122 protein-coding genes and 1 tRNA gene (2 of these 123 running past the window's edge) are annotated in these 109621 nt (G+C 60.2%); 72 read left to right on the top strand and 51 right to left on the bottom strand.

Translation table 11 applies throughout. The features are described from left to right. The 3 genes in view from Q1A07_RS06655 to Q1A07_RS06645 are tightly spaced (each overlapping or abutting the next) and all read left to right on the top strand, a layout consistent with a single transcriptional unit that may run on beyond the window. A protein-coding gene (locus tag Q1A07_RS06655; RefSeq protein WP_299778923.1) for a microcin C ABC transporter permease YejB crosses the window boundary here: on the top strand, positions 1–92 show its 3' portion. The gene continues 1003 nt to the left of window position 1, outside the view; the window shows 92 of its 1095 coding nt (coding positions 1004–1095); the start codon falls outside the window, past its left edge; it ends in the stop codon at positions 90–92. Next, complete coding sequence (locus Q1A07_RS06650) at positions 92–1198, top strand: ABC transporter permease (RefSeq protein ID WP_299778921.1); 1107 nt, start codon at positions 92–94, stop codon at positions 1196–1198. Before Q1A07_RS06655 ends, Q1A07_RS06650 begins: the two co-directional genes overlap by 1 nt. Next, the gene (locus Q1A07_RS06645; protein WP_299778919.1) at positions 1195–2775 is read left to right on the top strand and encodes an ABC transporter ATP-binding protein; all 1581 of its coding nucleotides are present in this window, start codon (positions 1195–1197) and stop codon (positions 2773–2775) included. Before Q1A07_RS06650 ends, Q1A07_RS06645 begins: the two co-directional genes overlap by 4 nt. Positions 2776–2833: 58 nt before the next feature. On the opposite strand, the gene hemN is transcribed toward Q1A07_RS06645, so the two are convergent. Continuing rightward, positions 2834–4189 carry an oxygen-independent coproporphyrinogen III oxidase gene (gene hemN / locus Q1A07_RS06640; protein WP_299778917.1) on the bottom strand — a complete coding sequence of 452 codons (1356 nt, stop codon included), beginning with the start codon at positions 4187–4189 and terminating at the stop codon, positions 2834–2836. A 65-nt stretch (positions 4190–4254) separates the two neighbouring features. On the opposite strand from hemN, the gene fnrL reads away from it, so the two are divergent. After that, positions 4255–4998: a transcriptional regulator FnrL gene (gene fnrL, locus Q1A07_RS06635; protein WP_299778915.1), complete on the top strand. Its 744-nt coding sequence runs from the start codon at positions 4255–4257 to the stop codon at positions 4996–4998. Positions 4999–5016: 18 nt separating this feature from the next. Here fnrL and Q1A07_RS06630 read toward each other — a convergent pair whose 3' ends face one another. Then, positions 5017–5853, bottom strand: coding sequence for a universal stress protein (locus Q1A07_RS06630; protein WP_299778913.1), 837 nt, complete (start codon positions 5851–5853; stop codon positions 5017–5019). A gap of 194 nt (positions 5854–6047) precedes the next feature. On the opposite strand from Q1A07_RS06630, the gene ccoN (Q1A07_RS06625) reads away from it, so the two are divergent. From ccoN (Q1A07_RS06625) to ccoS (Q1A07_RS06590), 8 genes are all read left to right on the top strand, one after another. Continuing rightward, positions 6048–7661 carry a cytochrome-c oxidase, cbb3-type subunit I gene (gene ccoN, locus Q1A07_RS06625; RefSeq protein WP_299778911.1) on the top strand — a complete coding sequence of 538 codons (1614 nt, stop codon included), beginning with the start codon at positions 6048–6050 and terminating at the stop codon, positions 7659–7661. 11 nt (positions 7662–7672) lie between these two features. After that, entirely contained in the window at positions 7673–8398 is a 726-nt protein-coding gene (gene ccoO, locus Q1A07_RS06620) for a cytochrome-c oxidase, cbb3-type subunit II (protein ID WP_299778909.1), read from the top strand. An 11-nt stretch (positions 8399–8409) separates the two neighbouring features. Beyond that, positions 8410–8595 carry a cbb3-type cytochrome c oxidase subunit 3 gene (locus Q1A07_RS06615; RefSeq protein ID WP_195821543.1) on the top strand — a complete coding sequence of 62 codons (186 nt, stop codon included), beginning with the start codon at positions 8410–8412 and terminating at the stop codon, positions 8593–8595. Beyond that, a complete protein-coding gene (gene ccoP / locus Q1A07_RS06610; protein ID WP_299778906.1) occupies positions 8592–9455 on the top strand; it encodes a cytochrome-c oxidase, cbb3-type subunit III in 864 nt (287 codons plus the stop codon). The genes Q1A07_RS06615 and ccoP (Q1A07_RS06610) overlap by 4 nt, the downstream gene beginning before the upstream one ends. Positions 9456–9543: 88 nt before the next feature. Continuing rightward, positions 9544–10977 (top strand): cytochrome c oxidase accessory protein CcoG, encoded by a 1434-nt coding sequence (ccoG, locus tag Q1A07_RS06605; RefSeq protein WP_299778904.1) that lies wholly within the window; start codon positions 9544–9546, stop codon positions 10975–10977. Further along, positions 10974–11447 (top strand): FixH family protein, encoded by a 474-nt coding sequence (locus Q1A07_RS06600; protein WP_299778902.1) that lies wholly within the window; start codon positions 10974–10976, stop codon positions 11445–11447. The genes ccoG and Q1A07_RS06600 overlap by 4 nt, the downstream gene beginning before the upstream one ends. After that, a complete protein-coding gene (locus Q1A07_RS06595) occupies positions 11444–13633 on the top strand; it encodes a heavy metal translocating P-type ATPase (RefSeq protein WP_299778900.1) in 2190 nt (729 codons plus the stop codon). Before Q1A07_RS06600 ends, Q1A07_RS06595 begins: the two co-directional genes overlap by 4 nt. After that, positions 13630–13788, top strand: coding sequence for a cbb3-type cytochrome oxidase assembly protein CcoS (gene ccoS, locus Q1A07_RS06590; protein WP_299778898.1), 159 nt, complete (start codon positions 13630–13632; stop codon positions 13786–13788). Before Q1A07_RS06595 ends, ccoS (Q1A07_RS06590) begins: the two co-directional genes overlap by 4 nt. Before the next feature lie 10 nt (positions 13789–13798). Here ccoS (Q1A07_RS06590) and Q1A07_RS06585 read toward each other — a convergent pair whose 3' ends face one another. Continuing rightward, complete coding sequence (locus tag Q1A07_RS06585) at positions 13799–15265, bottom strand: D-alanyl-D-alanine carboxypeptidase family protein (RefSeq protein ID WP_299778896.1); 1467 nt, start codon at positions 15263–15265, stop codon at positions 13799–13801. A 233-nt stretch (positions 15266–15498) separates the two neighbouring features. Continuing rightward, positions 15499–16206 (bottom strand): HAD family hydrolase, encoded by a 708-nt coding sequence (locus Q1A07_RS06580; RefSeq protein ID WP_299778894.1) that lies wholly within the window; start codon positions 16204–16206, stop codon positions 15499–15501. An 88-nt stretch (positions 16207–16294) separates the two neighbouring features. On the opposite strand from Q1A07_RS06580, the gene clpS reads away from it, so the two are divergent. From clpS to hemF, 4 genes are all read left to right on the top strand, one after another. Then, positions 16295–16636 carry an ATP-dependent Clp protease adapter ClpS gene (clpS, locus tag Q1A07_RS06575; RefSeq protein ID WP_195821551.1) on the top strand — a complete coding sequence of 114 codons (342 nt, stop codon included), beginning with the start codon at positions 16295–16297 and terminating at the stop codon, positions 16634–16636. Between the two features lie 4 nt (positions 16637–16640). Then, complete coding sequence (locus tag Q1A07_RS06570; RefSeq protein ID WP_299778890.1) at positions 16641–17633, top strand: class I SAM-dependent methyltransferase; 993 nt, start codon at positions 16641–16643, stop codon at positions 17631–17633. Between the two features lie 38 nt (positions 17634–17671). Continuing rightward, on the top strand, positions 17672–18472 hold the full coding sequence (locus tag Q1A07_RS06565) for an SDR family oxidoreductase (protein WP_299778888.1): 801 nt from the start codon (positions 17672–17674) through the stop codon (positions 18470–18472). Positions 18473–18545: 73 nt separating this feature from the next. Then, on the top strand, positions 18546–19439 hold the full coding sequence (gene hemF, locus Q1A07_RS06560) for an oxygen-dependent coproporphyrinogen oxidase (RefSeq protein WP_299778886.1): 894 nt from the start codon (positions 18546–18548) through the stop codon (positions 19437–19439). A gap of 15 nt (positions 19440–19454) precedes the next feature. Here the strand turns inward: hemF and hemC are convergent, their stop codons facing one another. Continuing rightward, positions 19455–20405: a hydroxymethylbilane synthase gene (gene hemC, locus Q1A07_RS06555; protein ID WP_299778885.1), complete on the bottom strand. Its 951-nt coding sequence runs from the start codon at positions 20403–20405 to the stop codon at positions 19455–19457. A 103-nt stretch (positions 20406–20508) separates the two neighbouring features. Between hemC and hemE the strand changes: the two genes are divergently transcribed. From hemE to Q1A07_RS06480, 15 genes are all read left to right on the top strand, one after another. After that, complete coding sequence (gene hemE, locus Q1A07_RS06550; RefSeq protein ID WP_299778883.1) at positions 20509–21543, top strand: uroporphyrinogen decarboxylase; 1035 nt, start codon at positions 20509–20511, stop codon at positions 21541–21543. 53 nt (positions 21544–21596) lie between these two features. Beyond that, positions 21597–21673 (top strand) — tRNA-Met (locus Q1A07_RS06545). Between the two features lie 74 nt (positions 21674–21747). After that, a complete protein-coding gene (locus Q1A07_RS06540; protein ID WP_299778881.1) occupies positions 21748–22959 on the top strand; it encodes a 3-hydroxybenzoate 6-monooxygenase in 1212 nt (403 codons plus the stop codon). A gap of 136 nt (positions 22960–23095) precedes the next feature. Continuing rightward, positions 23096–24136 (top strand): TRAP transporter substrate-binding protein, encoded by a 1041-nt coding sequence (locus Q1A07_RS06535; RefSeq protein WP_299778879.1) that lies wholly within the window; start codon positions 23096–23098, stop codon positions 24134–24136. 71 nt (positions 24137–24207) lie between these two features. Next, entirely contained in the window at positions 24208–24708 is a 501-nt protein-coding gene (locus Q1A07_RS06530) for a TRAP transporter small permease (RefSeq protein ID WP_299778877.1), read from the top strand. 12 nt (positions 24709–24720) lie between these two features. Continuing rightward, the gene (locus Q1A07_RS06525; protein WP_299778875.1) at positions 24721–26040 is read left to right on the top strand and encodes a TRAP transporter large permease; all 1320 of its coding nucleotides are present in this window, start codon (positions 24721–24723) and stop codon (positions 26038–26040) included. A 114-nt stretch (positions 26041–26154) separates the two neighbouring features. Next, entirely contained in the window at positions 26155–27699 is a 1545-nt protein-coding gene (locus Q1A07_RS06520) for a benzoate-CoA ligase family protein (protein WP_299778873.1), read from the top strand. Beyond that, on the top strand, positions 27696–28517 hold the full coding sequence (locus Q1A07_RS06515; RefSeq protein WP_299778871.1) for an alpha/beta hydrolase: 822 nt from the start codon (positions 27696–27698) through the stop codon (positions 28515–28517). Before Q1A07_RS06520 ends, Q1A07_RS06515 begins: the two co-directional genes overlap by 4 nt. Then, positions 28501–28974: a DUF309 domain-containing protein gene (locus tag Q1A07_RS06510; RefSeq protein ID WP_299778869.1), complete on the top strand. Its 474-nt coding sequence runs from the start codon at positions 28501–28503 to the stop codon at positions 28972–28974. The genes Q1A07_RS06515 and Q1A07_RS06510 overlap by 17 nt, the downstream gene beginning before the upstream one ends. Positions 28975–29076: 102 nt before the next feature. Next, entirely contained in the window at positions 29077–30735 is a 1659-nt protein-coding gene (boxC, locus tag Q1A07_RS06505; protein WP_299778868.1) for a 2,3-epoxybenzoyl-CoA dihydrolase, read from the top strand. 97 nt (positions 30736–30832) lie between these two features. Beyond that, positions 30833–32284, top strand: a complete 1452-nt coding sequence (boxB, locus tag Q1A07_RS06500; protein WP_299778866.1) for a benzoyl-CoA 2,3-epoxidase subunit BoxB — start codon at positions 30833–30835, stop codon at positions 32282–32284. An 88-nt stretch (positions 32285–32372) separates the two neighbouring features. Further along, complete coding sequence (locus Q1A07_RS06495; protein WP_299778864.1) at positions 32373–32516, top strand: hypothetical protein; 144 nt, start codon at positions 32373–32375, stop codon at positions 32514–32516. Continuing rightward, complete coding sequence (boxA, locus tag Q1A07_RS06490) at positions 32513–33709, top strand: benzoyl-CoA 2,3-epoxidase subunit BoxA (protein WP_299778862.1); 1197 nt, start codon at positions 32513–32515, stop codon at positions 33707–33709. The genes Q1A07_RS06495 and boxA overlap by 4 nt, the downstream gene beginning before the upstream one ends. Positions 33710–33814: 105 nt before the next feature. Next, entirely contained in the window at positions 33815–34705 is an 891-nt protein-coding gene (locus Q1A07_RS06485; protein WP_299778860.1) for a helix-turn-helix transcriptional regulator, read from the top strand. Next, a complete protein-coding gene (locus Q1A07_RS06480; RefSeq protein ID WP_299778858.1) occupies positions 34702–35337 on the top strand; it encodes a 3-hydroxyacyl-CoA dehydrogenase family protein in 636 nt (211 codons plus the stop codon). The genes Q1A07_RS06485 and Q1A07_RS06480 overlap by 4 nt, the downstream gene beginning before the upstream one ends. Before the next feature lie 6 nt (positions 35338–35343). Here the strand turns inward: Q1A07_RS06480 and Q1A07_RS06475 are convergent, their stop codons facing one another. Together Q1A07_RS06475 and Q1A07_RS06470 are read right to left on the bottom strand one after the other, a co-directional pair. Next, positions 35344–35832: a DUF2165 domain-containing protein gene (locus Q1A07_RS06475; protein WP_299778856.1), complete on the bottom strand. Its 489-nt coding sequence runs from the start codon at positions 35830–35832 to the stop codon at positions 35344–35346. 76 nt (positions 35833–35908) lie between these two features. After that, positions 35909–37573 carry an ABC transporter substrate-binding protein gene (locus Q1A07_RS06470; protein WP_299778854.1) on the bottom strand — a complete coding sequence of 555 codons (1665 nt, stop codon included), beginning with the start codon at positions 37571–37573 and terminating at the stop codon, positions 35909–35911. 639 nt (positions 37574–38212) lie between these two features. Between Q1A07_RS06470 and Q1A07_RS06465 the strand changes: the two genes are divergently transcribed. Beyond that, positions 38213–38605: a RidA family protein gene (locus tag Q1A07_RS06465; protein ID WP_299778852.1), complete on the top strand. Its 393-nt coding sequence runs from the start codon at positions 38213–38215 to the stop codon at positions 38603–38605. Here Q1A07_RS06465 and Q1A07_RS06460 read toward each other — a convergent pair. The 4 genes from Q1A07_RS06460 to hmgA form a co-directional block, all read right to left on the bottom strand. Continuing rightward, positions 38602–38817: a hypothetical protein gene (locus Q1A07_RS06460; protein ID WP_299778850.1), complete on the bottom strand. Its 216-nt coding sequence runs from the start codon at positions 38815–38817 to the stop codon at positions 38602–38604. The two genes, Q1A07_RS06465 and Q1A07_RS06460, sit on opposite strands and share 4 nt — an antisense overlap. Then, the gene (locus Q1A07_RS06455) at positions 38814–39329 is read right to left on the bottom strand and encodes a DinB family protein (protein WP_299778849.1); all 516 of its coding nucleotides are present in this window, start codon (positions 39327–39329) and stop codon (positions 38814–38816) included. Before Q1A07_RS06455 ends, Q1A07_RS06460 begins: the two co-directional genes overlap by 4 nt. Positions 39330–39368: 39 nt before the next feature. Continuing rightward, positions 39369–40622 (bottom strand): fumarylacetoacetase, encoded by a 1254-nt coding sequence (fahA, locus tag Q1A07_RS06450; protein WP_299778848.1) that lies wholly within the window; start codon positions 40620–40622, stop codon positions 39369–39371. 126 nt (positions 40623–40748) lie between these two features. Beyond that, the gene (gene hmgA / locus Q1A07_RS06445; protein WP_299778847.1) at positions 40749–42110 is read right to left on the bottom strand and encodes a homogentisate 1,2-dioxygenase; all 1362 of its coding nucleotides are present in this window, start codon (positions 42108–42110) and stop codon (positions 40749–40751) included. A 74-nt stretch (positions 42111–42184) separates the two neighbouring features. Here hmgA and Q1A07_RS06440 point away from each other — a divergent pair, with 74 nt between their 5' ends. Genes Q1A07_RS06440 through Q1A07_RS06430 form a run of 3 tightly spaced genes read left to right on the top strand, consistent with a single transcriptional unit; the run spans position 42185 to position 43697 of the window. Continuing rightward, the gene (locus Q1A07_RS06440) at positions 42185–42631 is read left to right on the top strand and encodes a MarR family transcriptional regulator (protein ID WP_299778846.1); all 447 of its coding nucleotides are present in this window, start codon (positions 42185–42187) and stop codon (positions 42629–42631) included. A gap of 52 nt (positions 42632–42683) precedes the next feature. Continuing rightward, entirely contained in the window at positions 42684–42974 is a 291-nt protein-coding gene (locus Q1A07_RS06435) for a hypothetical protein (protein ID WP_299778845.1), read from the top strand. A 9-nt stretch (positions 42975–42983) separates the two neighbouring features. Then, positions 42984–43697 (top strand): hypothetical protein, encoded by a 714-nt coding sequence (locus Q1A07_RS06430; protein WP_299778844.1) that lies wholly within the window; start codon positions 42984–42986, stop codon positions 43695–43697. Here the strand turns inward: Q1A07_RS06430 and Q1A07_RS06425 are convergent. After that, positions 43694–44503 carry a division plane positioning ATPase MipZ gene (locus tag Q1A07_RS06425; RefSeq protein WP_299778843.1) on the bottom strand — a complete coding sequence of 270 codons (810 nt, stop codon included), beginning with the start codon at positions 44501–44503 and terminating at the stop codon, positions 43694–43696. The two genes, Q1A07_RS06430 and Q1A07_RS06425, sit on opposite strands and share 4 nt — an antisense overlap. Before the next feature lie 224 nt (positions 44504–44727). Here Q1A07_RS06425 and Q1A07_RS06420 point away from each other — a divergent pair, with 224 nt between their 5' ends. Beyond that, on the top strand, positions 44728–45027 hold the full coding sequence (locus tag Q1A07_RS06420) for a hypothetical protein (protein WP_299778842.1): 300 nt from the start codon (positions 44728–44730) through the stop codon (positions 45025–45027). Next, complete coding sequence (locus Q1A07_RS06415) at positions 45024–46877, top strand: methyl-accepting chemotaxis protein (RefSeq protein ID WP_299778840.1); 1854 nt, start codon at positions 45024–45026, stop codon at positions 46875–46877. Before Q1A07_RS06420 ends, Q1A07_RS06415 begins: the two co-directional genes overlap by 4 nt. Before the next feature lie 122 nt (positions 46878–46999). Here Q1A07_RS06415 and rpmE read toward each other — a convergent pair whose 3' ends face one another. Continuing rightward, complete coding sequence (gene rpmE, locus Q1A07_RS06410) at positions 47000–47221, bottom strand: 50S ribosomal protein L31 (protein ID WP_299778838.1); 222 nt, start codon at positions 47219–47221, stop codon at positions 47000–47002. Between the two features lie 11 nt (positions 47222–47232). Continuing rightward, positions 47233–47616, bottom strand: coding sequence for a 50S ribosomal protein L19 (rplS, locus tag Q1A07_RS06405; RefSeq protein ID WP_299778836.1), 384 nt, complete (start codon positions 47614–47616; stop codon positions 47233–47235). Between the two features lie 413 nt (positions 47617–48029). Between rplS and Q1A07_RS06400 the strand changes: the two genes are divergently transcribed. Further along, positions 48030–48587 (top strand): hypothetical protein, encoded by a 558-nt coding sequence (locus Q1A07_RS06400; RefSeq protein WP_299778834.1) that lies wholly within the window; start codon positions 48030–48032, stop codon positions 48585–48587. Between the two features lie 45 nt (positions 48588–48632). Here the strand turns inward: Q1A07_RS06400 and Q1A07_RS06395 are convergent, their stop codons facing one another. From Q1A07_RS06395 to Q1A07_RS06325, 15 genes are all read right to left on the bottom strand, one after another. Continuing rightward, positions 48633–48935, bottom strand: coding sequence for a hypothetical protein (locus Q1A07_RS06395; protein WP_299778832.1), 303 nt, complete (start codon positions 48933–48935; stop codon positions 48633–48635). Between the two features lie 131 nt (positions 48936–49066). Beyond that, a complete protein-coding gene (gene trmD, locus Q1A07_RS06390) occupies positions 49067–49858 on the bottom strand; it encodes a tRNA (guanosine(37)-N1)-methyltransferase TrmD (RefSeq protein WP_299778830.1) in 792 nt (263 codons plus the stop codon). A gap of 84 nt (positions 49859–49942) precedes the next feature. Beyond that, a complete protein-coding gene (locus Q1A07_RS06385) occupies positions 49943–50725 on the bottom strand; it encodes a hypothetical protein (protein WP_299778828.1) in 783 nt (260 codons plus the stop codon). 3 nt (positions 50726–50728) lie between these two features. Then, positions 50729–51235 carry a ribosome maturation factor RimM gene (gene rimM, locus Q1A07_RS06380; protein WP_299778826.1) on the bottom strand — a complete coding sequence of 169 codons (507 nt, stop codon included), beginning with the start codon at positions 51233–51235 and terminating at the stop codon, positions 50729–50731. A 248-nt stretch (positions 51236–51483) separates the two neighbouring features. Beyond that, entirely contained in the window at positions 51484–51870 is a 387-nt protein-coding gene (gene rpsP, locus Q1A07_RS06375) for a 30S ribosomal protein S16 (protein ID WP_195821586.1), read from the bottom strand. A gap of 50 nt (positions 51871–51920) precedes the next feature. Next, positions 51921–52217 carry a chorismate mutase gene (locus Q1A07_RS06370; RefSeq protein ID WP_195821587.1) on the bottom strand — a complete coding sequence of 99 codons (297 nt, stop codon included), beginning with the start codon at positions 52215–52217 and terminating at the stop codon, positions 51921–51923. A 92-nt stretch (positions 52218–52309) separates the two neighbouring features. Further along, positions 52310–52915, bottom strand: coding sequence for a GNAT family N-acetyltransferase (locus tag Q1A07_RS06365; RefSeq protein WP_195821588.1), 606 nt, complete (start codon positions 52913–52915; stop codon positions 52310–52312). After that, positions 52912–53469, bottom strand: coding sequence for a GNAT family N-acetyltransferase (locus Q1A07_RS06360; protein ID WP_299778818.1), 558 nt, complete (start codon positions 53467–53469; stop codon positions 52912–52914). The genes Q1A07_RS06365 and Q1A07_RS06360 overlap by 4 nt, the downstream gene beginning before the upstream one ends. Further along, on the bottom strand, positions 53466–53969 hold the full coding sequence (locus tag Q1A07_RS06355; RefSeq protein WP_299778816.1) for a GNAT family N-acetyltransferase: 504 nt from the start codon (positions 53967–53969) through the stop codon (positions 53466–53468). Before Q1A07_RS06355 ends, Q1A07_RS06360 begins: the two co-directional genes overlap by 4 nt. Beyond that, positions 53966–54484, bottom strand: coding sequence for a GNAT family N-acetyltransferase (locus Q1A07_RS06350; RefSeq protein ID WP_299778814.1), 519 nt, complete (start codon positions 54482–54484; stop codon positions 53966–53968). The genes Q1A07_RS06355 and Q1A07_RS06350 overlap by 4 nt, the downstream gene beginning before the upstream one ends. Position 54485: 1 nt before the next feature. Further along, a complete protein-coding gene (locus Q1A07_RS06345; protein ID WP_299778812.1) occupies positions 54486–54821 on the bottom strand; it encodes an NIPSNAP family protein in 336 nt (111 codons plus the stop codon). Beyond that, on the bottom strand, positions 54818–55360 hold the full coding sequence (locus Q1A07_RS06340; RefSeq protein ID WP_299778810.1) for a GNAT family N-acetyltransferase: 543 nt from the start codon (positions 55358–55360) through the stop codon (positions 54818–54820). The genes Q1A07_RS06345 and Q1A07_RS06340 overlap by 4 nt, the downstream gene beginning before the upstream one ends. Beyond that, the gene (gene ffh / locus Q1A07_RS06335; protein ID WP_195821594.1) at positions 55357–56862 is read right to left on the bottom strand and encodes a signal recognition particle protein; all 1506 of its coding nucleotides are present in this window, start codon (positions 56860–56862) and stop codon (positions 55357–55359) included. The genes Q1A07_RS06340 and ffh overlap by 4 nt, the downstream gene beginning before the upstream one ends. Before the next feature lie 184 nt (positions 56863–57046). Further along, the gene (locus tag Q1A07_RS06330) at positions 57047–57538 is read right to left on the bottom strand and encodes a hypothetical protein (RefSeq protein WP_299778808.1); all 492 of its coding nucleotides are present in this window, start codon (positions 57536–57538) and stop codon (positions 57047–57049) included. 106 nt (positions 57539–57644) lie between these two features. Next, positions 57645–58223, bottom strand: a complete 579-nt coding sequence (locus tag Q1A07_RS06325; RefSeq protein ID WP_299778806.1) for an NAD(P)H-dependent oxidoreductase — start codon at positions 58221–58223, stop codon at positions 57645–57647. A gap of 133 nt (positions 58224–58356) precedes the next feature. Here Q1A07_RS06325 and Q1A07_RS06320 point away from each other — a divergent pair, with 133 nt between their 5' ends. Beyond that, positions 58357–59235 (top strand): LysR family transcriptional regulator, encoded by an 879-nt coding sequence (locus Q1A07_RS06320; RefSeq protein ID WP_299778804.1) that lies wholly within the window; start codon positions 58357–58359, stop codon positions 59233–59235. Then, a complete protein-coding gene (locus tag Q1A07_RS06315) occupies positions 59232–60149 on the top strand; it encodes a DMT family transporter (protein ID WP_299778802.1) in 918 nt (305 codons plus the stop codon). Before Q1A07_RS06320 ends, Q1A07_RS06315 begins: the two co-directional genes overlap by 4 nt. A 126-nt stretch (positions 60150–60275) precedes the next feature. On the opposite strand, the gene Q1A07_RS06310 is transcribed toward Q1A07_RS06315, so the two are convergent. Further along, positions 60276–60608, bottom strand: coding sequence for a metalloregulator ArsR/SmtB family transcription factor (locus Q1A07_RS06310; RefSeq protein WP_299778800.1), 333 nt, complete (start codon positions 60606–60608; stop codon positions 60276–60278). 364 nt (positions 60609–60972) lie between these two features. Between Q1A07_RS06310 and Q1A07_RS06305 the strand changes: the two genes are divergently transcribed. The 6 genes from Q1A07_RS06305 to Q1A07_RS06280 all read left to right on the top strand — a co-directional run bounded on the left by Q1A07_RS06305 (position 60973) and on the right by Q1A07_RS06280 (position 64613). Further along, on the top strand, positions 60973–61866 hold the full coding sequence (locus tag Q1A07_RS06305; protein ID WP_299778798.1) for a LysR substrate-binding domain-containing protein: 894 nt from the start codon (positions 60973–60975) through the stop codon (positions 61864–61866). Between the two features lie 206 nt (positions 61867–62072). Continuing rightward, positions 62073–62402, top strand: a complete 330-nt coding sequence (locus tag Q1A07_RS06300; protein ID WP_299779204.1) for an AtpZ/AtpI family protein — start codon at positions 62073–62075, stop codon at positions 62400–62402. A 1-nt stretch (position 62403) separates the two neighbouring features. Then, positions 62404–63147, top strand: a complete 744-nt coding sequence (locus Q1A07_RS06295) for a F0F1 ATP synthase subunit A (protein WP_299778796.1) — start codon at positions 62404–62406, stop codon at positions 63145–63147. A gap of 58 nt (positions 63148–63205) precedes the next feature. Beyond that, a complete protein-coding gene (locus tag Q1A07_RS06290; RefSeq protein WP_011567586.1) occupies positions 63206–63430 on the top strand; it encodes a F0F1 ATP synthase subunit C in 225 nt (74 codons plus the stop codon). An 86-nt stretch (positions 63431–63516) separates the two neighbouring features. Beyond that, the gene (locus tag Q1A07_RS06285) at positions 63517–64044 is read left to right on the top strand and encodes a F0F1 ATP synthase subunit B' (protein WP_299778794.1); all 528 of its coding nucleotides are present in this window, start codon (positions 63517–63519) and stop codon (positions 64042–64044) included. A 5-nt stretch (positions 64045–64049) separates the two neighbouring features. Continuing rightward, positions 64050–64613, top strand: a complete 564-nt coding sequence (locus tag Q1A07_RS06280) for a F0F1 ATP synthase subunit B (RefSeq protein WP_299778792.1) — start codon at positions 64050–64052, stop codon at positions 64611–64613. A gap of 283 nt (positions 64614–64896) precedes the next feature. Here the strand turns inward: Q1A07_RS06280 and Q1A07_RS06275 are convergent, their stop codons facing one another. Then, positions 64897–65667, bottom strand: coding sequence for an FCD domain-containing protein (locus tag Q1A07_RS06275; RefSeq protein ID WP_299778790.1), 771 nt, complete (start codon positions 65665–65667; stop codon positions 64897–64899). 284 nt (positions 65668–65951) lie between these two features. Here Q1A07_RS06275 and smc point away from each other — a divergent pair, with 284 nt between their 5' ends. Then, positions 65952–69407: a chromosome segregation protein SMC gene (smc, locus tag Q1A07_RS06270; RefSeq protein ID WP_299778788.1), complete on the top strand. Its 3456-nt coding sequence runs from the start codon at positions 65952–65954 to the stop codon at positions 69405–69407. 84 nt (positions 69408–69491) lie between these two features. Next, entirely contained in the window at positions 69492–69860 is a 369-nt protein-coding gene (locus Q1A07_RS06265) for a hypothetical protein (protein WP_299778786.1), read from the top strand. 114 nt (positions 69861–69974) lie between these two features. Here the strand turns inward: Q1A07_RS06265 and Q1A07_RS06260 are convergent, their stop codons facing one another. Genes Q1A07_RS06260 through Q1A07_RS06250 form a run of 3 tightly spaced genes read right to left on the bottom strand, consistent with a single transcriptional unit; the run spans position 69975 to position 73014 of the window. After that, on the bottom strand, positions 69975–71138 hold the full coding sequence (locus Q1A07_RS06260; RefSeq protein WP_299778784.1) for a lytic murein transglycosylase: 1164 nt from the start codon (positions 71136–71138) through the stop codon (positions 69975–69977). Positions 71139–71158: 20 nt separating this feature from the next. Then, a complete protein-coding gene (cbiB, locus tag Q1A07_RS06255; protein WP_299778782.1) occupies positions 71159–72064 on the bottom strand; it encodes an adenosylcobinamide-phosphate synthase CbiB in 906 nt (301 codons plus the stop codon). Beyond that, positions 72061–73014: a threonine-phosphate decarboxylase gene (locus Q1A07_RS06250; RefSeq protein ID WP_299778780.1), complete on the bottom strand. Its 954-nt coding sequence runs from the start codon at positions 73012–73014 to the stop codon at positions 72061–72063. Before Q1A07_RS06250 ends, cbiB begins: the two co-directional genes overlap by 4 nt. A 198-nt stretch (positions 73015–73212) precedes the next feature. Between Q1A07_RS06250 and Q1A07_RS06245 the strand changes: the two genes are divergently transcribed. Continuing rightward, complete coding sequence (locus Q1A07_RS06245; protein WP_299778778.1) at positions 73213–73593, top strand: response regulator; 381 nt, start codon at positions 73213–73215, stop codon at positions 73591–73593. Between the two features lie 33 nt (positions 73594–73626). Here Q1A07_RS06245 and Q1A07_RS06240 read toward each other — a convergent pair whose 3' ends face one another. Further along, positions 73627–74601 carry a glutathione S-transferase family protein gene (locus Q1A07_RS06240; RefSeq protein ID WP_299778776.1) on the bottom strand — a complete coding sequence of 325 codons (975 nt, stop codon included), beginning with the start codon at positions 74599–74601 and terminating at the stop codon, positions 73627–73629. 180 nt (positions 74602–74781) lie between these two features. On the opposite strand from Q1A07_RS06240, the gene Q1A07_RS06235 reads away from it, so the two are divergent. Beyond that, entirely contained in the window at positions 74782–75132 is a 351-nt protein-coding gene (locus Q1A07_RS06235; protein ID WP_299778774.1) for a hypothetical protein, read from the top strand. A gap of 5 nt (positions 75133–75137) precedes the next feature. Here Q1A07_RS06235 and Q1A07_RS06230 read toward each other — a convergent pair whose 3' ends face one another. Next, positions 75138–76331, bottom strand: coding sequence for a MalY/PatB family protein (locus Q1A07_RS06230; RefSeq protein ID WP_299778772.1), 1194 nt, complete (start codon positions 76329–76331; stop codon positions 75138–75140). Positions 76332–76429: 98 nt separating this feature from the next. Here Q1A07_RS06230 and def (Q1A07_RS06225) point away from each other — a divergent pair, with 98 nt between their 5' ends. The 5 genes from def (Q1A07_RS06225) (at position 76430) to Q1A07_RS06205 (ending at position 79191) form a co-directional block, all read left to right on the top strand. Next, positions 76430–76948: a peptide deformylase gene (gene def, locus Q1A07_RS06225; protein ID WP_299778770.1), complete on the top strand. Its 519-nt coding sequence runs from the start codon at positions 76430–76432 to the stop codon at positions 76946–76948. Next, entirely contained in the window at positions 76945–77448 is a 504-nt protein-coding gene (gene def, locus Q1A07_RS06220) for a peptide deformylase (RefSeq protein WP_299778768.1), read from the top strand. The genes def (Q1A07_RS06225) and def (Q1A07_RS06220) overlap by 4 nt, the downstream gene beginning before the upstream one ends. Continuing rightward, positions 77445–77942, top strand: a complete 498-nt coding sequence (gene def, locus Q1A07_RS06215; RefSeq protein ID WP_299778766.1) for a peptide deformylase — start codon at positions 77445–77447, stop codon at positions 77940–77942. Before def (Q1A07_RS06220) ends, def (Q1A07_RS06215) begins: the two co-directional genes overlap by 4 nt. Before the next feature lie 93 nt (positions 77943–78035). Next, positions 78036–78941: a methionyl-tRNA formyltransferase gene (gene fmt / locus Q1A07_RS06210; protein ID WP_299778763.1), complete on the top strand. Its 906-nt coding sequence runs from the start codon at positions 78036–78038 to the stop codon at positions 78939–78941. A gap of 13 nt (positions 78942–78954) precedes the next feature. Then, positions 78955–79191, top strand: a complete 237-nt coding sequence (locus Q1A07_RS06205; protein WP_195821803.1) for a hypothetical protein — start codon at positions 78955–78957, stop codon at positions 79189–79191. 2 nt (positions 79192–79193) lie between these two features. Here the strand turns inward: Q1A07_RS06205 and Q1A07_RS06200 are convergent, their stop codons facing one another. From Q1A07_RS06200 to Q1A07_RS06175, 6 genes are all read right to left on the bottom strand, one after another. Continuing rightward, positions 79194–82358, bottom strand: coding sequence for an efflux RND transporter permease subunit (locus Q1A07_RS06200; protein WP_299778760.1), 3165 nt, complete (start codon positions 82356–82358; stop codon positions 79194–79196). A 1-nt stretch (position 82359) separates the two neighbouring features. Then, entirely contained in the window at positions 82360–83487 is a 1128-nt protein-coding gene (locus tag Q1A07_RS06195; protein ID WP_299778758.1) for an efflux RND transporter periplasmic adaptor subunit, read from the bottom strand. Between the two features lie 116 nt (positions 83488–83603). Further along, positions 83604–84290 carry a TetR/AcrR family transcriptional regulator gene (locus Q1A07_RS06190; protein WP_299778756.1) on the bottom strand — a complete coding sequence of 229 codons (687 nt, stop codon included), beginning with the start codon at positions 84288–84290 and terminating at the stop codon, positions 83604–83606. 3 nt (positions 84291–84293) lie between these two features. Then, positions 84294–85835, bottom strand: a complete 1542-nt coding sequence (locus Q1A07_RS06185) for a trimethylamine methyltransferase family protein (protein ID WP_299778754.1) — start codon at positions 85833–85835, stop codon at positions 84294–84296. After that, entirely contained in the window at positions 85832–88234 is a 2403-nt protein-coding gene (locus Q1A07_RS06180; RefSeq protein ID WP_299778752.1) for an FAD-dependent oxidoreductase, read from the bottom strand. The genes Q1A07_RS06185 and Q1A07_RS06180 overlap by 4 nt, the downstream gene beginning before the upstream one ends. Before the next feature lie 112 nt (positions 88235–88346). Beyond that, a complete protein-coding gene (locus Q1A07_RS06175; RefSeq protein WP_299778750.1) occupies positions 88347–89000 on the bottom strand; it encodes a bifunctional 2-polyprenyl-6-hydroxyphenol methylase/3-demethylubiquinol 3-O-methyltransferase UbiG in 654 nt (217 codons plus the stop codon). Positions 89001–89109: 109 nt separating this feature from the next. Here Q1A07_RS06175 and Q1A07_RS06170 point away from each other — a divergent pair, with 109 nt between their 5' ends. The 3 genes from Q1A07_RS06170 to Q1A07_RS06160 all read left to right on the top strand — a co-directional run bounded on the left by Q1A07_RS06170 (position 89110) and on the right by Q1A07_RS06160 (position 91200). Further along, a complete protein-coding gene (locus Q1A07_RS06170; protein ID WP_299778748.1) occupies positions 89110–89997 on the top strand; it encodes a LysR family transcriptional regulator in 888 nt (295 codons plus the stop codon). 89 nt (positions 89998–90086) lie between these two features. Beyond that, positions 90087–90470 carry a hypothetical protein gene (locus Q1A07_RS06165; RefSeq protein ID WP_299778747.1) on the top strand — a complete coding sequence of 128 codons (384 nt, stop codon included), beginning with the start codon at positions 90087–90089 and terminating at the stop codon, positions 90468–90470. Further along, complete coding sequence (locus Q1A07_RS06160; RefSeq protein ID WP_299778746.1) at positions 90451–91200, top strand: hypothetical protein; 750 nt, start codon at positions 90451–90453, stop codon at positions 91198–91200. Before Q1A07_RS06165 ends, Q1A07_RS06160 begins: the two co-directional genes overlap by 20 nt. Positions 91201–91212: 12 nt before the next feature. Here Q1A07_RS06160 and Q1A07_RS06155 read toward each other — a convergent pair whose 3' ends face one another. Then, positions 91213–93213, bottom strand: coding sequence for a peroxidase family protein (locus tag Q1A07_RS06155; RefSeq protein ID WP_299778745.1), 2001 nt, complete (start codon positions 93211–93213; stop codon positions 91213–91215). 306 nt (positions 93214–93519) lie between these two features. Between Q1A07_RS06155 and Q1A07_RS06150 the strand changes: the two genes are divergently transcribed. Further along, complete coding sequence (locus tag Q1A07_RS06150; RefSeq protein WP_299778744.1) at positions 93520–94233, top strand: GntR family transcriptional regulator; 714 nt, start codon at positions 93520–93522, stop codon at positions 94231–94233. A 141-nt stretch (positions 94234–94374) separates the two neighbouring features. After that, positions 94375–95451: a saccharopine dehydrogenase C-terminal domain-containing protein gene (locus tag Q1A07_RS06145; protein ID WP_299778743.1), complete on the top strand. Its 1077-nt coding sequence runs from the start codon at positions 94375–94377 to the stop codon at positions 95449–95451. Here the strand turns inward: Q1A07_RS06145 and Q1A07_RS06140 are convergent. After that, positions 95448–96185, bottom strand: a complete 738-nt coding sequence (locus tag Q1A07_RS06140) for an aspartate/glutamate racemase family protein (RefSeq protein ID WP_299779202.1) — start codon at positions 96183–96185, stop codon at positions 95448–95450. The genes Q1A07_RS06145 and Q1A07_RS06140 overlap by 4 nt on opposite strands. Positions 96186–96383: 198 nt before the next feature. On the opposite strand from Q1A07_RS06140, the gene Q1A07_RS06135 reads away from it, so the two are divergent. The 10 genes from Q1A07_RS06135 to ccoS (Q1A07_RS06090) all read left to right on the top strand — a co-directional run bounded on the left by Q1A07_RS06135 (position 96384) and on the right by ccoS (Q1A07_RS06090) (position 104192). After that, positions 96384–97628 (top strand): FAD-dependent oxidoreductase, encoded by a 1245-nt coding sequence (locus tag Q1A07_RS06135; RefSeq protein ID WP_299778742.1) that lies wholly within the window; start codon positions 96384–96386, stop codon positions 97626–97628. Positions 97629–97690: 62 nt separating this feature from the next. Beyond that, positions 97691–98242 carry a hypothetical protein gene (locus Q1A07_RS06130; protein WP_299778741.1) on the top strand — a complete coding sequence of 184 codons (552 nt, stop codon included), beginning with the start codon at positions 97691–97693 and terminating at the stop codon, positions 98240–98242. Next, entirely contained in the window at positions 98235–98537 is a 303-nt protein-coding gene (locus tag Q1A07_RS06125) for a DUF1971 domain-containing protein (RefSeq protein WP_299778740.1), read from the top strand. Before Q1A07_RS06130 ends, Q1A07_RS06125 begins: the two co-directional genes overlap by 8 nt. After that, positions 98521–100119 (top strand): cytochrome-c oxidase, cbb3-type subunit I, encoded by a 1599-nt coding sequence (gene ccoN / locus Q1A07_RS06120; RefSeq protein WP_299778739.1) that lies wholly within the window; start codon positions 98521–98523, stop codon positions 100117–100119. Before Q1A07_RS06125 ends, ccoN (Q1A07_RS06120) begins: the two co-directional genes overlap by 17 nt. 3 nt (positions 100120–100122) lie before the next feature. Continuing rightward, positions 100123–100854: a cytochrome-c oxidase, cbb3-type subunit II gene (gene ccoO, locus Q1A07_RS06115; RefSeq protein ID WP_299778737.1), complete on the top strand. Its 732-nt coding sequence runs from the start codon at positions 100123–100125 to the stop codon at positions 100852–100854. Beyond that, the gene (locus Q1A07_RS06110) at positions 100851–101015 is read left to right on the top strand and encodes a cbb3-type cytochrome c oxidase subunit 3 (RefSeq protein WP_299778734.1); all 165 of its coding nucleotides are present in this window, start codon (positions 100851–100853) and stop codon (positions 101013–101015) included. The genes ccoO (Q1A07_RS06115) and Q1A07_RS06110 overlap by 4 nt, the downstream gene beginning before the upstream one ends. After that, the gene (ccoP, locus tag Q1A07_RS06105; protein ID WP_299778732.1) at positions 101008–101817 is read left to right on the top strand and encodes a cytochrome-c oxidase, cbb3-type subunit III; all 810 of its coding nucleotides are present in this window, start codon (positions 101008–101010) and stop codon (positions 101815–101817) included. Before Q1A07_RS06110 ends, ccoP (Q1A07_RS06105) begins: the two co-directional genes overlap by 8 nt. Then, complete coding sequence (locus tag Q1A07_RS06100; protein WP_299778730.1) at positions 101801–101971, top strand: hypothetical protein; 171 nt, start codon at positions 101801–101803, stop codon at positions 101969–101971. The genes ccoP (Q1A07_RS06105) and Q1A07_RS06100 overlap by 17 nt, the downstream gene beginning before the upstream one ends. Beyond that, positions 101968–104049 (top strand): cation-translocating P-type ATPase, encoded by a 2082-nt coding sequence (locus Q1A07_RS06095; protein WP_299778728.1) that lies wholly within the window; start codon positions 101968–101970, stop codon positions 104047–104049. Before Q1A07_RS06100 ends, Q1A07_RS06095 begins: the two co-directional genes overlap by 4 nt. Then, complete coding sequence (gene ccoS / locus Q1A07_RS06090) at positions 104046–104192, top strand: cbb3-type cytochrome oxidase assembly protein CcoS (protein ID WP_299778726.1); 147 nt, start codon at positions 104046–104048, stop codon at positions 104190–104192. Before Q1A07_RS06095 ends, ccoS (Q1A07_RS06090) begins: the two co-directional genes overlap by 4 nt. 15 nt (positions 104193–104207) lie before the next feature. Here ccoS (Q1A07_RS06090) and Q1A07_RS06085 read toward each other — a convergent pair whose 3' ends face one another. Further along, complete coding sequence (locus tag Q1A07_RS06085) at positions 104208–104516, bottom strand: DUF6522 family protein (protein WP_299778724.1); 309 nt, start codon at positions 104514–104516, stop codon at positions 104208–104210. A 67-nt stretch (positions 104517–104583) separates the two neighbouring features. Continuing rightward, the gene (locus Q1A07_RS06080; RefSeq protein WP_299778722.1) at positions 104584–105150 is read right to left on the bottom strand and encodes a DUF2189 domain-containing protein; all 567 of its coding nucleotides are present in this window, start codon (positions 105148–105150) and stop codon (positions 104584–104586) included. Positions 105151–105463: 313 nt separating this feature from the next. Here Q1A07_RS06080 and Q1A07_RS06075 point away from each other — a divergent pair, with 313 nt between their 5' ends. Beyond that, positions 105464–105874 (top strand): group III truncated hemoglobin, encoded by a 411-nt coding sequence (locus Q1A07_RS06075; RefSeq protein ID WP_299778720.1) that lies wholly within the window; start codon positions 105464–105466, stop codon positions 105872–105874. Between the two features lie 45 nt (positions 105875–105919). Here the strand turns inward: Q1A07_RS06075 and Q1A07_RS06070 are convergent, their stop codons facing one another. From Q1A07_RS06070 to Q1A07_RS21905, 3 genes are all read right to left on the bottom strand, one after another. Next, positions 105920–106891 (bottom strand): helix-turn-helix domain-containing protein, encoded by a 972-nt coding sequence (locus Q1A07_RS06070; RefSeq protein ID WP_299778718.1) that lies wholly within the window; start codon positions 106889–106891, stop codon positions 105920–105922. A gap of 160 nt (positions 106892–107051) precedes the next feature. Then, positions 107052–107462: a CopD family protein gene (locus Q1A07_RS06065; RefSeq protein ID WP_299778715.1), complete on the bottom strand. Its 411-nt coding sequence runs from the start codon at positions 107460–107462 to the stop codon at positions 107052–107054. Further along, the gene (locus tag Q1A07_RS21905) at positions 107455–107763 is read right to left on the bottom strand and encodes a DUF3817 domain-containing protein (protein ID WP_366944028.1); all 309 of its coding nucleotides are present in this window, start codon (positions 107761–107763) and stop codon (positions 107455–107457) included. The genes Q1A07_RS06065 and Q1A07_RS21905 overlap by 8 nt, the downstream gene beginning before the upstream one ends. 228 nt (positions 107764–107991) lie before the next feature. On the opposite strand from Q1A07_RS21905, the gene Q1A07_RS06060 reads away from it, so the two are divergent. After that, the gene (locus Q1A07_RS06060; protein ID WP_299778713.1) at positions 107992–108411 is read left to right on the top strand and encodes an Rrf2 family transcriptional regulator; all 420 of its coding nucleotides are present in this window, start codon (positions 107992–107994) and stop codon (positions 108409–108411) included. 212 nt (positions 108412–108623) lie between these two features. Here the strand turns inward: Q1A07_RS06060 and Q1A07_RS06055 are convergent, their stop codons facing one another. Beyond that, on the bottom strand, positions 108624–108929 hold the full coding sequence (locus Q1A07_RS06055) for a cupin domain-containing protein (protein ID WP_299778711.1): 306 nt from the start codon (positions 108927–108929) through the stop codon (positions 108624–108626). Positions 108930–109227: 298 nt separating this feature from the next. Next, a protein-coding gene (locus tag Q1A07_RS06050) for a TRAP transporter fused permease subunit (RefSeq protein ID WP_299778709.1) crosses the window boundary here: on the bottom strand, positions 109228–109621 show its final stretch. It continues 1364 nt past the right edge of the window; the window shows 394 of its 1758 coding nt (coding positions 1365–1758); its start codon lies beyond the right edge, outside the window; it ends in the stop codon at positions 109228–109230.

Raw genomic sequence — 109621 nt, 5'->3', positions numbered from 1 at the left:
TTGGGCTGATCGGCCTGATCGTGGGCATCCTGTCGGACCTGATGTATGTGTTGGTCGATCCGCGGATCGATTTTGAGCGGAGGGAAGGCTGATGGCTCTGTCCCCCCTCAACCAACGCCGCTGGCGCAATTTCAAGCGGAACAAGCGGGCCTATTGGTCGCTGTGGATTTTCGCGCTGCTTTTTGGCATCTCGCTGATGGCCGAATTCGTGGCCTATGACAAACCCATCCTCGTGCAGTATCGCGGGAGCTACTATACGCCGATCTGGAATTTCTACCCCGAAACAGAGTTTGGTGGCGATTTCCAGACCGAGGCGGTCTATCGCGATCCAGAGGTGAAATGCCTGATTGAAACCGGCGGTCTTGATCTGTGTTTCGATGATCCCGAAGGGTACTTCGAGGACGCGCAGGACGGCGTCGTCGATGGCGAGAGCATCGAAAAGGGCTGGGCCATCTGGCCGCTGATCCCCTATTCCTTCAACACCGCGGTCGACAGACCGGGTGCAGCGCCGCTGCCGCCCAATGGGGAAAACCTGCTGGGCACCGATGGCACCAAGCGCGATGTGCTGGCGCGGGTCATCCACGGGTTTCGCCTGTCGATCCTGTTCACGCTGATTGTCACCGGTGCCGCGAGCCTGATCGGGATATTCGCAGGCGCGGTCCAGGGGTTTTTCGGCGGCAAGACCGATCTCATCTTTCAGCGCATCATTGAAATCTGGTCGTCTACCCCCTCGCTCTATGTGATCATCATCATGTTCGCCATTCTGGGCCGAAGTTTCTGGCTGCTGGTCATCCTGCTGGTGCTCTTCAGCTGGACATCGCTGGTGGGCGTTGTGCGCGCCGAATTCCTGCGCGCCCGCAATCTGGAATACGTCCGGGCCGCGCGCGCCTTGGGGGTGTCGAACGTCACGATCATGTTCCGCCACATGCTGCCTAACGCCATGGTCGCGATGCTGACAATGCTGCCCTTCATCATCACCGGGACGATCTCGACACTGGCGATCCTTGATTTTCTGGGCTTTGGCCTGCCGTCTTCGGCGCCCTCGCTGGGTGAGCTCACCCTGCAGGCGAAACAGAACCTGCAAGCGCCCTGGCTGGCCTTCACGGCTTTCTTCACCTTCGCCATCATGCTCTCGCTTCTTGTTTTCATCTTCGAAGGCATCCGTGATGCCTTTGACCCCAGAAAGACCTTTTCATGAGTGCACTTCTGGAGGTGAAAGACCTGCGGGTCGGGTTCCGGCAGGACGGACAGGTCACCGAAGCCGTGAAGGGTGTGAGCTTCTCGGTGGAACGTGGGGAGACCGTTGCGCTGGTGGGTGAATCCGGCTCAGGCAAATCCGTCTCGGCGCTCTCAACCGTATCCTTGCTGGGCGACAGCGCAGAGGTCTCCGGATCTGTCACCTATGAAGGCCAGCAGATGATCGGTGCCAGTGAGGCGCAACTGCGCAAGGTGCGCGGCAATGACATCAGCTTCATCTTTCAAGAGCCGATGACGTCGCTCAACCCGCTGCACACCATTGAAAAGCAACTGGCAGAGAGCCTCGCCCTGCATCAGGGGCTGGCCGGTGCCGCTGCCCGGGCCCGTATTCTCGAACTGCTGGACCAGGTCGGCATTCAGGACGCTGAAAGCCGGATCGGCAGCTATCCGCATCAACTCTCGGGCGGGCAGCGGCAGCGCGTGATGATCGCCATGGCGCTGGCCAATGAGCCGGACGTGCTGATCGCGGACGAGCCGACCACGGCGCTCGATGTCACCATCCAGGCGCAGATTCTCGACCTGCTCAAAGAGCTCAAGGACCGGCTGGGCATGGGGCTTTTGTTCATCACCCATGACCTCGGCATCGTGCGGCGGATCGCGGACCGGGTCTGCGTCATGCAGCACGGCGAAATCGTGGAAACAGGGCCCGCGCGTGAGATCTTTGATGCGCCGCAGCACCCCTACACCATCAAGCTTCTGAGTGCTGAGCCATCGGGCACCCCTGCGCCCGTGCCGGAGACCGCCGAGGTTGTCGCAAAAACCGACAATCTGAAAATCTGGTTCCCGATCCACGCGGGTCTGCTGCGCCGCACGGTGGGCCATGTGAAGGCCGTGAACGACGCGAGCCTGTCGGTGCGGGCGGGCGAAACCATCGGCATCGTGGGCGAAAGCGGGTCTGGCAAGACAACGCTGGCGCTGGCGGTGATGCGGCTCATCGCCTCCGAAGGGCAGATCGTCTTCATGGGGCAGGACGTGCGCAAGTGGTCGACACGGGAACTGCGCGGGCTGCGCAAGGACATGCAGATCGTATTTCAGGACCCCTACGGGTCGCTCTCGCCCCGTATGACCTGCGCGCAGATCATCTCCGAAGGGCTGGGCATTCACAAGGTCGATGCGGACCGTGATCCGCGCGATCTGGTGCGCGAGGTCATGGTGGAGGTTGGTCTCGATCCCGCAACCATGGACCGCTACCCGCATGAGTTCTCCGGCGGGCAACGCCAGCGGATTGCCATTGCCCGCGCCATGGTGCTGCGGCCCCGGCTGCTGGTGCTGGATGAGCCGACCTCGGCGCTGGATATGACGGTGCAGGTCCAGATCGTGGATCTGCTGCGCGATCTTCAGGCAAAATACGGGCTGGCCTATATATTCATCTCGCATGATCTGAAGGTCGTGCGGGCCATGTCGCATCAGGTCATGGTGATGAAGCGTGGCGATGTCATCGAGACTGGCGATGTCGACGCAGTCTTCGACCGACCGCAACACAGCTACACACAAACGCTGCTGCAAGCGACGACCTAAGCTGCGGAAGGACCACCGCGAGGCAGCAGGTAGGGTGGGCCTTGGGCCACCGCTATTCTCAGATGGCCGACGCGTGCCCCGCGCCCGACATGTCATAGGCATCGAAATGCCGGGCAATGATCCGGGTCAGCGGTTTCCCTTCGGGGCGAATACGCAGGCCGGTCTCACTGATCTGCACCATGTCGTCAAAACGCTCTGCTGCCTCGCGCAGCAAGGCGGTGACGCGTGCGCCTGACCCCGGGAAGCGGGTGGTGATGTCGATCAGGCTTACTTCGAAATCGCACATCAGCGCCTCGATGATCCGCGCCCGCAGCAGATCGTCACCCGCGAACGCATGCCCGCGCGTGGTGGAGAAATGCCCTTGCTGGATCGCCTTTGCATAGGCGGACGTAGCCGGGGCGTTCTGCGCGTATCCTTGTGGAAAACGCGAAATCGCGGAGGCCCCGAGCCCGATCAGCACATCCGCCGGGTCGTCCGTATAGCCCTGGAAGTTTCGCCGCAGCCGCCCGGAGCGCGCCGCAATGGCGAGCGTGTCGTGCGGCGCTGCAAAGTGATCGATCCCGATCTGAGTGTACCCGTCCCAGTCAAACAAGCGCCGTGCGGTATCAAAGAGTTTCAGCCGCTTTTCCGGCGCGGGCAGGGCGTCGCTGGGGATCATTGATTGCCGCCGTGCCATCCAAGGCACATGCGCATAGCCGTAAAGGGCGACACGGTCTGGATTCAACGTCAGCAGTTTCTGCACGGAATCGGCAATGCGTGCCTCATCCTGATGCGGCAGCCCAAAGAGGATGTCGGCATTGAGAGAGGTGATGCTGGCCCCGCGCAGCATTTCCGCCGCGTCGCGGGTGATCTCGAATCCCTGAATGCGGCCGATCGTGCTTTGCACCTCCGGATCGAAATCCTGCACGCCGATGGAGGCACGGGTCATCCCCGCCCTGGCCAGCGCATCGACGCGCGCGGCATCTATTTCATTGGGATCGATCTCGACGGAAAACTCTGCAGTGCGCGCCAAGGGGGCAATATCTGCAACTGCACCGGACAACTCGCCGATCATCTCGGGGGAGAGCAGCGTTGGTGTGCCGCCGCCCCAATGCATACGGCTCAGCGTGATACCCTCCGGCAGCCAGCGGCCGAGCATGGTGATTTCCTGTATCAGCGTGTCCAGATAGCTTGCCACCGGCGACAGCGTCTGCGTGCCTTGCGTCCGGCAGGCACAGAACCAGCACAGCCTGCGGCAAAACGGAATGTGCAGATAGAGCGAAATCTGACTGCCCGGCGGCACCGCCTGCACCCACTCCTGCATATGCCCACTGCCGGTCGTGGGCTTGAACTGGGGCGCGGTTGGGTAGCTCGTATAACGCGGAACCATCGCGTCAAAAAGCCCCAGCTTGGCTAATTTGGATGTCATGTGCATACTGTTCCAATAAAGTGCGCCGTGTCGTCGTTCCTTGACACAGATCAAAAAATGGAGCTTTCAAAATGCAGCAGGTGGTTGCCCCTGCCTTCAAGAATTGTACCGACTGCCCGATCCGGCATCGTGCGGTCTGTGCCAAATGCGACAGCGAAGAGCTGGAGCTGCTGGAGGACATCAAATACTACCGCAGCTTCAGCGCCGGGCAGCCGGTGATGTGGGCTGGCGACCATATGGATTTCGTGGCTTCCGTGGTGTCTGGCGTGGCGACCCTGACCCAGACGATGGAGGATGGGCGCACGCAGATGGTAGGCCTGCTGCTGCCGTCGGATTTCGTGGGGCGTCCGGGGCGCGGTGTGGCGGCCTACACGGTCACCGCGACAACCGATCTGACGATGTGTTGCTTCAGGCGTAAACCGTTTGAAAAGATGATCGATACCACACCCCATGTGGCGCATCGCCTGCTGGAAATGACCCTGGACGAGTTGGATGCGGCGCGGGAATGGATGCTGGTTCTGGGCCGCAAGACCGCGCGGGAAAAAATCGCCAGCCTGCTGTCGATCATCGCGCGGCGGGATGCGCTGCTCGGGTCGGCACCGCCCGGCAAGGAACTGGTCTTTGATCTTCCCCTGACACGCGAAGCGATGGCTGACTACCTCGGGCTTACGCTGGAGACCGTCAGCCGCCAGATCTCTGCGCTCAAACGCGACGGGATCATCTCGCTCAGCGGCAAGCGGAAGATCAGCATACCGGATATGGACCGGCTGCTGACCGAAGCAGGGGATGACAGCGATGGCGGGTATCTGACCTGATCCGCCATTGCACTGGTCCTAGTGCGCCATGAACACGGGCACTTTTGCATGCTCCAGCATTTCCCGTGTGGCACCGCCAAGGATAGCCTCGCGGAAACGGGAGTGTCCGTAGCCGCCCATGACCAGCATGTCCGAATCCGTTTCCGTGACGTGGCGCTGCAAGCGTTCGCTTACACGGGCACCGCTGCGTGACATCACCTGGATGTCGCAGTTTACGCCGTGACGGGACAGCATAACGGCCAGCGCGCCGCCAGGGTCGGACCGGTCCGCCGCATGTTCCGGCGGGTCGATGATCGCGATATGAACTTCCGTCGCCGCGATCAGAAACGGCATGGCAGACCGTATGGCCCGCAGCGCCTCGGCGCTCTCATTCCAGCCGATCACGATGCGGGAGGGCACGGCAACCGGGTCCACATCGGGCATGACCAGCGTAGGGCAGGCTGCGTCAAACATCATCGCCTCTAGGATCAGGCTTTCCTCGCTGCTGCTGGTATCGCGGTAAGGCAAAGAAACGACGCAGAGGTCGGCAAACCGGGCGGCCTGTGACAAGGGGCGACCGGCATCCGCCAGTGTTGCGACCGCTATTGTTGTGTTCCAGCGCAGCTTGCTCGTTTCCAGCCAGGTGTCGGCTTCCTTGCGGACTTTGGCGCCTTTCTTATGCGCCTCTTCTAGGGCCGTTTGCACGATGAAGGCATTTGCGCCAACTTCGTAGTAGTTGCTGCGTGATCGGTCCATACCGAGACACATGACATCAAGATGCGCGTCCTGCGCTTCTGTCATGGCCGCAGCCTGTGCAAGTGCGGCCTTTTGCGCGTCAAAGGAGGTCATTGCGGTGAAAATGGTTTTGAACGACATCGCCAGGGTCCTTTCAAGAGGGTCTTCTCTTTCAACCTAGCCGCGCATTTTCCCTATCTCCTTGATCTTTGTCAGGGTAAATCCTTTGGGGAGTTGATGCAGATCAAGGCGCGCGGAAACACTTCGCGCGACACCCGCATCACCAAGAACGTTCCCACGCATGCGTGGGGCTAACCGGAAGGGAACCCGGAGCAATGAATACCGGAACACTAAACTACGTGAAGCTGGTGGTCCTGGCGCTCGCCACGCTGTTCACAATGATCGCGGCAAGCTATGCCCGCGATCTTGCCTATCAGGTCCACATGGTGATCTTCATGATCGTCGCCGCAGGGTTGTTCCTGACAACGCTGCGCGCAACGGATGAGCCTGCCGCACCAACCCCGACAAATGAGTATTTCGACAGCGTCGTGCGCGCGGGCGTCATCGCCACCGCGTTCTGGGGTGTCGTCGGGTTTCTGGTGGGCGTGGTGATCGCCTTTCAGCTGGCATTTCCACAACTGAATTTCGCCTGGGCCGAAGGCTACGCGAATTTTGGCAGGTTACGCCCACTGCACACCTCGGCGGTGATTTTTGCGTTTGGGGGCAACGCCTTGATTGCAACCTCATTCTTCGTGGTGCAGCGGACCTCGGCCGCGCGGCTTTGGGGCGGTAATCTGGGCTGGTTCGTGTTCTGGGGCTATCAGCTCTTCATCGTTCTGGCGGCGACTGGATATCTGTTGGGCGGTACGCAGTCCAAGGAATACGCCGAGCCCGAATGGTACGTCGATATCTGGCTGACCATTGTCTGGGTCGCTTATCTCGCCGTCTATCTCGGCACGATCATCAAGCGCAAGGAGCCGCATATCTATGTGGCCAACTGGTTCTTCCTGGCCTTCATCGTGACCGTGGCGATGCTGCATATCGTCAACAACATCTCCATTCCCGTGTCCATCTGGGGTTCGAAATCAGTGCAGGTCTTCTCGGGCGTGCAGGATGCGATGGTGCAGTGGTGGTATGGCCACAACGCGGTGGGCTTTTTCCTGACCGCCGGGTTCCTGGGCATGATGTACTACTTCGTGCCGAAGCAGGCGGAACGTCCGGTATTCTCTTACAAGCTGTCGATCATTCACTTCTGGGCGCTGATCTTCCTCTATATCTGGGCGGGTCCGCACCACTTGCACTACACCGCGCTGCCGGATTGGGCGTCGACACTCGGCATGGTCTTCTCGATCATCCTGTGGATGCCCAGCTGGGGCGGCATGATCAACGGTCTGATGACGCTGCAGGGTGCCTGGGACAAGCTGCGCACCGACCCGGTGCTGCGGATGATGGTCACCAGCCTCGCCTTCTACGGCATGTCCACCTTCGAGGGGCCGATGATGTCGATCCGCTCGGTCAACTCCCTGTCACACTACACCGACTGGACCATTGGCCACGTGCATTCCGGTGCGCTCGGCTGGAATGGTCTGATCACCTTCGGCGCGCTCTACTACCTGGTGCCCGTGCTGTGGAAACGCGAGCGGCTCTATTCGCTGTCACTGGTCAGCTGGCACTTCTGGCTCGCCACCATCGGCATCGTGCTCTACGCGGCGTCCATGTGGGTGACCGGCATCATGGAGGGCCTGATGTGGCGCGAAGTGGATGCCAACGGCTTCCTCGTGAACAGCTTTGCCGACACCGTGAGCGCCAAGTTCCCCATGTATGTGGTGCGCGGTCTGGGCGGGGTTCTGTTCCTCTCCGGTGCCATCATCATGTGCTACAATCTGTGGATGACTGTCCGCGCGGCCCCTGCCAAGGCGTCGCTCGGTACAGCTGTCCCCGCTGAATAAGGAGGGGTGAAATGTCGATCCTTTCAAAACACAAGCTCATCGAAACCAATGCCACCCTTTTGCTGATCCTCAGCTTTCTGGTGGTGACCATCGGTGGGATCGTGCAGATCGTACCGCTCTTCTATCTCGAAAATACCATCGAGAAAGTCGAAGGCATGCGGCCCTATTCGCCCCTGGAACTGACCGGTCGGGATATCTACGTGCGCGAAGGCTGCTATGTCTGCCACAGCCAGATGATCCGCCCGATGCGTGACGAGGTGGAGCGCTATGGCCACTACTCGCTTGCCGCAGAGAGCATGTATGACCACCCGCACCAGTGGGGGTCCAAACGCACCGGTCCGGATCTGGCCCGGGTGGGCGGACGGTACTCCGACGACTGGCATATCGATCACCTGCGCGACCCGCAGTCCGTGGTGCCGGAGTCGATCATGCCAAAGTACGGCTTTCTGGAGCGCACGCTGCTGGACGCCGAGCATGTACAGGACCTGCTGGAGACTCATGCCTTTGTCGGCGTGCCCTACACCGACGAGATGATCCAGTCGGCTGCAGCAGATTTCCGGGCGCAGGCCGATCCCGACAGCGACTATGACGACATGCTGGAACGCTATCCGGGCGCGCAGGTGCGTAACTTCGACGGCCAGCCGGGGATTTCCGAGGCCGACGCGCTGATCGCTTACCTGCAGATGCTGGGCACGCTGGTCGATTTCTCGACCTTCACCCCAGACGCAAGCCGCTAAAGGAGAGACCGATGGAAACCTACAGTCTCTTACGTGAGTTCGCGGACAGCTGGATGCTGTTGCTGCTGTTCTGCGTCTTCGTTGGCATCTGGTTCTGGGTCATCCGGCCCGGGTCCAGCAAGACCCACCGTGACGCCGCGACCATGATTTTCCGAAATGACGAACGACCCGCCCCGGATAAGGAGGCACAGAAATGAGCAAAGTTCCCCCAAAACAAGAGGGTGATCCGAATACCACCGGCCACAGCTGGGACGGGATCGAGGAATTTGACAACCCGATGCCACGCTGGTGGCTGTGGACCTTCTACGCCACCATCGTCTGGGGCGTGATCTACACCATCGCCTATCCCGCGTGGCCGCTGGTGTCCTCTGCCACCGCCGGTCTGCTGGGCTATTCTACCCGGGCTGAAGTGGCCGCCGAAATCAGTGCCGTCGAAGAAGCCAACGCCGGGATCAACGCCCAGCTGGCGTCGGCGGAACTGACCGAGATTTCGGCAGATACCACGCTGAACAGCTATGCGGTGTCGTCCGGGGCTGCGGTTTTCCGTACCTGGTGCGCGCAGTGTCACGGATCGGGTGCGGCCGGTTTTGTCGGCTACCCGAACCTGCTCGACGATGACTGGCTCTGGGGGGGCGATATCGAAGCCATTCACGCCACTATTGCCCACGGTATCCGCAACGAAGAAGACCCGGATGCGCGGTATTCCGAAATGCCGGCTTTCGGTGAGATACTGGAGCCAGAGGAAATTTCGCAGGTCGTGCACTACGTCATGCAGCTTTCGGGCGGCGATGCCGATGCGGGACTGGCCGGGCCCGGCGCGGAGGTTTTTGCCGATAACTGCAGCTCTTGCCATGGCGAGAACGGGCTTGGAGACCGCGAATTGGGTGCCCCGAATCTGGCCGATGCGATCTGGCTTTACGGAGGGGATGAGGCCGCGCTGACCGAGACTGTGACCTATAGCCGCTATGGCGTCATGCCACCTTGGACACAGCGTTTGACCGAGGCACAGATCAGGGCGGTGGCACTCTACGTCCACCAACTTGGCGGGGGCGAATAATCCCCGCCGGACAGGGCCGGGTTTGTGGTATGGTGTCACAAATACGCTCCGGCCCTGACTGCACCTGATGAAACCCGCAAGGACCGTCGTGACAGATCAAGCGCAACCTCCCAGCCTCTACGCCGCCCGCGAACCCATCTTCCCGCGCCGCGTTTCCGGCCGGTTCAGAAACCTCAAATGGGTGATCCTCGCGGTCACCCTTGGCATCTACTACCTTGTCCCGTGGATCAGGTGGGACAGGGGCCCGAGCCTGCCCGATCAGGCGGTGCTGCTCGATCTGGCCAACCGCCGGTTTTATTTCTTCTGGATCGAGATCTGGAGCCATGAGTTCTATTTCGTGGCTGGGCTGCTGATCATGGCCGGGCTGGGCCTCTTTCTCTTCACCTCCGCGCTGGGACGCGTCTGGTGCGGCTATGCCTGCCCTCAGACGGTCTGGACCGACCTTTTCATTCTGGTCGAACGCTGGGTCGAAGGCGACCGCAACGCGCGCCTGCGCCTGCACCGCCAGCAGAAAATGGACGTCCGTAAGATACGGTTGCGCGTGACCAAATGGGTGCTTTGGCTGCTCATTGCCGTGGCCACCGGGGGTGCCTGGGTCTTCTACTTCGCCGACGCGCCAACCCTGTTTGTCGAGCTCTTTACCGGGCAGGCCCATGCCGTAGCTTACATCACTGTCGCCTTTCTGACGGCCACAACCTTTGTCTTTGGCGGGTTCATGCGGGAGCAGATTTGCATCTATGCCTGCCCCTGGCCGCGTATTCAGGCCGCGATGATGGACGAAGACACGCTGACCGTTGCTTATCGCGACTGGCGGGGAGAGCCGCGCAAACACAGTCAGGAAGCCAAGACCGAGCCCATGGGCGACTGTATCGACTGCATGGCCTGCGTGAACGTCTGCCCGATGGGGATCGACATCCGTGACGGGCAGCAGCTGGAGTGCATTACCTGTGCACTGTGCATCGATGCCTGCGATGATGTCATGGAACGTATCGGCAAACCGCGGGGTCTGATCGACTACATCGCATTGGCGGACGAAACCCGCGAACGCGAAGGCCACGCGCCGCGTGCGATCTGGCGGCACGTGTTCCGACCTCGCACGCTGCTTTACACTGCCCTTTGGGGTGGCGTTGGCCTTGCCCTGATCGTGGCGCTTTTCATTCGGGCAGATATCGAGATGACGGTTGCCCCCATCCGTAACCCGACCTTTGTCACCCTGTCGGATGGATCAATCCGCAATACCTATGACATCCGCTTGCGCAACAAGAACAACGAGGAGCGCCTGTTCCGGGTCTTTGTCAAAGGCAATCCGGCGCTACGTGTTCAGCTGGAAGGCACGCCTTACGCCTCGGTGACCGTGCCCACGGATACCTCACTGCTGCAGCGGGTCTACGTGATCGCGCCGCCCGGATCAGACCCGGCAGAGGCGGCCCGGACGGATCTGCGGTTCTGGGTGGAAGATCTCAGCAACGGTGACCGCGCCTACAAGGACAGCAGCTTCAGCGGCAAAGGAGAGGCCCAATGAGCACGACATCCAGACCTTTGACCGGGCGCCATGTTGCAATGATTTTTGTCATCGGGTTTTCCATAATCATCAGCGTCAACCTGCTGCTCGCCTATAGTGCGATCAGTACCTTTCCCGGGCTGGAGGTGAAAAACTCCTACGTCGCCAGCCAGATGTTCGATGAAAACCGCACGGCCCAGACAGCCCTGGGCTGGTCCGTGCTGGCGCAGGCGCGTGGCGACGAGGTTGTCCTTTCGATTACCGACGCTCAGGGCGCGCCGGTCGAGGTGGCGTCCCTAGAGGCCACATTGGGGCGCGCCACCCATGTGCGGGATGACCAGACACCGGCGTTTGTGTTCGACGGTAGCCGCTATGTGGCACCGGCACAGCTTGCGCCGGGGAACTGGAACCTGCGCATGAAGGCGTTGGCCGAAGACGGCACCGTCTTTCAGCAGCGGGTGATCCTGCATATTCCCAAAGGCGCGGAGTGAGCGCGCTAAGCACAAATAGCCCGGCCGCCTGTCCGGGGTGTCTGGCCGGACCGCCAGAGCCTGTTGCGGCGCCGCTTGGGGATGCGCGACTGATGCTGTCTTTGCCCACGATCCACTGTCAGGCCTGTATCGCGCGGGTGGAGGCGGCGCTGGATGCCCATCCCGGGATTAAATCAGCGCGGGTGAACCTGACCCTCAAACGTGCACTGATCGACGCAGAGCCGAAGGTGAAGGCGGCAGAGCTCGTCACGGTTCTGGAAAAGGAAGGGTTCGAAGCACACGAGCTTGACCCCGGCGCGCTGAACGACACCGCAACCCGCAATGCCAGCAAAGATCTGTTGATGCGCCTGGCTGTCGCCGGGTTTGCATCCATGAATGTTATGCTGCTGTCTGTCGCCGTCTGGTCGGGGGCCGCCGACGCCACACGCGATCTCTTTCATTGGATTTCCGCCGCAATTGCCTTGCCCGCCATATCGTTTTCGGCGCAGCCCTTTTTTCGCAACGCCTGGAGTGCCCTGCGCGCGGGACGGCTGAGTATGGATGTGCCCATCAGTCTGGCCATCGTGCTGGCGCTGGTGACCTCGCTTTGGGAAACATGGCTTTCCGGCCACCATGCCTACTTTGACGCAGCCCTGACGCTGACGTTTTTCCTGCTGGCCGGGCGCTGGCTCGATGCGCGCGCCCGTTCCGCTGCCCGTTCCGCCGCCGAAGAGCTGACGGCGTTGGAGGTGCCGCGGGCCCTGCGTATGGCGGCGGACGGACCTGTGGAGGTGCCCGTTGCCGATTTGCGCATTGACGATCATGTTCTGATCCGCCCGGGCGCCCGCGCCCCCGTGGACGGTCTCATCATCGACGGCCAGTCGGAGATTGACCGCGCCATGCTCACCGGTGAAACCCTGCCGGAAGTGCGTGGTGTCGGCGACCCGATCAGCGCGGGGGAAGTGAACCTGACCGGTCCGCTGACCCTGCAGGCGACCGCTGTGGGGCAGGAGACATCGTTGCACCGGATGGCCGCCTTGGTGGCCGTCGCGGAAAGTGGTCGGTCGCGGTACACCTCCTTGGCGGATCGGGCGGCGAAACTCTACGCGCCCGGGGTGCACATCCTGTCTGCCCTGGCCTTTTTGGGCTGGTTGATCTGGTCCGGTGACATGCGCGTTTCGCTGAACATCGCCGCTGCCGTCTTGATCATCACCTGTCCTTGCGCGCTCGGTCTTGCGGTTCCGGCAGTCACAACGGCTGCATCGGGCAGGTTGTTCGGCAAGGGGCTGTTGATCAAGAATGCAACGGCCCTGGAACGTCTGGCCGAGGCGGATACCGTGGTGTTCGACAAGACCGGCACCCTGACCACTGGCAAGCCGAAGATCATAAACTGGGGACAGCTTACAAATGCGCAGAAATCTGTGGCATTTGCGCTTGCCGAGGGATCTGCACATCCGCTTTCGCGTGCGATTGCCGGGATGGCACGCACTGAAAATCAAGCGCCGGCCGATGTGACAGAGATTGTTGAAAAACCGGGCTTCGGGACTCAGGCGCTGCTGGACAATCAGGCAGTGCGGCTGGGGCGCCCCGACTGGATCGGGGTGACACCTCCCGATGACAGCATTTGCGCCGCACTGGATATGGGCGATGGAACGCCCGTGCTTTTGACCTTCACGGACGCCCCGCGGCAAGGGGCGGCTGAGGCCATCGCGGGCCTGCGGGCTCAGGGCGTTGATGTGATCCTGTTGTCTGGCGACCGTGCCCCTGCCGTGGCCAGCTTTGCGGCCGGGCTAGAGATCGAAGACTGGCATGCGGCCATGTTACCGGATGCCAAGGCGCGTTTCGTTGGAAAGCTGAGGGATGAGGGGCGGTATGTGCTGATGGTTGGTGACGGCCTGAACGACACTGCCGCTTTGGCAACAGCCCATGTATCGATCAGTCCGGCGCAAGCGCTGGATGCTGCGCGTGCGGCGTCGGACATGGTGCTGCTTGGGCAGGACCTGGAACCGATTGCGGATGCTTTGGCGGTTGCCCGGCAGGCCACGCGGCGCATCCGTGAGAACTTTCAGATTGCCACGCTCTATAACATCGTGGCTGTGCCGCTGGCCGTTGCGGGTCTTGCCACACCCCTGATTGCGGCGCTGGCCATGTCGACCTCGTCGATCACTGTGTCCTTGAACGCGCTGCGGGTCAGGGGGCGTGGATGAACGTTCTGGCCTATCTGATCCCTATCTCACTGATCCTGGGCGGTCTGGGTCTGGTCGGATTTCTCTACACCTTGAAGTCCCGTCAGTACGACGATCCAGAAGGCGACAGTCGGCGCATTCTCAGTGACAAATGGGACGATCACCCCAAAGAATAGGAGCGGCCCCTCAAGAAGCGGGGCCGACCATCAAGCAACTGATATTGCGGGCGGTAAGGCGACGACAGGCGAGGTCTGCACTGTCACGCGTCATTCCGAGGAAGTTTGCGTCAAAGCCCGTTGGCTTCTTTACCACCTTGCGCAGCGTGCCTTCGAGCGTGGTCATTTCCGCAAGCGCAGTGGTGACAAGCGCGCGTTCCGCGTTGTAGCGGCTGTTGTAGCGCCCCACATTCACGCCCCATTGATGTCCGCCGGATGTGGAGAGCCGCGTTACGACTTCGTTCTCTGGCGGTGTTTCGGTCGCCAGAGCAAGCACGGTACTGCCGGGGCGCATGGCCGGGCGCAGGGTAGCTGCGGCAAGGCTGCTATTCGACGCGACGATTGTCTGAACAGGCGCGGTTTCCGCGTCCACTGGCACCTCCTGTGCCGCGACAAGTGCCATTTGAATGTCAGAGGAAAGCACACCACTGGCGCTGGCCTGCGCTGCTGCAGGGGGCGGTGCCGCCGGTGTGGCAACTGCCGCGGCGGCCAACTGAGTGCCGGCGCGCAGGCGCGGACGCAGGCTGGTGCGGGTGATACCGCTGACGCGGACGGTTTTTCCTGCGCCACCGGGCACGTAAGCTGGCTTCTTTGGCTTTTGAAGGGCGACACGCGTCGGCGCCCGCTTGAAGCCCATATCAAGCAGCTCTGCCACGCGTGCATTCCGAGCACTGGTGGACGTGCCGCCGAAGACGGTGGCGATGATGCGTTCACGGCCTCGCTCTGCTGAAGCCACAAGATTGAACCCTGCCGCGCGTGTATAGCCGGTTTTGATGCCGTCAGCACCGCGGTAGGCGCCCAGCAGGCGACGGTTTGTGTTCGCCACTTCGCGCACACCGGCATTGGTGGAGCGGCGCGAGAAGAGATTATAGTATTCCGGATAATCGTAGAGCACGTGGCGCCCAAGGATCGACATATCCCGCGCTGTCGACAAGTGGCCGGATTCGGTCAGCCCGTGGGCGTTTTTGAAGGTCGTGCGGGTCATGCCCAACGCCTTGGCGGTGCGGTTCATCCGGCGCGCGAATGCGGCCTCCGACCCCTCAAGCGCCTCGCCGATGGCAGTGGCGGCATCATTGGCGGATTTCACGGCAGCGGCGCGGATCAGGTAGCGAAAGGCAATGCGCTGCCCAGATTTCAACCCCAGCTTGGAGGGGGGTTCCGATGCAGCAAAGCGCGAAATCTTGACTTTGGTGTCGAGGGAAATTTCGCCCCGCTCGACTGCCTGAAACGCGATGTAGAGCGTCATCATCTTGGTCAGCGATGCCGGGTGAAGCCGGGTGTCCGCGTTGCGCGAGTGCAGGACTTTGCCAGACCTCGCGTCCATCACATATGCTGCATAGGGAGCAGATGCCGCGCTGAGGGGGAGAACCACCAACAACCACAGAGCTGCGAGTAAAAATAGCCCGTAACGGGCCGGCATCGCGCGCCGAACCTTCATGATAACCTGCCTTTTTCTGCCTCACGCCGCCGATTTGTTCGACTGGCTGTTTTATGTGTGAGAGGCTAACACAGCTTTCGATTTCTATAAAGCCTTTGATTTAAGGTATTTGCGTTAACTTTCAGTGAAGCATGATCCACATCTGGTTGGTGCGCGCGGGCGTGCACCAACCAGAGCTATTGTGGCGAGAATGAGGCATGACCCAGCGTAGAATCGGATGTGAAAATGCGACGTCAGGGAGACTCGATTTTCGCGATCAGATCCGAGAGCTCGCCAAGGTCCTGAAGGGCATGGTACCGGGCATCTTCCGACGGCGCCTCCGCCCGCTCGAAATCCCATTCATGGCCGTGGTGTACGAAGACACCCCAACCCCCTGCGTCGATCATCGGAAGAACATCCGAGCGCATGGAATTGCCGACCATGAGAGCGTGATCCGCTCCCGTTCCATGGCGGGCGAAAATCCCGCGATAGGTGTCCCGGGTTTTGTCTGAGACGATCTCGATCGCGTGAAACAGATCGCCCAGCCCTGATTGAGCCAGCTTGCGTTCCTGGTCCAGCAGGTCACCCTTGGTGATCAGCACGATCCGGTGCGTCTGCCGCGCCATTTCCACCGCCTCGCGTGCGTGCGGCAGGAGATCTACGGGATGGCGCAGCATCTCGCGTCCAGCGTCCATTATCTCCGCGATGACCGCTGCCGAAACCCTGCCCGATGTCACCTCGATGGCCGTTTCGATCATGGATAGGGTAAAGCCCTTCACGCCGAACCCGTAATGTCCCAGATTGCGCTTCTCCGCTGCCAGCAAGCGTTGCATCAGGGTTGGTTTATCGGTGAAATCGGCCAGCAGCTCCGCAAAATGCGTCTGGGTCAGCTGGAAAAAGCGTTCGTTGTGCCAAAGGGTGTCATCGGCATCAAACCCGATTGTGCTGAGCACCTGCGCCATATGGGCCGACCCCTTTTCTAAATGTTCAGACAGGTTATATAGAGCGCTCAACGACTCACCGCGACCCAAAAGCAGATCAGGAGCAGAAATGCACCGCGACGCATTCATGATGGCAGACCGCCCCGAGGATGATGGCGATACATCGATCCTGACGGCGACCAAGCCCAAGACCAAGCGCCCGCCGCTGTATAAGGTCCTGTTGCTCAATGACGATTTCACGCCGATGGAATTCGTGGTGCATGTGCTGGAGCGCTTCTTTGGCCTGAACCACGCGCAGGCGTTCGAGATCATGCTGACGGTGCATAAAAAGGGCGTGGCCGTCGTCGGCGTATTCAGCCACGAGATCGCGGAGACCAAGGTGGCGCAGGTGATGGATTTTGCCAGGCGGCACCAGCATCCGCTGCAATGTACCATGGAAAAAGAAGACTAGGCGCGTGATTGACGCCCGTCTGTCGCTGGCCCTTGATGGGGGTGGTTTGGTGTGGCCGTCCGAGGGGCGCATCGCTGTCTTTCAACCCAAACCCGACGCAATGCTGCCCGGCCTTCCGAAAGAGCGCGCACAGATTATCACCGGGTTCAGGCCGGACTTTGATCACTGGTGTGACCGCGGGTATGACTGCGTTGTTGCTGCAGAAGGGCAGTACGCCGCTGCCGTCGTCGCCCTGCCACGCGCCAAATCAGAGGCGCGGGCGCTGATCGCCGAGGCTGCGCGCCGGACGCAGGGGCCGCTGATCATAGACGGTCAGAAAACTGATGGCGTGGACAGCATGCTGCGGGACGTCAGAAAGCGGGCGAAGATCGAAGGGCCGCTGTCAAAAGCGCATGGCAAGCTGTTCTGGGTCACCGATCCCGACGCTGATACGTTTGAGGACTGGGCCGCCGGTCCGGCCCTGACCGAGGGTGGCTTTTGGACGGCACCAGGCGTCTTCTCGGCGGATGGGATCGATCCGGCGTCTGCACTGCTGGTCGACACGCTGCCGGACAGCTTGGGCAAGCGCGTGGCCGATCTGGGCGCGGGCTGGGGGTTTTTGTCGGCGCATATCCTGACGCGGCCCGATGTCGAAGAGCTTCACCTGGTCGAGGCCGGGCATATGGCGCTGGACTGCGCGCGCCACAATGTCACGGACCCGCGGGCACAGTTTCACTGGGCCAACGCGATGACATGGCGCCCGGAGGAACGGCTGGATACGGTGGTGATGAACCCGCCGTTCCACGCCACGCGCAGCGCTGACCCCACCCTTGGACAGGCGTTTCTGCGCACCGCCGCACAGGCTTTGCATGCGCAAGGACAGCTTTGGATTGTCGCGAACCGGCATCTGCCCTATGAGGCGACGCTGCAGTCGCTCTTTGCAAAAACCAGCGAAGTTGCCGGGGATCGGCGCTTCAAATTGTTCCACGCCAGCCGACCGCTTCGCAAGCGCGGCTGAATCGGTCTAGACTGGACCTGAGCAACAGGGGAGCCCCCATGTCCTTTTCCATCAACGGCAAGACCGCAATCGTGACCGGCGCGGCAAACGGCATCGGCCTCGCCATCGCCCGTCAGTTCGCGGATCGCGGGGCAAACGTGATGTGCGCCGATATGGACGAGAAGAAGCTGACGAATGAATGGGGGGATCAGGCCGAAGAGGGTACCCTGCGCTATTTCGCTGGCGATCTGCGCCAGCGGCTGACCATCGCCAACCTGGTGTCGGCCACAATCGACGCCTTCGAGCGGGTTGATATCCTCGTGAACGCGTCGCGGCAGGTCATGCCCACCGATGCGCTGAATGTCGAAGACACATCCGTTGCGGTGCTGCTGGAACAGAACCTGATGACTTCCCTGCACCTTACCCAGCAGGTGGCCAAGCGCATGATCAAGCAGGGCGCGGACCAGCCGGAGGGGCAGCTGGGCTCCATCATCAATCTCAGCTCCATCGCGGCACGCAATACCCGGCCGGAACTGATGGGTTATTCCATCGCCTCTGCCGCTCTTGAACAGATGACCCGCTCCATGGCGCTTGCCCTGGCACCGGAGCGCATTCGCGTGAACGCCATCGCCTTTGGGTCGGTGATGAGCGCGTCGCTGAAATCATCTGTGGTGGAGAACAGTGATTGGCGGGAAGACATTCGCGATCACACCCCTCTGGGCCGCATCGCCGGGCCTTCGGAGCTGGCCGAGGCGGTGCAGTTTCTGGCGGCGGAAAGCTCCGGCTTCATGACCGGTGAGGTGATTACAGTGGACGGGGGGCGCAGCCTGCTCGACGCCGTCGCGGCGCCAGCGCATTAGGATTTCGCACTTTTCGCCGTGGGGCTTCCGGTCTAGGTATGATGTCAGACAAACGTGACATACTGGACCGCTCATGACCGACAGCTTCGATACCGAAAAATCCCGCGCCTCAGCGTGGTTTCGCAGCCTGCGGGACGAAATCGTTGCAGCTTTCGAAGCGTTGGAGCAGGACCACGCCGACGGGCCGATGTCGGATGCGGCAGCAGGCGCTTTCGAGGTCTCGGAAACACAGCGCACCAGTGAGGATGGATCGGACGCGGGCGGCGGCCTGATGTCGGTGATGCGCGGCGGTCGCGTGTTTGAAAAGGTGGGGGTGAACATCTCCACCGTCTATGGCACGCTGGGCGAACGGGCGCAGATGGCGATGGCCGCGCGCAAGGGTATTCCGGGCATGAGAGAGGACCCGCGCTTCTGGGCGTCGGGCATCTCCCTCGTGGCGCATATGCAGAACCCGCACGCGCCCGCCGTGCACATGAACACGCGTATGTTCTGGACGCCGCATGCGTGGTGGTTCGGTGGCGGATCGGACCTCAACCCCTGCCTTGAATACGACGAGGACACGGCGCATTTCCACGCGACCCAGCAGGAACATCTCGATCCGCATGGGACGGCGCTTTATCCGCGCCTCAAGGAATGGGCGGATGAGTATTTCTATATCCCGCACCGCAACCGGGCGCGGGGCGTTGGTGGGATTTTCATGGATGATCATTGCACCGGCGATTGGGAGGCGGATTTCAGCCTGACGCAGGACATCGGGCGGGCGTTTCTGCCTGCCTATGTGCCGCTGGTGCGCAAACGTCGTGTGCATGAGTGGTCAGAGCAGGACAAGGAGGCGCAGCTTGTGCACCGCGGCCTCTATGCCGAATACAACCTCGTGTATGACCGCGGCACCAAGTTCGGGCTGGAGACCGGGCATGATGCAAATGCGGTGCTGATGAGCCTGCCGCCTCTGGCCAAGTGGATTTAAGCGACGGCCCCGCGCTCAGCTCGTGTGCCAGTCGAAGAAACCGGGCCCGGCCCGTGACAGCAATTCCTCGCCCAGGTCCTTGCCCATGGCGGCGGCCTCTTCGATGGATCCCTCGCGTTCCCCGTCCAGAGCTTGCGACCCATCGGGCCGCAGCACCTGACCGCGCAGGCGCAGGCTGCATCCGTTCAGCTCGGCCAGCCCGGCAATCGGCGTCTCGCAGGAACCATCCAGGGTCAACAGCAGGCTGCGTTCCGCGGCAAGGCGCTGGCCGGTTTCAACATCATGGATCGCCATCAGCATTTCGGCGGTATTGGCGTCATCCATGCGGCGTTCGATCCCGATGGCACCCTGCGCAATCGCGGGCAGCATATCATCTGGTTCAACCGGTGTGGCGGGCACGTCGTCCATGCCCAACCGGCTCAACCCTGCGGCGGCCAGAAAGGTGCATTCCGCCACACCATCGGCGAGCTTTTTCAACCGGGTCTGAACGTTACCGCGAAATTCCACCACTTTCAGATCGGGACGACGGTGCAGCAGCTGTGCCTTGCGGCGCAGGCTGGAGGTGCCGACAACCGCGCCGGAGGCCAGTTCGGCGATGCTGGACAGCTTGGGCGAGACGAAGGCATCGCGCACGTCCTCGCGCGGCAGGAAGGTATCAAGGATCAACCCGTCCGGCTGCAACGTCGGCATGTCCTTGGTAGAATGCACCGCGATGTCAATTTTCCCTGACAGCAGATCCTCTTCGATCTCGCGGGTGAAAAGCCCCTTGCCGCCAATATCCTTCAGCGCACGATCTTGGATGGCATCGCCAGTGACCTTGATAACGACAATACTGAAGAATTTCTCTTTCAAATCAAAGGCTTGCGCCAGCCGGTTTCGTGTCTCATGGGCCTGCGCAAGCGCCAGGGGTGAGCCGCGTGTGCCAATTCTAAGCGGTGCGTCGGGGGTGGGGAGGGTCACTGTCATGCGCCCATCTTTATGCGCGTCAAATTATCCTGACAACCCGTCTGTGTCTTGACAACAGCGCCGCTGCCCCCGACCAACGGGAAGTTGCAAATTGAGGACTTCCATGGCCCCGACAAAAACCATTCTGCGCGCGCTTGCAGGCGAAACGCTTCCGATACCCCCGATCTGGATGATGCGTCAGGCCGGGCGCTACCTGCCGGAGTACAAGGCGACGCGGGCGCAGGCCGGTGACTTCCTGTCGCTCTGCTACAACCCTGATCTGGCCGCCGAAGTGACCCTGCAACCGATCCGCCGTTACGGGTTCGACGCGGCCATCCTCTTTGCCGATATCCTGCTGTTGCCACAGGCCTTGGGGGCCGATCTGTGGTTCGTCACGGGTGAGGGTCCGCGCCTGTCCACCGTGCAGACACAGGCGGATTTCGACAAGCTGGGACCGGTCGAGGATATTCACGAGACCCTGAACCCGATCTATGAAACGGTGCGCATCCTGCGACGCGAACTGCCCGCCGAGACGACGCTGATCGGTTTTGCAGGCGCGCCCTGGACGGTGGCAACCTATATGATCGCGGGCCAAGGGACGCCGGATCAGGCGCCTGCCCACGCCTTGCGGCAGGAAAACAACGCCCTCTTCGAGGCGCTGCTGGCGCGGATCACGGCCGGGACAATCGACTATCTGGCCGCACAGATCGAGGCGGGCGCCGAAGTTGTGAAGATATTTGACAGCTGGGCGGGGTCGCTCAAGGGCGAGGCGTTCCAGAAATACGCACTCGAACCCGCACGCGAAATCACTGCCGCCTTGAAAGCACGCTATCCGCATATTCCCGTCATCGGTTTCCCGCGCGAGGCGGGGGATAACTACATCGGCTTTGCCAAAGCGACCGGTGTGGATTGCGTGGCGCTGGATAACTCGGTCAGCGCGGCATGGGCGGCGCAACACGTGCAGGTCGATGGCTGTGTGCAGGGCAACCTTGCCAGCAGCCATATGGTCACCGGCGGTCAGGCGCTGGTGGACGACACACGCGCCATCGTAAAAGCCTTTTCCAAGGGCCCGCATATCTTCAATCTGGGGCACGGGATCACGCCGGACGCGGATCCGGACAACGTGCAGCGCATGATCGACACGGTTCGGGCAGGATAATCGCGCTTTCTGGCTTGACGGGGCTGCGGGGCTGTCATAGTCCACGGCCCGATGGCGTTATAGCTCAGTTGGTTAGAGCGAACGACTCATAATCGTTAGGTCCCTGGTTCAAGTCCAGGTAACGCCACCAGCATCCCCCCACCGTTTCTGCCCATTGACCCCGCGCATGGCGCGCGCAACAGTTGCCGCCTGAAAGAGGGGGTCATGACCGAGAAAGACCGGATACTGATCGCGGGCGGCGGCATTGGCGGGCTGGCGGCAGCCCTGGGCCTGGCGCAAAAAGGGCTGTCTTCTCTGGTGCTGGAAAAGGCGGCTGAACTGGGCGAGATCGGCGCGGGCATTCAACTGGGCCCCAATGCCTTTCACGCCTTCGACGCTCTGGGCGTTGGCGATGCGGCGCGCGGAATGGCGGTCTATATCGACAACCTTCGGCTGATGGACGCGCTGACCGGTGACCGGATCACCCACATCCCGCTGGATGCCGGTTTTCGCGCCCGTTTCGGCAACCCCTATGCGGTTGTGCACCGGGGCGATCTGCACGGCGTCCTGCTCAAGGCCTGCAGGGATCACCCGCTGATCGACCTGCGGACGCAGGCGGCGGTGGCTCGGTATGATCATGATACCGATGCAGTAACCGTAACGCTGGCGGATGAAACGCGCATCACCGGGCGCGCGCTGATCGGCGCGGATGGTCTGTGGTCGCGCGTGCGGGGGCAACTGATCGGGGACGGCGCGCCGCTGGTGTCCGGCCATACAACCTACCGGTCCGTGATCCCGGTGGCAGAGATGCCCGAAGACCTGCGGTGGAACGACGCGACCCTCTGGGCCGGACCGAAATGCCATATCGTGCACTACCCGCTGTCCGGTGGGAAACTGTTCAACCTCGTGGTGACCTGCCACAACGACGCGCCGGACCCGGTGGCGGGCAAACCGGTGCGCCACGCGGAGGTGCGCAGGGGTTTTGAGCATATCCACCCGCGGGCGCAGCAGATCATCGACAAAGGATCGGATTGGAAACTTTGGGTGCTCTGTGACCGCGACCCGGTCATGGGGTGGACAGAGGGACGTGTCGCGCTTTTGGGAGACGCGGCGCATCCGATGTTGCAGTATTTTGCGCAAGGCGCCTGCATGGCGCTGGAGGATGCGGTGTGCCTTGCGGATGAACTGGGTGGCGCAGAGGATGTCGCGGCGGCCTTGATCCGGTATCAGGACCGGCGCCGGTTGCGCACCGCGCGTGTACAATTGCAATCCCGCGAGATCGGCACCCATGTCTATCACCCGTCAGGGGCCCACGCGGCCCTGCGCAATGCGGTAATGGCCGCGCGCGGCGCCGAGGAATGGTTTGATCAGGTGGCCTGGCTCTATGGCTCTACCGGTCTCGAAGGTGCCGTCTCCCCCGAGACCAGAGGGCCTTGACCATCGCCCTATACTGCCAGCGGGATAGTTACAAACACGGGTGACATCCCCGGTGATCTGCAATAGCAATTTAGCAGGGAAGACGAGTCAGAGGCCGCAAAACGCAAGGCCCGACCGGGTTTAGGGAGGAACTAGAATGACGATCTCACGCAAATCATTTCTCAACATGGCGGCTGCCGCAGCGCTGGCCGTGGGCTTCGGGGCGGCGCCTGCGGCGGCCCAGGACGTCACCCTGCGCCTGCACCAGTTCCTGCCGCCACAGGCCAATGTGCCCAAGCTGGTGCTTGATGTCTGGGCCGATAGTGTCGAGGAAGACAGCGGCGGTCGCATCAAGGTGGAGCGGTATCCGTCGATGCAGCTGGGCGGTAAGCCCCCGGAACTGATGGATCAGGCGATTGACGGTGTGGCAGATATCGTCTGGACCGTGGTTGGCTATACGCCGGGTCGCTACCCGTCGACCGAAGTCTTTGAGCTGCCCTTCATGATGACGAACGCCCGCGCGGCCTCCCGTGCCTATTGGGAGATGTTCGAGAAACACATGAAGGACACCGAGTTCAAGGATGTGCACATCCTCGGCACATGGGTGCACGGCCCGGGGTTGATCCACGCCAACAAGGAAGTGCGCAAACCCTCCGATATGGACGGGCTGAAAATCCGTGGCGGCTCCCGTCTGGCCAATGCGCTGCTGGAAAAAGTCGGCGCAACCCCGGTGGGCATGCCGGTGCCAGCCGTGCCTGAGGGTCTCTCCAAGGGCGTGATCGATGGCACGACCATCCCGTGGGAAGTCACCGCCGCGCTGAAAATCCCGGAACTGGTGGACAATCACACGGAATTCACCGGCAACGCGCTCTATGTGCTGACCTTCGTGCTGGCGATGAACAAGGACCGCTACGAGGGCCTGCCGGACGATCTCAAGAAGGTGATCGACGACAATTCCGGTCTGGAGTTCTCGGTTTTTGCCGGTGGGACGCAAGCAGACAGCGATGGGCCCGCCCGTCAGGCGGCAGCAGATCGCGGCAATAACATCGTGACGCTGAACGAAGAAGAGACAGCCGAGTGGAAAGCCGTCGCGCAGCCGATCTATGACGAATGGGTTGCCGACATGAACGAGAAAGGCATCGACGGTCAGGCGCTGATCGACGAGGCCCGCATGCTGATCGACAAGTACACCGAGTAAATTCGGTATTCCTTGACCCGCAGCACTGCGCTAGGTGCTGCGGGTCTTTTGTTTTCTGACCGGAGCCTTTCATGCATCAGGCCGTGCAAACGCTCGCCCGCGTTACCGCCATTATCGGCGGCCTCGTTCTGGTGGGGCTCGTTATTCTGACCACGCTGTCGACCGCCGGGCGCGAGCTGGGGATTGGCGAGGTCAACGGCAGCTATGAAATCCTTGAGGCGGGTGTCGCTTTCGCGATTTTCTCCTTCTTTCCGATCTGCCAGCTTCATGGGGCCCATGCCACGGTCGATATCTTCACGTCCCAGCTGCCGGGACGCGTGCACCGCGCGATCATCGCCTTTTGGGAGGTCGTGCTGACCGCCGCCCTGATCCTGATCAGTTGGCGTCTTTACGAAGGCATGCAGCGCTACATCGGCAATGGCGAGACGACGTTTTTCCTGCAGTTCCCGGTCTGGTGGGCTTATTCCTTCAGCTTCGCCGCCTCGGTGGTCACCTGCATTGTTGCTGTCTATTGTGCCGCCATGCGTGTCGGCGAGAGCCTCTCTGGCCGCATGCTGCTGCCGACCGCGTAAGGACCTTCTCCCGTGACGAACCTTGAACTTGGCTTCTGGTCCTTCCCGATCCTACTGATCATGGTGTTTCTGCGCGCGCCCATCGGCCTGGCGATGTTGCTCTGCGGATTTGCGGGGTGGTATTTCGCCATGGGGGGCAACCCGAACGTGCTGCTCAACAAGCTGAAGTCCGAGACTTACTCGCAATTCTCCAGCTATTCGCTGTCCATCATTCCGATGTTCCTGCTGATGGGGCAATTCGCGACCCTGTCGGGCATGTCCTCCGCGCTCTTCAAGGCGGCCGAGAGCTTTCTCGGACATCGTCGGGGCGGCGTCGCCATGGCTTCGGTCGGGGCCTGCGCGGGGTTCGGGGCGATCTGCGGATCGTCGCTGGCCACCGCTGCCACCATGTCCAAGGTCGCGCTACCAGAACTGCGTCGCTACGGCTATTCCGGCGGGTTTTCCACCGCAACGCTTGCCGCCGGGGGCACGCTGGGCATCCTGATCCCGCCCTCAGTGATCCTCGTCATCTATGCCATCATCACTGAGCAGAACATCGCCAAACTCTTCCTTGCCGCCTTCATCCCCGGCATTCTGGCAGCCGTCGGCTATATGCTGACTATTTCGCTCTACGTCCGGCTTTATCCGAAATCGGCAGGCACCCGCCCGCCACAACCGATGTCCGAACGCTGGGCGGCGCTGGCGAACACATGGCCGGTGCTGGTGATCTTTGGCGTGGTGGTGGGCGGCATCTATCTGGGCTGGTTTACCCCGACCGAGGGTTCGGCCATCGGCGCTGCGGGCACGGGGTTGGTGGCGCTTTTGTCCGGCAGCCTGAACTGGTCCGTGTTCCGCGACAGCCTCTTTGGCACGGCCCGCACCACCGCGATGATCTTCTTCATCGTATTGGGCGCCAGTTTCTACAACAGCTTCCTCGCGCTTTCCGGTGTGCCGCAGTTCATGGCGGATTGGGTGCTGAACCAAGGGTATAGCCCGTGGTTCGTGCTCTCGATCATTCTGGTCTTCTACCTGGTCTTTGGTTGTCTGATGGACAGCCTGTCGATGATCCTGCTGACCGTACCGATCTTTTTCCCTGTCATCTCGGTCATGGATTTCGGCATGTCGCCGGAACATGTGGCGATCTGGTTCGGTATTCTGGTGCTGATCGTGGTGGAGGTCGGGCTGATCACACCGCCTGTTGGCATGAACCTCTTCATCATCAACGCGATGGACAAGGAGACGCCGATGACTGAAACCTACAAGGCGGTGATGTTTTTTGTTGGCTCCGACATCCTGCGGGTGATCATTCTGGTGATGTTCCCGGCCATCACGCTTTTCCTGCTGCCATCCTGATCAGAGCCTCTGGGGATATGCACTAAACTGCATCAACCGGTTGTCCGTCTTGCAGCGATTTGCGTCACATGCAGTATAGAGCAGGAATCGCCAGTCGTTTCAGGGGAGAAACACGTGATCAGCACCACTGAGAACGCGGCCAGCTATTTCGTTGACAGACATCTGGCAGAGGGGCGCGCAAACAAATGCGCCTACCGCGAAGCGGGCGGCGGACGCAGCCTGACCTACCAGCAGCTTGCCGAGGGTACGGGCCGTGTCGCAGGTGCGATGATGCGTGCGGGGCTGCGGGCCGAAGAGCGGGTTGCGATGCTGGTGCTTGATACGGTCGAGTTCCCCCAGATCTTCTTTGGCGCGCTGAAATGCGGCGTCGTGCCGATCCCGATCAATACATTGCTCGCGGCGCCGATCTACGATGCGATCCTGCGCGACAGCCGTGCGGTGACACTCTTTGTCTCAGCGCCGCTTTATGAGACCGTGAAGCCGGTGCTGACGGATAACCCCTATCTCAGATCGGTTGTCATTATTGGCGATGAAGCTGCCGACTCCGCGCAGTCTTTTGATGATTTCACCGCCGATGCCGAGGCTCTGCCCACAACGGCGGTGTCCGCGGATGATGTCGCCTTCTGGCTCTACTCTTCCGGTTCCACCGGCCAGCCGAAAGGGGTGCAGCACGTACACGCCAGCATGCAGGCAACCGCCGATACCTATGGCGCGCATGTTCTGAACCTCACCGAAAGCGATACCGTGTTTTCGGCTGCAAAACTCTTTTTTGCCTACGGTTTGGGCAATGCGATGACCTTCCCGCTGGCCGCAGGCGCAACGACAGTGCTCTTTGCGGGACGGCCCACGCCTGTCGATATGATCGCAACGCTGAATAGCGAAAACCCGACCGTGTTTTGCGGTGTGCCCACGCTCTATGCCGCCATGGTGGCGGAGATGGACAAGTCCGGGCCACCGGGCGCACCGCTGCGGCGCTGTATCTCCGCCGGAGAGGCCCTGCCCGAGGATGTGGGCAAACGGTGGCAGGGACACACGGGCGTTGATATTCTCGACGGCGTCGGATCGACCGAAATGCTGCATATCTTCCTGAGTAATCGGGCGGATGACCTGGCCTATGGGACCTCCGGGACACCGGTGCCCGGCTACGCGGTGCGGTTGGTCGATGACGCGGGCGAGGATGTGGCTGACAATGAAATCGGTGAGATGCTGGTCAATGGTGCGTCATCTGCGGCGGCCTATTGGAACCAGCGCGGCAAGTCTCGTGCCACCTTTGAAGGGGTCTGGACGCGTACCGGCGACAAATACGAGCGCCGCCCGGACGGGCGCTATATCTACTGCGGTCGAACTGACGACATGTTCAAGGTTTCCGGCATCTGGGTCTCTCCCTTCGAGGTGGAGCAGGCGCTGGCAAGCCACCCTTCCGTGCTGGAGGCTGCGGTGGTTGCTGCGCAGGATGCCGAAGGGTTGGAAAAACCAAAGGCTTTCATCGTGCTGGAAAAGAGCGCCAATGCGGATCTGGAAGCGGACCTTATCGCGCATGTGAAATCGCGGATCGGGAAGTGGAAATATCCCCGCTGGATCGAAGTCGTCGACGACCTGCCCAAGACCGCCACCGGGAAAATCCAGCGCTTCAAGCTGCGCGGGCCGTCGGCGCAATGATCCGCTGGACAGCAGAACCTGACGCACCTCTCAACGTTGCAGGCGTGCAGTTGGAATACGCGTGCTATGGTCTGCCGCCGGGCCAGAAACCAACCCTTGTCTTGTTGCATGAGGGGCTTGGGTGCGTCGCTCTCTGGCGGGAGTTCCCCGCGCAACTGGCCAAGGCAACGGGCCTGGGCGTTTTTGTCTATTCGCGGCAGGGCTACGGCACGTCAACGCCCGTCGCATTGCCACGCTCTGTAGATTACATGACGCAGGAAGCAGAGGATGTGCTTGGGCGGGTGATGGATGTCGCCGGCCTTGGGGACGTGATCCTGCTGGGCCATTCTGATGGCGCGACGATTGCGAGCATCTATGCCGGGTCGGTCAGCGACAGGCGGGTGCGTGGGTTGATCCTGATCGCGCCCCATTTTTTCGTGGAAGACGCCGGTCTCGACGCCATCCGCGCGGCGGGAATCGAATTCGCCTCGGGTTCTTTGAAGCAGCGGCTGGCGAAGTACCATGATGATGTAGATGGGGCCTTTTTGGGGTGGCATGACGTGTGGACAGACCCGGCGTTCGCGTATTGGAATGCCGCTGATGCAATAGACCATTGGCGTATCCCCGTTCTGGCGGTTCAGGGCGGGGAGGATCCCTACGGCACCACGGCTCAGATTGAAGAGATCGAGGCCCGCATCTACTCCCCGCTGGAAATCGAAATACAGTCCGAATGCGGCCACGCCCCACATCTGGAGTGCCCGGAGGAAACACGCGCAGCCATCGCCGAGTTTTGTGCACGGCTGGTGCGGTTGGAGCAGGAAGATGTCCATCTGGCCTGAGCTCTCCGAGGTGCTGCGTCCCTCGCATGTCTATGTGCCAGGCAAGACACCCCGTCATCCCGAAGGGTGGTTTGATGACATCAAATCGACTGTTGATCCTGTCAACTCTCCGGCGGCCCTGCATCAAACCCAAGCGTTCCAGGCCGGGTTGGCCTACCTCGGTGCCGGGTACTTTTGGGAATGTCACGAGGTGTTGGAAGCTGTGTGGATGCGCACGGCGGATCCCAGCGCTGAGAGGGACGCGGTCCAGGCCTTGATCCAACTGGCCAACGCGCGTCTCAAGCTGCTTATGGGGCGCCACCGGGCAGCGCACCGTCTTTGCGATATAGTACAGGCGCATCTGGCCCGCTGCCCCGATGATATGCCTGTTCTTGGATTGAGAATCGATCTTCTCCAAAGCGAGTTGCAAGCCACGCACTCTGTTGTTTTGATGCATTATAAAGCACTAAATGGATGAATTAGGCGAAAAATTTCGCACTTGGATGCATTCTAATTCAGAAGATATGCTTTATAATTCAAACAAGTCATATGTCATACCGAAAGCCAGGAAAGGCCAGTCGTGAGCACGTACATTGATTTTCAGGTCGATCCGGCTGCCATGAAGCATTGGAGGGTCGAGTATGATGGTGCCGTTGCCAATCTCTTTATGGATGTGGATGAAGACGGTGGCTTGTTCGACGGCTACCAACTGAAGCTGAATTCCTACGATCTTGGTGTGGATATTGAGCTTGCGGACGTGGTGCAGCGCATGCGGTTCGAGCACCCCGAGGTCCGGGTCGTGGTGCTGCGATCTGCCAAGGACAAAGTCTTTTGTGCAGGCGCCAACATCCGCATGCTGGGAGGTGCCGCGCATGCGCACAAGGTGAACTTCTGCAAGTTCACCAATGAAACCCGCAATACATTTGAGGCGGCGTTGGAGGACAGCGGACAAAACTACATCTGTGCCGTACGCGGTGCCTGTGCCGGTGGTGGCTATGAGTTGGCATTGGCGTGCAACCATATCATGCTCACCGATGACAGTACCTCCTCCGTGGCGCTGCCAGAAGTGCCGCTATTGGCGGTGCTGCCGGGCACCGGTGGGCTGACCCGCGTTACTGACAAGCGCAAGGTGCGCCGGGACCTCGCAGATGTCTTCTGCTCCGTGGAGGAAGGCGTGAAAGGAAAGCGCGCGCTGGAGTGGCGGCTTGTGGACGAGGTCATCCCGAATTCCAAATTCGATGAGGTTGTGGCCGAACGCGCCCGCGCCTTTGCCGCGCAAAAGCTGGATCATGATGGCGCGGATGGGATTGCTCTGACGCCGTTGAACCGAACGTTTGGTGCGGAAGAGATCGTCTATTCGACAGTAAAGGTGGCCTTGGACCGGGCCGGACGTCGGGCAGAGATCACTATTCTTGGGCCTGAAGAGGCAGCGCCAGCCGATATGGACGCCTTTCAGCAACAGGGGTCAGATGCGTGGATGTTGCGATGCGCGCGCGAGCTGGACGACGCGATCCTGCATCTGCGCACAAATGAGGATGACCTCGGACTGATCGAATTCCAGACTCAAGGGGACCCGCAGCGGGTTGTGGCCCATGAGGCGTTGCTTTTGGCGCATCGAGATCACTGGCTGGCCAATGAAGTGCTGTGTTTCTGGAAACGGGTGTTGAAGCGCATCGACATGACGTCACGCAGTCTGGTTGCTTTGGTCGAGCACGGGTCCTGCTTCGCCGGTGTGTTGGCAGAGCTGCTCTGGGCTGTGGACCGCAGCTATATGATGCTAGATGATTTCGACGATGATGACCGGGCGACTGGGGCGGTGACACTGACCGAGGCCAACTTCGGTTGGCATCCCATGGGCAATGGTCTCAGCCGTCTGGAGACGCGATTCCTGGGAACGCCGGAGCAGGTGGAGGGTCTCAAGCAGGATGTGCTTGTACCGCTCGACGCGCAGATGGCGGAGGCGCACGGACTTGTGACCTATGCTTATGATGACATCGACTGGGAAGACGAGGTCCGCCTCTTCAGAGAGGAGCGCGCCAGCTTCTCCCCCGATGCGCTGACGGGGATGGAGGGTAACCTGCGCTTCGCCGGACCTGAGACCATGGAAACAAGGATATTCGGGCGTCTGACCGCCTGGCAGAACTGGATTTTTCAACGCCCCAACGCTGTGGGTCCAGAGGGTGCCTTGCAGCGCTACGGGACTGGCGTACGGGGCGTCTACGATATGCAACGTGTGTGACAAAGATGGCCTGAAAGCCCACCTTACCTGCTGGCCGCTAGGCCCGTTTCAGACAGGTAGGGTGGGCCTTTGGGCCACCATCGGACAGGAGGACTGAATGCTCGATCTCATCAATGTCAGCTACGACAGCCAAATCCCCAACAACGTGGGCCTGAGTTCCGACAAGAAGGTGCTGAAGGCACTGGAAAAATGGCATCCCGGCTACATCAACTGGTGGAATGACCTGATCCCGCAGAATTTTCAGGAGAGCATGGTGTATCTGCGCACCGCTGTTTCGGTGGATCCTAAAGGATGGGCCAAGTTCGACTATGTGAAAATGCCCGAGTATCGCTGGGGGGTTCTGCTGGCGCCCGCCGTTGAGGATCGCCGCATCCCGATGGGGGAGCATTTGGGCGACCCAGCATGGCAGGAGGTCCCCGGCGAATACCGTAACATGCTCAAGCGCCTGATCGTGATTCAGGGTGACACCGAGCCGGGTTCTGTCGAACAACAGCGCTTTCTCGGCCACACCGCACCCTCGCTTTACGACATGCGCAACCTCTTTCAGGTCAACGTGGAAGAGGGTCGCCACCTTTGGGCCATGGTCTATCTGCTGCAGAAGTACTTTGGCCGTGATGGGCGGGAAGAGGCGGATGATCTGCTTGTGCGCTCTTCAGGCTCCGAGGAAGCACCACGGATGCTGGGGGCGTTTAACGAGGAAACGCCTGACTGGCTGAGCTTCTTCATGTTTACCTATTTCACCGACCGCGACGGCAAGATGCAGCTTGAAAGCCTCGCGCAATCCGGCTTCGATCCGCTCAGCCGCACCTGCCGCTTCATGTTGACCGAAGAGGCGCATCACATGTTTGTCGGCGAGACCGGCGTGGGCCGTACCATTCAGGCCACGCTGGAAGCCATGAACAAACATGGCATCACCGACCCCTATGATATCAATAAAATCCGTGACCTCGGCGTGATCGACCTGCCCACGATCCAGAAGAAGCTGAACCTGCACTATACCCTGAGCCTCGATCTCTTTGGGCAGGAGGTTTCGACCAACGCGGCCAATGCGTTCAATGCCGGGATCAAGGGGCGCTACATGGAGCAGCGCATTGATGATGACCACAAGCTGCAGGAGGACACTTACGCGGTTACCTCGATCAAGGATGGCCAGATCCTGACCGAAGACGTGCCCGCCCTGACTGCGATCAACATGCGGCTGCGCGATGACTATGTGCGCGATGCGGCAGGTGGCGTCGGACGCTGGAACAAGGCGATTGCAAAAGCCGGGGTCGAGTTCGAATTCAAACTGCCGCATGAAGGCTTCCACCGCCAGATTGGCGTGTTCTCGACCGTGGCCGTTGATCCGGAGGGCAACATCATTTCCGCCGACGATTGGGCAAAACGGCAGGACCAATGGTTGCCCACAAAGGCAGACGGGGATTTTATCCAGTCGCTCATGAAACCCTGCTATGAACCGGGCCAATACGCGTCGTGGATCGCGCCGCCCAAGGTCGGGATCGACAACAAACCCGGCGATTTCGAATATGTGAAGCTTCATATGGCTTGATCCAGATCAAAGCGCCCGCCAGACGGGCCAGTGAAACTGGCCCGCGTCACCGCCAGTGACCTTGATTTTTTCTAAGGAGACCGGACCCATGCAGACCCAAACCGCTAAAATGCCTGCATCGCCCAGCCCCAATTGCATCGGCTGCACCGACTGCAAAGGCATTTGCCGCGATATCGTTGAGCTTGCTTTCCTGCCCGAAACGGTTCTGCACCGGTCCACCGCCAGTCCATGAACACACCCGTAAAACAGCATCTTATCGATCCTGAAATCTGCATCCGCTGCTATACCTGCGAGATGACCTGCCCCATCGGGGCGATCCAGCATGACGACAACAATGTCGTCGTCGACCCGGATACCTGCAATTTCTGCATGGACTGCATTCCGGTCTGCCCCACCGGCTCCATCGATGAATGGCGCGTGGTGGAAACGCCCTATTCCCTCGAACAGCAATACGACTTTGACGAACTGCCGGAGCAGGAGGATATCTCCCTGCCTGAAGAGGTGCAGGATGACGGTATTGAGGCCCATGACGATGCCATTGCGGCGCTGCTGGCCGAGGCCCACAAAGGCGCAGGCGGCAAGGCCAAGGCACCTGCGTCCGCCTCCAAACCGACGATCAATCTCTATTCTCTTGGCAATCCGGCGACCGCTACCGTGCAGGGCAACTACCGGCTGACCGACTCGGAGAGTGACGGGGACGTGCGCCACATCATTCTTGATCTGAGCAGCCTGCCGTTCCCCGTTCTAGAAGGCCAGAGCATCGGCATCATCACCCCCGGCACAGATGCCGAGGGCAAGGCGCATCTACCGCGGCTCTATTCCGTCTCCAGCCCCCGCGACGGGGAACGCCCGGGGTTCAACAATATCTCGCTGACCGTCAAGCGTGAGGAAAAGGGTCTGTGCTCCAACTACGTCTGTGACTTGGCCAAAGGCGACGAGGTACAGATCACCGGGCCCTTTGGTGCGACGTTCCTGCTGCCCTCTGACCCGAACGCGCATTTGTTGATGATCTGCACCGGCACCGGTTCCGCACCGTTTCGCGGGTTCACCATGCGACGTCAGCGCGAGATGCCCAAGACCCGGGACAGCCTGACATTGGTCTTTGGGGCTCGCAGCCCCCGTGATCTGCCCTATTTCGGACCGCTGAAGAAAGTGCCGGATCAATTCATGCGCAAGGCGTTTGCCTTCAGCCGAGCGCCTGATCAGCCCAAGCAATACGTTCAGGACAAGCTGCGTGAACAATCGCAGGCCATCGCCGCCCTGCTGTCATCGCAGGACAGCCATATCTACATCTGCGGTCTCAAGGCGATGGAGCAGGGTGTCGAAGAAGCGCTGAGTGACATTGCGCAAGGCAGCGGCAAGGACTGGGCAGCTTTGCGCAACCAGATGCGCGACGAGGGCCGGTACCACGTCGAAACCTACTGAGGTCCGGATTGATGCGAGATATTTCCATTTTTTAGGTCGTGTCGGCTTGAGGTGGTCACCATCCGCCCTACAACCTGCATTATTGTTCAGTTTCGCAGGTGCCGTATGACCGACACAACCGTCACACCAGACCCGAGCCAGGCACTGAAAATGCGCCTGGCGGCCCGTGTGCGTGACCTGCGTAAGGGTCTGGGGTTGCCACGGCGTGCCCTGTCGGAAAAATCCGGGGTCTCCCCGCGCTATCTTGCGCAGCTTGAAGCGGGGGAGGGCAACATCTCTATCACCCTGCTGCACCGGATCGCGACGGCGCTGGAGGTCAGGGTCGAAAACCTGGTGTCGGAAAATGCGCCCTGGGACAGGGATGTTGATCGGGTGGCGCATCTCTACCGCGCAGCACCCGAAGAGGTGCGACAGAAAATACGCAGTCTTTTGGCACCGCAAAACCCGGCGGCCTTGCGTGCCGGGCGCATTTGTCTGATCGGATTGCGCGGGGCGGGGAAATCCACCCTGGGCCGTCTGGCGGGAAAGGCGCTTGGCCTGCCGTTTGTGGAGCTGAACCGGGACATCGAGGAGCACACGGGCATGCCGCTCTCCGAGGTCATGGCGTTCTACGGGCAGGACGGTTACCGCGCGCTGGAAGCCGAAGCGATTGCCCGCACTGTGGAAAAGCACGACCGGATGATCCTCGCCGTGGCAGGCGGGCTGGTGGCGGAAGAGGCGACCTATCAACAGGTGTTGGAACGGTTTCACACCGTCTGGCTGCGCACCTCCCCGGCAGAGCATATGCAACGTGTGAGGGCGCAGGGCGACTTGCGCCCGATGCAGGGCAACCCGGCGGCCATGCAGCAGCTGAAATCGCTGCTTAGCGCGCGGACCGCGCTCTATGAGAAGGCCGAAGCGCAGGTCAATACGTCGAACCGGACCATATCAGGTTCGCTCAACGATCTGATAAAGGTGATTGCCGCCAAGGGCTTTCTCGAGGCACCCGCAGAGTGACAGACGCAGAGATTGCCCAAGCGCTGACAGATGGGCTCTATGCTGCGGCGGATCAGCTTTTGATGCAGGCCACCAACCCTTGGGAACTAGACGCTGCGATGACCGATTTTGGGTTTCCCACAGGCGTCTGCGAGGGGCAGGATGAGGTTGGGCTGGATACTGTACTGCAGCGCCGGAATGCTGCGTCCCGATCACATGAGGCTACGTTCTCTCCAATACTGCCGCGTATGGTTGCGGAGGGACGTCTGGGCCGCAAGGTGGGTGTCGGCTGGTATCGCTATCCCGGTGGGGGTGGGCTGGTGATCGACCCGCTGGTGGAAGATCTGCTGCGCGAAGAGGCGTGGTTTGCCGGTGTCACGCGCGTTGAGTTAAGGGGCGAGCAGATTCTGCAACGGCTCGTCGCCGGGATTGTCCTTGCCGCGCTCGACCTCATGACGACCAGAGGGTCGCATGTGACGTCGCGCGTTGATCACCTGAGCATCAGCGCGCTTGGATTTCCTGCCAAGACAGGCGGCGCGTTGTCCTATGCTCGCACCTTCGAGAGGCTCGATCTGGTCCGGCACTTGAGGGCTGTCGCGCCAGACGGCACAAACTGCGCAGCACTTGCCGATGCGCTCTTTGCCATTCCGTAAAAAGCTTCAGCCCTGACAGATCAGGATCATGGTCGCCAAACCCCAGAGCGTCATCTGGTAGTGCGTGTTTTGCGCACCCTCATGGCAGAACCAATAGCAAAAGTGATTGCCGATGATGAGAAACCCCGCCCAGACGGTCGTGAAGGCGGTTGCGCCCAAAAGCGCCAGCATCCGCCCGGTTTCCGGCAATGCCGTGCCCACAATCCCCATCAACAGGCCAATGGTGCCGAGCCATAGCAAAATACATGCCGCCGCCTCAGCGAGGATCACCAGCCGAAAGGCCAGTTTCTGTGCGGGGCGGTCGGTGATTGCGCGATGGGCAACGGACGCAAATTCATCAGGATAGTCGTTCCGCATCCGCGCCATGGACAGGACTTCTGCGGTGTAGGTCTCATTGACCTGCGGATGCAGCAGGTTGTCGCGTAGCCCCAAGGTCAGCCATGCGGCGATCAGGCCGGTGGCCACAGCCTGTGCCAACAAGAGCTCGGTATCCATCCTTGTGCCTCTTGGCGGATATCAAACGGTCAAGAAAAGGGCCGCGCAGAACGCGGCCCTTCGGATTTCAAATGGCTCAGGTCCAGGCCATACGCGCCGGATGGTATTCGAACGCGATATGGTGTTCCGCGCCCACCAGGCCCTCTTTGGTGAAGTTATAGAGTGACCGCCAATAGGGCTGGATCGTCACGCCTTCTTCCTGGATCAGGGCTTGCATGTCCTTCATCAGCTTGCGGCGTTCGTCCACATCCGCCGTGGCCAGCGCCACATCCAGCATCTTGTCGAACTCCGCGTTGGACCAGCCGAACTCGTTCCACGCCTCGCCGGACCGGTAAGCCAGTGCCCAGATCTGTACCCCCAGCGGACGGTGGTTCCAGTTGGTGGAGGAGAACGGGTACTTCACCCAGTCATTCCAGAAGGTGGAGCCGGGCAGGATGGTCCGCTTGACCTTGATGCCCGCGTCGCGCAGCTGGGCGGCGACAGCATCGGTCGTGTCTTTGCGCCAGGCATCGTCGATCGAGTAGAGTTCGTGCTCGAAATCGCCCATGCCCGCTTCGTCCATCAGCGCCTTGGCGGCGGCTGGGTCTACCTTGCGCGGCGGCAGTTCGGCGTAGTCGGGATGCATCGGACCCACGTGGTGGTTTTCCGCTTCGATGCCGCGTCCGCCGTAGCCCAGCTCCAGCAGAACCGCATTGTCGACGGCCATCGACAGCGCTTGACGGACCCGTTTGTCCGCGTACGGCTTGGCGCCGTCTACTTCTGCCAGCTGGTTGGGACGGATGACGATGGTCGCCGCCGTGGCAATCGAGTTCTCGACCCAGCCGTCCAGCGTGGCGAAGATGTCGATGAAGTCGCCCTCAATCGAGTAGAGCGCGTCGATCTCTTCGGCTTCGGCCGCCGCAACAAAGGCGGACGGATCGGTGCCGTAATCGATGTATTCCAGACGGTCGATGTAAGGCCCGCCAAAGACTTCCGTGCCCCACCATGTATGCTCGGTGTTCTTGACCAGCGCGCTTTTCACGCCAACCTCAAGCATTTCGGGCAGGTAGGGACCGGTGCCAACGGGGTTGTCCATCATGTTTTCCGGATCAAAGCCTGCGGGCGTGATCGCCGCCGGGTAATCCGCCATGCCGGGGATCAGCGAGATGTCGGGGCGCGGCAGGGCCAGTTTGACCGTGTGGCTGTCGACAACCGTGATGGCTCCGTCGATGGCCTGACCTGTGCCCTCGTCGATCAGCACGCCAAAACGACCGGCCATGGAGTTGCCTTCGAGACCTTTGTCACACCAGCCGGTGATGTTGCGCGCCACGTCTTCAGCGGTGAAGTCGTCGCCGTTGTTCCACGTCACGCCTTTGCGGACGTTCAGGGTGTATTCGGTGGCGTTGTCGTTGATCTCCCAGCTCTCCAGCAGGGCGGGGGTGAAGGTACCGTCGTTCTCGTAGATCACGAGGTATTCCAGCCAGCCGCGCGAGAAGTTCGCGATCTGCGACCAGTCATAGGTGCGCGGGTCCTTGAGTGCCCGGACTTCCTGTTGCATGCGGACAACGCCGCCTTCCTTGTGGCCGGCGGCGCGGGCGGGCGCGGCCATGCCGATCATCGAATAGGCTGTCGCGGCCGTCGCGCCAAAAGCGCTGGCCGTTGCCAGGAACTCGCGGCGGGTGACCGGATCGGTGCCGACCTTCCCCGCGGAGTCCACCACGGCCTTCGGCAAGGGTTTGCCGGTACGTGTGAAAAATGTCATCTTCTTCCTCTCTGTTTTTTTGCGCGTCCTGGTCAATGCGCTGTGCCGGGTATTTGCTCCGGCGCGGTGATGCAGTTGTTCTGCTTTCTTGATGCCCCTCGAGGGGACGGCTGAAGTGTCAAACGTAGCCGACGTGCCGTCAACCCTTTCTCCCCGGGGCCATAGCCACAGAACTGCCTGAACCCTGCAATTCCTGCAGGCTTCTCAAAGCGCTTTTAACACGGTCCGATGGAGGACCGAAAGCGGATGTCCGATGAAAGGGCCGCCTGGAGGCCTGCCTTGGACGACAAGCGGCGAATTTTGGACAGCTGATGTCGCAAATGCGCCAAGCAGTTACGGCAAGTTGTGGCAGCCCCCGAGCGATCTTTGGCAAGGCGCGCGTTGCTGTTCCATGGCCTTCAACGATTTCAAAGGGTGTAATTTTTTTCGGTATTGTTGGTGGCATTGCGGCGTTTTTGGGGATAGCGGGTTAAAAAACGTCTCGAATCCACGGCGCCTGACATCTGATTCCCTCGGTGAAGCCGCAGACACAGGGCGCTAGAGACAGGCCGATTGTTGCACACTCTGCGTCCATTTCGCGGTTTAACCGGCGCGCGATATGGGTCATCGTGATACGGACACTGCCGCCGGAGTCTGATCATGAAATCACTCTCTCCCAGCCAAATTGCGCCGCCGTTTGCACGCTATTCACATGGAGTGGAACTGCCCGCAGGAGCACGCCTTGTGCGGACCTCGGGTCAATTGGGTCTTGCGCGTGATGGATCTGTTCCGGAAGGCGCGGAGGCGCAGGCGGATATCTGTTTCGCGAATATCCTGTCGATCTTGCAAGAGGCCAATATGGGCGCGGGGAATGTCTGTCATCTGAGTGCCTATGTGACCGACCGGGCCCATATGTCCGGGTACATGGCGGCACGCGATGCGTTTCTGGCCAATGTGCCGGTCCTGCCCACCTCCACGCTGGTGATCGTGTCGGGGTTCACGCGCCCGGAATTTGTGGTCGAGGTAGAGGTTTGGGCAGCGTCTGAAACCTAGGGCGCGTCCGAATACTCTTTCCGGATCAGTTTTTTCAGTGTCCAAAGCAACGTGCCGCCAAAGAAGGCACCTGCGATGCCGACGATTTCAAACATCGCCGGTCCCTGCGGCATGCCGCGATAGACCAGTGCCGCACCCAGTAAGAGAAGCCCTGCGATGGACACACAGAGGCGAAAGATCAATTCCCTGCGGTTCGGGCCGAACTTGGTCATGACCAATAGACCTTTGCCGAGGGCGCACGTTCGAAAGAGAGGTGGAAGTCATCCAATTGTGGCGGGGCGATGCCAAGCGCGTGCAACTGTACATGAGCCTGACCGCGATGATGGATCTGATGCTGGAAGAGGTGCAGCAAAAGCGCCCGCACCATTTCCTCGACCACACCGTCCCGGCGGTCGGTCGGGCGCGTCTCCTTCATCGTTTCTTCTGTCAGATTTTCACAGAAAGCGATCAGCTGCGCATCCGCGGTTGCCTGATGCCGGGCGAGCGATGCCAGCGAAGGTTCGTCGTCTCGCTGGTAGACCTCACGCCCCAGACCTCCCTCTTCCAAAGCGTCGATGTAGTAGAGATCGACCTCGTAGATATGGTTCAACGTCCGCGCAAGTGAGGGGAAGAACCCGGGTGCTTCCGCACCAGCGTCCTCTTCTGACAAAGCCTGTGCCGCACGATAGAGCGTGGCATTCGCCCAGGCGTTGTTCTGTGCCATCTTTTCAAAAGCGATCAGCATATGCGCCTCCTGCGTTCTGAGTGTGGCGGCCTCGGGCGATTACGTCCAGTCCAGTGCTGGCAGAACCTTTCCCGCGCAGGCACCAAAGCCGATGCGGTACCCGTCCCCCTGCGCGTGCCCGGTCAGGGTCAGCGTGTCGCCGTCTTCGACAAAACACCGGGTGCCGCCATCTTGGAGCGAAATCGGCTCTTCACCGCCCCAGCTCAGTTCAAGCAGGGACCCGCGTTGGTTCTTTTCTGGACCCGAAATGGTGCCGGAGCCCAGCAGATCGCCTGAATTCATCGCACAGCCGGAGGAGGCATGATGCGCCAATTGCTGCGCGGCGGAGTAATACATCTGGTTGTAGTTGGTCTGGGCGATCACTTCCTGTGCGCCGCCCTCCGGCTCAATCAACACGGCGAGATCAATGTCAAAGAGCATCGGTCCGGGCTCCTGCAGATGCGGCAGCAGCTCTTTCTCGCGCGCAGGCGTTGACGTTCGGAAGGGCTGCAAGGCCTCCGTGGTGACGATCCACGGGCTGACCGACGTGGCGAAAGCCTTGGCCTGAAACGGGCCGAGCGGCTGGTATTCCCAGGCCTGGATGTCACGGGCGGACCAGTCGTTCAGCAACAGGTAGCCAAAGATCATCTGATCCGCTTCGGCCACCGATATGGGTTGCCCCATGGACGTGGACACGCCAACGATGGCGCCCAGTTCCAGTTCGATATCGAGCTTTTGGGTGGGTTTAAACGCTGGCACATCGGCGTCAGGCACCTTGATCTGACCCCATGGGCGGCGGATTTCGGTGCCGCTGACGACAACCGTGCTGGCCCGCCCGTTGTAGCCGATGGGGATATGCAGCCAGTTGGCAGGCAGCGCGTTTTCGGCGCCGCGAAACATCGTGCCCACATTGGTTGCGTGATGGCGACCGGCGTAGAAATCGGTGAATTCGGACACGACGATTGGCAAATGAAGGCGTACTTCGGACAACGGCACCAGAAACGGTGCCAGCTGTGCCTGCTCTGGTGCCGCTTCGCGCAGGAAATCCGTGAGCAGGGCGCGCAGGGCGGCCCAGGCGTCGGGCCCCAGGTCCATCACATCGTTCCAATAGGGCAGATCGAAGACCGGCTCATCTGCCAGCCGGATCAGGCCCGCGGCCTCGACCGCCGCCAGATCCAGCACCTGATCGCCAATGGCCACGCCGCAGCGCGCGTCCTGCGGATCGTTCGAGAAAACGCCGTAGGGCAGGTTGTTCAGGGGAAAGTCGCAGCCCGGATCATTGGCGCTGGCCACCCAGCTTTTCATCAGGGGCATCTAGTCATCCTTGCCGGGCGCGTCGCGTTTCTTGCGGGCTTGCAGCCAGCGGAACAGGAAGAACAGGGCGGCAAAAACGCCGATCCAGAAGAGAAGGTCAATAAGGGCGGTGCTCATGCAACGTGTCTATTTCTTCCCGGGCGTGCCGTCGAACTTTTTCTCAAGGCTTTCCCAGCAATCGATGTAGTCGTCCTGCAACGGGGCCTCCTCAGCTGCAAAGCGGGTCAGATGCTGTGGAAAGCGGGTCTCGAACATGAAGGACATGGTGTTGTCGAGCTTTTCCGCCGTGAGGTCCGCATTACTGGCACCTTCAAAGGCGTTCTTGTCCGGCCCATGGGGCAGCATCATATTGTGCAGGGACATGCCGCCGGGCACGAACCCCTTGGGCTTGGCATCATACTGGCCATAGATGTTGCCCATCAGCTCCGACATGATGTTCTTGTGATACCACGGCGGGCGGAACGTATCTTCGGCCACCATCCAGCGTTCGCGAAAGAGCACGAAGTCGATGTTGGCGGTGCCTTCCACGCCAGAAGGCGCGGTCAGCACGGTAAAGATCGACGGGTCCGGGTGATCAAACAGGATTGCACCCACCGGGCAATAGTTGCGCAGGTCGTATTTGCAGGGTGCGTAATTGCCATGCCACGCGACCACGTCGAGAGGGCTGTGCCCGATTTGCGTCTCATGAAACTGGCCTGCCCATTTGATCGTCACGGTGCTGGGCACTTCCCGGTCCTCAAAAGCCGCCACCGGTGTCTTGAAGTCGCGCCGGTTTGCCATGCAGTTGGCCCCGATGGGTCCCCGCCCCGGCAAGTCGAACTTCTGACCGTAGTTCTCGCAGACGAACCCGCGACAGGGGCCTTCCAGAACCTCCACCCGGTAGACCAGCCCGCGCGGGATCACCGCGATCTCCTTGGGCTCGACGTCGATCACCCCAAGCTCGGTGCAGAACCGCAGCCGTCCTTCCTGCGGCACCACCAGCAGTTCGCTGTCTGCCGAGTAGAAATAGGCATCCACCATCGATTGCGTGACCAGATAGATATGCGTCGCCATACCCACCTGCGTGTTCACATCGCCCGCCGTCGTCATCGTGCGCATGCCCGTCAGCCAGGTCAGCGGCGTGTCGGAATGCGGCACCGGGTCCCAGCGGTATTGGCCCAGGGACACCACGTCCGGGTCCACATGCGGGGCGGACTTCCAATGGGGCAGGTCGATCTTTTCATAGCGGTGCGAATGCTTCACCGACGGGCGAATGCGGTAGCACCACGTGCGTTCATTCTGGTGGCTGGGCGCGGTAAAGGCCGTGCCGGACAGCTGTTCGCCATAAAGGCCATAATTGCATTTCTGTGGTGAGTTCATGCCCTGCGGCAGGGCGCCGGGCAACGCTTCGGTCTCAAAGTCATTGCCGAAGCCGGGCATATAGCCGTCGGTCGTGCCAGAGCCGCTGGCGGCCTGGGTCATCCCTGCTGGTGTCACGTGCCGGTTCATGGAAACCTCCCTTGTCCGCAGAATGGCGCAGATGTAATAGTTGTTTTTGTAACTAACAAGGGAAGCCAAGTGGCATGCCAGACAATGACCGCTTTGATCTGCAGGAATTTCTGCCCTATCTGCTCAATCAGGCGGCAGAGATGAGCAGCCTCGAATTTCAACAGGTGTACAAGGACCGGTATGGGATGCTGCGCACTGAGTGGCGTGTGCTTTTCCATCTTGGGCTTTACGGTCGCATGACGGCGGGAGAGATTGGGCATTCTGCGAAGATGCACAAGACCAAGATCAGCCGCGCTGTGCACCGCCTTGCGGAGCGGCGTTTTCTCGCACGGACCCGCGACGCGGCAGACCGGCGTGTGGAGCATTTGGATCTGACGGCGCAGGGCCGCAAAGCCTATGCCGAACTACGCGAGATCGCGATGGAGTATGATGCGGCGCTGGTCGCCAAGATCGGCCGGGATCAGGCGGAGATATTGCGCCAGACTCTACGTGTATTGGCTGAACTGCCCCCGAAGGACTAACTGGGTTTTCGCGAATCGTGCTAGCCTCCGGCAACGTCATGGGGAGGCATCGATGAAAGACAGAGAGTCGGAGCGGTTGGATCACTTGGACGTGGGCACCCGCGAGATGCTCCTCAAACAAGTCGAAAAACTGGGCGAAATGATCCAGCGGGATCGTCTCTCGGCACCAGTTGTCGATCAGATAGCCAGCCTGGCGAAACTTCTACCGGGCCTGATAAACCGTCAGGGTACGGACATGTGCGACAAGGGGGACGGAGCCCAGGCGGAACAGTGGGAGGTTCAACTCAACGGTGTGACGTTCATCACCTGCTCTCACAATCCGCCCCACATCCGGCTCAAGTGACGTTACTCTATGCGGGACAAACTCCTGGAAGCCCTGCCGATTTTTATAGGCGCCTTGCTGGGGGTCTATTTTCTGAACACGCCTTTCCCGGGAGTGCTTGTCACTCTGGTATTTTTGGCCTTTGTCATTGTGGGCTTTACCGCGCGGGCTAGTGCCATGGCACTTCTGGCCACACATCCGAAAAAAGCCGTTCAGATGTGGCAGTTCCAGATGCTGACCCCGGTCGCATTGATTGGGGCCTTCAGTTATCTGGGGGGCTGGGCCCTGTCCGAGCTTCCGGGTGTTTTGCCGCATATTCCCGGTTTGGAAATGCCACCGCCGCCGGAGGGGTCCGAAAAACCGGACTACAAAAGCATTGCTTCTCCTTTGGCGACCGCAGCCGCCACATTTTTCGGATCACTATTCATGGATGACTTGCAGAAGGGCAAAGGGGGGTACTGGCCACCGGCGCAGATAAAGGCCGGTTTCAAAGACAGATTTGGGCCGAAGGTGGTCGCCCTTCGAAAGACCTTTGAACCGAAGGAAAATGAAACCACGGCCTCCCTTCGCATGCGGCTGAAACAGGATCTGGACGGGCTGTCCGCATATGAACAGGTCAAGCGTGCCGTCTATGAAGACAAGATATCAGATGAACATCCCGAAGGTTGGGGGTTCAGTGCTGTCCGCGCCCGCGCCGATATCGTGACCACGGCCTTCTTGGCAAAATCGGAGGCGACGGCCTAAAAATCCACCGCGACGTTTGGCAGGTTCAGCGCTTTCATCAGATCCCGCAACTCCTGGCGGGCTGCAACATTCGAGATATTCAACTGTTTGACACCAATGTCCTTGAGATCCAGCAAGGTCAGTCCGCGCGGGAAAAGTTCGCGAAAAACCACGCGTTCTGAGAAGCCCGGCGCAATGCGAAACCCGATCCGTTTGCTGAGGTTTTTCACGGCGCGTTCCATCTTTTCCTTGTTGACCATGCGCTGTGCCCCCATTCGGTTGCGCACGACGATCCAATCGATGGGGGTCAGGCCCGCCTGCGCGCGCAGCTGGCGCGCGTTCCAGACCATTTCCGAATAGACAGATGGCCCGAGGATCTCGTCGCCTGAGGAATCCGTGCGCGCCAGCAAGTCGAAATCCACAAAACTGTCGTTGAGCGGCGTGATCAGTGTGTCGGCCAGCGAGTGCGCAACCTGACTGAGGCGCGTATGCGAGCCGGGGCAATCAATCAGGATGAAGTCGTTGTCCGGTTCCAGCGAGGCCACCGCGGCTGATAGCCTGTGATCATAAATGTTCTCACCGGGTTTCAGGCTTTCGGGTGAGATTTCGGGCAATTCATGCGTATTCGGACTGGCGAGGCTCAATCCAGCCTTGGCCAGAAAGGCTTTGCGGTTTTCCGTGTAGCGCCCGAAGGTTCTTTGCCGAAGGTCCAGATCAAGGGCGCTGACCTTGTGGCCCATCCGGGCCAGGGCCGTAGCCACATGCATCGACACCGTCGACTTACCCGCGCCGCCTTTTTCATTCCCGACGACGATAATATGCGCCATTGCCCGATCCTTTGCCCCGGCCGCTTCCTGCGGCTCATGTATTGGGCGGCACTATATGTAGTGTTAATGAATTTGGGAAGGTGTGATGCAGGCGATTTACGCATTGTGTGACGGGTAATCCCAGATGGGTTTTTACAGGTACATGTCGGCGCACCAGGGAAGTCACGCTTTAGCAGCTTGTAAACCTTCACGTGCTAGCCAGCAACGAACTGGAAATGGTCCCGATGCCCTTGATCACTTACGGCCTTGTGCTGATCTCATTGCTCTTCTCCGGCCCGCTTCTTGCCCTGGCGGCGGCCAAACCTGTGCCTGGTGAGGTTGTATTGGTCATTGGCCCAGGCTGGGCGGAGCGCCACGACATGATTGTCGCTTCCGGCGGGCGCGTCCTCGGTCCGATAGAGGCACGCTTCGGCGTTTTTGCCTTTTCGGAGGAACATGATTTCGCCGCGTCCCTTCTGGCGCATGGGGCTTGGTTTGTTGTTGATGGCAGGCGCGCAGCCTTTTTGTGTGGAGTAGAGGCATGACTGAAATAGAGACCTTTCGGGATGATGCTTGGAAAGACGCGGCAAACAGGGCCGCATTTCAAGTGGCAATGGGGGCGGCTGCGCTCGTACCGTTTGCCCTCCTCGCGGCCTGGGTGGCGCAGAATTCTATTCTTCTTATCGGTGCAAGTGCCACGTTTTTTGCAATATTGGCGTTTGTAGGAGCGCGGATGCAAAACGTGCATGGACGCGTCCTTGTTGCAGTTGGGCTCGTCGGTCAGGCGATCTGCATCACCGCCGGGCTCTCCGGTCACGCCTGGCAGATCGACAGCCACATGATCTTTTTCGCTGTTCTTGCTGTCTGTATGATAATGTCCGAACCTGTCGTTATTTTGGCAGCGGCGGCGGCCATCGCGATTCATCACCTCAGCTTGTCATTGGCTTTGCCTGCTCTTGTTTATCCCTCTGTTGATATTGCGACCAACCTGCAACGAACGGTTCTGCACGGTGCGGTGGTTGTGGTCGAGGCGGCGGTGCTTTGGGTCTCTCTGAAGCAGCGTAACAAGGCTTATCGGGAAAGCCTGGCAAAGAACCGGGAAGTGCAAAAGTCGGCGGATGAGACCCGTGCGGCCCTGGCCAAGGCGGAAGCGGCGAAGACAGAAACCGAAGCGGCACTGGAAACTGCCGAGAAGGCTCAGAAAGCTGCATTGGAAGCGCGTCAGGCAGCCGAAACCGAGACTGAAAAGGCGATCGAGGCAGACCGCAACGCCAGAGAGACCGAAGAGGCCGAGCGCCGGAAAAGCGCGAAGGTCGAGGCCGAGCAAAAGCGGGTGGTCGATACCTTGCGGCAAGCATTGAAGAGTCTATCAACAGGGGACCTGTCCAAGCCCATCAACGAGCCGTTACCAGACCAGTACGAGGATTTGCGCCAGGACTTCAATAGTGCGTTGTCTGAACTGCATGATGCCATGGCGCTGGTTGATCAGAACGCTGGCACAATTGTGGAAGATGTGAACTCCATCGAAGACGCAGCTGAAACACTGGCAAAACGAACTGAGGCACAAGCGTCAACTCTGGAAGAAACCACGGCAGCGATCACTCAAATTGCGACCAATTCCAGCAATGCCGCCAAAAGTGCGCAGCAAGCAAACGATGCGGTGCTGAAAGCGCAATCAAAGGCAGGGTCTTCGGATGAGATCGTTGAGAACGCGGTGGCAGCAATGGCGGAGATCGAGGATTCTTCCGGGCAGATTGCAAAAATTGTGGGGGTGATCGAGGATATTGCCTTTCAGACGAACCTACTTGCGCTGAATGCTGGCGTGGAAGCTGCCCGCGCAGGGGATAAGGGGCGCGGGTTTTCGGTAGTGGCCTCAGAAGTAAGGGAGTTGGCCCAAAGATCTTCTGAAGCCGCGCGCGAGATCGGTGGCCTGATCGAAGCGAGTGGGCAGCAGGTGTCCAACGGCGTAGAACTGGTTAACAATGCGGGCACTGCTTTACGGAGCATCAATGGCGCCGTGGAAGAGATTGCTGAATATGTCTCGGTCATTGCAGCGGCAGCGGCGGAACAATCCATGAGTATTTCCGAGTCAAATGAAGCGATGCAGCAGCTGGAAGATGTCACGCAGCAAAATGCCGCTATGTTTGAGGAAACCAATGCTGTAACTCAGTCGCTTGCAGAGCAGGCGGAACGGCTCAAGCAGGCCATGGCGCGCTTCACTATTGGAAGTGAGCCTTCTGTGACACAACGGGGTTCGGCCCTCTCTTCATCGCCACGAAACGAACAGCCCGTGTTGAATGCCACTTCGTCGGCCACGGCCCATACATTTGATGGAAATGCCGCGCTTGCGCTGCAAGATGAAGACTTGGAAAGATCCGGGTGGGAGGAATTCTAATCCCTATTGCTCGGCTTGAACTGGCCGCCCCTTACGTTTGATGAGAGTTGAGCAATTGTCTTAAATGCACAAAAGCCACGCCGTAACAGCGTGGCTTTTGTGTCTTTACAAGAGCTCAAGGTTTAAAAACCCAGACCTGCGTATTTGTTTTTGAACTTGGAAACGCGGCCACCTGTATCCATCAGGCGCGATGAGCCGCCAGTCCATGCCGGATGCACAGAGGGATCGATATCAAGCGACAACTGGTCGCCTTCCTTGCCCCAAGTGGATTTCATCTGCACCACGGTACCATCTGTCATTTTGACATCGATGACGTGATATTCGGGATGTGTATCTGCTTTCATCGAAATGCTCCTTACGCGTCTTTTGCCGCGAGCGGCTTGTAGTTGGAATTCTCGGTGATCCGTGCGGACTTGCCGCGACGGCTGCGCAGATAGTAAAGTTTGGCGCGACGCACGCGGCCGCGGCGCACGACCGTGATGCTATCGATGTTCGTCGAATGTAATGGGAAAACCCGTTCTACACCCTCGCCAAAGGAAATCTTGCGAACTGTGAAGGACCCGGCAATCCCCTTGCCATTGTTGCGTGCGATGCACACACCCTCGTAGTTTTGCACACGGGTGCGTGTGCCTTCGGTCACTTTGAACCCGACGCGGACGGTGTCGCCCGCGCGAAAGTCAGGGATGTCTTTCCCAAGAGCGGCGATTTGCTCCGCTTCAATTTCTGCAATCAGATCCATCTGATCGTCTCCTCTAGTGCTCGTGGTTTGCTCCACGAAGGTTTTGCACGCAGTGTGTCGCGTAACATTTGGCGCGTCTCAGAGCTTCCGGTCCGTCATCGGGTCTGCGTTTCGCGCCCGCCGGGAGAGTTCAAACGTCGTTTCTTTTGATAGCCGCTGTGTAGTGGTGGATGACAGAAAGAAGCACCCCAATTCAACAACAACGGATCCGGACCACAAAAGCGATTCCGAACTCGCGCGGTATAGGGGGGAAGCCACTGCGGATCAAGCCTTATCAAGCGTCCCAAGTCGTATTCCGGTGTCAGGCCCGTTGTTTCAACGCTTTGTTAAGAAATGGCACTGTACCTTCATGCCAAAGGCGTGTTTTCGGGGGCGAGGCAGGCCTGCATCTTAGTTTGTGGACAGATTTGCAAATGTCATTCTCGCGCCGACATGCCCCCGAACCCTCTCCGGAACAAGAAGACCGGGCGCTCTTCAAAACCTATGGTGGGCCAATTGAGGTTGAGCTTTTGCCGCAGGTCAGCCGCACCGCTGCGCAAGATCTCCTGATACGTGCATTCTTCAAAAAAACAACAGAGATATCCGTTGTCTTTTCCGGTCGTCGTACTTTGGATACCGGGCCACTATCAGCACATTTGAAGTGGCTAGACAATCGCGCACGCCATGCTGCGGCGACTGTGCAGCGACCGCATCCCGGTCCAGATTACATTCGCTTGCCCGTCAAGATTAAGGGCGCGTGGCGGCAGCAGTTCTGGCGCGACAGTGACGGCAATGAGACTGGTACATATCAACTCGTCGCGGCTCGCTGGGCTTTTACGGACAAGAACGGGCAATTGCTGCAGTTTGGCGAACCGCCCGCCTATGACGTGAAGAGCAGGGCACGTCCCAAGTCCTATATCCTGCATCAGAGGGATATTGATGCCGTACCACGTTCATGGCGGCATGATTGCCTGGACGGTGGTCAAAGCTGAAACAGAACCAGTGATATGAATGCTACGCCAGAGGCGTCCAGCGGACTAGTCCATCACAGCAAATCGCATCGGCAGGGCGTTCCGTAAAACGCTGACCGAAATGTGTGCCTCTGAATAAAGCTGAGCGTTCTCGTCAAACTTAGGTTTCTGAGCGCGTGCGGCATTGGATGCAGGGCGGTGGGCCGCAACCGGCATAGAGGTTCGCCGCACGTGGTTTGGCTGTTCTACCTGTTTCGATGCCGATGTTTCGCGCGTCTTGTGGTAATTGAAACGCGTGTATCTCATATCCGCGCCATGGGCGGGCTGCTTTTTGGCGGAAGTGCCTAGTGCTTCCAAAAATTTCATCATGTGACATCACCCCTGATTTACACTTGCGACCATCTTCGATTGAAATTCTGGCAATTTTTAGCCAAATGCCCCACGGTTTGAGGCGAGAATCGGGCAGTTGGTGACGCGTCATGCAATTCGAAAGGTTGTGATCAGTCGCTCGTTTCGAACTCCTTCCAAAGATCAGGTCGGCGCATTCGTGTTAGATTCTCCGATTGAGCACGTCGCCATTTTCCAATCTCTCCATGGTTGCCAGATGTCAGAACAGGTGGAATTTCGCGTTCCATCCATACGGCCGGACGCGTGTATTGCGGATGCTCCAAAAGCCCTTGGGAATGACTTTCATCGACTGTGCTTTGCGCATTGCCAAGCACCCCGGGGAGGAGTCGGACAGTGGCATCGATCACGGCTTGAGCGGCCAGCTCACCCCCGGTCATGACGAAATCGCCCAATGAGACTTCTGTGATCTGGTAGTGCTCCAAGACCCTCTCATCCACGCCCTCAAAACGCCCGCAGAGCAGGGTAACACCATCGCAACGCGCGAGATCCCTGGCCATGGCCTGATCAAAGCGGCGTCCGCGAGGTGACATGTAAAGGATCGGCCAGCGCCCTGTCGCATGGTGTTGCGCTGCTTCGATCGCCGGACCAACGACGTCAGCCCGCAGCACCATCCCCGCGCCACCGCCTGCTGGCGTGTCATCCACATTGCGGTGTTTCCCAATGCCAAAATCACGCAGATCATGTGTGTGGAGTTGCCAGCGACCTTCCTGCAGGGCCTTGCCGGTCAGGGAAAGACCAAGTGTTCCGGGAAACGCGTCGGGGAAAAGTGTCACGACCCGCGCCTGCCACACGCCTGCCAGTTCTTCGTCACCGGACATTAGATCGCGCGGCTGTGCTGCCGGGCGGATCGTTTTTCGACCAAAAGATTTTGGTGTTTCACTCATGATGCTTCGTTTCGCAGGGGCTGCGCGGTGCATATGCGCGGTTTGGCGCCCGATGCGCAAGCTTTGATCGCAGGGCCTTTGCGGTCAGAACTGCGCATCAATGAGCGCCCGTTTTGCGACCACCAAGTCTTTGTCGGACAAATCGGACTGATCCAGTTTGATCAACTGCTTTTGAATTTCGAGAGGTGGCATCTTATGCGCTATGGGGCGGGCCACAATCCGGGCGCGGCGACCGTTTGGAATATCGGTTAAGTCCAGCAAAGCATCCAGAGGGCCGAGACGTCGTTGCGTGCAGTCCTCCAGCGAGGTGCTGACCACAAGATGTTCCGGCAAGGCATCGGTCACCTCGGCGACAACCTCCGCCAGGTTCGCCGCCTTTTGATAGCGCTCGGCAAAGGCGTCCTCGGACATGCCAACGCGGCCGCGTCGCATGCATTGCCAATAGCAGCTTTTCAGCCATGGCCCCGGGTGGCGCGTGGTGAAAAACACGCAGATGCGGCAGTCAGGGCTGGTGTGCAGGATGCCTTCGGTCATAGCCTGGAGAATAGAGCGCGTCGCGCCATAGTTGTGCGCACCTGCGCGACCGGGCATCGGACCGCTGAGGTTTTCCTCACTGATCAATAACGTTTTGATCCGGTCAGAATGATTGGCAGCAAGCGCGCCAGCTTCGCGTCGGATGACCGCAAGCGCTGCATCGTCACGTGATTGGGCGTACCTGAACACTGCTTTTGACAGTTGCACCAATTGGGGGCGCAACAGTACGCCAAAACGGTCTGGCAGTCTTTTCTTGTTGGCATCCATCGTCTGTTGCAGGCTGCTCGTACCGGTTTTGTGGAATCCCGGGTGCAAAACAATCTGTTCCAGCATTCTTTAAAAAAGCCCGTCGGGCGGGTCTGCAATAATGCGGCCCGCTGCAAGATCAACTGTAGGGACGGCGGCCAGTGTGAAGGGGAGGAGTACAGTTTCCGAAGAGGTCGGACGTTGTACTTCCAGCAAATCCCCTGCGCCATGGTCCAGAACAGTTTTGATCTGGCCCAGCAAGGTGCCACCCGTGTCCAGCACCTCAAGGCCAATGAGATCAGTGTGATAGTATTCATCGTCCGGCAGAGACGGTAGCTGGTCACGGGTGGCGAAAAGCTGTGTGCCTTTCAGCGCGTCGGCCTCTTCTTTTGTGGAGACCTCGACGATACGCGCGACAAAGCCATTCTTGATCGGGCGTACGAGCGCCAGATGGAACATCCGACTGCCGTCTTCAGTGGCCAGCGGGCTGTAGCTTTCGATGTCTTCTGGAACGGAACAAAAGCTCTTGATGCGCAGCTCACCCCGTACACCGTACGCGCCGCCAATGGCACCGACACAGACTTTTTCCGCCGTCATTCTTCCACTCCTACGCACAAACCTTCGGAAATTGCGCCGCCGCGATCAAGACATGTGTCTCGTTGATTAGCCCGCTCAAAGAAAATTCCCGCCAGAAAAGCGAACGTGATGAGCATCAAAGAGCGGATTGGCCTGAACATTGCGTGCCCGGACAGGAATGAGACAGCGAAGAGCCCGCAGAATCGCGGGCCCCTGCAGGTTTGGAAAGGCAGGGCGGTCGCAGCGGCGACGGCCCAAAAACCGCCAGCTTACTCTGCAGTTTCTTCCGCCGGGGCCTCTTCAGCAGGCGCGGCGGCCTCAGCAGCCTTTGCGGCTTTTTCTTCAGCACGTTCCTGCGCTTTCTTGCCCGGTGTGCCTTTGTTGGGGTTGTTGCGCTCGGTTTTCTCTTTCAGGCCAGCAGCTTCCAGCATGCGTGCAACACGGTCCGTGGGCTGTGCGCCCTGACCCAGCCAATGCTGAACGCGCTCGACGTCCATTTTCACACGCTCTTCGCTGTCTTTCGGCAGCAGCGGGTTGTAAGTGCCCAGCTTCTCGATGAAGCGGCCATCGCGTGGCATGCGGCTGTCCGCTGCGACGATCCGGTAAAAAGGGCGTTTCTTGGAGCCGCCACGGGCGAGACGAATTTTCATAGCCATTATAGTATTTCCTTCTGAGTTCAGTGGGTAAGGTGGGCTTTCAGGCCACCTTATGTCTGGTGGAGTTGATGGTGCTGAATAACTTCAGCGATGATGAAGTTGAGAAACTTCTTGGCGAATTCGGGGTCCAGATCGGCCCGGTTCGCCAAATCTTCAAGCCGCTCGATCTGCGCCGCTTCGCGCGCGGGATCGGACGGGGGAAGGTCGTGTGCGGCCTTGAGTTTCCCCACGGCCTGCGTGTGCTTGAACCGCTCGCCCAGCGTATAGACGAGGATTGCATCGAGACGGTCGATAGAAGCGCGGTGCTCTTTCAGCACCTCTGCGGCACGGGTTACGGCATCGGTCATCTTAAAACTTCCCATGGGCGTCAGCGACGCAAATTCCGGACGCCAGACCACGGTGGGTCACAGCCGGCGCCTCAGATACTGCAAGATATGGATCAGTCAATGGCCCATCCTTTCGGTTTAAAGAGCGGGTCGGCATAGTGGCCGATCTCCATCTCGATCCCATGGGCCAGTTGGGAGCCCTGCAAATCAGCCGCGGATGGATGGCGATAGACTGCGTCATTGCCGTCAATCGTTGCCGCCGCCGGGTCTTTGACCGCACCCAAGCGCTCGGCCAGCCGTATGCTGTCGAGATTCTTGGGATCGATGTAGCTGACCGCGGCATCCCAGGCCTTTTCCCGGTAGAGATAGTCGCGCACCTTATGCGTCGCTTCCAGCGCATAGCCTTTCCCGGCCTTGTCCGGCCAGATCACCCAGGCGATTTCCGCTTCGGGCCACTTTGCGGGTTTCCACCCGCCCGCCATGCCCAGCGTTTCATCGGAGGCCTTGTCGTGGATCATCCACATGCCATAGCCGCGGATCTGCCAATGACCGATCTCGGCGGCATAGAGCATCCATGCTTCATAGGCGTTCAGCGGCCCGCCCATGAAACGGGCGCGGTAACTGGTGAAGGTGGCCTTGAAGTCCGGGTAATCCTCGGGCTCCGGCCCGCGCAGGATCAGCCGCCCGGTTTCGAGGCGTGGAATGGAGGTGCCGGTCATGCGTGCGCGCCTCCTGTGCTGTAACGCCAGACCTGGGCGTCATCGACCATGCCGTCCCGCACCGCCCCAAGCCGCGATGCCAAACGGGCGGCGCGGGCGTTTTCGGGATCGATGTAGCTGACCAGCGTTGTCCAGCCCAGTGTATCAAAGGCATGCGCCCGGGCAGCTGTTGCCGCCTCAAAGGCGATGCCTTGCCCCTCGGCCTCGGGCAACAGGAGGAAGCCCAGTTCGGGTTCCAGATCACCGGGTTCAAATCCCAAGAGGACGAAGCCTGCGATGTCGCCTGCCGCGCCAATGGTCCAGACGCCGTGGCCGTGCAACAGCCAGGTGGCCGTCATCTGGGTGAAGTCGGCCCAGGCCTCCTCCCGCGTCATCGGGCCACCGAAGTACGCGCCGCGATCTGTGCAAGCGATGCGGGCAAAAGCGTCGAAATCTTCGACCTTCGGCGCGCGCAACACAAGGCGGTCGGTCACCAGCAGCGGCAACTGGCCTTGCAGCGCAAGCGCAAAGGCGGCCGCAGCACCGGTCGAGGGTGTTTCGCATCCAAATTTCATGGCGTGACCTCGTAGCGGTAGACCAGATCTTCCGCGTCATGGGCCTTGGCCGCCGGATCGTGCGCGGCACCCAACCGCTTGGCCAGCGCGATGGAACGGGTATTGTCGCGATGAATATAGCTTACCAGAGACGTCGGCTGGATCTGCTGCCGTGCGTAGCCCAGCGCCAGTTCACCCGCCTCAAAGGCAATACCGCGCCCTTCGAAACCGTCAAAGAGAAGCCAGCCCAGTTCGGTTTCGGCAAAATGCGGCGGCTGCGTGACGGCGACCTGACCGGCGATCCGTCCGTCCACTTCGATGGCCCAGCCGCCCATGCCCATCAGGGCCCAGCTTCCGACTTCGGACGCGAAGCCGTACCAGAAATGCGTGCGGTTGCGGGGTTGGTCCATGTATCGTGCGCGCGGGGATTGATAGAACGTCCAGAAGGGTTCCATGTCGTCCATGACGTGCGGGCGCAGGATCAGACGGTCGGTCTGCAGGGTTGGGGCTGGCCGTGTCATTCCGCGGCCTCGGGACCGGGGTGGCGGTAGACCTGCAGCGTGCCGTAGACCGGGTGCACGTTGTCCGGCATCTCGCGTGTGGCCCCCATGCGTTCGGCCACCCGGACGGAAGCCGCGTTGCCCGGCGCGATCTGACTGATCAGCGTGGTCATGCCCAGCGTGTCATAGGCAAAGTGTCGCGCGGCGCGTCCGGCTTCGCTGGCGTAACCCTTGCCGTTGCCGCCCCACAGCATCCAGCCGACCTCGGGTTCCGGCCAGTCCAGCGGCGCATGCAGCCCCACAAGGCCAATGGCGCCGGGCGTGTCCTTGCGTTCGACCATCCAGCGCCCGAAACCGCGCAATTGCCAATGGCCCAGCACTTCGGCCGTATACCGCCAGACCTCGAAATCCTTCATCGGGCCGCCCACAAACTGCGCCGCCTCGCTGGCGTAAAACTCCGCAAAGGCAGCGACGTCGCCTTCTGTGGGCGCGCGCAGGATCAGCCGATCCGTGGTGATGACGGGGATCGGGGTCACGTTACATCAATCCCAGACCAGCCGGGCTTTCGCCTTCCAGCACCGGGCGGGTGAAGTGGCGGTCATAGCGGCGGATGCACTGTGTGCGTTCGGCGTGCGCATAGGTCGCGATGCAGGCGGGGTCCGTTGCCATCTCGGTGCGATAGGCCTCGTAGGCGGCGAGCAAGGGAAAGCTGAAGGCGCACCAGGCCAGATCGGAGGGCCCTTCGGAGGGCAGCCAGTAGCCGTGATGCGTGCCGCCCATGCGGGTGACGTTGTGAATCCACGCTTTGGCGTAGATTTCAAAATCCGCCACTTTCGCCGGGTCGATTTCGTATTTCAGGAAACAGGTGATCATGCGACCTCCCCCTGCTGCGCCAGTTCAAAGCCGAAGACGTCGCGGCTGTGCCCGTCAGGGAAGCTGTCGCGGCGCAGTTTCATGCCGCCCAGACGGTCCACGAGACGCAGGGCTGCAGCATTTGTGTCGCGGACATGTGTTTCCACGACCGTCCATCCCAGCGTGTCCCGCGCGTAAACCAACACCGCACGGGCCGCTTCGGTGGCAAAGCCTTTGCCGCGCGCGGTTCCGAGCAGCCACCACGTCAGCTCATGGCTGGGCCAGCCGTCCCAATGCACGATGCCGCAGCCACCGATGGGTGCATCTGTTTCGCGGTCGACCATCACGAATTTGCCGAAGCCCTTCATGTGCCAATGCCCGATGTCCGCCGCCAGACGCACGCTGGCCTGATCCGGTCGCAGGGGGCCGCCGTAGAAGTAACCGTCACCCGTTTGCGCATCAAAGAAGGCAGCATAAAGCGCTGTATCCGCAGCACAGGGCATGCGGAGAATAAGGCGCGTCGTTTCCAGCACCGGGGTATCAGCGACCGGGGATGTCATTTCTTTTTACCAAATCCTGACAGGCCGGGGGGCAGGGGCATACCGCCGCCCATCCCACCGAGGCCACCGGGCAGCTTGCCGCCCATGGCCTTCGCTGCGGCCTCAAGCTGTTTCGGGTCCATCTGAGATGGGTCCATGCCCGGCATTCCGCCTTTACCCATCATGCCCTTCATCGCCTGTTTCAGCATGCCGCCTTTGCCCATGCGGCCCATCTTCTTCATCATATCGCCCATCTGACGCTGCATCTTGAGCAGTTTGTTGAGCTCGGAAACTTCGAGCCCTGCGCCCTTGGCGATGCGTTTTTTGCGGGAGGCCTGCAGGATCTGCGGGTTGGCGCGTTCCTTCTTGGTCATCGACTGGATGAGTGCAATCTGGCGCTTGAGGATGCTGTCATCCATCCCCGCCGCCTCGACCTGCTTGGCCATCTTGCCCATGCCGGGCATCATGCCCATCATGCCTTCCATCCCGCCCATCTTGAGCATCTGTTCCAGCTGCATCTTGAGGTCGTTCATGTTGAACTGACCCTTGGCCATGCGCTTCATCATCTTTTCGGCCTGCTCGGCCTCGATGGTTTCCTGCGCCTTCTCCACCAGCGCCACGATGTCGCCCATCCCGAGAATTCGGCCCGCGATGCGTTCAGGCTCGAAGGTCTCGATGGCGTCCATCTTTTCGCCAAGGCCCACGTATTTGATCGGCTTGCCAGTCACGGCACGCATCGAGAGCGCAGCACCACCGCGCCCGTCACCGTCCATCCGGGTCAGCACGACGCCGCTCACGCCGATCTTGTCGTCGAATTCCGTGGCCACGTTGACCGCGTCCTGACCGGTCAGGCCATCGACCACCAGCAGCGTTTCGCGTGGGTTGGCCACGTCGCGTACGGCGGCGGCCTGGGCGATCAGCTCCTGATCAATATGCAACCGACCGGCAGTGTCGAGCATATAGACATCGTAGCCCCCCAGGCCCGCCTGCGTCTTGGCGCGCTTGGCGATGGCGACGGGGTCTTCGCCCTTGACGATGGGCAGGGTATCGACGCCGATCTGGGTGCCGAGGATGGCGAGTTGTTCCATCGCGGCGGGACGGTTCACGTCCAGCGAGGCCATGAGCACGCGCTTGCCGTCCCGGTCTTTCAGACGTTTGGCCAGTTTCGCGGTGGTGGTGGTTTTACCGGAGCCCTGCAGGCCGACCATGAGAATCGGTGCGGGCGGGTTGTCGATTTTCAGCGCGCCGGGTTCGCCTTCACCTTTCAACACGTCGATGAGCGCGTCATGCACGATCTTGACGACCTGCTGGCCGGGCGTGATCGATTTGGTGACCGCCTGTCCGGTGGCCTTCTCCTGCACGGCTTTTACGAAATCGCGGGCAACGGGCAGGGAGACGTCAGCCTCCAGCAGCGCCACGCGCACCTCGCGCAGGGCGGTGGCCACGTCGTCCTCAGACAGCGCGCCCTGTTTCGTGAGCCGGTCAAAGACGCCGGAGAGGCGTTCGGACAGATTTTCAAACATGGGCCATGGCCCCTTTCGATGTCGGTTGCGGGATGCTCCTGATGTAGGAGGTCCGCGGGTCTTGCACAAATGCCCGGCCGGGCCTGAAACGAAAAGCGCCCCCGTGGGCGCAACGCGCTGACGGAGGGCGATCCCGCAAAGGCCGGGACCGGAAGATCGAAGCTTCCGGATGTTCGGATGGCGTTTAGGCTGTGGACCGGGCGGAGTCAAGCCAGGCGTTGATCCGGCCAACAACCTGTCTGGCCTGCTGACCGCTGCGGTAGCTGTGGGTCAGCCCGTGGCGGTTTTCCAACCGGTCGGCACCCAGAACGAGGGCAACGCGGTGGCAGTCGGGGTCTTCATGGTTTCCCTTGTGGGTCTGGACCATGGCCCGGGTCACCGTGTCGAGCGGGTGGGTTTCGAACTGGTCCCCGGCAAGGCGCCGCTTTCTCAGGGTGTAGGTGCGGGCGCGGCGGTCAAAGATGACCTGCACCCGCTCGACCGCGAACCAGAACGAGGGTCCCATCAGAAGGAGCGTGACGGCAAGGACAAAGAGCGCCTTGCCCGTGTCGCCCTCTGCATAGGAGGCCATGGCCGCGTAGAGCAGCAGCAGTGTCAGCGCCACAAGCGCCAGCGCCAGCAGGAGAGGCCGGTGTTCGATCACCAGCCGGTCCGGGGTGTCCGTCAGGATTCTCATGGCGTCATGACACCCGGGGAAGGTGGTGGATTCAGGGCAGATTCGGCACAAAAAAATGGCGCAGAGTCCAAGCCCTGCGCCACGCAGTGGTCACCGGACCAGATGGTCAGGCGGCAAGCGCGTCGATCTGCGCATTGGCATCGGCGATGGCCTTGTCTGCATCGGCCATCACTCGGTCGGCGGTCACGAAGTCCACGTCGGTGATCCCGACGAACCCCATGATGTGCCGCATGTAGCCCGAAGCGAAATCGATGTCAGACCCGACCGGAGTGCCGCCAGTGGCTAGCGCGATCACCGCGCGTTTGCCCTCCAGCAGGCCGACGGGGCCATTTTCGGTGTATTTGAAGGTCAGGCCCGCGCGGGCGATCTGGTCGATCCAGGCCTTGAGCGCAGCAGGCACCCCGAAGTTGTAGACCGGCACGCCGATCACCAGCACATCCGCCGCCGTGACCTCCTGCACCAGCGTGTCGGAGAGCGCGAGCGTATCTTTTTGCGCCGGGTTGCGTTGAGCGGCGGGGGTGAAATTGGCACTGACCCAGGCCTCGGTGATCTGGGGCACGGCCTCGCTCAGATCGCGGCGGATCACGGTGCCGCCGAGTTTTTCGACGATGGAGGCGGTCAGCTGGCGGGTGGTCGATCCGGCAAAGCGGGCGGAAGCATCAATGTGCAGAATGGTCTGTGTCATTTGGGATGTCCTTCATGAATAGATCAGATTTCTTTCTTCGTGCATCAAATATGGATGTTGCAATTTTGAACGCAATTGATGATATTTCACATGAAGTGTGCGACGTTGCACATCAGTGGGGCAGTGGTGCGATATGGATAACTGGGACGAGATCAAGACTGCCTATCAGGTAGCACGCATGGGAACCGTCAGCGGTGCGGCCGATGTGCTGGGCGTGCATCATGCGACGGTGATCCGCCATATCGATGCGATTGAGGGACGTCTTGGCGTCAAACTGTTTCAGCGCCATGCGCGTGGTTACACGGCCACCGAGGCCGGGCAGGATCTGTTGCAGGTTGCCCAGGCGACGGATGATCAGTTCAGTCAATTGGCCGGTCGCATCAAGGGGCTTGGCAACGAGGTTTCAGGCGATCTGGTGATCACCTCGTTGATCAGCCTGGCACCGAGAATGGTGCCCTTGCTGTCACAGTTCCAGACGCTCTACCCGGATGTAGTTCTGCGTTATCTGACGGGCGAACGACTCTTCCGGCTTGAATATGGCGAGGCGCATGTGGCCATTCGCGCGGGTACCGTGCCAGAGCAGCCGGACAATGTCGTTCAGGCATTTCACCATCAGCATATGGGGCTTTACGCCACGCGGGAGTATCTCAGGACGCATGGCACGCCGAAGTCTATCGAAGACGTCAAGGGTCACCGCTTTGTCGGCCATGACAGTGATGACAGTCGCGCCCCGTTTAACCGCTGGCTGCGCGCGCACATTCCCGCTTGCGTGCTGACGTTCCGGTCAACTGATACACGTGCGCTCGAGATCGCCGTGAAATCGGGCGCTGGCATTGGGTTTATCCCGGTGCTGGAGGCGCGCGAAAATCCTGATCTTGTCGAGGTCTTCCCACGTCAGGAGGATTGGTCCGCACCCCTGTGGCTGGTCACCCATGTGGACCTTCATCGCACCACAAAGGTGCAGGCCTTTTTAAGCTATCTCAAAGAACAGGCGAAAGGCTGGGATGTATGACGCCGGGCGCGCAGGGTCATCTGGCCATGCTGGCTTTCTCCGCATTGGTTGCCGGTTCGTTTTCCCTCGGCGCACAGGCCGCGAACGAGATTGACCCGGCTGTATTGAATGCCGCACGCTTCGCGCTGGCAGCACTGGTGATCGGGGTGGCAGCAGCGGTGACAACAGGGTTGCCGCGCACCGCCTTCCAGGCACCATGGCGGTATGCGCTGCTGGGGGGAACCTTTGCCATCTATTTCGTCTTGATGTTCGAAGGGTTAAAGACCGCTGCCCCGGTCAGTGCGGCGGCAGTCTTTACCCTGACCCCGGTGATGGCAGCGGGTTTCGGTTGGGTGCTGCTGCGCCAGATCACGACGCCGCGTATGGCGCTGGCACTTAGCATCGGTGCAGCAGGAGCGCTCTGGGTAATCTTCCGGGCCGATCTAGAAGCATTGCGCGCGTTTGAGATTGGGCGCGGCGAAGCGATCTACTTCTTTGGCTGCGTGGCCCACGCGATCTACACGCCCATGGTGCGCAAGCTGAACCGGGGGGAGCCAGCGGTGGTTTTCACCTTTGGCATGTTGGTCGCGGGCGCTCTGCTGTTGACGCTTTATTCATGGTCAGACATTGCCGCGACGGAGTGGACGGGCCTGCCAGCCATCGTATGGATCACACTCATCTACATCGCCGTATTTGCGTCTGCGGCCACCTTCGTGTTGCTGCAATTCGCGACACTGCGTCTGCCGAGCGCCAAGGTCATGGCTTATACCTACCTGACGCCGAGCTGGGTGATTCTTTGGGAAATCGCCTTTGGCAACAGCGTTCCGCATCCCTTGGTGCTTGGGGGTGTTGTGTTGACCATTGTCGCGCTTGCACTGCTTTTACGCGATGACGGCGCCCGACCTGTGGAACAAGAACTGCGACAGGCGCGTTGATCTCCTGACAAAACTCAATGAGAGGAACCGGAAATGCGTAGTATTATTTATCTTGTCGGACTTGTGGTTGTGGTTATGGCGGTGATCAATCTCGCAACCTGAGTGTTCCGACAGAAGCTTAAGCGCTCATGCGCTTTCTTCGGGTAGTTCGGTTGCGAGGAACCTCTCAAATGCGTCTAGGTTCACCGGTTCGAACTGCCCGAAGCCTTGCATCCAGACCGAAGCTGCCCGCAAAGCATCCGGTTCCAGTTTGCACCACTTTACGCGGCCTCGCTTTTCCTGAGAAATCAATCCTGCCGCGGTAAGAACACCAAGGTGTTTGGAGATGGCTGCCAGTGACATCTCGAATGGCTCCGCCACATCCGTGACGGCCATGTCGTCTTCCAATAGCATCGTCAGAATGGTCCGGCGCGTCGGATCCGCCAGTGCTGCGAAGGCCTGATCGAGGTCACGTGTCATCCCTCTTCATAACGCCCGCAGATCAGCAGGAAAAGCCCGTCAGCCGCGCGGGTGATGCTCGGTCTGCGAGGGCAACCTTATCCTATGGCGCTCCAGGTCGGCCTCAGATAACCCTATATCACGGGCCAAGTGGTCGCTGATCTGGCCGATATGCGAGCCCTTCCGGCGTGGTCGAAACCATTTCAGACAGCGCCTGATTGTGATTTTTTCTAACATTCCGCCAAAGCTCAACCTTGCGCGCGGACGCGTCATATCTGTCATGGGGCATACTCTTGATAAGGATTTCCACTAAGATGCATCAGATGGCGTTTGATTTCAAAATCAATTGCTTGACGTAACCTGTGCAAAAAATGCACATATTCTTATGATGAGACAACTTCCCCCACTGAACGCGCTGCGGGCTTTTGAGGCGGCAGGCCGGCACGAGAGTTTTTCGCGGGCTGCGGAGGAGCTTGGAGTGAGCCACTCCGCAATCAGCCGACATGTGCGTGGACTGGAAGATCGCCTGAACACACGGCTCTTTCGGGATCTGTCCCGGGGCGTCGAACTGACGGCAGACGGGGCCGCTTACCTTGGACGGATCACACCCGCTCTGGACGCCATTGCCGAGGCGACTGAGCGGGTGATCGAGCGCCCCGCTGGCGTGATTATGGTCAACAGCGAGCCGCTTTTTGCCAGCAAATGGCTGATCCCGCGGCTATCGAGCTTCCATGAAGCATACCCGGATATCGAAATTCGGCTGGAAGGATCGCGGTGGTTGGCTGATGTGAACCGCTATGAGGCGGATGTAGCCATTCGATTCCTCAAAACCCCTGGGTCCAACCCGGATGGCATTTTGCTGAGTGATGCACCGCTCTATCCCTATGCGGTGCCGGGTCTCGTCGACCTGCCCCTGTCTGAACCGCGTGATTTGGTGCAACATACCTTGTTTCGGGACCGGTCAAGTGGCACATGGGGCGTCTGGTTTGCTTTGGCAGGCGAGCGGGACCCGGAGATCGTACCGGCACCAGGCTGGCGCATGCGATCGCATCTGGCTTACGAGGCGACCCTGGCCGGGCAGGGCGTTTATCTGACGTCCGATGAAGTAACATCGCTTGATGTGGCGGCGGGTCGGTTACAGCGCCTCTCCGACATCGGATTTCGCGAGGGCGGTTACTACATGCTGCTCGGTGAAGGCGCGCTGCGCCGCAAACCTGTCCGGCTCTTTCGTGACTGGCTGCTGACCGCCAGCGCACCACATCGTGGACAGCCGATCTGAAAAAGATCAACCAAATGGTTGAATGAGAGAAACGACGCAAATACGCATGCCGCGCATGTAGCACACATGAAGATCGCCTTTCATTGTTCCAAAAATATGCATAAAAACAAGTGCTTGAACTGGCAATCCGACCATGCGCGGGCCGCTTGACTCGCATCGTTCCGCACAATAGCAACGGCGCAACCATCCAGTGGGGTGTTTTGCACGTGACGGACCCGGACGAACAGCAGCGACTGGCGCAGCTCGAAGCGCGGATCGAGGCGGCAAAACAGGGGCAGGCGCCCAAACCTCGTCAGGATGAGCACTATTCCCAGGCGCAACTGGCCTGGCGCATGGTGATCGAATTGGTGGCCGGTCTCGGGATCGGTTTCGGCATCGGATACGGGCTCGACAGCCTGCTCGGGACTCTCCCGATCTTTCTGGTGCTCTTTACATTGCTGGGCCTCGCGGCGGGCATCAAGACGATGCTGCGGTCGGCGCAAGAGGTGCAGGAGAAGAAGTTGGCCGAAGAGGCCGAAAAGGACGAGGGAGCCTGAGATGGCGGAAGCAGAAGGCGGCGGTTTGGTTTTCAAACCCATGGAGCAGTTCGAGATCAAATCGCTCTTTGGCGGTGAGGTCATGTGGTACACGCCAACGAACACGGCTTTCTGGATGGGCCTGTCGATTGTCGCCATTATCGTCCTGCTGGTTCTGGGCAGCCGTCACCGCGCCATCGTGCCGAGCCGGTCGCAATCGGTTGCCGAGCTTGCCTACGGCTTCATCTACAAGATGGTCGAAGACATCTGCGGCAAAGAAGGTCTGCGGTATTTCCCTTATATCATGACGCTGTTCATGTTTATCGTTTGCGCGAATTTCCTCGGGCTGATCCCGACGTCGTTCACGCCGACCTCGCATTTTGCGGTCACGGTCGTGCTGGCGCTTGCGGTCTTCATCACTGTCACTATTCTGGGCTTCGTCAAGAATGGCGCGGCTTTCCTGAGCCTCTTCTGGGTGTCGTCCGCGCCGCTGGCGCTGCGCCCCGTTCTGGCGATCATTGAGATCATTTCCTATTTCGTGCGCCCCGTGAGCCACTCCATTCGTCTGGCAGGCAACGTCATGGCGGGCCACGCGGTGATCAAGGTGTTCGCAGGCTTCGCCGCCATCGCGGCGGTCAGCCCCGTGGCTGTGCTCGGCATCACCGCGATGTACGGGCTGGAGGTGCTGGTGTCCTTTATCCAGGCCTACGTCTTTACCATCCTCACATGCGTGTATCTCAAGGACGCGCTGCATCCGCATCACTAATTCGGGCGACTTTTACACCCGTCCAAATACTCAACTTCCAATCGTAAGGAGAATTCACATGGAAGGCGAACTCGCACACATCGGCGCAGGTCTGGCAGCAATCGGGTCTGGTGCCGCCGCAATCGGGGTTGGCAACGTGGCCGGCAACTACCTGGCAGGCGCTTTGCGCAACCCATCCGCTGCTGCATCGCAAACAGCAACACTCTTCATCGGTATCGCTTTCGCAGAAGCGCTGGGGATCTTCGCATTCCTCGTCGCCCTGCTGCTGATGTTCGCCGTCTAAGACGTCTACGACGACATTCCTTACGGTCGGGCGGCGGTGATTGGCACCGCTGCCCGATGTAATGGGGCGGTTCGAAGGAGACCAACATGGCAACCGAAACACACAGCGCGGACGCGGCTTCCTCCGGGGGCATGCCACAGCTCGATTTCTCGACCTGGGGTAACCAGATTTTCTGGTTGGTGCTCACGCTCATCGTTATTTATTTTGTGCTGTCGCGCGTGGCTCTGCCCCGCATTGCGGCCATTTTGGCGGAACGTCAGGGGACAATCACAAGTGATCTGGCTGCAGCCGAAGACCTGAAGGCGAAGGCGAAGGAGGCGGAAGCCACCTATGAGAAAGCACTGGTTGACGCCCGTGCCGAGGCGCACCGCATCGTTGCCGAAGCCAAGGCCGAAATCCAGGATGATCTGGACGCGGCAATTGCCAAGGCGGATGCTGAAATCGCGGCCAAATCCGCTGAATCCGAAAAGGCGATTGCCGAAATTCGCGCGGGCGCGATGGAAGCGGTCAAGGATGTTGCCACTGAAACGGCGCAGGAAATCGTTAGTGCCATGGGTGGCAAAGCTGATGGCAAAGCTATCACAGCGGCTGTTGATGCCCGGCTGAAAGGATGAGCGACATGCGGAAGTTGACCGGACTTACACTGTTAGCGCTGCTCACCGCTGGCCCCGCTGCCGCAGCGAGCGGTCCCTTCTTCTCCCTGAAGAATACCGATTTCGTCGTGCTTTTGGGTCTGATCGTCTTCGTTGCGATCCTGATCTACTTCAAAGTGCCCTCGATGATTGGGGGCATGCTGGACAAACGCGCCGACGGCATCCAGTCCGAACTGGACGAGGCCCGCGCTTTGCGCGACGAGGCGCAATCGCTGTTGGCCAGCTACGAGCGCAAGCAGCGCGAGGTGCAGGAACAAGCGGATCGCATCGTTGCCGCGGCCAAGGAAGAGGCCACCGTCGCGGCAGAGCAGGCGCGCGCTGATCTCGCCGTCTCTCTTGAACGGCGGATGGCCGCCGCGCAGGAGCAGATTGAAAATGCGCAAACCGCCGCCATCAAGGAAGTGCGTGACCAGTCCGTGACGGTCGCGATGTCCGTGGCGCGGCAAGTGATTGCCAAACAGATGACGGCCGCGCAAGGCAACAGCCTGATCGATAGTGCAATTGCCGAGGTAGATGCCAAGCTGCATTGATTGGCACTTCACAAAAAGCGTCGAAAAACCCGGCTTTAAGGCCGGGTTTTTTTGTCCAGCCCGTCATGCAAAACTCAAATGGCATACCAAGATTGGCCAGATTAAACCCGCCATGCTTTTCTTCGTATTCTTGGATCAGTCTTTCCCCTAAATCTCTCTCTCAAAAACCAACGAGAGTTGGTGACAAAGGTACTGATCAGAGGGGCCTGGCGGACATGGAGTTGCAGGTTTGGCGCACCGTCATGATGTATAATACTGGCGCGCGGCATCTGTCCCACGCAGATCAGTGTTTCTGCACTTCGTGGTCTAGACGCTGCTTAGCGACCTCTTCGTTTCGGCTGGCCCTGATCTGGTCCTGAAGGCAAACCTCGACGTAGTCGAGATGCGCCTCGACAGCGGCCCGCGCGCCCTCGGGATCGCGCACCTGCAGTGCCTGGTTGATGGCTCTGTGTTGGTCAAGCAGCATGCCCCGGGTAGCGCGCTGTTTGAACATGATCTGCCGATTGTAGAACACGCCCTCGCGCAGTAGTTCGTACATGGACCGCATCATGTGCAACATGACCACGTTGTGGCTGGCCTCGATGATCGCCATGTGAAACTGCGCATCCAGCCGCGCCTCGTCTTCCGGATTACGTTTGGCGTGGGCGGCTTCCATCTTGTCAAAAACGGCCTGCACCACGCGCAGATCAGTGTCAGAGGCCAATCGTGCCGCGCGTTCCGCCGCCAGCCCCTCCATGTCCCGGCGAAAAGAGAGATAGTCGAAAACCGCCTCATCGTGACGGGCGAACAGCTGAACCAGCGCAGGTGCAAAGGCGGAGCCCAGCACATCCGCCACATAGACGCCGGCACCTGCTCGGGCCGTCAGTAACCCCTGATCCTGCAAGGTGCCGATGGCGTCTCGCAGACTGGGGCGGGACACGTGCAGCCGCTCGGCCAACTCGCGTTCTGCTGGCAGCCGTTCGCCCGGCCGCAGAATGCCGCGCAGGATCAGCTCTTCGATCTGACGGACCACGGCCGAAGAGAGCTTTTCAGACTGTACCGGTCGAAAGGGCATTGGGGCTCCATTTTGGTCAAATTATATGACCACTTCTACCTGAGGGTAAACTCTTTTCCTCACTCCACAGCGTCTTTCAGCCGTGGCTACCCAGTATCGTTCGCGAGTTTCGCGATATGGATACGACCAGTCGGGTTGGCGTGGATACAGAACCTTTCATCACGTGGCGCAACAATATCTTGTGGATAACTCCGCCTACTACCCACCTTGTAGGGTGTTTTGGTTGACAGGCCCTGCTGTCCCCCACAGTCTAGTGGACCATAGGAATCAATGTCAGGCACGTTTTGCGCTTTTCCAAACTCAGACTGACGGGCTTTAAAAGCTTCGTGGATCCCACCGATCTGATCATCGCGGATGGTCTGACCGGCGTGGTGGGGCCAAACGGCTGCGGCAAGTCCAATTTGTTGGAGGCGCTGCGCTGGGTCATGGGCGAAAACCGTCCCACGGCGATGCGCGGCGGCGGCATGGAGGACGTGATTTTTGCCGGTGCCGCCACACGGCCCGCGCGCAACTTTGCCGAGGTTGCCCTGCATATCGACAACTCGGATCGCCTGGCGCCTGCCGGTTTCAACGACGCGGATCAGTTGGAGATCGTGCGCCGGATCACCCGCGATGTCGGCAGCGCCTATAAGGTCGGTGCCAAGGATGTACGCGCTCGCGACGTGCAGATGCTTTTTGCCGACGCCTCCACCGGTGCGCACAGCCCCGCGCTGGTGCGGCAGGGTCAGATTGCCGAACTGATCAACGCCAAGCCGAAGAACCGGCGCCGCATTCTGGAGGAAGCTGCCGGGATCAGCGGGCTGTACCAGCGGCGGCATGAGGCTGAACTGAAGTTGAAAGGCGCTGAGACGAATCTGGCGCGTGTTGATGATGTGATCGAGCAATTGGCCAATCAGCTAAGCCAGTTGGCGCGCCAGGCACGGCAAGCGGCGCGGTATCGCGAGATCGGCAATGAGTTGCGCCGGGCCGAAGGCATGTTGCTCTATCGTCGCTGGCGCGAGGCGGATGAGGCACGGGCTGTTGGCGAAGAGAGCCTGCGCGGGCGCGTCACCGAAGCAGCGCAAGCTGAGGCGGCTGTGCGGCAGGCGGCCAAGGTGCGGGAAGAAGCTGAAAACGCCTTGCCCTCGCTGCGTGAAGAGGAGGCGATTGCAGCTGCCGTTTTGCAGCGCCTGACGGTGGAACGTGACACGCTGAACGATCAGGAAACGCGGGCTCTGGCGCTGATCGAAACGCTCACTGGTCGGATCGCGCAGCTGGGCCATGATATCGAGCGTGAAGGCGGGTTGAACCGGGACGCGGGCGAGACCATCGAACGGCTGGAGTGGGAAGCGGGCGAGCTGGCCAAGGCCACCGAAGGCCATGAGGAAAAGCTGGCCGAAGCCGCGGAGGCGGCACGCGAGGCGGCGGCAGTGTTGCAGACCCGCGAAGACGACATGTCGCAACAGACCGAAGATATGGCGCGTTTGTCTGCACGGCACGGCTCGGCCCAGCGATTGCTGGAAGACAGCCGGAAAACGCAGGACAAATCCGAAGCGGAAGCCGTCAAAGCGCGTGAAGCCGTCGCGGTGAGTAAGGCGGCGCTGGCACAGGCGGGCGTGGATTTTGCCTCCGCCGAAGCGGCCGAAAAAGAGGCGGTTGCGACGGCGGAAAAGGCGGATGCGGCGCTGATCGAGGCAGAAGAGGCGCGGGCGGAAACCCAGGCGCGTGAAGCCGAGGCGCGGGCACAACGCTCCGAAGCCGAAGGCGAGATGAATGCGCTGCGCGCGGAGGCCGGCGCGCTGGCCAAACTGGTGGATAGGGATACTGCCGAGGGCGGTCAGGTGCTTGACCAACTGCACGTGAAATCGGGGTACGAAAAGGCGCTGGGGGCAGCATTGGCGGATGATCTGCGCGCGCCGGAAGTGGCAGCAGATGGCCCATCCGGCTGGGCGGCACTGCCTGCGTATGACCGTCATCAGGCCCTGCCCGAGGGGGTAAAGCCGCTGTCGCTTTTTGTTGATGTCCCTGAGGTTCTGTCCCGGCGGATCAGCCAGATCGGTCTGGTTGAGGCGGACGAAGGGCCGCGTTTGCAGGCTGCCTTGAGCCCGGGTCAGCGGCTTGTGTCATCCGAGGGAGACTTGTGGCGCTGGGACGGGTTCCGCGCCTGGGCCGAAGATGCGCCCTCTGCTGCAGCATTGCGGTTGCAACAACTCAACCGGCTGGAAGAGCTCAAGCAAAATCTGGAAGTGGCTACGCAGCGCGCCGAAGGAGCGCAGGCGGCGCACGAAATGCTGGGTGCGCGATTGGCAGAGCTGACCAAGGCGGATGCCTTGGCGCGCGAGGCTCGGCGGGCGGCGGACAAGCTGATGGCCGACGCCGGGCGTCGTCTCAGCCGGGCGGAAGCGGACCGCAATCTGGCAGAGGGCAAGCTTGAATCGCTTGGGCTGGCGGTGGCGCGCCACGAGGAAGAAGCGATGGCGGCGCGCACCCGTTTCAAGGAAGCGGAGCGCGCGCTGGAAGAGCTTGGCGATCTCGATGAAGCCCGCGCGTTGGTCGAGACCGTGCGCATGGCAGTGGAAGCAGCGCGGATCACCATGATGTCGCGCCGGTCTGCCCATGACGAGTTGCGCCGCGAAGGGGAGGCGCGCACCAAACGCGCGCAGGAGGTGACCAAGGAAATCAGTGGCTGGCGGCACCGTCTGGAGACGGCAGAGAAACGCAGTGCGGAATTGGTGGCGCGCAAGACAGCTACCGAAGAAGAACTGGCACTCGCCAGTGCGGCACCCGAAGAGATCGCCGAGAAACGTGCCGAAATGAGCACGTCGATCACCATTGCCGAAGCGCGCAAGGCACAAAGCTCGGACGCGCTCTCGACCGCAGAGGGCGCTTTGCGCACAGCAACGCAGGCAGAGCGGGACGCGGAACGGGTGGCGTCGGAGGCGCGCGAGGCGCGGGCCCGGGCAGAGGCGCGTAGCGATGCGGCACGCGAGACCGTGGCGCTGGCGGCCGAGCGCATCGCGGATGAGGCGCAAGTCACGCCCAACCAGCTTCTGGGCCAATTGGACGTCACACCAGATGCCATGCCCGCTGCAGATGCGCTTGAAGCGGATGTTAACCGGTTGAAGCGGCAACGCGACGCCCTGGGTGCGGTGAACCTGCGCGCAGAGGAAGATGCCTCTGAGGTGCAGACAGAGTACGACACGCTGACGGGCGAAAAGGCCGATCTGGAAGAGGCCATCAAAACGTTGCGGGCTGGGATTGCCAGCCTGAACCGCGAAGGCCGTGAACGTTTGCTTACGGCGTTTGAGCAGGTGAATTCGAATTTCTCCATGCTCTTCACCCATCTCTTTGGCGGCGGCGAAGCCAATCTGGTGATGGTGGAAAGCGACGACCCGCTGGAGGCGGGTTTGGAAATCATGTGCCAGCCGCCGGGCAAGAAACTCAGCACCCTGAGCTTGCTCAGCGGGGGGGAACAGACGCTGACGGCAATGGCGCTGATCTTTGCGGTCTTTCTGGCAAATCCGGCGCCGATCTGCGTGCTCGACGAGGTGGATGCGCCGCTGGACGACGCAAATGTGACCCGGTTCTGTGACCTGCTGGACGAGATGTGCCGCCAGACCGAAACGCGGTTTCTGATCATCACGCACCATGCGGTGACGATGGCGCGCATGGACCGGCTGTTCGGTGTCACCATGGCTGAACAGGGGGTGAGCCAGCTGGTGTCCGTTGATCTCAAGAAGGCGGAAACGCTGGTCGCCTAGCAATCTTTCCTCTGTGGGTGGTGAAGGCGCGAGGATCACCCGATCGTGTCTTGGGTCTTTTGCATTCAGAGATAGAGTGACAGGATGAAAAGATTTCTCTTTTTAACTGTATTGCTCATCTCTCCCCTGACCGTTCTTGCACAGGATTGGCAGTTTCGCGATGGCGACCGGGCGCTCGATCATGCAGAGGTTATGGCGTTGACTGAAGGCCAGACGCTTGTGTTCTTCGATGAAGGCCAATCGAAATTTTCATCCGGCGGCGCCTATTCCTATACCTACGCCAGTGGCGAATCCGCCTTTGGACGGTACCGCGTGAAACCTGATGGCACGGTGTGTATCGATTATCGCAATGGTTTTGCGCGATGTGACAGGTATGTGGAGAGCGGCACGCGGATCGTGATGCTGACCGAGAAAGGCGAACGGTTTCCAATACGTGCGCGCAGTGCGGAATAGAGAAGACCCTGCGGCACAAGGGCGCGCAGGGTCAAAGGTAAAAACAAACCTGAATGTATGTTTCGCCTGAGAAATTAAGAATTTGCCGCTAAAAAGAAGTAAACGGCGAGGACGTCAAAGCCGCGCAAGCAGGGTGGGCGTGGGCCATGCATCGGCTGGCAGGCCCAGTCTTTTCTGCTCTGCCTGAACGGCCGCGCGGGTGCGCGCGCCCAGAATGCCGTCGACCTTTCCTACATTGTGTCCGCGCGCCTGCAGCTTGCGCTGTAGCTCCTTGGTTTGCGCGCCGTTTAGCCCTTGCTCGGGCGATCCGGCGTCATAGACCGGCGCCCCTTGCAGGCGCGTGCCAAAGTAGGCCGCTGTCAGAACATAGGTAAAGCTTTGATTCCATTCAAAATAAACGCGGAAATTGGGGTATGCGATAAAGGCAGGGCCCTTATGGCCCTGGGGCAGGATCAAAGAGGCTTTGAGGCCCCGCTGCAAACTGCCCTGCCGCGCACGAACGCCCAAACCTTCCCAGGCGGAGGTGGATTTCACCACGTTCAGACCGCTTTGCGACCAGTCGAACTGGGCCGGGACCTGCACTTCTTGCAGCCACGGCTCACCCGCGCGCCAGCCGAGGTTTTGCAGCATCTTGCCGCCAGACATCAGGGCATCTGCAGGCGAGGTTTTTAATGAAACCTTACCATCGCCATCGCCGTCAACGCCATTTTCGAGGATATCGCGCGGCAGCATCTGCACCATGCCGATTTCCCCGGCCCAGGCACCCGTGGTGGTGCGGGGATCAAAGGCACCCTGTTCAAAAAGTTCCAAAGCGGCAAAGACCTGTGGCCGGAAGAGCTCAGGCCTGCGGCAATCATGTGACAGGGTGACCAGCGCATTGGCGGTGTTGAAATCCCCCTGAAAACCGCCGTAATCCGTCTCGAACGCCCAGAAGGCCAGCAAAACACCACGGTCCACGCCATATCTCTGTTCGACCTGATCAAAGATCGCATCATACTTCCGGGCATTGCTCTGGCCGCGTTTCAGACGATCCGCGGAAATCAGGCGTTTGGAAAAATCGAGAAACGGGCGTTGGAAAACGCCCTGCGCGCGGTCTGCCTTGATCACGCTCGGCTCCTGTCGGACGCCTGAAAAGAACTGCTCAACGGCGGATTTACCATGTCCCTTTGCAACCGCCTCGGCCTTGAGGTCGTTCACGAAACTACTAAACGATCCACCGCAAGCCTGGGCAGCAAAAGGCAGGGCAGACAGACAAAGGGCAAGAAGGGGAAGGCGCATCACAAATCTCCGCGTTCAGGTCACATCAAAACAAGCAGAACACAGAGCGCGAGAAACCCGCCCCATGCTTTCCACAGCATCGCGATACCGGCGTCAATGTCTACCGGTGTGAGGATACTGCGGCCTTCCGGGTTAACGTAAGGAAAATCATGCATCTGACCATCATAGGCGCGGGGTCCGGCCAGCGCGACGCCAAGCGCGCGGGAAAGCGCCGCTTCGGGCCAGCCGGCGTTGGGAGAGCGGTGGCGACCTGCGTCTGCGCGGATGCCCGCGAGGTCAAAGCAGCGGGCAGGCAGGGCCAGCAGAGCTGCGGTGAGCCGGGCCGGGATCAGGTTCAGCACATCGTCAAGCCGTGCCGCGGCCCAGCCGAATGTTTCATGGCGTGGGGTTCGGTAGCCGATCATGCTGTCTGCGGTGTTGATCAGCTTGTAGACTACCAACCCCGGCAACCCGGCGATCAGAAACCAGAAGGCCGGGGCAATCACCCCGTCAGAGAGGTTTTCCGCCGCACTTTCGAGGGCGGCACGGACCACGAGGGTTTCGTCCATTGCGCTGGTATCGCGGCTGACGATGCGGGCGACCATGCGCCGACCTTCGAGCAGCGACATCCGCAATCCATCCGCGACGGCGGCCACATGTTGCACGAGCGACTTTTGCGCAAGGAGCATGGCGGCAACGACAATCTCGACCAGCGGACCCGCCGTGCTGAGCAGGTACCCCAACACGCCCCCCACAATCACGAGGGCCATTGTGCACAGGATTCCGTTGCGGCGTTTGTTGTTTCCGGTATTGAACCGATTATCCAGCAAACCAACGAGACGCCCCATCATAACGGCGGGATGCGGGACGCGGTCCCAGAGCCAGCGGGGCTCCCCCAGAAGAGCGTCGAGGCACAGGGCACAGATCAGGACGGCTGCAGTGCTCATGCAAGGGCCGCCGCAACCCGCGGCCAGTGCAGCGCATGTGGCAGACCAAGGCGCAGCCAGTGCGGGTTGTATGGAAAGACGCGGCTCCAGATCCTGTGGTGGGCAAGCCGGGTTTGCCAGACGACGGCATCCTCTACCTCGTAGAGCCGGAACAGGGTGGTCCCGCCCAGCACCCGCGCCCCTGCACTCTCCATCTGCGCGTCCAATCGCGCGGCGTCTTCGGCCAGGCGCGCCCCGGTGGCGCGGGCCCACTCCGCATCGGCCAGCGCAGCCGCGCCCACATGTAGGGCGGGCCCTGACACGGCCCAGGGTCCTACCGCATCGCTTAGCCGCGCGACAAGGGCGGGATCACCTGCGATGAAGCCGAGTCGCAGACCCGCCAGCCCCCAGAATTTGCCAAAGCTCTTGAGAACCAGCGTACCGGGCCGCGCGGAGAGAGAGATCAGCGATTGCGTCGGTGCCACGTCGCAAAAGCTTTCATCGATGATGGTAAGCGCTGCGTCGGGGCAGGGTAATGTCTCTGCCGTCCATATCTTGCCATCGGGGTTGTTGGGGTGCACGACGACCTGCGCCTCTGCCGGTGCGGCATTCGTGACGCGCCAGTCCGCAGCGCGAAAGGCTGCCGCATGTTCATTGTACGTCGGCCTGGGGATGCAGACCGCACCTCTGGCGGCAAGCTGTGGGGTCTGCGCGATCAGCGCGGATGCCCCGGATGCAGCCATCAACCCGACGCCGTCAGGTACCTGCCAGAAGGCACGGGCGGCCGCAATCACATCGGCAAGGGCGTTCTTGTCGGGCAGAGCGGTCCAGCAGTCCGGGGGGAGTGTCTTGAGCGGGTAAGGATGCGGATTGATACCCGTCGACAGGTCAATCCAGCCGATTCGGCTACCCCCAAACCGTGCAATTGCAGCATCCAGCCCGCCCCCATGATCGCGTTCGCGTTTCGTCAACAATATGCTCCAAAACCGAGAAACGTGGCGCAAAACCGCAGCTTTGCCCGTTGCTAAAAGCGGAAACTGGCCGGTTATTCAAGTGTGATCAGAATTGATAAAGATGTCGTTGATTGCTTAATGGTTTGTTAACCTTTGAGGCACACGACAGATGTTACGGTGTGAAACAATTCCGGCGTTTACCGGGATGGAGGACAGATGAAGGTTCTGATTGTTGAGAGCCAAAACGATCTGGCTAAAATTTGGCAAAGACATCTCGAGCGCATGGGTATGGATGTCGCGAGCGCATCCGGGCAATCGGATGCGATTGGCCACCTGAGCACACATGAAACGGATATCATCATTATGGACCTTGTCCTGAATGAGGGGTCCGCCCTGGCGGTTGCGGATTACGCAAGCTATCGGCTGCCCGAGGCAAAGGTGATCTTTGTCACCAACACCTCGTTCTTCTCGGATGGCTCGATTTTCTCGCATGCAACCAATGCCTGCGCCTTTGTGCAGAGTGCAACACCTCCCGAAGATCTTGCGGCAATGGTCGAACACTACGGAGCACCAACACAGCATTCCGGTGCGGCCTGACCGCGTGGGGACGACGTTAAAAATCAAATAGAGTTAACCGCGGCCATGCGGTGCCATGAAATCCAGATCGGGCCCGACGGGCACGATCCGGTGCGGATTTATGCTTTCGTGGCTGTAGTGGTAGTGCCGGATGATGTGCTGGAAATTCACGGTCTCTGACACGCCGGGTGTCTGAAAGAGATCGCGGGTATAGGCCCAGAGGTTGGGGTAATCGATCAGCCGCCTTCGATTGCATTTGAAATGCAGGTGATACACCGGGTCAAAGCGCACCAGTGTGGTGAAAAGCCGCCAGTCGGCTTCTGTCTGCCGGTCCCCCATCAGGTAACGGGTGTCCGACAGGCGCGTTTCCAGCCAGTCCAGCGTGTCAAAAAGTGGCATGACCGCTGCGTCGTAAGCCGCTTGCGTGGTGGCAAACCCGGCCTTGTAGACGCCGTTGTTGACGGTGTCGTAGATGCGGTCATTCACCGGGGCGATGGCATCGCGCAGGGGCTCTGGCCAGAAGTCATCGGTGTTGCCCGTCAGGCCGTTGAACGCCCCGTTGAACATGCGGATGATTTCGGAGCTTTCGTTGGACACGATGGTTTCGCGCGACTTGTCCCAGAGGATCGGCACCGTGACCCGACCGGAAAAGACCGGGTCAGCCTTGGTGTAAAGGTCACGTGCAAAAGGGAGGTTGTAGAGCGTGTCACCCGTGGCACCCGAATTATCCGCCTCGAAGGTCCAGCCATCGCTCAGCATGTCAGGATGCACCGCGGAGACAGAGATATGCTCTTCCAAGGCTTTGAGTTTGCGGAAAACGAGGGTTCGGTGCGCCCAGGGGCACGCGTAGCTGACATAGAGGTGATAGCGGCCCGAATCGGGTGTGAACCCTCCCGTGCCGCTAAGCCCCGGGGCGCCGTCTGCCGTAATCCAGTTGCGAAACTGCGCATCAGCCCGTTTGAAGCTGCCGCCTGTGGACTTCGTATCGTACCAGCGATCGTGCCACACCCCGTCGATCAAAAGCCCCATCTTCAAACTCCTATTGTTCCGGGGTGAATCCTAAGGCAGGCCTTTCGTACATCACAGAGCACACCGCGCGCAGCCCCCCTGCATCCGCGCACAACGCACGGTTGCTGACATAAAAACTTAACTTGATTTTTAGGGGACGTGTCCATCATGCTGTCGTCGGGTGATGTAGGGAGTAACGATATGGAATCGATTTTTTCCAAGGAAATTCAAGCTGGTCTGGATCAGGCGCGGGTGGAGGCATTAAAACGGTCGTCGCGGCTGCGGGTAAATGTGGACGGCGACATCCTACCGGTGCTGCGCATGTGGAAGACCGGTTTTGCGCTGGAGGCGGACACGCCGAGCCTGCGCGGATTTGTGGATCTCTACGATGGCAGCCTGCATCTTTTCCAGTGCCTGATTGTCACCAGCTACGACGAAGAGGGTGAGCGGCGCTATGAGTTCAAACGCGCCACGGCCGTGTCGGAAAAACCCGCTGTGGATTTCGAGATTGGTGAGGACGCCCCCGTCGGTCTGATCGAGGACGCCCGCTGAACTGCCTATTGAAGGTCGCCGAAGGCGGTTGCGAGGCGTTCGCAGGCTTCTTTGACGCGCGACCGGGGCGTGCCGAGATTGAAGCGCATGAAGCTTTCGCCGCCTGTGCCAAAGCTGGATCCGTGGTTGGCCGCGATTTGCGCATCTTCCTGCACACGCCGGGCGATTTCTCCGGTTTCCATCCCGGTGTCTTTGAAATCCACCCACGCAAGATAAGTGCTTTCAAGGTTCATTGAGGACAGGCCGGGGATCGCATTAACCGCTGTGTCGAAAAGCCGGCGATTGCCGTCGAGATATTCGGTCAAATCATCTACCCAGGCCGCGCCTTCCGGAGAATAGGCTGCTTTGGCCATCACCAGCCCGAATGAGTTTGCCGAAAGACCGAGAGCGGACATCCGGCGGGAGAAGATCGCACGCAGGTCCGGGTCTTCGATGATCACATTGCCCGTGTGGTGCCCTGCGAGGTTAAAGGTCTTGCTCGTCGCCGTCATCATGATCAGACGGTCGGTGATCCCATCGATAAGGGCTGCGGGTATGTGGGAATGGCCGGGCATCACCAGATCATGGTGGATTTCGTCGGAGACAAGGATCAGGTCGTGGCGACGGGCGAAATCCGTCAGCTGTTGCAGCTCTTCCCGCGTCCAGACCCGTCCGCCCGGATTATGCGGAGAGCACAGGATTATCATCTTTTCTGCGCCGGTCATCTGGGCGTCATAGGCGTCAAAATCCATCTGGTACTGGCCATCCATCTGAACCAGCGGGCATTCCACGATCTTGCGTTCAGCGGCATCGATGACGCGGGCAAAGGCGTGGTAGACGGGGGTAAAAAGGATCACGCCATCGCCAGGGTCGGTAAAGGCGTCAATGCACAGGCCGGTGCCATTCACCAGGCCGTGGGTGTTGAAAATCCAGTTTTTCTCCACCCGCCACCCATGGCGTTCCTTCATCCACCACTGGATGGTTTCGCGATAGCTGTCTTCGCTGCCGTAATATCCGTACACGCCGTGATCAAGCATGCCTTTCAGCGCCAGCTGAACACACTCCGGGGGCCGGAAATCCATATCGGCGACCCACATGGCGAGACCCTGATCGGCGGAGACCCCATAGGTTTGCTGCATGCTGTCCCATTTGCAGCAATCGGTGCCACGCCGATCAATCAGGGTATCGAACCGGGTGTCATGAGGGGTGTCGAGGCTCATCAGGATCTCCTTGTTACATGCCGCAAGCTAGCGGGAATTTCGCGGGCCGCAAGCCCGCGTGTGTTGCAGCCGCTGTGATGCTGGCTTACATGAAACCCATGAAGAGAAATATTCTGTTACATCCTGACCCACGGCTGAAAAAACAGGCAGCTCCCGTCGCTGATCTGAGCGATGAGTTGCGTGCATTGGCCGATGATATGCTGGAAACGATGTATGATGCGCCCGGTGTCGGGCTCGCGGCGCCGCAGGTGGGTATTCTGCAGCGGCTTGTGGTGCTGGATTGCGTAAAAGGCGAGAATGAGCGCCCGCGACCGCTGATCATGTTCAACCCGGAAATCGTTTCCTCTTCTGACCAGATGAACGTCTACGAAGAGGGTTGCCTGTCAATCCCGGAACAGTTTGCTGATGTCACCCGCCCTGCGGAGGTCGAGGTGCGCTGGATCGACCAGAACGGCAAAGAGATGCAAGAGACGTTTGATGGCCTTTGGGCCACCTGCGCGCAGCACGAGATTGATCACTTGGATGGCAAGCTTTTCATCGACTACCTCAAGCCGCTGAAGCGTCAGATGATCACCCGTAAAATGGTCAAGATGAAGCGGGAACTGGCCCGCGCATGACGGTGCGCGACATTGTGCTTTGGCCGGACACGCGCTTGACAGAGCTCTGTGCCCGGATTGCGGCAATCACACCGGAAATTGAAACCTTGGCCAGCGATATGCTGGAGACGATGTATGACGCGCCGGGGCGCGGGTTGGCAGGCCCGCAGGTTGGCGCCATGCAAAGAATATTCGTCATGGATACGGAATGGAAAGAAGGCTCACCTGCGCCGATGGTCTTCATCAACCCAGAGATCGAGACACGCAGCGCGGTACAATCGGCTCAAAGCGAAGGGTGTCTTTCCATCCCTGGTGTCACGGTGGAAGTGTCCCGACCTGCTGAGGTCACGCTGCGCTGGACGGATTTGGCGGGGCAGGAGACGCGGCGTGTGTTTTCCGGGTTTGCGGCTGCCTGTGTGCAACACGAACTGGATCATCTGAATGGCATCGTGACGTTGGACCATCTGACGGAGGCGGCACGCGCGTCCGTAGAAGCCGATTATGCGGAGGCTCTGGCATGACCCTGCGGGCTTTCGTGAAATGGCCCGATGCCAGATTGCGGACCAAAGCCGCCGTTATTGACGAAGTTACGGACGACATTCGGACCCTTTGGGATGACATGATCGAAACGATGGATGCAATGCCGGGGGTCGGGCTGGCGGCACCGCAGATCGGGGTCATGCTACAGGTCGCCGTGGTGGATGCCTCGGATGCCAGAGATCGGCGCATTCGGATGGCCAATCCGGAAATACTGGACGCCTCGGCCATCATGAACCTGCATGAGGAAGCCAGCCCAAATCTGCCGGGGGTCTCTGCCACGATCTCGCGGCCCAGAGGGGTTGCGGTGCGGTTCATGGATGAGACCGGGCTCTACGTCCGGCGTGATTTCGTTGGGCTAGAAGCGACAAGCGTTCAGCACCAGATCGATCATTTGCAGGGACGCATGTACTTTGACCGTCTCAGCAAGGTCAAACGTGACATGCTGCTGCGTAAAGCCCGCAAGCTACAAAACTAAAGTGGCCTGAAAGCCCACCCTACCTGCTAGGAGCAAAGGGATGTGGTAGCAGGTAGGGTGGGCTTTCAGGCCACCTTTTGCAGGAGATGGAAAATGCGCGTGATCTTTATGGGGACACCTGAATTTTCGGTGCCCGTCCTTGATGCCTTGGTGGCGGCGGGACACGAGATCGCCTGCGTTTACGCGCAGCCGCCTCGGCCCTCTGGACGGGGCAAGAAAGAGCGACCCGGCCCCGTGCACAAACGTGCGCTGGCGATGGGATTGCCTGTGTTGACGCCGGTCTCTTTGAAAGATGCAGACGCGCAGGAAGTATTTCGGGCATTCCACGCGGATGTGGCGGTTGTCGTCGCCTATGGATTGATCCTGCCACAGGCTATTCTCGATATGCCGAAACTGGGGTGCCTGAACATTCACGCCAGTCTTCTGCCAAGATGGCGTGGTGCTGCGCCGATCCACCGTGCGATTATGTCCGGCGACGCGGAGACAGGTGTTTGTATCATGCAGATGGAAGCCGGATTGGACACGGGGCCGGTGCTGTTGCGAGACGCCACAAAAATCGGTGAGGAGGAGACCACGGCCACGCTGCACGACCGGCTCAGTGCGATGGGGGCTGCGCTGGTTGTGGACGCGCTGGCCCAGATCGGCCAATTGGTCCCGCAGCCTCAGCCCGAAACCGGAGTGACCTACGCCGACAAGATCGACAAATCTGAAGCCCGCGTGGACTGGCACCAGCCCGCAGAGCATGTGGACCGCCTGATCCGGGGGCTGTCCCCGTTTCCGGGTGCCTGGATCATGGATGGCGATACGCGCATCAAACTGCTCGGCGCGCGTCTTGCGGAAGGGCAGGGCTCGCCCGGTACCGTTCTTCTGGATCCACTGCGGGTTGTCTGTCAGGACGGCGCCGTCGAACTCACCTGCTTGCAGCGCGCGGGCAAAGCTGCGCAGGATGCGCAGGACTTCCTGCATGGTTGGCCAATGGCTGCGGGAAAGCAGCTTTGAGGGAGAAGGCGCAATGTTTCCAACGCTGATCGGCACCGTCGTGATTGCCGGGATTGTCGGCTATCTCTGTGAAAAAACCGGGTTTACTCACAATGGCTATCTGCAAAGCATCATCATCTGCGTGGGCGGTGCGTTTCTGTTTTACTTCATTCGGCTGATGTTTGGCTTTGGCTTTTCCAGCCCCGGTCTAAACGCAATTGCCTCTTCCATCGGCGCCTTGATCATCGTGCCCTTTCACTGGCGAAAATAGAACTATTCGGCGGGCCGTCCGGTCAGAGCAGCCTCTTCATCCGGGCGCGGTGCCCGCACACAAAGACGCAAGAGCGGCGGCACCGTGAGCAGCGTCAGGAAAGCGGACATCGACAGTCCCCCGACGACAACAGCGCCGAGACCACGATAAAGTTCTGATCCTTCGCCCGGGATCAGCACCAGCGGCAGCATCCCGAAGACCGAGGTCAGCGTCGACATGAAGATCGGCCGGATGCGGTTGCTGGTCGCCTCTTCGATGGCGGCAATGGGGGCCATGCCTTCATCGCGGAGGTGGTAGAGTGTCTGGTGCACGATCAGGATCGCGTTATTCACCACGATCCCGACCAGAATGATGAAGCCAAGGAGGGTCAGCATATCCAGAGGTTGGCTCTGGAAGGTGTTCAGCAGGGCGAGCCCGCCAACCCCGCCGGCTGCAGCGACCGGCACAGAGATCAGGATCACCAGCGGCAGAACGAAACTCTCAAAGAGGATCGCCATAACCAGAAAGACGATGATCAGCGCCACGGCGAGGTTGATCTGAATGGCATCCCAGGTCTGGCTGAGCTGATCGGCGGTGCCGGACACACTGACGCGGATGCCGTTGGGCAGCCCTTGCTCTTCCAGAACCGAGACGACCTCGGTTTCCAGCAGTTCCACCGCTGCCTCGAGCGGCAGAGCGTCGGAGGGGCGCACCTCCAGCGTCACGGTGCGCAGCCGGTCGCGGTGCCTGATCTCGGTCGGACCGGCGGTGACGACAACATCGGCCAGTGCGGTGACCGGCACGATCTGCCCCGAGGGCGTCACGACCGGGTAGTTGCCGATGTCCTGCGTCCGCTGGGCGACCTGCAGGCCCGGATCGCCTTTCAGCATCAGGTTCAACCGCTCTGCACCGACTGTGATCTCAGCCACGCGCAGCCCGTCATTGAAGGCATCAACCGTCAGGGCCAGATCAGACGCGCTGAGCCCGGCATCGGCCAGCCGCAGCCGGTTGGGCACCAGCCGAACCTCGGGGGCGCCAAGCTCCAACCCCGGGATCGGACGGAACTGATGGCCTTCAGCGCGGGGCAGCAGGCCTGCGATTGTGCCTGCCGCCTGACCGGCAACGGCCAGAATTTCATCCAGATCCTGCCCGGAGATGTTGAGCTCGATGGTGCGACCGCCGCCAACACCGCGCCCAAAAAGCGAGGGTTGCGTCATGAACCCAAAGGTCCCGGGCTCTGCGAATATCGGCGTTGACAGCACCGGGATAAGCTCGCCCGCGCGGGCGCCGTCAACGGCGGCGGCCCCCACAAAGCTGTTGCCCGGCGTTGCCACGAAGAAGAAATTCTCGATCGTCGGTGTTCCGTCTTCCATCTGGGGCGCTGGGGCGGCTTCCCAGAGCGGGCGGGCCACGCCTTCGATCCGCTGCGCGATTGTCTGGGTCGTGTCGAGGTTGTATCCGGGGGGCGGGATGATCAGGCCGAACACCAGGTTTCGATTGCCTTCCGGCAGATACTCAAGGCGCGGCAAAAAGATGACGCTGGCAATGGCCGCACCGCCCGCAATGGCGGCCACCATCATCAGACCAATGGCCCGGAACCGCACTGTCATGCGCACATAGCGCATCACCAGGCCGTGGAACCCATGGGCCAGATGATCGAGCCCCCAGATTTTCATGGTGACCTGTTCGCCCTGTTTCAGCAGGCGGCTGGCAAGGGCGGGAATGACTGTGACCGCAACGACGAGCGACAGGAGCACGGAGACCGAAATCGCAACAGCGATATCGCGAAAGAGCTGACCGGCTTCGAGCTGCATGATCAGGATCGGGATGAAGACCAGCACGGTGGTCAGGGCGGAGACGAGGATCGCCCCCCAGACCTGTTTGGCGCCCTTGTAAGCCGCCTCGCGCCGGGTCATCCCCTGTTCGCGCAAGCGGTAGATGTTTTCCAGCACGACGATGGCCGCATCGACGATCATGCCCACGGCAAAGGCAATCCCGGCCAACGAGATCACGTTCAGCGTACGACCGGTGGCGGCCATGGCGACAAAGGTGGCCACGATACTGACCGGGATGGCCAGCGACACCACCAGCGTGGCTCGGGGGCTGCGCAGAAAGGCGAGCAGGACCGCAGCAGCCAGCGCACCGCCGATCCAGATGTTCTGTGTCACCAGATCGATGGCCCCGTTGATATAGACAGTTTCATCATAGACCTGACGCATCTGCAGACCGGCATCGGAAACGGGGCCTTCGTCCAGTTCGGTCAGCACCGCGCGCACGGATTCCATGGTCTCGATGACATTGGCGCCGGGTTCGCGCACGATGTTGAAGGCAAGCCCGGGCTCGCCGCGGAAACGCAACCGGGCCCCGGGTTCCTGATAGGCAAAACCGACCTCTGCCACGTCACCGACCCGCACGCGACCCGACCCGCCATTGCCAAGCTCGGAGCGCAGCACGACTTCTTCGATGGCGGCGACCGTGTTGAGGTTACCCTCGGCGCGGACCACGTAGCGGCGTTTGCCCTCTTCGACATCCCCGGCGGAGAGGGAAATGTTTTCGTTGCGCAGGATGTTCACCACGTCCGGCACCGTCAGGTCAAAACGGGCCAACTGCCTCGGATCGACCACGACCTGCAATTCGCGGGTCACCCCGCCGAAGACATTCACCGCAGAGACCCCTTCGATCCGTTCGACCCGGTCCTTGATGATGTCTTCGACAAAATCGCCATAGGTCGGCATGGATTGGGTGTTGCCCTCCTGCGCGGTCAGCAGGACCCAGGCAATCGGGCTGTCATCTGATCCAGAGGTGTCCAGCGACGGCTCACCCGCCTCATCGGGATAATCCCCCACCCGATCCAGACGGTTCGAGACAAGCAGAAGCGATTGGCTCATATCCGTGCCGATGCCGAATTCCAGCGTCACCGATGCCTCGCCAGTTTGGGCGCGCGAGGTCATGACGTCGAGCCCTTCCAGCCCGCGCAAGGCCTCTTCCTGCCGGTTGATGATTTCCCGTTCGATCTCCGAGGGGGCGGCGCCGGGCCAGTTCGTGCTGATCACGACGATGGGTTTGCGGACGTCAGGCGCCAACTGGATCGGAATACGGGTAACGGCAATGACACCGAACAGGACGGCCATCACGACCGCGGCCATGACGGCGACGGGGCGATCAATGGCGAACCGGATGAAATCCATATCAGCCTCCGTTGCTGGCGCCCATGGGCGCGATGGCTTGTCCGGGGCGCAGACGCTCATTGCCGCGGGTGACGACAACCTCGCCCTCCTGCAGCCCGCCCAGCACTTCGAACCGGTCCCCGAGTGCGACGCCGATTTCCACCGTGCGCGGTTGCGCCTGTCCGTCCGCAGCGACGAAAACGGTCCAGCCACCGCGCGCCTGGACAAGCGCATCCTTGGGCACGGACAAGACCTCGCGCGGTTCACTGATCGGGATGGACACGGTGATCGATTGACCGATTGCGACGGTTTTCATGTCGATCAGAAGCGGCGAGGAAAAGCGTACCGGTCGTGTCCGGGTTGCGGTGTCCTCGACCGGCAGCAGCACCCGTACCGTCAGGGCAAGCTCCTCACCTGCTTCCGTGATGCCGCTGACCTCAAGTCCGGGCTCCAGCACGCGGATGTATTTTGAAGGTACGCTGGCTTCGATCTCGAAGGATTGCGTGTCCAGCAGCGACACGACCGGCGCACCGGAACTGATGAATTCGCCGGGGTTGGTGTTGACCTCCAGCACGATTCCGGAAAACGGCGCGGTGATGCGGGCGCGGTCCAACTGATAGCGGGCCTCGGCCGCATTGGCCTCGGCGGTCTGGACCCGTGCCTCGGCCTCGGCCAACTGTCCCTGAGCCTCGAAGAAATCACTTTGGGCCTCGTCGAAACGGCTGGATGAGAAGGAGGTGGTGCCGCGCAAACCTTCAATCCGCGCCAGCGCTTTTGTCGTGCGGTCAACACGGGATTTGGCCGTTGCGATGCCAGCCCGCGTTTCGGACAATCCTGCATCTGCCTGACGTGCGAGAATTTCCAGAAGCTCGGTATCCAGTTCGGCGAGGATATCCCCTTCGGTTACGGTAACTCCTTCGAGCACATGAACTTTTTCTACGGTCCCTGCGATACGGCTGGCTACGGTCCCTTCGCGGGAGGTGACCACCTCGGCAAAGAGCGGCACCGTTTCCGCGATGGATTGCACTTCGACGGTTTCGACGCCAACGGCAGCAGGCCCGCCTTGCGCGGCCACCGTGCTGCCCGTCGCCAGAAGAACACCGGTCACAAGCAAAGAACGCAGCAGATTCGGAAACGGATTTATACTCATGGATATGCTTTCTGTGCCTGACGCAGGCGGTAGGGCTGGGACTTAGGTAAGTCCTGCAGCAGTCAAATACCACTTTGGCGCGCAAACGCACCTGCAAATTCCAGTGATCACTCAGATTATTCCGGTGCTTTGCCCGATTCAAGGTCACGCGCATAGGCGATGAGGGCATCGACTTCTTCGGCAAGCGGCTCTTGCCCGGTAAATCCCAGCAGATAACTGGACACCAGACGGCTGCGTGCCTCCATCGGCTCATTCAATTGCGCGTCGTCGTACCCGATTTGCATGTAGTAGAGGATGCGCGCCCGCGCGACGGCTTCCAGATCGGGATATCCGAACCGGGCGAACATCGCGCGCAACGCCTCCAGCCGCTCGGCCTCGGAGGCATGCAAAACCTCGCGCACGCGCGGTGCCCGGCGTGCCCAGTCCCGTATGGCAAAATCGAGCCGCGTGCTGAAAAGCGCCGGGTTGATCACGCAGCGAAAGACATTGCCGACAGCTTCGGTGATGGTGTTTGCCGGGGCCTGCGCCTTGGCCACAAGGGCGGCGGTGTTGGTTTTCTGCCAGTGGTCAAGCAGGGCATCCAGCAAATCCTGCCGCGATTTGAAGTACCAGTAGAAGCTGGAGCGGGAGACCTGCAGTTTCTCCCCGATGAGCTGAACTTTCACACCCTCCACGCCGTGAGCCAGCAACGCTTCCAACGCCGCGTCCAGCCAGTCTTGCCGGGTCACCTTGATATTGCCTACGAGGGGGGCTTCAGTCTCGGAGACGTCCGGGGGCGGGCCGGGTTTTCGCGGGGCGTTCATGTTTTAGCTTTCCGGTGGCGCACCGCCCGCAGCGGATTTCCGGCGGATGTTGTCGCGCAGGTGGCCGAGGGCGGCTTCATCCACGCGCGGCCCCGCAGCCTCTGCCACAATCTGTTTCCACATATCGGTCGCGCGGGTGGTTGCATCCTTGCCTCCGCGCTCCTGCCATGTGCCAAAATTTGAGAGGTCCCCGATCAGCGGTTCGTAGAAGGCGGTCTGATATCGCTCCATCGTATGGGCCGCACCAAAGAAATGCCCGCCCGGTTGCACTTCTTCCAGCGCTTCCAGACCGATATCGGCGACGTCCGCTGGTGTTTCCGTGCAAAGCTCTGCAACCATTTGAAGGACTTCCAGATCGGTAATCAGCTTTTCGTAGGATACGGTCAAACCCCCTTCAAGCCAACCGGCGGCGTGGATCACAACAGTCGCGCCTGCGAGTAGGCACCCCCAAGTGCCGAATTGCGTTTCATTGGCGGCCTGTACGTCGCCGAGGTTCGCCGCCGAGCCGGAGGCGCAACGCCAGGGCAGGCCAATTTTGCGCGCCAGCTGTCCGGCGGCGAGGCTGGCCTTGAAATGCTCGGGCGTGCCAAAGGCAGGTGCGCCGGATTTCATGTCGACGTTTGAGGTGAAGGTGCCATAGCAGACCGGCGCGCCGGGGCGGACAAGTTGCGTTAGGGTGATCGCAGCAAGGGCTTCGGCATGGCTGAGCGTCATCGAACCGGCCACGGTGATCGGTGCCATTGCACCCATAAGGGTGAAGGGGGTCACGATGCTGACTTGCCCGGCCTTGGCGAAATCCATCAGCCCCTGCGCCATCGGGATGTCGAGGGTGCGGGGCGAATTGGTGTTGATGATCGTGTAGCAGTGGCTTTCTGCTGTGAACTCTGCGTCGGAGAGACCGCGAAAGTCGCGCAGCATTTCGAAGCTTTGCGTCACCTGCGGTGTGCCACGCGAGAAGATGAAGGGCACCTTGTCCGACAGGGATAGCTGCGCATCCAGCGTCGCGTAGTGGCGCAGGTGCATCGGGATGTCTTGCGGTTCTATCAGGGGCGGGACCATGTGCAGGACGTCGAAGTGCTGGGTCAGTTGCACCAACTCGCGAAAGTCGCGCTCGGTGCCCGGGCGGCGACCCCGTTCGAGGTCGGTGGCATGCGGCGCGCCCGCGCCGGGCTGGAAGACCAGATTGCCGAGTTCCAGCGTGATATCGCGGTCACGGACAGCGCCGCGCACGGGGATGGCGCGGGGCGCGCCGGCCAGTGCCGCCTCAACCATCTCCCGCCCGATGTGCACCATCTCGGTGTCGTCATGCACCGTCGCGCCGCCGGACTTGTAGGCCGCGCGCGCGGCGGGCAGCAGCACCTTGACGCCCAGCCGTTCGAGCACATCAAGCGCGGCCTCGTGGATCGCTTCGATCCGGTCGTCAGAGAAAACCGACATGGGCGGGAAGGGGTTGCGCAGATTGCGATAATCCACCTGCCGCTTGACCGGCGGGCCACCTCCACCGCGGCGCGTGCGCCGCCGCCCGGTTTTTTCCGCAAGGGTCATGCCCGCATGGCCCTGCCCTGGGGGTCATAGGGCGAGGGCGGGATGACCTTGGCCGCACGTTCCACCCCCACCACATGCACGCTGAGCGCGGTGCCCGGTTGCGCGTGCTCCGTGTTCACCAGCGCCATGGCGAGCGATTTGCCGGTCGTGTGCCCATAGGCGCCGGAGGTCACGAAGCCGATCTTCTCCTCGCCTGCCCAGATGGGTTCGTACCCGCTGGCATCCGCATCCTCAGCGTCAATCTCCAGCGTGACCTGGATTTGGGCAGGGCCGTTTCCGTCCCGCTCGGCTAAGGCGGCGGATTTGCCGACGAAGTCCTTGCTCCAGTCGATCCAACGGTCCATGCCGGTCATGCCGGGCGTGTAACCTTGTGTGAATTCCGCGTTCCAGATGCCGAAGCTCTTCTCGATCCGTAGGCTCAGCAGCGCATTGAAGCCGACCTCGCGGATACCTTCGGTTTCGCCAGCCTCAAGGAGGATGCGGCGCAGGGTGGCATGATCGCCTGCCCGGCAGTGAATTTCGTACCCCAGTTCACCTGTGACCGACAGCCGCCCGACCTTGCAGCGCAGAAGCCCGATGTCGAAGGCGCCGCAGCCCATGAAAGGCAGATCGCCCACCGGGCCCTCGGTCAGCTTTTCGATGACCTTGCTTGATGCGGGACCGGAGAGTGAGAAGCCGCCCATCTCGTCACCGAGATCTCGGACAGTCACCCCATCTTCCATGTGGTCATTGAACCACCGCATGTGCCAGGCGCGCAAATAGTAGCTGCCCATGATCCACCAGGTTCCGTCCCCCCAGTTGAAGACGGTCAAATCGCCTTTCAGGCGTCCGTCTTCTGCCAGCATGGGCGCGAGCTTGGCGCGGCCTGGTTTGGGCAATTTCGACGCCATGACCCGATCGAGCCATTTTTCGGCGCTGGGGCCCGTGACCTCGAAGCGGGAAAAGCCGGTGATGTCCAGCAGGCCGACACCATTGCGCACGGCGTGGCATTCGTCGGCCACGATGAGATGCGCGTTGGAGCGTTTCAGCGAGGGTGTTTCCTCGAACCCCGGCTCGGCAAAGTAGAGCGGCACTTCCAGATCCCAGCTTTGGCCCCACTGACAGCCCGCGGCGGTCATATCCGCATAAGCCCCAGCGGTCTTCAGCGGGCGGCCGGCGGGCAATTGTTCGTTCGGATAGGTCATCACGAAGCGGCGGGTGTAGAACTGGCCCGTGGTCTCCTTTATGTACTGCTTGTTCTCGGCCCATACCCCGTAGCGGGCCACATCCATGCCATAGACATCCGCCTCTGGCGTGCCGTGTATCATCCATTCGGCGAGGCTTTTGCCGACCCCGCCGCCCTGCAGGAAACCCGCCATCACCGCGCAGGCGGACCAATAGCCCCGCTTGCCCGGCACAGGGCCCACCAGCGGGTTACCGTCGGGCGAGAAGGTGAAGGCACCGTTGACCCACGTTTTGACGCCCACCTCCTGCAGGCAGGGGTAGCGCTCAAAGCCGAGCGTCAATTCTTGCTCGATCCGGTCCGGGTCCTCCTGCTGCAGCTCGAAGCCGTATTCCCACGGCGCGCCATCCATCATCCAATGCTGATGGTTGATCTCATAGATGCCCAGCAGCACGCCCTTCTGGTCCTGCCGCAGATAGGTGAAGCCCTCCAGATCCACAGTCATCGGCACCTCGAAGTCGAGCTGTTCCAGCTGCGGGATCGTGTCGGAGATCAGGTAGTGGTGATTCAGCGGCGAGACAGGCAACTCGATGCCTGCCATGCGCCCGACCTGCTTGGCCCAGAGACCGGCGGCATTGACCACATGCTCGCAGGTGACGGTGCCCTTTTCGGTCACGACCTCCCAGCCTTGCAGGGTCTGGTTCAGTTCCAGCACCCGGTTGTGCTCAATCACTTCGGCCCCGCGTTTTTTGGCGGCGCCTGCATAGGCGTGCACGGTGCCGGTTGTGTCGATGTACCCCTCGCGGTCGGCCCACATGCCGCCGAGCAGCCCCTCGCCGGACATGATGGGGTTGAGCGAAACCGCTTCTTCAACACTGACCAGCCTGCAATCGTCGATCCCAATGGACTGAAAGGTGCGATAGGCCGACTGTAGCCACTCCCAGCGATCAGGCGTGCCCGCCATGGTCAAACCGCCGGTCATGTGCAGCCCGATGTTCTGGCCGCTTTCCGCCTCGATCTCGCTGAGCAGGTCGATGGTATAGGCCTGCAGCTGCGCAATGTTCGGGTCGGCGTTCAGCGCGTGAATGCCCCCCGCCGCGTGCCAACTTGAGCCCGCAGTCAGCACCGAGCGTTCGATCAGACAGACATCCGTCCAGCCAAGCTTGGCCAGATGATACAAGACGGAGGCGCCGACAACACCGCCCCCGATCACGACAACGCGGTAATGCGACTTCATGGCAGATCCTCCCGATGATCGTTGCGTCAGCTCTGGACAGTGATGTACAGTACTGTCCAGACGCTAAGATCAAACGGGCCCGCTCGTCAAGAAATTGCTGATCGGGGATTCGTCAGCCGGGCTTGCGCGCAACGATAAAGATGCCTTTGCGCGGGCCAGGACGCCACGACTGGTCGATCTCGAACCCTGCATCCCTGAACATCTCCTCCAGCTCCGAGCCTTTGACAAAAAGGATATGTGGTAGCAGCCTCAGCGCCCCGCCAACCATGGCAATCGGTTTGAACCATCTCATCCCGTCGCCGAGGCAAACGGTACTCGAAAACATCATCCCGCCCGGTTTCAGCATGTCGAAACTCTTGGCAATTGCCGCGCGGGGATCTTTGAGAAGGTGCAGAATGCTCATCGCCAGCACCGCGTCATACCGATGGCTTGGCGGCTCGAAGTCCTCTATCCGATTCTGCACGAAGGAGACGTTGTCGATGCCTTGATCCTGCGCCTTGTGCTCGGCAATGGAGATCATCTCGGCTGAAAAGTCGAAGGCCAGCACATGATTGACATGCGGCGCGTGGATGAGCGCGGTCGTGCCCGTGCCGCATCCGAATTCGAGTACATCCATGTCGCGGGTCAGGAATGACTGCGTGATGTCCAGCTTGCGCTCATAGGTCGCCTGATCGGCAACCGGGCGTTTGGCGTAGCCCGGCGCAACGCGGTCCCAAAAACGCGATTCGCGTGCATTCGATATCTGGGATGGGGCGGCATAGGTCATATGTATTCACCTTCGAATAGAGATGACGCCTTCTTACATCTGCATGGATCGCAAATAAATTGACCAATTTTGCTTTCCTGATATGCATTTTTGTATGGATTGGCGTTCGATGAAATTTGACTGGAACCACGCGCGGGCTTTTCTGATCACCGCGGAGGAGGGGTCGCTCTCGGCAGCAGCACGCGCGCTGGGGATGACGCAACCAACGCTGGGCAGGCAGGTGACGGCGCTGGAGGAAGAGTTGGGTGTGCTGCTGTTCGACCGTGTGGGCCGCAGCCTGAAGCTGACTGCGAACGGGTTGGAACTGGTGGATCACGTGCGGGCGATGGGGGATGCAGCCAGCCATGTTTCGATGACCGCATCGGGGCAATCGACCTCGGTGGAAGGCACCGTGCGGATTACCGCGACAGAGGTGGCGTCGGCCTATGTCCTGCCCGCGATGATAGTGCGTTTGCGGCAGCAACATCCGGGTATCGAAGTTGAAGTTGTCGCCACGAACCACCTGCGGGATTTGCGGCGTCGCGAGGCGGATATCGCGATCCGAACGGTACGTCCAACAGACCCACAGCTTATTGCGCGCAAATTACCCTCTGAAACTGCGCATCTCTATGCGAGCGGTGACTATCTTGACCAAAACGGACCCTTTGACGGGCCGGAGGCGATGTCGACGGCGGTCTTTTTGGGCTTTGATGAGAACAACCCGTTTATCGAGGCCCTGAACGCGCGGGGGTTGCGACTGTCGGAACACCAATTCCCGGTGCGCACCGCATCGCATTTGGCGCAGTGGCAAATGGTTCGGCAAGGTCTGGGTATCGGGGCGATGCTGTCGCGCGTGGGTGATGCCGACCGGTTGGTGCGCCGAGCTATGCCATGGTTTGACGCATTTGCGTTTGATGTTTGGCTGGTGGCGCACCGTGAAGTGAATTCCAGCAGACGGGTGCGGTTGGTTTTTGACTGGTTGGTCAGAGAGTTCAATGCGCTGCCAGAATCGCCTTGAAGGAAGAAACTCAACGGGCGCTGACGGGATTTCTTGAAATGCGCACTGACACCTGAAAAGATGATCGCAGGAATCTGATGGGGGTTCAGATGCTCAAAATGCGATATGTTTTGCCACTTGTGGTCGGGTTAGGGCCCCCCGTGCTGGCCTGTGACTACTGTTCGGCGGAGGTCACACTGACATCGGAGCTGGCGGAATGCTACCTGCAGCGCGTCGATGTGGAGATCAACCAGATGCTGGAAGCGAACCTGCCCGCCCAGTTAATCAACCTGGCTTCCTGCGATGGTGCGGAAACCGCTACCCGCGGCACGTCGACCCTGCCGGGTGTCAGTCCCGGTGAGAAGAAACCCGATCTGAGTTTTCTGATGGATGCCGCCGGTTTGCGCTGCCTCGCATCTGAGCTGCAAGCTGCGACCTGGTCGCCTGATCCGATCAAAACCTTCGAGGTCCGGCGTGACTGCGAAGCGCGGTAAGTCCCGCAAGACCCTCTCGCACGAGATGATGAACGAGGTGTTGGCGGAGCCTGCGCCCGACCTTGATGTCGATGTTGAGGGCGCCAATGACCGCGACATCGATGAAGAGGGACATGCACCGCCGACCCGCCGTCCGATCGAACCGGGCAAAGATAACGCAGAGCGTTCGACCCTCCTGACGCGTGCAGAGCAGTTGATGCGCATCGCGGCCAGTCTGGGCGTAGCGGCCGCTGCCATCCTCGGGGTTATCGAGTATTCCAACGCCAATGAAGACAACCGACGCGAGCGCTCGCTTGAGATCGTGCGGGATTGGCAAGCAGAAACGAATGTCCAGCGATATACGTCTGTTCAGGAATTTGTTGAGAGTAAAGTCACAGAGCCCACGTTAAAGGCACAGTTACAGGTTTTATCGCCAGAGGCTTTGCCCGATGCGCAAGCCAACCTGGGTCGTGCGTGGACGGCTGCTTTACGAGACAGCAGCGCGCCACAAGACAGGCAGATTGAGCGCGATATCGACCGGCTGATGCTATTCTTTGCGCAGATGGAAATCTGCATTGCGTCGGAGCTTTGCAACGCGGAGGTGCTGCGCGCCTATTTCGATCTCGAAGTTTCATCCTTTTGGACGTACTTCAAAGGCTATGCAGAGCTGCGCCAGAGCGCAAACTACCAAGGGTATGGGGATCCGGTTGCCCGGCTTGTGGAGCGTTTTGCGGCGATGCCGGATCCCTGATAAACCCGTGCGTTACTCCCGGACCCACCCGGTCTGGGTCATGCCGACAAACCCGAGGTTTTCCGGTGCGGGGATGTTGCGCAGTACCAGGTCACGCATCGACCCGCAGGCGGCAATCTGCTCCCAGCCATATTTGGAAAAGGTCGGGTGCTCCTGTGCCGGGTCTTCGGGGGGCGTGAAGACGTGCTCCGACAGTAGTGGATTTGTCAGGGCCTGCGAAAAGGCGTCCAGGGCCACGAAGGACAGGATTGTCTGCGGCAGCGGGGCGTTCTTGACCCGGTCTTCGCAAAACAAGCCTACAAAAAAATCGACCCGGTTCACGTCGCCGTATGTGTCTTTGAGCAGTTTCGCAACGCCCCGGTTCGAACTGATCTGCGACATCTCGGTGATTGGCAGGCGCTGCAGGTACTCCAGATAGTCCGTGAAGGGGCGCAGGCGGCAGAATCGCCCCTGTGCGACAGAGGCTTCCTCCACATGCATCAGTGACTTGGTGGTGTTGCGGGGGCCAACTTCGCCCGCAGATTGTGCGCTCATGTCTTCAAAGGCGCGCCCCAGCCCGATGTCGATCAGCGGCTTGTTTTCCATGAAGTAGGACGGGCTGACCTTATGCGTGGTCTCGCCCCAGGTGATCTGATCCGGGATCAGCGCGTGCCAGCGGTAGAGCAGGCTGAATTCCGTCGTGATCCAATTGGGCCGGTTCCATTTCGCGCCCCAGGCCGCCTTTGGGTCCGCCTTGATCCGGAAGGCGGTGGGCGCAATGTGGTTGATGTAGTCCTCAACCACGATCTTGATGAATTGCACGACGACGATGTTGCGTGCTGTCTCGAAAACGCGATCATCATCCCAGTCGGGGTTACGCCGCCCAAGCTCAGATGCAAGCCGGTTGTGTTCGCGCAAGAGCACCGTGTTGATCATCGCCGTTTGTGGCACCGAATTTGCCCGGTCGCCGCCAAAGGCGAACAGCCTGCCGCGTTTCTCGCGTACCCGTGCGGCCACTTCCGGCGTGCCTGATTTTATTGCCGCGTTCAGGTTGTCCAGGCCCAGGGGTTTGTCGAGGATGTCGAACTCCTGCTTGATGTCGTTACCCTCGAAGAGGAAGGGTGCAAATTCTTCGCCATCCAGAATCTGGCTTTTCAACTTGCCGCGATCCTCCGGCGCCGGGGAGGCGACCCGTAAGGCCGCCGTCTGTGCCGCTGTTCGTCCATAGAGCGGGCAAAGGTCGATATTGTGGTTCGACGTGTTCCGCTTCAGGCGGTCGGGGTCCTTTTCATCCGTTGTGGTGCGGATAAACCCGTCCGTCAGATACTGCGCGAAGGAGGGGAAAAGGCAGGTCGATTTAGGACAGAGGCGTTGCGTGTCCCCCGTCCGCGCAAACAGATGTTGGATGTCATCCCATGGCGGCAGGCTTTCAGGGTCGATGGGGGACGGGCCAAGATGGCGGGCGCTCCATTCCGTATCTGTAAGACTGGACCAGGACGTGTAATCGCTCTTGGTGGAGAAGGGATGCGGCCGGTTGCGCACCTGATTGACGATGCGGTTGATGACAATGCGGTTGATCAATGCGTCAAGCGGTGGGATTTTCGCGATCAGATCGACGATCCACTGCACGTTCAGCAATCCCATCGCCTTGTTCCCGAGCCATCCAAGAATGCGCCGTTTTGTCAGCTCTACACGGCGGCTTTTCTTCATACCGCCGTAAAAAACCCGGAAGATCGCGGGAAAGACAAGAATGAACCACAGCTGACGCGACCAGGGGAGATCGAGGGCATATACGGACCAGAGACCGGCAAAGACACTAAGCCCGGTGAAAATCCACCAGCCTTCCTGTTCGTCGCGCCAGATGCGATAAATGCCATACAGGCATCCCAGAAAAACGGGCACCAACAAAAGGCGTGCGCCCTCACCAGGGAACTGTGTTGCATGCGTCATCGTGTGATAGACGACGATCGCGCCAATGATGAAACAGGTTGCTGTCAATAGGGTTTTGCGCTGCTGCGCACTGTCGGTTGCCATGATAATCCTCCGGCACTATTTAAATGACTTTGTAAAATACCGACCACTTCACACTAAAACGGCACATTTTTCTAGTTTAGATTGCGGTCGGCCTGAATCTCGTTGGTCAGCTTTTGTGTCGCAGGCACTGCCGTGTTGTGACGCCGGTTGAATATTTTCGTTTGAAGGCCGAATATTTTTTTGGATTATGTTCAATCTCCTCATTTTGCGTTGTAGAAATGCAGTGCTGACCGATTTCAGAAAGCTTCCACAATGCTTCCGTCTCCACCTCGCTCTCCGCAACCCGCTTCGCGGCGCAGCCGTCCAATGCGTGTTGCCGACACGATCAAAGAGCTGGTCATGGCGCGGGATCTCAAGCGCGGTGATCGCCTGCCAGCAGAGTCCGAAATGATCAATAGCTTCGGGATGGCCAAGAGCACCATTCGAGAGGCAATGCGCATCCTGGAGGCGCAGGGATTGGTCGAGACCCGCACGGGTCCGGGGGGCGGTAGTTTCGTTGCGGAGCCTTCAGCGGAGCGGGCGCGCTCATTGCTGGGCAACTACTTCTATTTTAAGGATGTAAAGCTTGTAGAGGTGTATCAGTTGCGCCGCTTGCTGGAACCTGAATTGGTGGCCTCTCTCTCGGGGTGTTTAAACGAGGATCAATTGACCGAGCTGGAACAGCTTTCCGAGCGATTCCCCAACCCGCCGCATACTACTGAAGATGAGCGTGCATATCACATCGGATCGCTTGAGTTTCATGTGCGGCTGGCCTCTTTCGCGCAGAATGAATTGTTGGGTTTCGTGATTGGTTTTCTGACGACCGTTCTGTCGGAGCTTACAGTCTGCCGAGGCGGTGCGGAGCATGCCGCAGCAGCGCTCTGGCGCAAGGGAGGGTCATGCCGCAAACGCCTGTTGATCGCATTGCGTGAGGGATCCCCCGGAGATGCACGCAAGGTGATGCTGGAGCATATACTGGCCGAAGAGGCGATAATGCTGTCCCAGAACGCAGAGCTGCGGCGTCGCTTTGTCACAAGGTGACACCATCCAACTAGCTTTCTGACCCTTGCGCCGCGATATTTCGTTGGTGGCGAAGATCTCGATTGCACCTGCGCGTCGAAGGCGATTTGCATAGGCTGACCGGCGCAGACGAGTCGCCGCGCGAGTTTCAAAGGGGATGGTATGGAACGCATCGTAGTCTTGGGGATGGGCAAGGTCGGCACCTTGGCGGGTGAGCTTTTGCATGAGGCGGGTTTTGCCGTCACCGGAATCGACGCGCTCGGAAAGTCAGACGATTTGCCCTTCGAAACGCAGATTTGCGATCTTGCTGATCCGGCGCAGTTCTCCGCGGCTCTGCAAGGGGCGGAGGCGGTGCTCTCCTGTCTGCCCTACCATTTGAACACAGGCATTGCAGAAGCTGCGCATGCCGCCGACCTGCACTATTTTGACCTGACCGAGGATGTCCCGACCACCAAGGCGATTCTGGAGTTGTCAAAGACCTCCAAAGGTCTGATGGCCCCGCAATGTGGGCTGGCGCCGGGGTTCGTGGGGATTGTCGGTGCGGATCTGATCGGCCAGTTTGACGATTGCCGCGCCTGCAAGATGCGCGTGGGGGCCTTGCCGCAGCACCCGACCGGCCTGATGGGGTATTCCTTCAACTGGTCCCCCGAAGGCGTGGTCAATGAATATCTCAACGATTGCGAAGTGCTGGAAGATGGGCAGATCAAATCCGTCTCACCGATGGAATGGATCGAAAAGCTCTACATCGACGGGACGGAACTGGAAGCCTTCACCACCTCTGGCGGACTTGGCACGATGTGCGAGACCTATCTCGGGCGCGTGCCTAACATTGATTATAAGACCATGCGCTACCCCGGACATGTGGATTTGATGAATTTCTTTTTCCACGAACTGCTGATGCGGGACCGGCGCACAGAGGCGGGTGAAATCCTCGTGCACGCGAAACCACCAGTGGAGGATGACATTGTCTATGTACACGTTTCTGCCGAAGGCATGATCGAAGGCAAACTGGCCCGGCGTGAGTTCGTGCGTGGGTACAAACCCATTGACCTGGCGGGGCGGCGGCGTACAGCCATCGCCTGGACAACGGCCTCCTCGGTGGTGGGGGTGATTGAAATGGTGCGCGATGGCAGCTTGCCCCGTGCCGGTTTTCTGAAACAGGAAGATGTCCCCCTCGCTGCCTTTCTGGCAACCCGCACCGGATCGGCTTATGCTGCAGAAGGCGCTTTTTCAGCTTAGACGTGGCGCGGGTCATCCAGCTCTGCCGGGAAGGCGCGGGGCAGGAGAGCGGCCTGAAACCAGGTGACCAGCGTGTAGATGGAATAGACCGGCAGCCCGGTCATGCGCCTGATGTCGCGCGCATAAGGGATCATGTTGGTGCATTCCAGTACGATGGCGCCTATCCCCTCATATTCGCGGACAAGTGCCTGCGCCGCCTCCAGCATATCCAGACGGCACGCCTCGAAATCGATTTCCGGCTGATCCGTCAGAATCGCTTGCGAAAAGCAGCGCCCGCCGTCCGTTCCCATGATCGGCGTGTCGGGCGGCACGCCTGCGCAATAGAGATGATCGGGGGTCAGGCTGTCCTTTGCGATGGTCAAAACACCCACCCGCTGGCCCGGCGGCAGGGTCTGGGCAATCATCGGTACCTGCATGAGCGCCGAACTTGCGACGGGCACCTCCAGTTCGGCCTTGAGATCATTCTGCAAGACCGACAGAAAACCACAGTTGGTCACAATCCCATCGCAGCCCATGCGCACCAGCGCGCGCCCTTCATTAATGAAAGCGTCGCGCATGGCGCGCGCGTCCTGCAGCACGATCCGGTCAGGTGTTGCACCGTCCACGACACGGTAGTGAACGGGGAAAGGCCATGTGAACGCATTGCCAATATCGCCGGGAATGCGGGGAAAGCGGGTTTCCAGCATCAAGATGCCTACCGTTGCGCCGTAGATGGTTTTACCGCCTGACTGAATACTCATGTAACATCTCCACACTAGGCCTCAGACACTCTTGGCATAGCATGCAAGGTCCCGCATCCCTAGTGGACTTTCTGACCACAACCAATGCGATTGAGCGTCAGTCAGCGACCACTATTCCGCCTATTTGATGCAGAAACCAATTGACCCCGGACACCCGGCGGGCAAGGTGATCCGCAATTGGTGGGAGGAACAATGTCGCAACAGGTTATCGTCATTGGGGCGGGTATCGTTGGGGTGTCCACCGGCATCTGGTTGCGACGGTTCGGGGCGGACGTCACGCTTGTCGATCGCGCAGCGCCGGGTCAGGGCACGTCATACGGCAACGCAGGTGTACTGGCAGCCTGCTCAATGGTGCCGGTCACTGGACCGGGCCTGATCAGCAAGGCGCCGGGGATGCTTCTGAACCGGGATTTTCCGCTGTTCCTCCGGTGGGCGTATTTGCCAAAGCTGGTGCCCTGGCTGATGAAGTATCTGGGCAATGCGAATGATGCGGATACCCGCAGGATTGCGCGGGACCTGACGCCCATCGTTGCCGACGCGGTCGAACAGCATAAGGCGCTGACCGATCAGACCGGTGCGGCGCATTGGGTAACGGACAGCGATTACCATTTCGCCTATGCGAGCCGCGCGGCCTTCGACGCGGATGGCTACACCTGGGCATTGCGCAAGGCTGCCGGCTTTCAGCCGATCCTGTCGGAAGGAGCCGGGGTCCAGGACAAGGAGCCGAACCTCTCGTCCGCCATTGGATGTCTGGCCACAATGAAGGATCACGGATTTATTCGCGATCCGGGGGCGTATGTGGCGGCGCTGGCCGAGGAATTCTGCCAGATGGGCGGGAAGATCGTCACCACGGAAGTGGTGGATTTCGATCTCTCGGGTGGGCGGATCAAGGCGGTGCTCACCAGGGACGGACCCATGCCGTGCGATACCGCCGTGCTGGCAACCGGGGTGTGGTCCAAACCGCTCATGCGTAAACTCGGTATCTCCGTGCCGCTGGAAAGCGAACGGGGCTATCACATCGTCTTTGAAGGGGCAGAGAATGGCCCGCGCGCACCGACCATGGTGGCCAGTGGCAAGTTCGTGGCGACCCCGATGGCGGCGGGTTTGCGCTGCGCCGGGGTTGTGGAGTTCGGCGGGCTTGAGGCAGGCCCGTCCAAGGCACCCTTTGCCTTGCTGCGTCGCAAAATCAAAGAGGCTTACCCGGCCCTGACACATTCCCGCGAAGAGGAGTGGATGGGACACCGGCCGGCGCCTGCTGACAGCCTGCCGCTGATTGGGGAAATCGGACAAAGGGGTGTGATGACTGCCTTTGGGCATCACCACATTGGCCTTACTGGCGGCCCCAAAACCGGTCGCCTGGTTGCGGAAATGCTCACCGGGCGTTCTCCGAATATCGATTTAGGCGTGTACACTCCAAATCGCTTTGCCACGCGGTAGAACCGACCATCTCAATCAGAGCCTGATCAAACGCCGGTTTCCTGTCCGTGCCCTGAGACGGGATGTCACATAAGAAATATATAAAATATATTTTAAAGAGATGTCATCACTTGAGTCAAATCGTTGTCATGCAATCGAAGGCGTATCTGAAAATGACAAGCAATCTCTCTCGCATGACCTGTCTGCTGTGGGCAGGGCTCGTACTTGGCGGCTCCATCGTGGTTGCACCAGCCAAATTCAGCGTGGCCGACGTTGATTTTCAGGATGCTGTGCGCATCGGTCGGGCACAGTTTGAATGGCTGGGAATCGTCGAATTGGCGTTCTGCCTGACGCTGCTGTTCAGTGCCTTGTTACAAGGGCGCGCGCGCAATCCGATGCTGTTGGCACCGGCTATAGTCTTCGCGTGCCAGCACCTCTTTGTCGCGCCTGCACTGCATCTGGGAACAGATCGGTTTTTCGAAACCGGCCAAAGGGCCGAGGGTCACCTGCATCTGATTTACGTTGCAATGGATATTGCAAAAATCGCCCTACTAATTTGGGTCGGTATGGCGGCCACAAAAGCAACCCGATCACGCCAACGCGCTACAGCCGGAAAAGTGAAGTCCCGTGCCTGAAGGATTGCAGAAGTACCGCGAAACACCGCCTTTCACGGCAGATGATGTCCCGCCAAGCCTGCTAAGGGATCACGCGACAAAAGAAGGTGTCTGGGCATGTGTTTGCGTCACGGACGGCAGGATTTCCCTGCATATCGTGGATGATGACGTCGAACAGATGCATGAACTCTCGTCTGGGGAAAAATACCTGGTGGCTCCAATGCTTCGGCATCGCGTTGCCCTTTCCGAGGACGCCGTTTTCCACATTGAATTCTTACAAAAGGCACTGGAATCGGACGATGACCCTCACGATTGAACGCGGCTTCGCGCTTGTTGCTCTGTCCTTGGCGGGTTTCCTGGGAATCGCGATTCTGGGTTTCGCACGGGACGAGATGTTCGCCTTACATGGTTGGATGATCTTCGTCGCCGTTGTGATCGGCGCCAAAGCCTTGCTGGATCGGTTCGAAGACGGGGCGCCCGCAGTGCAAAAGGGATACAATGATCGTCCGATCAAATGGGCCGTCGTCGCCGCCGGATTCTGGGCGTTGTTGGGTTTCAGCGTGGGTGACCTGCTGGCTTGGCAGCTGGCCTTTCCGCAACTGAACGGCGAGGCGGGGGCGCTGAATTTTGGCCGCATCCGCCCGGTGCATACCACGGCGGTTGTCTTCGGGTTTGGCGGCAACGCGCTGATCGCGACCTCCTTTTACGTGGTGCAGCGGACGTCGCGCGCGCGGCTTTACGGCGAGCTTGGGCCTGAACTGGTGGTGGGGTTCTTCAACCTCTTCGTGCTGCTGGCAGTCACCGGCTACCCCGCGGGCATCACCCAGTCGCGCGAATATGCCGAGCCCGAGTGGTATGCCGATCTGGTGCTGCTCATCACCTGGCTGGGGTATTTCGGCGTCTACCTCGGCACGCTGGCGCGGCGAGTGGAGGCGCATATCTATGTCGCCAACTGGTACTACATGGCCTTCATCGTGGTGATCGCGATGCTGCATGTGGTCAACAACCTCGCGGTGCCGCTGTCCTTTGCCTATCCCAAGAGCTATTCGCTGTTCACCGGCGTACAGGACGCGATGACCCAGTGGTGGTACGGGCACAATGCCGTGGGCTTTCTGCTGACCGCCGGGTTTCTGGGCATGCTCTATTACTTCCTGCCCAAGGCGGCGGGGCGGCCGATCTATTCCTACCGCATGTCGATCGTGGGGTTCTGGGGGATCACGTTCCTGTATCTCTGGGCCGGATCGCACCATTTGCATTACACCGCGCTGCCGGATTGGGTGCAGGTGCTGGGCATGTCAATGTCGATCATTCTGCTGGTGCCGAGCTGGGCTTCGGTCTTCAACGGGATCTTCACGCTGAACGGCGCCTGGGACAAGGTGCGCACCGACCCGGCGGTGCGGTTCATGATGGTGGCGGTGCTGTTTTACGGGCTGGCGACCTTCGAAGGGTCGTTTCTGGCCATCAAGCCGGTGAACACGCTGAGCCATTACACCGACTGGACCGTGGGGCATGTGCACGCCGGTGCGCTGGGCTGGGTCGCCTTTGTCAGCTTCGGCGCCTTTTACAAGATGGTGCCCTGGGTCTGGCAGCGCGAGGGGACCTATTCGCAGCGTCTGGAGGCCTGGCACTTCTGGTTGGCGCTGGCGGGCACGTTTCTCTACGTCGTGTCGATGTGGAACAGCGGCATCACCCAGTCGCTGATGTGGCAGACCTACGATGCGCAGGGCTATTTCGTCTATTCCTTCATGGACACCGTGATTGCCATGCACCCCTATTACGTGATCCGTGCCATCGGCGGATTGCTCTACCTGATCGGCGCCGGGATCGGCGCGTGGAACATCTACCTGACCATCCGGGGGCCCGCGCAGGTCACCCGCCAGGTCGTGGCCGCGGAGTGAGCCATGCAGAACGCCCATGCAAAACTGGAACGGCATTCCATAGGTTTTGCCCTTGCGATCCTCTTCGTGGCCTCGCTGGGCGGGCTGGTGGAGATTGCGCCGCTCTTCACCATCGAGAACACCATTGAGGAGGTCGAGGGTATGCGGCCCTACACGCCGCTGGAACTGGCCGGGCGCGACATCTACGTGCGCGAAGGCTGCTATGCCTGCCACAGCCAGATGATCCGCACCCTGCGCTCGGACGTGGAACGCTACGGGCATTTCAGCCTCGCCTCGGAAAGCATGTATGACCGACCCTTCCAATGGGGCTCGAAACGCACCGGGCCGGACCTCGCCCGCGTCGGGCAGAAATACTCCGATGCATGGCACGTGGCGCATCTGCAGGACCCCGGGGCGCTGGTGCCCGGATCTGTCATGCCGTCTTATGCATTCCTGAGCCAGACGCGGCTGGATCCCGGCTATCTGGAAAGCGCGCTGCGGGCGCTGCGCTTTGCGGGCGATCCCTATGGCGCGGAACAGGTGCGCGACGCGCCCCGCCATGCCGCCTGGCAGGCCGACCCGGAGGCGGAATACGAGGATGAGCTGCGCGCGCTTTACGGCGAGACCGTGCAGCTGCGCGACTTTGACGGCCAGCCCGACCGGTTGACGGAAATGGATGCGCTGGTGTCCTATCTGCAGATGCTCGGCACGCTGGTGGATTTCGACGCGCTGGACCCGGCGGAGATTGCCCGATGACACACGACACGGTCCTTGTCTTTTCAAAGACATATGGCGCGATTTATCTGCTGGTGTTTTTCCTGATTGCAACCGCTTGGGTCTATTGGCCGCGGCGCAGGAAGACCTATGAAAAGGCAGCTGAGTGGCCGCTGCAGGACGAGGCCTGCCGCGATGACTGAGCCCCAGGATCAACCGCCCGAGACCACCGGGCACGAATGGGATGGCATTACCGAGTTCCGCAACCCGGTGCCGCGGATTTTCAAGCTGTCCTATGTGCTGACCGTCCTGATCTCGATCCTGATGTGGGTGCTGCTGCCGAGCTGGCCGGGGGTGCGGGACATCTGGCCCGGCGTGCTGGGGTATTCGTCACGTACAACCGTTCTGGAAGGTGTCGAAGAGGCCGAAGCCCTGCGCCAACAGGCTCCGGCGCAGACGAGTATGCGCCCGCTTGGCAGCATCCTGTTCGCAGATAACTGCGCCGCCTGCCACGGCTATGATCTGGCCGGTCAGCCCGGATTTCCCAGCCTGACTGACGCGGCGTGGCTCTGGTCCGGCACGCGCGCGGAGATCATTGCAACCATCCGCTATGGCATCAACACCGACCACCCCGCGGCGCGCTACAGCGAGATGCCTGCCTTTGGCCGCGACGGGATGCTGCCAAAACCCGAGCTGGAGGCGATTGCGCACTATGTCGCGCGCCTGTCCGGCCCGGCACCGGATCACGACAGTGCGGCGGCGCTGGCGTTCGAGGACAATTGCAGCGCCTGCCACGGGGCGCGGGGCAGCGGCATGGAGGGCACCGGTGCGCCGAGGCTGGACGACGCGCAGTGGATCTACGGCGGCAGCATCGAGGCCATTCTGGAGAGCCTGCACGCGGGTCGGCGCGGCGTGATGCCCGCGTGGGAGGGCCGGTTGAACGACCGTCAGATTGAGGAGCTGGCGGACTACCTGATCGGTGTGGCGGATGCGCAGGGCAGCTGATCGCGAACGGCGTGCGCAGCGCGTGGCCCTGGGTGGTCTGCTGGTGCTGCTGCTGTGTTACGGCGGGCTCAAGGCGGGGCACATCATGCTGGCGCTGGAGGCCTATGACGGGCAGGCCATTGAGGCGCCGCTTCTGGAGCTGCGTGCAAAATGAGCGGGCCGGGCGCATCTTTCCACGGCGTGGTGCAGAACCTGACATGCGGGGCCTGCGCGCTGCGGCTGGAGCGGCAGCTGGCCGGTCTGGAGGGCATGCGCCGCGTGGTGGTGAACGCAACCACGCATCGGCTGCGGGCCGAGTATGACCGCGGCGTGCTGAGCGAAGCCGCGCTGATCGCAGCCGCCGCGCGCGCCGGACACCCGGTGCAATCGGCCGCGCAGGAGGGCGGGCCGCGAGAGCCAGACCTGGTGATCCCGCTGGCCGTGGCCGGGTTCGGCATGGCCAATGTGATGTCCTTTTCCGTCTCGGTCTGGGCCGGGATCGACATGGGGCCCGCCACCCGGCAGGCGATGCATCTGGCCTCCGCGCTTTTGGCGCTTGGGGTGACCGGATTTGCGGGCCGGGTGTTCTTTGAGCCTGCGCTGCGGGACCTGCGGCGGGGCCGGGTGTCGATGGACCTGCCGATCAGCCTTGCGATCCTTGCGACGCTTGCGGCCAGTTTTCTCGCCCCGCTCGGGCTGGCGGAGGAGGGCTATTTCGACGCAGTGGTGTCGCTGATTTTTTTGCTGCTGATCGGGCGGGTTCTGGACCAGAAGGTGCGGCGTCAGACCCTTGGGGCGGCAAGGAACCTGCAGGCCCTCGTGGTTGGGCGTTTTGCGAGGCTGGCACCGGATGGCAGGCTGGTCGATGTCTCCGCCGCCGATCTGCAGTGCGGCGACCGGATTCTGGTGCGTCCCGGCCAGACCGTGCCGGTCGACGGGCGGCTGCGGTCTCCGGGCGGGCGTATCGATCGCAGTCTGATCACCGGGGAAAGCGATGCGGTGGCTGTTGCGGCGGACGATCTGATCCTTGCGGGCAGCAAAGTCTTGCAGCGGGCGCTGGAGATCAACGTCACGGCGGTTGGGGAGGCGGCATCGGTGGGCCAGATGGCACAGATGATGCGGGTTTTCGAGGACCGGAAGGGCCGGGCGCAGATCCTCGCCGACCGGTTTGCCGCAACCTATGCGCCAATGGTGATCGGCGGTGCGATCTTCGGCTTTGCCCTTTGGTTTTTCGTGCTGGACGCATCCCTCGCCGAGGCCACAATGATCGCGGTGGCGGTGCTGGTGGTGACCTGCCCCTGTGCGGCTGGGCTGGCCACCCCGGCGACGGTGGCGCGAGCAACCAATCAACTGCTGAACCAGGGAGTTCTGGTGCGCTCCGGCCGCGCCTTGGAGGCGTTTTCCCGTGCGTCCCATATCGTGTTCGATAAGACCGGCACCCTGACGCGCCCGGTTCAAACTGTCCGCCGCGGTCTGCCGACGGATGTAGCGCGCGCGATGACGGGGCTTGCAGCGAACAGCGCGCACCCTTTGTCCCGCGCGCTGGTTGGGGAGACGCGGGTCGATAGCATCACCCCTGCTATGGAAAAGCCAGGGGAAGGGCTGCGCGGGGCGGACGGCTCAGCTTTGGGCTCGGCAGAGATGTTCGGCCTTCAGGTCACTGGGCCAGTCACTGCCAGCTTCTTTAAATCCAAATCTGGAGATCTATATGAAGTGCCTTTCAAGGAAGTTTTGAGCAACGATACAACGGACACCGTTTGCCATTTCCAGCGGGCTGGTGTGCATCTGCACATCCAGTCGGGAGATCGTGATGATGTGGTTCAAACCATCGCGGATGAGATCGGCATTACTTCTGCGCAGGGCAATGTCAAACCAGTGGCAAAGGCGGATTTCATCGATGGCTTGCGCGGGTCGCCGGATACCATTGTCGCGATGGTCGGCGACGGTGTTAATGACGCGCCGGCGCTCACAGCGGCAGATGTGTCCGTCTCCTTTTCAGATGGGAGCGCGATATCGCAGGACGCTGCCGATTTTATTATCATCGGAGAAAGCCTTGCAAAGCTGATACCGATTTTCGAAGTGTCGCGGAGCTGCCGTCGGATCATTGGGCAGAACCTTGCGTTCTCCACCATCTACAATCTGCTGTCGCTGCCGCTCGCGCTTTGTGGATTCATCACACCATTTGCCGCGGCAATTCTTATGGCGTCATCCTCGATCGCGGTAATGCTGAATGCGCAGAGGATTCGGTCGTGAATGCCTTGTTGATCCTCGTGCCGGTCTCGATCTTGTCGGGCATTTGCGGTGTGCTGATCTTTGCCTGGTTGACCCGGGACGGCCAACTGTCCGACCCGGAAGGCAATAAGTACCGGATTTTTGAACCAGATGAACTTGAATAGCGAGCGCGGGCGGAATCATTCCCGCTCGTCTTTGGGCGCAGCTGGCGCGTCAAGGAAGGAATAGAGCCCGGTGCCACGCGGTACCTTCGTTTTGCTGCGCTTTAACACGCGGCCGTTGTCGTCCACGGTTAGCCGTACCGAGATGCCATTGTAGCGAAAGGTCAGACGCTGCGTGCCTGCATGTTCGTCGATACCGGTTTCGGACTGGGTGAAGATTTTCTTGTCGCGCATCAGATTCTGCACTTCGTCCGGCGCGATTTCCAGCAATGGCGCGAGATCGTTCACATCGATAACGAAGCCGTTTTCGCCGGGTTCAAGTTTCATTGTGTGTCCATATTCCTGATGTCAGCCTTGGTCTGACGTTACTATCTCACGACCGGCCCCTGCAGTGCTATAGCGCTTTGGTGCCCAACTGCTCGCTGTATGCATGCCAGCTGGCAAAGCCCATCAGCGGGAATAGCACGATGGCGGCCAGAAAGCCTGTGACAAGGATGGTCAGTGCGGCGACGCCGATAAGACTTCCCCAGACCATCGATTGCGCGATATGCGTTCCGCAATGCGAGAGGCTTCTGCCCATGGCGGAGAAGGCATCGATTTCCCGATCCAGCATCATCTGCAGCGAATAGGCCGAGACGGCAAATGCAAAGGCGGCGAAGACTGCGCCTGCCAGCAATGCCCCCGCAAGGACTGCAATACCGTGCGGTGTTGTGGCCATCTGTAGCATCGCCTCGGCGGCGCCCGGAAAGGGTGTCAGACCGTAGTAAAGCGCAAAGAGGATCGTTGCCGCCCGCAGCCAACCCAGAAACAGCAGAGCCAGCACAGCACCCACGATGACGAATTGTCCCGGAGAGGCCACACCCTGACCGCCGCGCCCTTGGCGGCGGCGCGATATTCGGAAGAGACCCAGTGATGTCATTGGACCGACCAGAAGCGCGCCCGCAACGGTGGGAGGGATCATCCAGGATAGGCCGAAACCTGAAAGCGCCAGAAGAGTTGCCCATGAGAGTAGAACCACAGGCAGACCGTGGGTGATGCACGCAGAGGGACTGGCCTTGAGGTCGTCAAACCCCTTGGCAAGCCATGCCGTAACCGTCGCAAGATCGGATGTTGATCGATCCGGGCGGATTCTTTCGCATGTGTTCATTTTCTCAAAGTCTGCTTCTGGTCATTTCGCGATTTAATATATAAATAATATATATCTAATAAGCAATATGAAAGATGGACCGATGCAAGACCCGACAAGTGATCTCCCCAAACCGTCGCAATCACATATGATGCAGCGGTTTCCAATTACTGCTGCCGAGATCGACCAGTTGATGAAAGCATTCTATGCGGAAATCCGTGTGCACCCCGTGCTTGGCCCGGTTTTCATCAACGCCATTGGAAAGGATCGGCTATCCTGGCAATTTCATGAGGCCAAGATCGCATCATTCTGGCGCAATGCGGTGCTGATGGATCGAGGGTATCGTGGTAATCCGATGATGAAGCACCTCGCCAATAGTGAGATAAAGATCGAGCACTTCCCGATCTGGCTAGACCTTTTTCGCCGGGTGGCTTCTGATGTGTTGCCGGCAGATCGTGCTGCGAACATTTCGGCGCTTGCGGACCGGATCGGCCGGGGACTGTCTTATGGACTGGCGGCTGAGCGAAACGGGAGTACACCGCCCAACCTCGCCGGGTGACGCCGGAGTGTTTGTTGCCGTAAGTGGTCTGAGGGAGGTGCTATCTTAGCTCCGTGCATGCAGCCGCTGGTGCGCGCTTGGAGATAGACCGAACGTACGCAGAAATGCCACCCTGAATCCCGAATACGAACGAAACCCCACCCGGCCTGCCACTTCCTTGGTCACAACCCCCTCTTCCAGGAGGGTTTTGGCCAGATCAAGGCGCATGCGCTCCAGGTATTTCGCTGGTGAAATACCCATCGCCGCCTCGAATTTGCGGTAAAATGTGCGTTCTGTCATGCCGACGATCCTTGCCAGCATGCCAACGCTCACGTCTTGCGCGGGGTTGTCCAGCATCCACTCAACCGCACCGCGCACTTCGCGGGATGCGGCGCGGGATTGTGCTTCCAGGAACGAGCTGAACTGGCTTTGATTACCTTGTCGGCGTGAAAAAACTACCATTCGCTTGGCGACCGCTGCGCTGAGCTGAGGGCCGTGATCTTCTTCGAGAATTGCGAGGGCCATGTCGATGCCGGTGGTGACGCCTGCAGACGTCCAAAGATTGCTGTCCTTGGTGTAGATGCTGTCACCGTTTACTCTGACAGCTGGGAACCGGTCTGCCAGAAAGGCGCAGATACCCCAGTGAGACGAAATCGTGTGGCCATCCGCGAGGCCGGAGCAGGCCAGAACATAGGCCCCACTGCATACGGACCCGACCCGCCCGCAACGCCGCCCCAGGCCGGCGAACCAACTCACGTAAGTTGAGTTTTCGGCAGCGGAAAATAGAGGATCGCGTTCCGCGCCGACCACGATCAGAAAATCATCCTGTCCGAATGAAAAATTTGACGATGGTTTGCTGTCAATTGCAAAGCCCGCGCTGCCACGTACCAGCCCCCCGCGCGGAGTGATGGGGATTACATCATAGAGTGGCATCTCCGCTTGCAGATTGGCGGCCTGAAAGACGCAGGCGGGCCCGGAAAGATCCAAAGGCTCAAATCCATCGAATACCGCGAAGAAGATACGAGTCGTTTTGCGCATGGCAGGATTCTATCAGTTTGTATGCATCCTGCCAAATGGTCTATATGACGAAAGCCGACTGGAATGCCTGATGATTGGGCAAAGCAATCGGGTGCGCGTCGGACGACAGCTACAGTCGTCTGTGCCCTTGCCAAGCTTTCAAGTGACCCACTACCGGCCATTAAATGGGTTTGACCAAGACCAGCATGGCAATAAGCGCAATCAGGGTCGCCTGCCCGGCGATCAACGCGATGGCTTTATGTGCGGAAATCGCGATTTGATGTTTGTCCGTCGCGTCTTCCGCCGTGCGAAACCGGGCGGCAAATGCACCTTGTGCCCCGGACAGGAATAGGACGATCACAAGTTTGGCAATCATCCATGGCTCCCTGATCTGGCCCGTCGTGGTTACCAACCAGAGACCGAAACCCCAGGTCAGAAAAATTCCGGTGCCAGACACCACGCGAAAATACAATCGCGTGCCCTTTGCGGCGGGGCTTCCGGCTGTCAGCAGCAAAAGCGCGGGTGCAGCCAGCATGGCGGACATCCACAGGATGACACCCGTGACGTGCAGGGCCTTGATGATCTCAACCAACGGTCGCCTCCCGCATCCTTGCCGCCAAAAACGGATCATTTGCGAAGGTGCCAAAAGGTAGAACTGCCGCCCCGAGAACCCGTGCGATATGAAGCCGTTCCCAAGTGCCATCAAAAATCGTGGCGCAGGCTAGCATCAGGTAGAGAGAAAAGCATCCACCGTGTATCGGACCGAGGAGAGACACCGGTGTTTCCCAGCCCGAAAAGTATTTGAGTGGCACCGCCAAAAACAGCAAAAGTATCAGGGTTGTGCCCTCAACCCATCCCGCAATTCTGAGCCTGCCTAGAGGTGATGTGATCACGAAGTCTCCCCGCGAGCGTTTTTTCACGTCCGGCGCAGTTTAGGCATCGACGGGGGGACGCCCCAGTCATTTGGCTTGTTCATCGGTGCCAAAAATGATGCAATCCCGCCAAGAGCTGTTGGCGGGAAAGCCATTTTCCAACACTCCATGAGGAGAAGAGATGCATAGTTTCAATGACCGGACAGAAAAAAGATGTAAGACAACTACATCTATGCAGGGAAGATCATCATGCGATTGACCAACTTCTCGGACATTTCGCTGCGCGTGCTTTTGTTCGCGGCAGCGCATACCGATCGCCTTGTTACGATCGACGAGATGGTTTCTGTCTTTGGCACGTCACGTGGGCAGTTGATGAAAGTCGTGCACAATCTGACAACAAATGGATTTCTTGAGCCGGTGCGCGGGCGCGCTGGGGGTCTAAGACTGGCGCTTGCACCGCGCGAGATCAACCTTGGCAAGCTTTTGCGTCACACCGAAAATGACTTTGGCGTGGTCGAATGCATGCGCACGGGCAACCAATGCGTGCTGACGGGCGATTGTCGGCTTCCAGCTGTATTGACCCGCGCGATGGACGCATTTTTTACGGTTCTAGATGCGCAGACGCTCGCGGATGTCGAGCTGAAGGCCGTGGATTTTCTTGGTAAATGATCTGTGCTTTGCATGCATGATTGCGCGTTGTGAAGGGGTAATCGAGCGCCGATAGATCAGGCTCTCTCATATCTTCTCTGTCCGCTTTGAGCAGCGGAAAGCAATCATCCGTGTCAAATTTGGAGCGCCAGGTGCAGGCGCTCTTGAACCTGGCAGCCAGACATGGGGCTCAATGACAAATTAAAACATTGATTTCATTGATAGGAATGATCTTATCTTTCCTCCGGCGCATCCGCTTGTTGCTCAAAGGCAGCCACACTGTTTTTTTGCGCTTCGCCCCCCTCCGGACCGAACATGACGACCCATGTGGCAAAGTCAGTCGAAAATTCCTCGAAACGGTGTATTGCGCCAGCAGGAACGAAAATTGCATCGCCTGATTTGAATGGGAATCTGTGCAGCAGGTTTTCATGATCCCCGATGACGAAATGCCCCTGACCGCGCACTACAACATAGACCTCATCCTGTTCATGTACAGGCTGGTGGTCTTCGATCTCCGGCGTGTAGAAAAACATGGTCATTGTGCCATGCTTGCGCATGATGGCGGCGGGCAATCCAAAGGGGGCTGTACCGTTGCTGAGCGCTGTTTGAACAGCCTGAGCCGCCTGAGCTCCCGATAAAATGGGTGAGGGGCCGTTTGCCGGGGTTGGAATTGAGTGCATTTCTCTGTCTCCACCTGTTTTCTGAGATGGAGGTATGAACCTCGGGTGGATGTGGCAATTCCTTGGCTGTGCCAAAGAATACGCTGATCCTGCCAGTGAGATTGCGGGCGCGAAAAGGGGCCTGCGGAAACTAATTGTTCAGCAATGACACCGGGGGTCAGAGCAACAGCGGAAAGAAGATGATCAGCCCTCCGCCAAGTAAGGAGCAGGCGCGCAAGATGCCAGAGCGCGCGCCAATGAGTGCGAAGGATATCAGCGTCAGGCCAAGCCCGGTCTGGACCGCCGTCAACAGTGCTTGTGTCGGCACGGATTGCAGTTTGATCAGCGCCGGGTTTGCAATCATCGCCAGCGGGATGATGTACAGGCCAAAGCCGAGAGTCATGGCCGTGAGCGCCACTTTCAGCCAGTTTTCCCCGATCATGCCCGCCGCGATGAATACTGCACCGCAGACCGGGGGTGTGATGGTCGAGAGAAGCGCGAACCAGAAGACAAAGAGATGTGCCTGCAACGGTTCCAGCCCCAGTTGGATCAGCGCCGGTCCGGCAACGGAT

The sequence above is a fragment of the uncultured Roseobacter sp. genome, assembly GCF_947492555.1.
In the GTDB taxonomy this organism is placed as follows: domain Bacteria; phylum Pseudomonadota; class Alphaproteobacteria; order Rhodobacterales; family Rhodobacteraceae; genus Roseobacter.
Note: the sequence above shows the minus strand (reverse complement) of the source record. Positions and strands in the feature narration are given on the sequence as shown.

Bases quoted from the DNA above. Each gene is read 5' to 3' on its own strand.
- rpsP (WP_195821586.1), bottom strand. From the start codon at position 51,870: ATGGCTATGAAAATTCGTCTCGCCCGTGGCGGCTCCAAGAAACGCCCT.
- Q1A07_RS06565 (WP_299778888.1), top strand. From the start codon at position 17,672: ATGTCCTTTTCCATCAACGGCAAGACCGCAATCGTGACCGGCGCGGCA.
- rplS (WP_299778836.1), bottom strand. From the start codon at position 47,616: ATGGATCTGATTGCAGAAATTGAAGCGGAGCAAATCGCCGCTCTTGGG.
- Q1A07_RS06340 (WP_299778810.1), bottom strand. From the start codon at position 55,360: ATGACATCCCCGGTCGCTGATACCCCGGTGCTGGAAACGACGCGCCTT.
- Q1A07_RS06355 (WP_299778816.1), bottom strand. From the start codon at position 53,969: ATGACACGGCCAGCCCCAACCCTGCAGACCGACCGTCTGATCCTGCGC.
- Q1A07_RS06530 (WP_299778877.1), top strand. From the start codon at position 24,208: ATGCATCAGGCCGTGCAAACGCTCGCCCGCGTTACCGCCATTATCGGC.
- def (WP_299778768.1), top strand. From the start codon at position 76,945: ATGACGGTGCGCGACATTGTGCTTTGGCCGGACACGCGCTTGACAGAG.
- ccoS (WP_299778898.1), top strand. From the start codon at position 13,630: ATGAACGTTCTGGCCTATCTGATCCCTATCTCACTGATCCTGGGCGGT.
- Q1A07_RS06195 (WP_299778758.1), bottom strand. From the start codon at position 83,487: ATGAGTATAAATCCGTTTCCGAATCTGCTGCGTTCTTTGCTTGTGACC.
- def (WP_299778770.1), top strand. From the start codon at position 76,430: ATGAAGAGAAATATTCTGTTACATCCTGACCCACGGCTGAAAAAACAG.
- Q1A07_RS06360 (WP_299778818.1), bottom strand. From the start codon at position 53,469: ATGAAATTTGGATGCGAAACACCCTCGACCGGTGCTGCGGCCGCCTTT.
- Q1A07_RS06145 (WP_299778743.1), top strand. From the start codon at position 94,375: ATGGAACGCATCGTAGTCTTGGGGATGGGCAAGGTCGGCACCTTGGCG.
- Q1A07_RS06540 (WP_299778881.1), top strand. From the start codon at position 21,748: ATGACCGAGAAAGACCGGATACTGATCGCGGGCGGCGGCATTGGCGGG.
- Q1A07_RS06055 (WP_299778711.1), bottom strand. From the start codon at position 108,929: ATGACCATGTTTTTCTACACGCCGGAGATCGAAGACCACCAGCCTGTA.
- Q1A07_RS06285 (WP_299778794.1), top strand. From the start codon at position 63,517: ATGGCAACCGAAACACACAGCGCGGACGCGGCTTCCTCCGGGGGCATG.
- rpmE (WP_299778838.1), bottom strand. From the start codon at position 47,221: ATGAAAGCAGATACACATCCCGAATATCACGTCATCGATGTCAAAATG.
- Q1A07_RS06295 (WP_299778796.1), top strand. From the start codon at position 62,404: ATGGCGGAAGCAGAAGGCGGCGGTTTGGTTTTCAAACCCATGGAGCAG.
- Q1A07_RS06385 (WP_299778828.1), bottom strand. From the start codon at position 50,725: ATGCTGGAACAGATTGTTTTGCACCCGGGATTCCACAAAACCGGTACG.
- Q1A07_RS06415 (WP_299778840.1), top strand. From the start codon at position 45,024: ATGACTGAAATAGAGACCTTTCGGGATGATGCTTGGAAAGACGCGGCA.
- Q1A07_RS06260 (WP_299778784.1), bottom strand. From the start codon at position 71,138: ATGCGCCTTCCCCTTCTTGCCCTTTGTCTGTCTGCCCTGCCTTTTGCT.
- hemN (WP_299778917.1), bottom strand. From the start codon at position 4,189: ATGCACATGACATCCAAATTAGCCAAGCTGGGGCTTTTTGACGCGATG.
- Q1A07_RS06170 (WP_299778748.1), top strand. From the start codon at position 89,110: ATGAAATTTGACTGGAACCACGCGCGGGCTTTTCTGATCACCGCGGAG.
- hemC (WP_299778885.1), bottom strand. From the start codon at position 20,405: ATGACAGTGACCCTCCCCACCCCCGACGCACCGCTTAGAATTGGCACA.
- ffh (WP_195821594.1), bottom strand. From the start codon at position 56,862: ATGTTTGAAAATCTGTCCGAACGCCTCTCCGGCGTCTTTGACCGGCTC.
- Q1A07_RS06205 (WP_195821803.1), top strand. From the start codon at position 78,955: ATGTTTCCAACGCTGATCGGCACCGTCGTGATTGCCGGGATTGTCGGC.
- Q1A07_RS06465 (WP_299778852.1), top strand. From the start codon at position 38,213: ATGAAATCACTCTCTCCCAGCCAAATTGCGCCGCCGTTTGCACGCTAT.
- Q1A07_RS06290 (WP_011567586.1), top strand. From the start codon at position 63,206: ATGGAAGGCGAACTCGCACACATCGGCGCAGGTCTGGCAGCAATCGGG.
- ccoP (WP_299778732.1), top strand. From the start codon at position 101,008: ATGACTGAGCCCCAGGATCAACCGCCCGAGACCACCGGGCACGAATGG.
- Q1A07_RS06630 (WP_299778913.1), bottom strand. From the start codon at position 5,853: ATGTCGTTCAAAACCATTTTCACCGCAATGACCTCCTTTGACGCGCAA.
- Q1A07_RS06305 (WP_299778798.1), top strand. From the start codon at position 60,973: ATGATGAGACAACTTCCCCCACTGAACGCGCTGCGGGCTTTTGAGGCG.
- Q1A07_RS06240 (WP_299778776.1), bottom strand. From the start codon at position 74,601: ATGGGGCTTTTGATCGACGGGGTGTGGCACGATCGCTGGTACGATACG.
- Q1A07_RS06070 (WP_299778718.1), bottom strand. From the start codon at position 106,891: ATGCGCAAAACGACTCGTATCTTCTTCGCGGTATTCGATGGATTTGAG.
- Q1A07_RS06265 (WP_299778786.1), top strand. From the start codon at position 69,492: ATGAAAAGATTTCTCTTTTTAACTGTATTGCTCATCTCTCCCCTGACC.
- Q1A07_RS06150 (WP_299778744.1), top strand. From the start codon at position 93,520: ATGCGTGTTGCCGACACGATCAAAGAGCTGGTCATGGCGCGGGATCTC.
- Q1A07_RS06245 (WP_299778778.1), top strand. From the start codon at position 73,213: ATGAAGGTTCTGATTGTTGAGAGCCAAAACGATCTGGCTAAAATTTGG.
- Q1A07_RS06110 (WP_299778734.1), top strand. From the start codon at position 100,851: ATGACACACGACACGGTCCTTGTCTTTTCAAAGACATATGGCGCGATT.
- ccoO (WP_299778909.1), top strand. From the start codon at position 7,673: ATGTCGATCCTTTCAAAACACAAGCTCATCGAAACCAATGCCACCCTT.
- Q1A07_RS06075 (WP_299778720.1), top strand. From the start codon at position 105,464: ATGATGCAGCGGTTTCCAATTACTGCTGCCGAGATCGACCAGTTGATG.
- Q1A07_RS06275 (WP_299778790.1), bottom strand. From the start codon at position 65,667: ATGCCCTTTCGACCGGTACAGTCTGAAAAGCTCTCTTCGGCCGTGGTC.
- Q1A07_RS06455 (WP_299778849.1), bottom strand. From the start codon at position 39,329: ATGCTGATCGCTTTTGAAAAGATGGCACAGAACAACGCCTGGGCGAAT.
- Q1A07_RS06585 (WP_299778896.1), bottom strand. From the start codon at position 15,265: ATGAAGGTTCGGCGCGCGATGCCGGCCCGTTACGGGCTATTTTTACTC.
- Q1A07_RS06135 (WP_299778742.1), top strand. From the start codon at position 96,384: ATGTCGCAACAGGTTATCGTCATTGGGGCGGGTATCGTTGGGGTGTCC.
- Q1A07_RS06485 (WP_299778860.1), top strand. From the start codon at position 33,815: ATGACCGACACAACCGTCACACCAGACCCGAGCCAGGCACTGAAAATG.
- boxB (WP_299778866.1), top strand. From the start codon at position 30,833: ATGCTCGATCTCATCAATGTCAGCTACGACAGCCAAATCCCCAACAAC.
- Q1A07_RS06325 (WP_299778806.1), bottom strand. From the start codon at position 58,223: ATGACACAGACCATTCTGCACATTGATGCTTCCGCCCGCTTTGCCGGA.
- Q1A07_RS06310 (WP_299778800.1), bottom strand. From the start codon at position 60,608: ATGACACGTGACCTCGATCAGGCCTTCGCAGCACTGGCGGATCCGACG.
- hemF (WP_299778886.1), top strand. From the start codon at position 18,546: ATGACCGACAGCTTCGATACCGAAAAATCCCGCGCCTCAGCGTGGTTT.
- ccoO (WP_299778737.1), top strand. From the start codon at position 100,123: ATGCAGAACGCCCATGCAAAACTGGAACGGCATTCCATAGGTTTTGCC.
- Q1A07_RS06320 (WP_299778804.1), top strand. From the start codon at position 58,357: ATGGATAACTGGGACGAGATCAAGACTGCCTATCAGGTAGCACGCATG.
- Q1A07_RS06315 (WP_299778802.1), top strand. From the start codon at position 59,232: ATGACGCCGGGCGCGCAGGGTCATCTGGCCATGCTGGCTTTCTCCGCA.
- boxA (WP_299778862.1), top strand. From the start codon at position 32,513: ATGAACACACCCGTAAAACAGCATCTTATCGATCCTGAAATCTGCATC.
- Q1A07_RS06085 (WP_299778724.1), bottom strand. From the start codon at position 104,516: ATGAAACTTGAACCCGGCGAAAACGGCTTCGTTATCGATGTGAACGAT.
- Q1A07_RS06060 (WP_299778713.1), top strand. From the start codon at position 107,992: ATGCGATTGACCAACTTCTCGGACATTTCGCTGCGCGTGCTTTTGTTC.
- Q1A07_RS06460 (WP_299778850.1), bottom strand. From the start codon at position 38,817: ATGACCAAGTTCGGCCCGAACCGCAGGGAATTGATCTTTCGCCTCTGT.
- Q1A07_RS06080 (WP_299778722.1), bottom strand. From the start codon at position 105,150: ATGATCCCTCCCACCGTTGCGGGCGCGCTTCTGGTCGGTCCAATGACA.
- trmD (WP_299778830.1), bottom strand. From the start codon at position 49,858: ATGAGTGAAACACCAAAATCTTTTGGTCGAAAAACGATCCGCCCGGCA.
- Q1A07_RS06200 (WP_299778760.1), bottom strand. From the start codon at position 82,358: ATGGATTTCATCCGGTTCGCCATTGATCGCCCCGTCGCCGTCATGGCC.
- fahA (WP_299778848.1), bottom strand. From the start codon at position 40,622: ATGCCCCTGATGAAAAGCTGGGTGGCCAGCGCCAATGATCCGGGCTGC.
- Q1A07_RS06280 (WP_299778792.1), top strand. From the start codon at position 64,050: ATGCGGAAGTTGACCGGACTTACACTGTTAGCGCTGCTCACCGCTGGC.
- Q1A07_RS06330 (WP_299778808.1), bottom strand. From the start codon at position 57,538: ATGAGAATCCTGACGGACACCCCGGACCGGCTGGTGATCGAACACCGG.
- Q1A07_RS06100 (WP_299778730.1), top strand. From the start codon at position 101,801: ATGCGCAGGGCAGCTGATCGCGAACGGCGTGCGCAGCGCGTGGCCCTG.
- Q1A07_RS06235 (WP_299778774.1), top strand. From the start codon at position 74,782: ATGGAATCGATTTTTTCCAAGGAAATTCAAGCTGGTCTGGATCAGGCG.
- ccoP (WP_299778906.1), top strand. From the start codon at position 8,592: ATGAGCAAAGTTCCCCCAAAACAAGAGGGTGATCCGAATACCACCGGC.
- ccoN (WP_299778739.1), top strand. From the start codon at position 98,521: ATGACCCTCACGATTGAACGCGGCTTCGCGCTTGTTGCTCTGTCCTTG.
- Q1A07_RS06230 (WP_299778772.1), bottom strand. From the start codon at position 76,331: ATGAGCCTCGACACCCCTCATGACACCCGGTTCGATACCCTGATTGAT.
- Q1A07_RS06645 (WP_299778919.1), top strand. From the start codon at position 1,195: ATGAGTGCACTTCTGGAGGTGAAAGACCTGCGGGTCGGGTTCCGGCAG.
- Q1A07_RS06650 (WP_299778921.1), top strand. From the start codon at position 92: ATGGCTCTGTCCCCCCTCAACCAACGCCGCTGGCGCAATTTCAAGCGG.
- Q1A07_RS06495 (WP_299778864.1), top strand. From the start codon at position 32,373: ATGCAGACCCAAACCGCTAAAATGCCTGCATCGCCCAGCCCCAATTGC.
- Q1A07_RS06580 (WP_299778894.1), bottom strand. From the start codon at position 16,206: ATGGCGCAGGTGCTCAGCACAATCGGGTTTGATGCCGATGACACCCTT.
- Q1A07_RS06400 (WP_299778834.1), top strand. From the start codon at position 48,030: ATGTCATTCTCGCGCCGACATGCCCCCGAACCCTCTCCGGAACAAGAA.
- Q1A07_RS06165 (WP_299778747.1), top strand. From the start codon at position 90,087: ATGCTCAAAATGCGATATGTTTTGCCACTTGTGGTCGGGTTAGGGCCC.
- clpS (WP_195821551.1), top strand. From the start codon at position 16,295: ATGCACCGCGACGCATTCATGATGGCAGACCGCCCCGAGGATGATGGC.
- Q1A07_RS06475 (WP_299778856.1), bottom strand. From the start codon at position 35,832: ATGGATACCGAGCTCTTGTTGGCACAGGCTGTGGCCACCGGCCTGATC.
- Q1A07_RS06185 (WP_299778754.1), bottom strand. From the start codon at position 85,835: ATGACCCTTGCGGAAAAAACCGGGCGGCGGCGCACGCGCCGCGGTGGA.
- Q1A07_RS06420 (WP_299778842.1), top strand. From the start codon at position 44,728: ATGCCCTTGATCACTTACGGCCTTGTGCTGATCTCATTGCTCTTCTCC.
- fmt (WP_299778763.1), top strand. From the start codon at position 78,036: ATGCGCGTGATCTTTATGGGGACACCTGAATTTTCGGTGCCCGTCCTT.
- Q1A07_RS06535 (WP_299778879.1), top strand. From the start codon at position 23,096: ATGACGATCTCACGCAAATCATTTCTCAACATGGCGGCTGCCGCAGCG.
- Q1A07_RS06600 (WP_299778902.1), top strand. From the start codon at position 10,974: ATGAGCACGACATCCAGACCTTTGACCGGGCGCCATGTTGCAATGATT.
- Q1A07_RS06510 (WP_299778869.1), top strand. From the start codon at position 28,501: ATGTCCATCTGGCCTGAGCTCTCCGAGGTGCTGCGTCCCTCGCATGTC.
- hemE (WP_299778883.1), top strand. From the start codon at position 20,509: ATGGCCCCGACAAAAACCATTCTGCGCGCGCTTGCAGGCGAAACGCTT.
- Q1A07_RS06425 (WP_299778843.1), bottom strand. From the start codon at position 44,503: ATGGCGCATATTATCGTCGTCGGGAATGAAAAAGGCGGCGCGGGTAAG.
- Q1A07_RS06615 (WP_195821543.1), top strand. From the start codon at position 8,410: ATGGAAACCTACAGTCTCTTACGTGAGTTCGCGGACAGCTGGATGCTG.
- Q1A07_RS06515 (WP_299778871.1), top strand. From the start codon at position 27,696: ATGATCCGCTGGACAGCAGAACCTGACGCACCTCTCAACGTTGCAGGC.
- Q1A07_RS06365 (WP_195821588.1), bottom strand. From the start codon at position 52,915: ATGACCGGCACCTCCATTCCACGCCTCGAAACCGGGCGGCTGATCCTG.
- Q1A07_RS06395 (WP_299778832.1), bottom strand. From the start codon at position 48,935: ATGATGAAATTTTTGGAAGCACTAGGCACTTCCGCCAAAAAGCAGCCC.
- Q1A07_RS06155 (WP_299778745.1), bottom strand. From the start codon at position 93,213: ATGGCAACCGACAGTGCGCAGCAGCGCAAAACCCTATTGACAGCAACC.
- rimM (WP_299778826.1), bottom strand. From the start codon at position 51,235: ATGACGGCGGAAAAAGTCTGTGTCGGTGCCATTGGCGGCGCGTACGGT.
- Q1A07_RS06440 (WP_299778846.1), top strand. From the start codon at position 42,185: ATGCCAGACAATGACCGCTTTGATCTGCAGGAATTTCTGCCCTATCTG.
- cbiB (WP_299778782.1), bottom strand. From the start codon at position 72,064: ATGAGCACTGCAGCCGTCCTGATCTGTGCCCTGTGCCTCGACGCTCTT.
- Q1A07_RS06435 (WP_299778845.1), top strand. From the start codon at position 42,684: ATGAAAGACAGAGAGTCGGAGCGGTTGGATCACTTGGACGTGGGCACC.
- Q1A07_RS06345 (WP_299778812.1), bottom strand. From the start codon at position 54,821: ATGATCACCTGTTTCCTGAAATACGAAATCGACCCGGCGAAAGTGGCG.
- Q1A07_RS06190 (WP_299778756.1), bottom strand. From the start codon at position 84,290: ATGAACGCCCCGCGAAAACCCGGCCCGCCCCCGGACGTCTCCGAGACT.
- def (WP_299778766.1), top strand. From the start codon at position 77,445: ATGACCCTGCGGGCTTTCGTGAAATGGCCCGATGCCAGATTGCGGACC.
- Q1A07_RS06130 (WP_299778741.1), top strand. From the start codon at position 97,691: ATGTCACATAAGAAATATATAAAATATATTTTAAAGAGATGTCATCAC.
- ccoN (WP_299778911.1), top strand. From the start codon at position 6,048: ATGAATACCGGAACACTAAACTACGTGAAGCTGGTGGTCCTGGCGCTC.
- Q1A07_RS06370 (WP_195821587.1), bottom strand. From the start codon at position 52,217: ATGACCGATGCCGTAACCCGTGCCGCAGAGGTGCTGAAAGAGCACCGC.
- Q1A07_RS06430 (WP_299778844.1), top strand. From the start codon at position 42,984: ATGCGGGACAAACTCCTGGAAGCCCTGCCGATTTTTATAGGCGCCTTG.
- Q1A07_RS06470 (WP_299778854.1), bottom strand. From the start codon at position 37,573: ATGACATTTTTCACACGTACCGGCAAACCCTTGCCGAAGGCCGTGGTG.
- hmgA (WP_299778847.1), bottom strand. From the start codon at position 42,110: ATGAACCGGCACGTGACACCAGCAGGGATGACCCAGGCCGCCAGCGGC.
- Q1A07_RS06180 (WP_299778752.1), bottom strand. From the start codon at position 88,234: ATGAAGTCGCATTACCGCGTTGTCGTGATCGGGGGCGGTGTTGTCGGC.
- Q1A07_RS06175 (WP_299778750.1), bottom strand. From the start codon at position 89,000: ATGACCTATGCCGCCCCATCCCAGATATCGAATGCACGCGAATCGCGT.
- Q1A07_RS06095 (WP_299778728.1), top strand. From the start codon at position 101,968: ATGAGCGGGCCGGGCGCATCTTTCCACGGCGTGGTGCAGAACCTGACA.
- fnrL (WP_299778915.1), top strand. From the start codon at position 4,255: ATGCAGCAGGTGGTTGCCCCTGCCTTCAAGAATTGTACCGACTGCCCG.